109 protein-coding genes are annotated in these 112707 nt (G+C 64.3%); 78 read left to right on the forward strand and 31 right to left on the reverse strand.

What is annotated here, in order from left to right; translation table 11 throughout:
• Positions 1 to 3: 3 nt before the first annotated feature.
• From def to kefC, 3 genes are all read left to right on the forward strand, one after another.
• Entirely contained in the window at positions 4 to 540 is a 537-nt protein-coding gene (gene def, locus VEC01_RS10315; protein WP_324900869.1) for a peptide deformylase, read from the forward strand.
• A gap of 97 nt (positions 541 to 637) precedes the next feature.
• A complete protein-coding gene (locus VEC01_RS10320; RefSeq protein WP_324900729.1) occupies positions 638 to 1246 on the forward strand; it encodes an NAD(P)H-dependent oxidoreductase in 609 nt (202 codons plus the stop codon).
• Between the two features lie 2 nt (positions 1247 to 1248).
• Positions 1249 to 3048 carry a glutathione-regulated potassium-efflux system protein KefC gene (gene kefC, locus VEC01_RS10325; RefSeq protein WP_414691440.1) on the forward strand — a complete coding sequence of 600 codons (1800 nt, stop codon included), beginning with the start codon at positions 1249 to 1251 and terminating at the stop codon, positions 3046 to 3048.
• 5 nt (positions 3049 to 3053) lie between these two features.
• Here the strand turns inward: kefC and VEC01_RS10330 are convergent, their stop codons facing one another.
• Genes VEC01_RS10330 through map form a run of 3 tightly spaced genes read right to left on the reverse strand, consistent with a single transcriptional unit; the run spans position 3054 to position 7207 of the window.
• Positions 3054 to 3800, reverse strand: a complete 747-nt coding sequence (locus VEC01_RS10330) for a pseudouridine synthase (RefSeq protein WP_324900731.1) — start codon at positions 3798 to 3800, stop codon at positions 3054 to 3056.
• A gap of 18 nt (positions 3801 to 3818) precedes the next feature.
• Complete coding sequence (locus tag VEC01_RS10335; protein ID WP_324900732.1) at positions 3819 to 6371, reverse strand: [protein-PII] uridylyltransferase; 2553 nt, start codon at positions 6369 to 6371, stop codon at positions 3819 to 3821.
• A 2-nt stretch (positions 6372 to 6373) separates the two neighbouring features.
• Positions 6374 to 7207, reverse strand: coding sequence for a type I methionyl aminopeptidase (gene map / locus VEC01_RS10340; protein ID WP_324900733.1), 834 nt, complete (start codon positions 7205 to 7207; stop codon positions 6374 to 6376).
• 251 nt (positions 7208 to 7458) lie between these two features.
• Here map and rpsB point away from each other — a divergent pair, with 251 nt between their 5' ends.
• From rpsB to VEC01_RS10420, 16 genes are all read left to right on the forward strand, one after another.
• Positions 7459 to 8208, forward strand: coding sequence for a 30S ribosomal protein S2 (gene rpsB / locus VEC01_RS10345; protein ID WP_324900734.1), 750 nt, complete (start codon positions 7459 to 7461; stop codon positions 8206 to 8208).
• A gap of 129 nt (positions 8209 to 8337) precedes the next feature.
• The gene (tsf, locus tag VEC01_RS10350; RefSeq protein WP_324900735.1) at positions 8338 to 9219 is read left to right on the forward strand and encodes a translation elongation factor Ts; all 882 of its coding nucleotides are present in this window, start codon (positions 8338 to 8340) and stop codon (positions 9217 to 9219) included.
• Positions 9220 to 9466: 247 nt separating this feature from the next.
• A complete protein-coding gene (pyrH, locus tag VEC01_RS10355) occupies positions 9467 to 10183 on the forward strand; it encodes a UMP kinase (RefSeq protein ID WP_324900736.1) in 717 nt (238 codons plus the stop codon).
• 34 nt (positions 10184 to 10217) lie between these two features.
• Positions 10218 to 10778 (forward strand): ribosome recycling factor, encoded by a 561-nt coding sequence (gene frr, locus VEC01_RS10360; RefSeq protein WP_324900737.1) that lies wholly within the window; start codon positions 10218 to 10220, stop codon positions 10776 to 10778.
• Positions 10779 to 10960: 182 nt separating this feature from the next.
• Positions 10961 to 11719: a polyprenyl diphosphate synthase gene (uppS, locus tag VEC01_RS10365; RefSeq protein WP_324900738.1), complete on the forward strand. Its 759-nt coding sequence runs from the start codon at positions 10961 to 10963 to the stop codon at positions 11717 to 11719.
• Positions 11719 to 12537 carry a phosphatidate cytidylyltransferase gene (locus VEC01_RS10370; protein WP_324900739.1) on the forward strand — a complete coding sequence of 273 codons (819 nt, stop codon included), beginning with the start codon at positions 11719 to 11721 and terminating at the stop codon, positions 12535 to 12537. The genes uppS and VEC01_RS10370 overlap by 1 nt, the downstream gene beginning before the upstream one ends.
• Before the next feature lie 14 nt (positions 12538 to 12551).
• A complete protein-coding gene (gene ispC / locus VEC01_RS10375) occupies positions 12552 to 13718 on the forward strand; it encodes a 1-deoxy-D-xylulose-5-phosphate reductoisomerase (RefSeq protein ID WP_324900740.1) in 1167 nt (388 codons plus the stop codon).
• Positions 13719 to 13731: 13 nt separating this feature from the next.
• Complete coding sequence (gene rseP, locus VEC01_RS10380; protein WP_324900741.1) at positions 13732 to 15087, forward strand: RIP metalloprotease RseP; 1356 nt, start codon at positions 13732 to 13734, stop codon at positions 15085 to 15087.
• A 54-nt stretch (positions 15088 to 15141) separates the two neighbouring features.
• Positions 15142 to 17481 carry an outer membrane protein assembly factor BamA gene (gene bamA / locus VEC01_RS10385; RefSeq protein ID WP_324900742.1) on the forward strand — a complete coding sequence of 780 codons (2340 nt, stop codon included), beginning with the start codon at positions 15142 to 15144 and terminating at the stop codon, positions 17479 to 17481.
• A gap of 371 nt (positions 17482 to 17852) precedes the next feature.
• Positions 17853 to 18332: an OmpH family outer membrane protein gene (locus VEC01_RS10390; RefSeq protein WP_324900870.1), complete on the forward strand. Its 480-nt coding sequence runs from the start codon at positions 17853 to 17855 to the stop codon at positions 18330 to 18332.
• A gap of 27 nt (positions 18333 to 18359) precedes the next feature.
• Complete coding sequence (lpxD, locus tag VEC01_RS10395; RefSeq protein WP_324900743.1) at positions 18360 to 19409, forward strand: UDP-3-O-(3-hydroxymyristoyl)glucosamine N-acyltransferase; 1050 nt, start codon at positions 18360 to 18362, stop codon at positions 19407 to 19409.
• Entirely contained in the window at positions 19409 to 19879 is a 471-nt protein-coding gene (gene fabZ, locus VEC01_RS10400) for a 3-hydroxyacyl-ACP dehydratase FabZ (protein ID WP_324900744.1), read from the forward strand. Before lpxD ends, fabZ begins: the two co-directional genes overlap by 1 nt.
• A complete protein-coding gene (lpxA, locus tag VEC01_RS10405) occupies positions 19879 to 20667 on the forward strand; it encodes an acyl-ACP--UDP-N-acetylglucosamine O-acyltransferase (RefSeq protein WP_324900745.1) in 789 nt (262 codons plus the stop codon). Before fabZ ends, lpxA begins: the two co-directional genes overlap by 1 nt.
• 13 nt (positions 20668 to 20680) lie before the next feature.
• Positions 20681 to 21817 carry a lipid-A-disaccharide synthase gene (gene lpxB, locus VEC01_RS10410; RefSeq protein WP_324900871.1) on the forward strand — a complete coding sequence of 379 codons (1137 nt, stop codon included), beginning with the start codon at positions 20681 to 20683 and terminating at the stop codon, positions 21815 to 21817.
• Positions 21814 to 22446 carry a ribonuclease HII gene (gene rnhB / locus VEC01_RS10415; RefSeq protein WP_324900746.1) on the forward strand — a complete coding sequence of 211 codons (633 nt, stop codon included), beginning with the start codon at positions 21814 to 21816 and terminating at the stop codon, positions 22444 to 22446. Before lpxB ends, rnhB begins: the two co-directional genes overlap by 4 nt.
• 9 nt (positions 22447 to 22455) lie before the next feature.
• On the forward strand, positions 22456 to 23250 hold the full coding sequence (locus VEC01_RS10420; protein WP_324900747.1) for an RNA methyltransferase: 795 nt from the start codon (positions 22456 to 22458) through the stop codon (positions 23248 to 23250).
• A gap of 1 nt (position 23251) precedes the next feature.
• Here VEC01_RS10420 and VEC01_RS10425 read toward each other — a convergent pair whose 3' ends face one another.
• A complete protein-coding gene (locus tag VEC01_RS10425; protein WP_324900748.1) occupies positions 23252 to 23611 on the reverse strand; it encodes a hypothetical protein in 360 nt (119 codons plus the stop codon).
• A gap of 169 nt (positions 23612 to 23780) precedes the next feature.
• Positions 23781 to 24629 carry a posphoenolpyruvate synthetase regulatory kinase/phosphorylase PpsR gene (gene ppsR / locus VEC01_RS10430; protein ID WP_324900749.1) on the reverse strand — a complete coding sequence of 283 codons (849 nt, stop codon included), beginning with the start codon at positions 24627 to 24629 and terminating at the stop codon, positions 23781 to 23783.
• Positions 24630 to 24805: 176 nt separating this feature from the next.
• Between ppsR and ppsA the strand changes: the two genes are divergently transcribed.
• From ppsA to VEC01_RS10445, 3 genes are all read left to right on the forward strand, one after another.
• Positions 24806 to 27232, forward strand: coding sequence for a phosphoenolpyruvate synthase (gene ppsA / locus VEC01_RS10435; protein ID WP_324900750.1), 2427 nt, complete (start codon positions 24806 to 24808; stop codon positions 27230 to 27232).
• 254 nt (positions 27233 to 27486) lie between these two features.
• Complete coding sequence (locus tag VEC01_RS10440; RefSeq protein WP_324900751.1) at positions 27487 to 27939, forward strand: NfeD family protein; 453 nt, start codon at positions 27487 to 27489, stop codon at positions 27937 to 27939.
• A gap of 9 nt (positions 27940 to 27948) precedes the next feature.
• Positions 27949 to 28875, forward strand: a complete 927-nt coding sequence (locus VEC01_RS10445; protein WP_324900752.1) for a stomatin-like protein — start codon at positions 27949 to 27951, stop codon at positions 28873 to 28875.
• Positions 28876 to 28986: 111 nt separating this feature from the next.
• Here VEC01_RS10445 and smpB read toward each other — a convergent pair whose 3' ends face one another.
• Positions 28987 to 29436 carry an SsrA-binding protein SmpB gene (smpB, locus tag VEC01_RS10450; RefSeq protein WP_324900753.1) on the reverse strand — a complete coding sequence of 150 codons (450 nt, stop codon included), beginning with the start codon at positions 29434 to 29436 and terminating at the stop codon, positions 28987 to 28989.
• Positions 29437 to 29502: 66 nt separating this feature from the next.
• On the opposite strand from smpB, the gene VEC01_RS10455 reads away from it, so the two are divergent.
• On the forward strand, positions 29503 to 29934 hold the full coding sequence (locus VEC01_RS10455) for a type II toxin-antitoxin system RatA family toxin (RefSeq protein WP_324900754.1): 432 nt from the start codon (positions 29503 to 29505) through the stop codon (positions 29932 to 29934).
• The gene (locus VEC01_RS10460; protein WP_324900755.1) at positions 29927 to 30223 is read left to right on the forward strand and encodes an RnfH family protein; all 297 of its coding nucleotides are present in this window, start codon (positions 29927 to 29929) and stop codon (positions 30221 to 30223) included. The genes VEC01_RS10455 and VEC01_RS10460 overlap by 8 nt, the downstream gene beginning before the upstream one ends.
• A gap of 15 nt (positions 30224 to 30238) precedes the next feature.
• On the opposite strand, the gene VEC01_RS10465 is transcribed toward VEC01_RS10460, so the two are convergent.
• A complete protein-coding gene (locus VEC01_RS10465) occupies positions 30239 to 30757 on the reverse strand; it encodes a DUF4124 domain-containing protein (RefSeq protein WP_324900756.1) in 519 nt (172 codons plus the stop codon).
• 151 nt (positions 30758 to 30908) lie between these two features.
• Here VEC01_RS10465 and guaB point away from each other — a divergent pair, with 151 nt between their 5' ends.
• From guaB to ldcA, 9 genes are all read left to right on the forward strand, one after another.
• Positions 30909 to 32369 (forward strand): IMP dehydrogenase, encoded by a 1461-nt coding sequence (gene guaB / locus VEC01_RS10470; RefSeq protein WP_324900757.1) that lies wholly within the window; start codon positions 30909 to 30911, stop codon positions 32367 to 32369.
• Positions 32370 to 32402: 33 nt separating this feature from the next.
• On the forward strand, positions 32403 to 33434 hold the full coding sequence (locus VEC01_RS10475; RefSeq protein WP_324900758.1) for a sensor domain-containing diguanylate cyclase: 1032 nt from the start codon (positions 32403 to 32405) through the stop codon (positions 33432 to 33434).
• Positions 33435 to 33451: 17 nt separating this feature from the next.
• Entirely contained in the window at positions 33452 to 35032 is a 1581-nt protein-coding gene (gene guaA / locus VEC01_RS10480) for a glutamine-hydrolyzing GMP synthase (RefSeq protein ID WP_324900759.1), read from the forward strand.
• Positions 35033 to 35123: 91 nt separating this feature from the next.
• The gene (gene queE, locus VEC01_RS10485; protein ID WP_324900760.1) at positions 35124 to 35759 is read left to right on the forward strand and encodes a 7-carboxy-7-deazaguanine synthase; all 636 of its coding nucleotides are present in this window, start codon (positions 35124 to 35126) and stop codon (positions 35757 to 35759) included.
• A 5-nt stretch (positions 35760 to 35764) separates the two neighbouring features.
• Positions 35765 to 36211 carry a 6-carboxytetrahydropterin synthase QueD gene (queD, locus tag VEC01_RS10490; protein WP_324900761.1) on the forward strand — a complete coding sequence of 149 codons (447 nt, stop codon included), beginning with the start codon at positions 35765 to 35767 and terminating at the stop codon, positions 36209 to 36211.
• A complete protein-coding gene (tadA, locus tag VEC01_RS10495; protein ID WP_324900762.1) occupies positions 36204 to 36707 on the forward strand; it encodes a tRNA adenosine(34) deaminase TadA in 504 nt (167 codons plus the stop codon). The genes queD and tadA overlap by 8 nt, the downstream gene beginning before the upstream one ends.
• Positions 36708 to 36892: 185 nt before the next feature.
• A complete protein-coding gene (locus tag VEC01_RS10500) occupies positions 36893 to 37813 on the forward strand; it encodes an alpha/beta hydrolase (RefSeq protein WP_324900763.1) in 921 nt (306 codons plus the stop codon).
• A gap of 137 nt (positions 37814 to 37950) precedes the next feature.
• The gene (locus tag VEC01_RS10505; protein ID WP_414691441.1) at positions 37951 to 38742 is read left to right on the forward strand and encodes an esterase/lipase family protein; all 792 of its coding nucleotides are present in this window, start codon (positions 37951 to 37953) and stop codon (positions 38740 to 38742) included.
• A gap of 98 nt (positions 38743 to 38840) precedes the next feature.
• Positions 38841 to 39755, forward strand: coding sequence for a muramoyltetrapeptide carboxypeptidase (gene ldcA, locus VEC01_RS10510; RefSeq protein WP_324900765.1), 915 nt, complete (start codon positions 38841 to 38843; stop codon positions 39753 to 39755).
• On the opposite strand, the gene VEC01_RS10515 is transcribed toward ldcA, so the two are convergent.
• The 3 genes from VEC01_RS10515 to araD are packed head-to-tail and all read right to left on the reverse strand — an operon-like array spanning position 39741 to position 43248.
• Complete coding sequence (locus VEC01_RS10515) at positions 39741 to 40634, reverse strand: aldose 1-epimerase (RefSeq protein ID WP_324900766.1); 894 nt, start codon at positions 40632 to 40634, stop codon at positions 39741 to 39743. The two genes, ldcA and VEC01_RS10515, sit on opposite strands and share 15 nt — an antisense overlap.
• An 8-nt stretch (positions 40635 to 40642) precedes the next feature.
• Positions 40643 to 41515 carry an SMP-30/gluconolactonase/LRE family protein gene (locus VEC01_RS10520; RefSeq protein ID WP_324900767.1) on the reverse strand — a complete coding sequence of 291 codons (873 nt, stop codon included), beginning with the start codon at positions 41513 to 41515 and terminating at the stop codon, positions 40643 to 40645.
• Between the two features lie 14 nt (positions 41516 to 41529).
• The gene (araD, locus tag VEC01_RS10525; RefSeq protein ID WP_324900768.1) at positions 41530 to 43248 is read right to left on the reverse strand and encodes an L-arabinonate dehydratase; all 1719 of its coding nucleotides are present in this window, start codon (positions 43246 to 43248) and stop codon (positions 41530 to 41532) included.
• Positions 43249 to 43358: 110 nt separating this feature from the next.
• Between araD and VEC01_RS10530 the strand changes: the two genes are divergently transcribed.
• From VEC01_RS10530 to VEC01_RS10545, 4 genes are all read left to right on the forward strand, one after another.
• Positions 43359 to 44144, forward strand: a complete 786-nt coding sequence (locus tag VEC01_RS10530) for an SDR family oxidoreductase (RefSeq protein WP_324900769.1) — start codon at positions 43359 to 43361, stop codon at positions 44142 to 44144.
• A gap of 23 nt (positions 44145 to 44167) precedes the next feature.
• Complete coding sequence (locus VEC01_RS10535) at positions 44168 to 45076, forward strand: 2-dehydro-3-deoxygalactonokinase (protein ID WP_324900770.1); 909 nt, start codon at positions 44168 to 44170, stop codon at positions 45074 to 45076.
• A 9-nt stretch (positions 45077 to 45085) separates the two neighbouring features.
• The gene (locus tag VEC01_RS10540; protein WP_324900771.1) at positions 45086 to 45715 is read left to right on the forward strand and encodes a 2-dehydro-3-deoxy-6-phosphogalactonate aldolase; all 630 of its coding nucleotides are present in this window, start codon (positions 45086 to 45088) and stop codon (positions 45713 to 45715) included.
• Between the two features lie 93 nt (positions 45716 to 45808).
• Positions 45809 to 47407, forward strand: coding sequence for an ABC-F family ATPase (locus VEC01_RS10545; RefSeq protein WP_324900772.1), 1599 nt, complete (start codon positions 45809 to 45811; stop codon positions 47405 to 47407).
• A 55-nt stretch (positions 47408 to 47462) separates the two neighbouring features.
• Here the strand turns inward: VEC01_RS10545 and VEC01_RS10550 are convergent, their stop codons facing one another.
• Positions 47463 to 47999 (reverse strand): hypothetical protein, encoded by a 537-nt coding sequence (locus VEC01_RS10550; protein ID WP_324900773.1) that lies wholly within the window; start codon positions 47997 to 47999, stop codon positions 47463 to 47465.
• A gap of 380 nt (positions 48000 to 48379) precedes the next feature.
• On the opposite strand from VEC01_RS10550, the gene nadA reads away from it, so the two are divergent.
• Both nadA and nadC read left to right on the forward strand, forming a co-directional pair.
• The gene (nadA, locus tag VEC01_RS10555; RefSeq protein WP_324900774.1) at positions 48380 to 49519 is read left to right on the forward strand and encodes a quinolinate synthase NadA; all 1140 of its coding nucleotides are present in this window, start codon (positions 48380 to 48382) and stop codon (positions 49517 to 49519) included.
• Entirely contained in the window at positions 49516 to 50382 is an 867-nt protein-coding gene (gene nadC, locus VEC01_RS10560; RefSeq protein ID WP_324900775.1) for a carboxylating nicotinate-nucleotide diphosphorylase, read from the forward strand. Before nadA ends, nadC begins: the two co-directional genes overlap by 4 nt.
• Before the next feature lie 300 nt (positions 50383 to 50682).
• Here the strand turns inward: nadC and nadB are convergent, their stop codons facing one another.
• Positions 50683 to 52284 (reverse strand): L-aspartate oxidase, encoded by a 1602-nt coding sequence (gene nadB / locus VEC01_RS10565; RefSeq protein ID WP_324900776.1) that lies wholly within the window; start codon positions 52282 to 52284, stop codon positions 50683 to 50685.
• 174 nt (positions 52285 to 52458) lie between these two features.
• Here nadB and VEC01_RS10570 point away from each other — a divergent pair, with 174 nt between their 5' ends.
• Genes VEC01_RS10570 through VEC01_RS10580 form a run of 3 tightly spaced genes read left to right on the forward strand, consistent with a single transcriptional unit; the run spans position 52459 to position 55781 of the window.
• Positions 52459 to 54891 (forward strand): penicillin acylase family protein, encoded by a 2433-nt coding sequence (locus VEC01_RS10570; RefSeq protein WP_324900777.1) that lies wholly within the window; start codon positions 52459 to 52461, stop codon positions 54889 to 54891.
• Between the two features lie 14 nt (positions 54892 to 54905).
• Entirely contained in the window at positions 54906 to 55505 is a 600-nt protein-coding gene (locus VEC01_RS10575; RefSeq protein ID WP_324900778.1) for a cytochrome c oxidase subunit 3 family protein, read from the forward strand.
• Positions 55506 to 55508: 3 nt separating this feature from the next.
• Complete coding sequence (locus VEC01_RS10580) at positions 55509 to 55781, forward strand: hypothetical protein (RefSeq protein WP_324900779.1); 273 nt, start codon at positions 55509 to 55511, stop codon at positions 55779 to 55781.
• A gap of 22 nt (positions 55782 to 55803) precedes the next feature.
• Here the strand turns inward: VEC01_RS10580 and VEC01_RS10585 are convergent, their stop codons facing one another.
• The 3 genes from VEC01_RS10585 to VEC01_RS10595 all read right to left on the reverse strand — a co-directional run bounded on the left by VEC01_RS10585 (position 55804) and on the right by VEC01_RS10595 (position 59889).
• The gene (locus VEC01_RS10585; RefSeq protein WP_324900780.1) at positions 55804 to 57450 is read right to left on the reverse strand and encodes an FAD-dependent oxidoreductase; all 1647 of its coding nucleotides are present in this window, start codon (positions 57448 to 57450) and stop codon (positions 55804 to 55806) included.
• Positions 57451 to 57573: 123 nt separating this feature from the next.
• Positions 57574 to 58044, reverse strand: coding sequence for a host attachment protein (locus tag VEC01_RS10590; RefSeq protein ID WP_324900781.1), 471 nt, complete (start codon positions 58042 to 58044; stop codon positions 57574 to 57576).
• A 180-nt stretch (positions 58045 to 58224) separates the two neighbouring features.
• Positions 58225 to 59889: an MFS transporter gene (locus VEC01_RS10595; protein WP_324900782.1), complete on the reverse strand. Its 1665-nt coding sequence runs from the start codon at positions 59887 to 59889 to the stop codon at positions 58225 to 58227.
• 325 nt (positions 59890 to 60214) lie between these two features.
• On the opposite strand from VEC01_RS10595, the gene VEC01_RS10600 reads away from it, so the two are divergent.
• The 10 genes from VEC01_RS10600 to VEC01_RS10645 all read left to right on the forward strand — a co-directional run bounded on the left by VEC01_RS10600 (position 60215) and on the right by VEC01_RS10645 (position 69401).
• Complete coding sequence (locus VEC01_RS10600; RefSeq protein WP_324900783.1) at positions 60215 to 61393, forward strand: acetyl-CoA C-acyltransferase; 1179 nt, start codon at positions 60215 to 60217, stop codon at positions 61391 to 61393.
• 110 nt (positions 61394 to 61503) lie between these two features.
• Positions 61504 to 63318, forward strand: coding sequence for an acyl-CoA dehydrogenase (locus tag VEC01_RS10605; RefSeq protein ID WP_324900784.1), 1815 nt, complete (start codon positions 61504 to 61506; stop codon positions 63316 to 63318).
• Between the two features lie 23 nt (positions 63319 to 63341).
• Complete coding sequence (locus tag VEC01_RS10610; RefSeq protein WP_324900785.1) at positions 63342 to 64127, forward strand: SDR family oxidoreductase; 786 nt, start codon at positions 63342 to 63344, stop codon at positions 64125 to 64127.
• Positions 64127 to 64561, forward strand: a complete 435-nt coding sequence (locus tag VEC01_RS10615) for a PaaI family thioesterase (RefSeq protein WP_324900786.1) — start codon at positions 64127 to 64129, stop codon at positions 64559 to 64561. The genes VEC01_RS10610 and VEC01_RS10615 overlap by 1 nt, the downstream gene beginning before the upstream one ends.
• Before the next feature lie 27 nt (positions 64562 to 64588).
• Positions 64589 to 65584 carry an NADP-dependent oxidoreductase gene (locus tag VEC01_RS10620; RefSeq protein WP_324900787.1) on the forward strand — a complete coding sequence of 332 codons (996 nt, stop codon included), beginning with the start codon at positions 64589 to 64591 and terminating at the stop codon, positions 65582 to 65584.
• Between the two features lie 149 nt (positions 65585 to 65733).
• On the forward strand, positions 65734 to 66657 hold the full coding sequence (locus VEC01_RS10625) for a glutathione S-transferase family protein (protein ID WP_324900788.1): 924 nt from the start codon (positions 65734 to 65736) through the stop codon (positions 66655 to 66657).
• A gap of 24 nt (positions 66658 to 66681) precedes the next feature.
• Positions 66682 to 67587: an SDR family oxidoreductase gene (locus VEC01_RS10630; protein WP_324900789.1), complete on the forward strand. Its 906-nt coding sequence runs from the start codon at positions 66682 to 66684 to the stop codon at positions 67585 to 67587.
• 11 nt (positions 67588 to 67598) lie between these two features.
• Positions 67599 to 68495, forward strand: a complete 897-nt coding sequence (locus VEC01_RS10635; RefSeq protein WP_324900790.1) for an alpha/beta hydrolase — start codon at positions 67599 to 67601, stop codon at positions 68493 to 68495.
• Positions 68496 to 68541: 46 nt separating this feature from the next.
• Complete coding sequence (locus VEC01_RS10640; RefSeq protein ID WP_324900791.1) at positions 68542 to 68979, forward strand: thioesterase family protein; 438 nt, start codon at positions 68542 to 68544, stop codon at positions 68977 to 68979.
• Positions 68976 to 69401 (forward strand): GNAT family N-acetyltransferase, encoded by a 426-nt coding sequence (locus VEC01_RS10645; protein WP_324900792.1) that lies wholly within the window; start codon positions 68976 to 68978, stop codon positions 69399 to 69401. Before VEC01_RS10640 ends, VEC01_RS10645 begins: the two co-directional genes overlap by 4 nt.
• Here VEC01_RS10645 and VEC01_RS10650 read toward each other — a convergent pair.
• Genes VEC01_RS10650 through VEC01_RS10660 form a run of 3 tightly spaced genes read right to left on the reverse strand, consistent with a single transcriptional unit; the run spans position 69394 to position 71437 of the window.
• Positions 69394 to 70119 carry an NRDE family protein gene (locus tag VEC01_RS10650; protein WP_324900793.1) on the reverse strand — a complete coding sequence of 242 codons (726 nt, stop codon included), beginning with the start codon at positions 70117 to 70119 and terminating at the stop codon, positions 69394 to 69396. The genes VEC01_RS10645 and VEC01_RS10650 overlap by 8 nt on opposite strands.
• A complete protein-coding gene (locus VEC01_RS10655; RefSeq protein ID WP_324900794.1) occupies positions 70110 to 70397 on the reverse strand; it encodes a DUF4936 family protein in 288 nt (95 codons plus the stop codon). Before VEC01_RS10655 ends, VEC01_RS10650 begins: the two co-directional genes overlap by 10 nt.
• A 5-nt stretch (positions 70398 to 70402) precedes the next feature.
• Positions 70403 to 71437: a folate-binding protein gene (locus VEC01_RS10660; RefSeq protein WP_324900795.1), complete on the reverse strand. Its 1035-nt coding sequence runs from the start codon at positions 71435 to 71437 to the stop codon at positions 70403 to 70405.
• Between the two features lie 131 nt (positions 71438 to 71568).
• Here VEC01_RS10660 and mltG point away from each other — a divergent pair, with 131 nt between their 5' ends.
• From mltG to VEC01_RS10695, 7 genes are read left to right on the forward strand one after another with little or no spacing between them, the layout of a single operon-like run.
• A complete protein-coding gene (gene mltG, locus VEC01_RS10665; RefSeq protein ID WP_324900872.1) occupies positions 71569 to 72549 on the forward strand; it encodes an endolytic transglycosylase MltG in 981 nt (326 codons plus the stop codon).
• Between the two features lie 29 nt (positions 72550 to 72578).
• Positions 72579 to 73187 carry a dTMP kinase gene (gene tmk / locus VEC01_RS10670; protein WP_324900796.1) on the forward strand — a complete coding sequence of 203 codons (609 nt, stop codon included), beginning with the start codon at positions 72579 to 72581 and terminating at the stop codon, positions 73185 to 73187.
• Between the two features lie 17 nt (positions 73188 to 73204).
• Entirely contained in the window at positions 73205 to 74242 is a 1038-nt protein-coding gene (locus VEC01_RS10675; RefSeq protein ID WP_324900797.1) for a DNA polymerase III subunit delta', read from the forward strand.
• 12 nt (positions 74243 to 74254) lie between these two features.
• Positions 74255 to 74647 (forward strand): PilZ domain-containing protein, encoded by a 393-nt coding sequence (locus tag VEC01_RS10680; RefSeq protein WP_324900798.1) that lies wholly within the window; start codon positions 74255 to 74257, stop codon positions 74645 to 74647.
• Between the two features lie 19 nt (positions 74648 to 74666).
• Complete coding sequence (locus VEC01_RS10685; RefSeq protein WP_324900799.1) at positions 74667 to 75164, forward strand: GNAT family N-acetyltransferase; 498 nt, start codon at positions 74667 to 74669, stop codon at positions 75162 to 75164.
• 44 nt (positions 75165 to 75208) lie between these two features.
• The gene (locus tag VEC01_RS10690) at positions 75209 to 75994 is read left to right on the forward strand and encodes a TatD family hydrolase (RefSeq protein WP_324900800.1); all 786 of its coding nucleotides are present in this window, start codon (positions 75209 to 75211) and stop codon (positions 75992 to 75994) included.
• Positions 75991 to 76680 carry an ankyrin repeat domain-containing protein gene (locus VEC01_RS10695; protein WP_324900801.1) on the forward strand — a complete coding sequence of 230 codons (690 nt, stop codon included), beginning with the start codon at positions 75991 to 75993 and terminating at the stop codon, positions 76678 to 76680. The genes VEC01_RS10690 and VEC01_RS10695 overlap by 4 nt, the downstream gene beginning before the upstream one ends.
• Before the next feature lie 135 nt (positions 76681 to 76815).
• On the opposite strand, the gene VEC01_RS10700 is transcribed toward VEC01_RS10695, so the two are convergent.
• The 3 genes from VEC01_RS10700 to VEC01_RS10710 form a co-directional block, all read right to left on the reverse strand.
• Positions 76816 to 77244, reverse strand: coding sequence for a hypothetical protein (locus VEC01_RS10700; protein WP_324900802.1), 429 nt, complete (start codon positions 77242 to 77244; stop codon positions 76816 to 76818).
• A 169-nt stretch (positions 77245 to 77413) separates the two neighbouring features.
• Complete coding sequence (locus tag VEC01_RS10705; RefSeq protein ID WP_324900803.1) at positions 77414 to 78772, reverse strand: ATP-binding protein; 1359 nt, start codon at positions 78770 to 78772, stop codon at positions 77414 to 77416.
• Complete coding sequence (locus VEC01_RS10710) at positions 78769 to 79488, reverse strand: response regulator (RefSeq protein WP_324900804.1); 720 nt, start codon at positions 79486 to 79488, stop codon at positions 78769 to 78771. Before VEC01_RS10710 ends, VEC01_RS10705 begins: the two co-directional genes overlap by 4 nt.
• 208 nt (positions 79489 to 79696) lie before the next feature.
• Here VEC01_RS10710 and VEC01_RS10715 point away from each other — a divergent pair, with 208 nt between their 5' ends.
• Complete coding sequence (locus VEC01_RS10715) at positions 79697 to 80164, forward strand: Spy/CpxP family protein refolding chaperone (RefSeq protein WP_324900805.1); 468 nt, start codon at positions 79697 to 79699, stop codon at positions 80162 to 80164.
• Between the two features lie 50 nt (positions 80165 to 80214).
• Here the strand turns inward: VEC01_RS10715 and VEC01_RS10720 are convergent, their stop codons facing one another.
• Positions 80215 to 81543: an NAD(P)/FAD-dependent oxidoreductase gene (locus VEC01_RS10720; RefSeq protein WP_324900806.1), complete on the reverse strand. Its 1329-nt coding sequence runs from the start codon at positions 81541 to 81543 to the stop codon at positions 80215 to 80217.
• 332 nt (positions 81544 to 81875) lie between these two features.
• Between VEC01_RS10720 and VEC01_RS10725 the strand changes: the two genes are divergently transcribed.
• Positions 81876 to 82562, forward strand: coding sequence for a Crp/Fnr family transcriptional regulator (locus VEC01_RS10725; RefSeq protein ID WP_324900807.1), 687 nt, complete (start codon positions 81876 to 81878; stop codon positions 82560 to 82562).
• On the opposite strand, the gene VEC01_RS10730 is transcribed toward VEC01_RS10725, so the two are convergent.
• Genes VEC01_RS10730 through VEC01_RS10740 form a run of 3 tightly spaced genes read right to left on the reverse strand, consistent with a single transcriptional unit; the run spans position 82540 to position 84529 of the window.
• Positions 82540 to 83853, reverse strand: a complete 1314-nt coding sequence (locus VEC01_RS10730) for a permease (protein ID WP_324900808.1) — start codon at positions 83851 to 83853, stop codon at positions 82540 to 82542. The two genes, VEC01_RS10725 and VEC01_RS10730, sit on opposite strands and share 23 nt — an antisense overlap.
• Before the next feature lie 2 nt (positions 83854 to 83855).
• Positions 83856 to 84086: a DUF2249 domain-containing protein gene (locus VEC01_RS10735; RefSeq protein WP_324900809.1), complete on the reverse strand. Its 231-nt coding sequence runs from the start codon at positions 84084 to 84086 to the stop codon at positions 83856 to 83858.
• The gene (locus VEC01_RS10740; RefSeq protein ID WP_324900810.1) at positions 84083 to 84529 is read right to left on the reverse strand and encodes a hemerythrin domain-containing protein; all 447 of its coding nucleotides are present in this window, start codon (positions 84527 to 84529) and stop codon (positions 84083 to 84085) included. The genes VEC01_RS10735 and VEC01_RS10740 overlap by 4 nt, the downstream gene beginning before the upstream one ends.
• Positions 84530 to 84755: 226 nt before the next feature.
• On the opposite strand from VEC01_RS10740, the gene VEC01_RS10745 reads away from it, so the two are divergent.
• The 5 genes from VEC01_RS10745 to VEC01_RS10765 all read left to right on the forward strand — a co-directional run bounded on the left by VEC01_RS10745 (position 84756) and on the right by VEC01_RS10765 (position 88922).
• Positions 84756 to 85976: a nitronate monooxygenase family protein gene (locus VEC01_RS10745; RefSeq protein ID WP_324900873.1), complete on the forward strand. Its 1221-nt coding sequence runs from the start codon at positions 84756 to 84758 to the stop codon at positions 85974 to 85976.
• Between the two features lie 61 nt (positions 85977 to 86037).
• A complete protein-coding gene (ubiU, locus tag VEC01_RS10750; RefSeq protein ID WP_324900874.1) occupies positions 86038 to 87033 on the forward strand; it encodes a ubiquinone anaerobic biosynthesis protein UbiU in 996 nt (331 codons plus the stop codon).
• An 18-nt stretch (positions 87034 to 87051) separates the two neighbouring features.
• Positions 87052 to 87942 carry a ubiquinone anaerobic biosynthesis protein UbiV gene (gene ubiV / locus VEC01_RS10755; RefSeq protein ID WP_324900811.1) on the forward strand — a complete coding sequence of 297 codons (891 nt, stop codon included), beginning with the start codon at positions 87052 to 87054 and terminating at the stop codon, positions 87940 to 87942.
• Between the two features lie 87 nt (positions 87943 to 88029).
• On the forward strand, positions 88030 to 88509 hold the full coding sequence (gene ubiT, locus VEC01_RS10760) for a ubiquinone anaerobic biosynthesis accessory factor UbiT (RefSeq protein ID WP_324900812.1): 480 nt from the start codon (positions 88030 to 88032) through the stop codon (positions 88507 to 88509).
• A gap of 11 nt (positions 88510 to 88520) precedes the next feature.
• Entirely contained in the window at positions 88521 to 88922 is a 402-nt protein-coding gene (locus tag VEC01_RS10765; RefSeq protein WP_324900813.1) for a putative zinc-binding protein, read from the forward strand.
• A 174-nt stretch (positions 88923 to 89096) separates the two neighbouring features.
• On the opposite strand, the gene VEC01_RS10770 is transcribed toward VEC01_RS10765, so the two are convergent.
• The 4 genes from VEC01_RS10770 to VEC01_RS10780 form a co-directional block, all read right to left on the reverse strand.
• On the reverse strand, positions 89097 to 89780 hold the full coding sequence (locus VEC01_RS10770) for an anaerobic ribonucleoside-triphosphate reductase activating protein (RefSeq protein ID WP_324900875.1): 684 nt from the start codon (positions 89778 to 89780) through the stop codon (positions 89097 to 89099).
• Positions 89781 to 89802: 22 nt separating this feature from the next.
• Positions 89803 to 89997 (reverse strand): anaerobic ribonucleoside-triphosphate reductase, encoded by a 195-nt coding sequence (gene nrdD, locus VEC01_RS20630; protein WP_414691438.1) that lies wholly within the window; start codon positions 89995 to 89997, stop codon positions 89803 to 89805.
• A gap of 27 nt (positions 89998 to 90024) precedes the next feature.
• Positions 90025 to 92046 carry a ribonucleoside triphosphate reductase gene (locus VEC01_RS10775; RefSeq protein WP_414691439.1) on the reverse strand — a complete coding sequence of 674 codons (2022 nt, stop codon included), beginning with the start codon at positions 92044 to 92046 and terminating at the stop codon, positions 90025 to 90027.
• Between the two features lie 348 nt (positions 92047 to 92394).
• Positions 92395 to 92832: a universal stress protein gene (locus VEC01_RS10780; RefSeq protein WP_324900814.1), complete on the reverse strand. Its 438-nt coding sequence runs from the start codon at positions 92830 to 92832 to the stop codon at positions 92395 to 92397.
• Between the two features lie 297 nt (positions 92833 to 93129).
• Here VEC01_RS10780 and VEC01_RS10785 point away from each other — a divergent pair, with 297 nt between their 5' ends.
• From VEC01_RS10785 to VEC01_RS10835, 11 genes are all read left to right on the forward strand, one after another.
• Complete coding sequence (locus VEC01_RS10785; RefSeq protein ID WP_324900815.1) at positions 93130 to 94395, forward strand: nitrate/nitrite transporter; 1266 nt, start codon at positions 93130 to 93132, stop codon at positions 94393 to 94395.
• A gap of 28 nt (positions 94396 to 94423) precedes the next feature.
• A complete protein-coding gene (locus VEC01_RS10790) occupies positions 94424 to 95809 on the forward strand; it encodes a NarK family nitrate/nitrite MFS transporter (RefSeq protein ID WP_324900816.1) in 1386 nt (461 codons plus the stop codon).
• A 169-nt stretch (positions 95810 to 95978) separates the two neighbouring features.
• Positions 95979 to 99674: a nitrate reductase subunit alpha gene (locus tag VEC01_RS10795; RefSeq protein WP_324900817.1), complete on the forward strand. Its 3696-nt coding sequence runs from the start codon at positions 95979 to 95981 to the stop codon at positions 99672 to 99674.
• 27 nt (positions 99675 to 99701) lie between these two features.
• On the forward strand, positions 99702 to 101258 hold the full coding sequence (gene narH, locus VEC01_RS10800) for a nitrate reductase subunit beta (RefSeq protein ID WP_324900818.1): 1557 nt from the start codon (positions 99702 to 99704) through the stop codon (positions 101256 to 101258).
• Positions 101259 to 101354: 96 nt separating this feature from the next.
• On the forward strand, positions 101355 to 102023 hold the full coding sequence (narJ, locus tag VEC01_RS10805) for a nitrate reductase molybdenum cofactor assembly chaperone (RefSeq protein ID WP_324900819.1): 669 nt from the start codon (positions 101355 to 101357) through the stop codon (positions 102021 to 102023).
• Between the two features lie 49 nt (positions 102024 to 102072).
• Positions 102073 to 102756: a respiratory nitrate reductase subunit gamma gene (narI, locus tag VEC01_RS10810; RefSeq protein ID WP_324900820.1), complete on the forward strand. Its 684-nt coding sequence runs from the start codon at positions 102073 to 102075 to the stop codon at positions 102754 to 102756.
• A gap of 19 nt (positions 102757 to 102775) precedes the next feature.
• Positions 102776 to 103522 (forward strand): peptidylprolyl isomerase, encoded by a 747-nt coding sequence (locus VEC01_RS10815; protein WP_324900821.1) that lies wholly within the window; start codon positions 102776 to 102778, stop codon positions 103520 to 103522.
• Between the two features lie 240 nt (positions 103523 to 103762).
• Positions 103763 to 104737 (forward strand): GTP 3',8-cyclase MoaA, encoded by a 975-nt coding sequence (moaA, locus tag VEC01_RS10820; protein WP_324900876.1) that lies wholly within the window; start codon positions 103763 to 103765, stop codon positions 104735 to 104737.
• 10 nt (positions 104738 to 104747) lie between these two features.
• Positions 104748 to 105407, forward strand: a complete 660-nt coding sequence (locus tag VEC01_RS10825) for a carbonic anhydrase (protein ID WP_324900822.1) — start codon at positions 104748 to 104750, stop codon at positions 105405 to 105407.
• Positions 105408 to 105513: 106 nt separating this feature from the next.
• Positions 105514 to 107457 (forward strand): type IV pili methyl-accepting chemotaxis transducer N-terminal domain-containing protein, encoded by a 1944-nt coding sequence (locus VEC01_RS10830; protein ID WP_324900823.1) that lies wholly within the window; start codon positions 105514 to 105516, stop codon positions 107455 to 107457.
• Between the two features lie 26 nt (positions 107458 to 107483).
• A complete protein-coding gene (locus tag VEC01_RS10835) occupies positions 107484 to 108161 on the forward strand; it encodes a response regulator (RefSeq protein ID WP_324900824.1) in 678 nt (225 codons plus the stop codon).
• Positions 108162 to 108267: 106 nt separating this feature from the next.
• Here VEC01_RS10835 and VEC01_RS10840 read toward each other — a convergent pair whose 3' ends face one another.
• Together VEC01_RS10840 and VEC01_RS10845 are read right to left on the reverse strand one after the other, a co-directional pair.
• Positions 108268 to 108531 carry a heavy-metal-associated domain-containing protein gene (locus tag VEC01_RS10840; protein ID WP_324900825.1) on the reverse strand — a complete coding sequence of 88 codons (264 nt, stop codon included), beginning with the start codon at positions 108529 to 108531 and terminating at the stop codon, positions 108268 to 108270.
• 198 nt (positions 108532 to 108729) lie between these two features.
• The gene (locus VEC01_RS10845; protein ID WP_324900826.1) at positions 108730 to 109578 is read right to left on the reverse strand and encodes a universal stress protein; all 849 of its coding nucleotides are present in this window, start codon (positions 109576 to 109578) and stop codon (positions 108730 to 108732) included.
• 372 nt (positions 109579 to 109950) lie between these two features.
• Between VEC01_RS10845 and VEC01_RS10850 the strand changes: the two genes are divergently transcribed.
• Positions 109951 to 112632, forward strand: a complete 2682-nt coding sequence (locus tag VEC01_RS10850) for a bifunctional acetate--CoA ligase family protein/GNAT family N-acetyltransferase (protein ID WP_324900827.1) — start codon at positions 109951 to 109953, stop codon at positions 112630 to 112632.
• Positions 112633 to 112707: the final 75 nt, after the last annotated feature.

The following is a 112707-nucleotide window of genomic DNA, read 5'->3' on the forward strand; positions in this document are numbered from 1 at the left end:
GAAATGAGCGTTCGTGACATCCTGAAAATGGGCGACCCGCGCCTGCTGCGGCAGGCGGAGCCGGTGACGCAGTTCGACACGCCGGGGCTGCATGCGCTGGTCGAGGACATGTTCGACACGATGCGCGCGGCCAACGGCGCCGGCCTGGCCGCGCCGCAAATCGGCGTCAACCTGCAGGTCGTGATCTTCGGCTTCAAGCACAACCCGCGCTATCCGGACGCGGAGCCGGTGCCGGAAACGATCCTGGTCAACCCGATCCTGACGCCGCTGTCCGCGGAAACCGAGGAGGGCTGGGAAGGCTGCCTGTCGGTGCCGGGCATGCGCGGCGTCGTGCCGCGCTGGAGCCGGCTGCGCTACGAGGGGATGGACCAGTACGGCAAGCCCGTGGTGCGCGAGGCCGAAGGTTTCCACGCGCGGGTCGTGCAGCATGAATGCGACCATCTTTCCGGCATTCTCTATCCGATGCGCATCAAGGATTTTTCCCGCTTCGGCTTCGTCGACGTGCTGTTTCCTGGCCTCATCGACAGCGCCGACGACTGAACGCGAAACGGCTGCCGCAGCAGCAGCGGCGGCTTGCTGGTATTGTTGCTGGTAACACCGCCGGAGCGCGGTATCGCTCAGGAATATGCCGCCCATCATGTCTTCGAAGCCACGCATCCTGCTGCTGTACGCGCATCCCGGCCACCGCCATTCGCGCGGCAACCGCCGCCTGCTCGAGGCGGCGCGCGCGGTTGACAATGTGCAGGTGCACGACCTGTATGAAACCTATCCTGATTTCCACATCGATGTGGCGCATGAACAGCGTCTTCTGGAAGAAAGCAGCCTGATCGTCTTCCAGTTCCCGGTGCAGTGGTACAGCATGCCAGCGCTGCTGAAAGAGTGGGTGGACACGGTGCTGGAACACGGCTGGGCATACGGGCGCGGCGGCGATGCGCTGAGGAGCAAGGATTTCTGGCTGGTGGCGACCACCGGCGGCACGCAGTCGTCCTATGCGCCCGACGGGTATCACCACCGGCCTTTTTCCGATTTTCTGCCGCCCATCGAGCAGACCGTCCTGTTCTGCGGCATGCGCTGGCTGCCGCCGCTGATCCTGCATGGCGCGCGGCGCGTGGACGATGACATGCTGGAGCAGCATGCAGCGTCTTACGCGCGCATGCTCGCGTCCTATCCGGGCTGGGCCGAACAGCTTCCCGCCGCCCCGTACCCGCCGGAAGCGGCCGACCGCCAGCATTGCCGGGAGTCGTGATGATGCACGGCATGCTGTTCAATGCGCTGGTCTATCTTGCCGCGGCGGTGATCGCGGTGCCGCTGGCGCGGCGCTTCGGGCTGGGCGCGGTGCTGGGCTACCTGGTGGCGGGTATCGTGATCGGCCCCTGGGGCCTGCGCCTGATCAGCGGTGTCGAGGAAATCCTGCACTTTTCGGAATTCGGCGTGGTGCTGCTGCTGTTCCTGATCGGCCTCGAACTGGATCCGAAAAAGCTGTGGGCGTTGCGCCGCTCGATCTTCGGCTGGGGCAGTGCCCAGGTCGGCGCGACGACCGCCTTGCTGTTTGGCGCCGCGCTGGCATTCGGGGTGGACTGGAAGCCGGCTCTGATCGCTTCGCTCGGGCTGTCGCTTTCCTCCACCGCCATCGCGCTGGCGACGCTCGAGGAACGTCACCTGCTGCCGACCGCCGCCGGCTCCGCCGGGTTTTCCATCCTGCTGTTCCAGGACATCGCCGCCATACCGATGATCGCGATCGTTCCGCTGCTGGGTGGCGCGGGCGGCGGCGGCAACGCCGGCTGGCTTGGCGCGCTGCAGGCCGCCGCGGTCATCATTGCGCTGGTGGTCGTCGGCCGCACCCTGACGCGGCCGATCATGCGGGCAATCGCGAAAACCGGGATCCGGGAAGTGTTCACCGCATTCGCATTGCTGCTGGTGGTGGGCATCGGGCTGCTGATGCAATCGGTCGGCATGTCGATGGCGCTGGGGACCTTCCTGGCCGGGGTGCTGCTTGCGGATTCCGAATACCGGCATGCGCTGGAGACCGACCTGGAGCCGTTCAAGGGCCTGCTGCTCGGGCTCTTCTTCATTGCGATCGGCATGTCGATCGACTTCGGCGTGCTGCTGAAGAATCCGCTGCTGATCGCCGCGCTGCTGTGCACGTTCCTGGTGATCAAGACGGCACTGCTGTTCCTGCTGGCGCGGTATTTCGCCATCCTTCCCGCGCAGCGGCCGCTGTTCGCGGTCCTGCTGTCGCAGGGCGGCGAATTCGGGTTCGTGATTTTCGGCGCGGCGGCCGCCGGCGGCGTGCTGAGCACGGAAATGTCGTCGGTGCTGATGGTGGTGGTGGCGATGTCGATGGTTGCCACGCCCTTGCTCCTCGTGCTGCATGACAAGCTGGTCATGCCCCGTTTCCGCGCTTCCGGGAAGCGTTCCGCCGACGCCATTGACGGCCGGCAGGAACCGGTGATCATCGCCGGCTTCGGCCGCTTCGGCCAGATTGTCGGCCGGTTGCTGCATGCGAACGGCGTCGGCGTGACGGTGCTGGATCACGACCCCGACCAGATCGACCTGCTGCGCAGGTTCGGCTACAAGGTGTATTACGGGGACGCAACCCGCATCGACCTGCTGCGCGCGGCCGGTGCCGGCGAGGCGCGCGCGCTGATCGTCGCGGTGGACGGGATCGAGGAAAGCCTGGCGCTGGTCGATGCGGTGAAGGCGGAATTTCCCGCGCTGCCGGTGCTGGCGCGCGCGCGCAACGTCACGCATTACTACGACCTGATGGATCGCGGCGTGACGGTGATCGAAAGGGAAACCTTCGAAGCGGCGCTGCAGCTGGGGCGGCGCGCGCTGCAGCAGCTCGGCTTCGACGCCTACGAAGCGCGGCAGGCGGCGATGAAATTCCGCGCGCACAACCTGAAGACACTGCATACGGTGTATCCGCACTACAAGGACCAGCAGCAGATGATCTCGATGGCGGCGCAGGCGCGCGAGGAACTGGCGGCGATGTTCGCCAGGGATGCGGAAATCGTCGCCCGCGACCGCGACGGCGACTGGCACCAGTAAAGCCGCTAGAACTTCTCGTCCGGGCGCAGGTAGCGCCACTGCCCGACCGGCAGCTCGCCCAGCTTGACCTGGCCGATGCGCACGCGCTTGAGGCCCAGCACCTTCAGGCCGACCGCCTCGCACATGCGGCGGATCTGGCGCTTCTTGCCCTCGCGCAGGATGAAGTTCAGCTGGTCGTCATTTTGCCAGCGCACCTTTGCCGGCAGCAGCTTCTTGCCGTCGAGCGACAGGCCGTGGTTCAGCAGCTTCAGGTCCGAATCCGGCAGCTTGCCCGGCTTCATGTACTGCACCCGCACCAGGTATTCCTTCTCGATGGAAGTGTCTTCGCCGATCAGCTGCTTGGCGATGCGGCCGTCCTGCGTCAGCACGAGCAGGCCGACCGAGTCGATGTCGAGCCGGCCGGCCGGCACCAGGCTGCGCAGCTGGGCGGGATGGAACTGGGTTGGCGCCTTGTCTTCCTTCCAGCGGCTGGCCGCGCTGACCAGCGTCACCGCCGGCTTGTAACCGTCTTCCGCCTGGCCGCTCACGTAACCCATCGGCTTGTTGATCAGGATGGTGACGCGGCGCGCCTGCTCGGCGCTGGCCTGGCGTTCGATCGTGATGCGCTGGTGCGGCAGCACCTTGCTGCCCAGCTCGGAGACCACCTTGCCGTCCACCCGCACCCAGCCGCGCTCGATCCATTCGTCGGCTTCGCGGCGCGAGCAGAGGCCGAGTTCGGACATGCGTTTGGAAAGGCGGAGAGGTTCGGTCATGGTGTATGCAGGAAAAATCTAGATGCGCAGGGCATCCAGCAGGTCGGTTTCAAACTGGATCTGGCTGCGTGCGTTGCTCAGTACCGGGCCGTCGACCAGGAACACGTCTTCGACGCGCTCGCCGAGCGTCATGATCTTCGCCGTGTGCAGGTTCACCCGGTACTTGGCGAGCACGTTGGCGATGGAGTACAGCAGGCCGTTGCGGTCGTTGGCGGAGACGGAAAGCAGGTAGTACTGCCCGCGTTCGTCGGGCCGCAGGTCGACGGTCGGGGTGATCGGGAAGGTGCGCGACAGGCGCGACAGCCGACCCCTGGTCGGCTGCGGCAGCGGGCCCCGCAACTCCAGCAGCTCGGTGAGCTCGTGTTCGATCAGGCTGATGATGTCGCGGTAGTTGTTCGCGAATGCGGGCTCGGTCACGAGGAAGGTATCGAGCGCATAGCCGTGCCTGGTTGTATGGATCTTCGCATCCAGGATGCTGAAGTTCTTTCTGTCGAAATAGCTGCAGATGCGCGCGAACAGGTCCGGCTGGTCCTTCACGTAGACCGCCACCTGCACGCCTTCCCCGATCGGCGCCAGGCGGCATTTCACCACCGGCTTGTCGCTATCCGTCTTGGTGTACAGCGAGCGCGTCTGCCAGGCGATGTCGGCCGCCTCGTGCCGCAGGAAGTAGGCGACGTCGAGCTGTTGCCAGAGGCGCTCGTGCGCGCCTTCCGGCAGCCCGTACAGGCGCAGCGTCTTGAGCGCCGCCTGCTGGCGGTTCCTGAGCTCGTGCTCGGTGGACGGATCCTCGCCGCCGAGCACGCGCAGGGTCATCCGGTACAGGTCTTCGAGCAGCTTGCCCTTCCACGCGTTCCACACCTTCGGGCTGGTGCCGCGGATATCCGCCACCGTCAACAGGTACAGCGCGGTCAGGTGGCGCTCGTCCTGGACGAGGTTGGCGAAGTTTCGGATCACGTCGGGGTCGGACAGGTCCTGCTTCTGCGCCACCAGCGACATCGACAGGTGATGCTCGACCAGGAACACGATCAGCTCGGTGTCCTCGCGCGACATCCCGTGCTCCTTGCAGAAGCGGCGCGCATCCGCCATGCCCAGCTTCGAATGGTCGCCGCCGCGCCCCTTCGCAATGTCATGGAAGAGGGCGGCGATGTACAGCAGCCAGGGCTGGGCGAAATTGGCCATCAGCTGGCTGCAGAACGGGTATTCATGCGCATGCTCGGTCATCGTGAAGCGGCGCACGTTGCGCACTACCATCAGGATGTGCTGGTCGACCGTGTACACATGGAACAGGTCGTGCTGCATCTGGCCGACGATGCGCCGGAAATTCGGCAGGTAGCGCCCGAGCACGCTCGTCTGGTTCATGCCGCGCAGCGCATGGGTGATGCCTTGCGGCGCCTTGAGGATCTGCAGGAACAGCGCGCGATTGGCGGGATCGGCGCGGAACCTGGCATCGATCTTGAAGCGCGCGTGCCAGAGCGCGCGCAAGGTGCGCGCGGTCATGCCCTTGAGTTCGGAATGCTGCGCGATCAGCAGGAACACCTCGAGCATCGCCGACGGCGTCGCTTGGAAGGTGTCGTCGTGCGCGATATCGATCAGGCCGTTGATTTCGTTGAAGCGCTCGTTGATCGGCTGCGGCGATCCCGGCTGCGGGAACAGCTGGGCTTCGATGTTCTGCAGCAGGATGGTGTTGAGCTGGGTGACCGCTTTTGCCGCCCAGTAATAGCGCTGCATCAGGTATTCGCTGGCGCGGCGCGTCTCGGTGGTCTGGAAGCCGAAGGTTTGCGCGATCGGCGTCTGCACGTCGAAGACCAGCCGGTCTTCGCGCCGCCCGGTATGGATATGCAGGCGGATACGGATATCCTTGAATGCGCGTTCCTTCTGCATGAGCTGGCGCGCTTCGGTGGGCGTGATCAGGCCGCGCTCGGCCAGCTTGCGCCAGGAATCGCCGAGGCCGGCGGCCTTGGCGACCCACAGGATCACCTGCAGGTCGCGTAACCCGCCGGGGCTTTCCTTGCAATTCGGCTCCAGGCTGTACGGCGTGTCCTCGTATTTCACGTGGCGCTGGCGCATTTCCAGCGTCTTGGCCTGGAAGAACGCCTGCGGATTGATCGCGGCGGTGTGGCGCTCGCGCAGGAACTGGTAAAGCTTGCGGTTGCCGGTGACCAGCCGGCTCTCGATCAGGCTGGTCTGCACGGTGATGTCGGCGGCCGACTCGACCAGGCATTCGTCGACGGTGCGGATGCTGTGGCCGATTTCCAGACCGATGTCCCAGAACAGCTGGACCAGTTCCTCGAGCTTGCCCTTGATCGCGTTGTCGGGCGGCGCGTCGAGCAGGATCAGCACGTCGACGTCGGAGTGCGGAAACAGCTCCCCGCGGCCGTAACCGCCGACCGCCACCAGCGCGGCGCTTTGCGGCAGCGCGAAGCTGCCCCATGCCTGCGTGAGCGCGTTATCGACGTTCACCCGCAGGCGCGCCAGCAGTTGTTCCGGTTTGCCGTCTGCCTGGAATGCCGCAATCGCTGCCTGGCGCTCGGTTCTCAGCTGCTCCTTGAGCGTCAATGCAAGGGACGCCATGTCTATGCGGTTGCCGCCTGTGGCGTGCCCGCCTGCTGGATGAAGGCCGGGGGAGGGGGCATGCCGCCGGACACGGTCAGCACTTCGTAACCGGTCTCGGTCACCAGCACCGTGTGTTCCCATTGCGCCGACAGGCTGCGGTCCTTGGTCTTGATGGTCCAGCCGTCGCCCATTTCGCGGATCTCGCGGCGACCGGCATTGATCATCGGCTCGATCGTGAAAATCATACCGGGAAGCAGCTTTTCAAGCGTGCCGGGACGGCCATAGTGCAGGACCTGCGGTTCTTCATGGAACACCTTGCCGATGCCGTGGCCGCAGAATTCCCGGACCACGCTGTAGCCGGCCTTTTCCGCGTGCTGCTGGATCACGTAACCGATATCGCCCAGATGGGCGCCGGGACGGACCTTGGAGATGCCGAGCCACATGCACTCGAAGGTAACTTCCGTTAATCTTTTCGCAAGGATGGACGGCTCGCCGACGTAGTACATGCGGCTGGTATCGCCGTGGTAGCCGTCCTTGATCACCGTGATGTCGATGTTGAGCACATCGCCGTTCTTGAGCACCTTGTCGCCCGGGATGCCGTGGCAGACGACATCGTTGACCGAGGTGCAGATCGCCTTCGGATAGGGGGTGTAACCCGGCGGGCAATAGTTCAGCGGCGCGGGAATGGTGCCCTGTACATTGGTCATGTAGTCATGACAGAGACGGTCCAGCTCCGCGGTGGTGACGCCGGCCTTCACATGCGGCGCAATGAAGTCGAGCACCTCGGCGGCCAGGCGGCCGGCAATGCGCATGCCCTTGATATCGTCTTCTGTCTTGATTGAAATGGAACCCATAGCAGCTCAAACTACGCCCGGAAGCGTGAAAAGTAATCAATTTGCGATTATAGACGAGCCGCTGCCTGTCCGCGCGGACCCAGTCGGTTTTCGTCTTGAATAAATCTCCGGAACTAAGGTAGAATCTCGGGTTAGCTTGAAATGACTTCAAGTGAAACTTCGTTAAAATCGCGAATCCGGTCCCAAAGGGTGCCCAAGGGTTAGACCAAGGGTGACTGATCGGATTCCAGACCCAACCCTGGAGAAATTCAATGTCCGTTACCATGCGCGAAATGCTGGAAGCCGGTGTCCATTTCGGTCACCAGACCCGCTTCTGGAACCCCAAGATGGCCCCGTATATCTTCGGTCATCGCAACAAGATTCACATCGTCAACCTGGAAAAGACCCTGGGCATGTACCAGGAGGCGATGAAGTACATCCGCCAACTCGCCGCCAACCGCGGCACCATCCTGTTCGTCGGCACCAAGCGCCAGGCGCGCGAGATCCTCGCCGCTGAAGCCCAGCGCGCGGGCATGCCGTATGTCGACCAGCGCTGGCTGGGCGGCATGCTGACCAACTTCAAGACCATCAAGACCTCGATCAAGCGCCTGAAGGACATGGAAGCGGCGATCGAAGACGGTTCCGTCGAGAAGCTGAGCAAGAAGGAAGCGCTGATGTTCCAGCGCGAGATGGAAAAGCTGCAGAAGTCCATCGGCGGCATCAAGGACATGGGCGGCATCCCTGACGCAATCTTCGTGATCGACGTCGGCTACCACAAGGGCGCCATCACCGAAGCCAGCAAGCTGGGCATTCCGGTCATCGGCGTGGTCGATACCAACCACTCCCCGGAAGGCGTGACCTACGTCATCCCGGGCAACGACGACTCCTCCAAGGCGATCACCCTGTACGCACGCGGCGTGGCAGACGCGATCCTGGAAGGCCGTGCCAATGCAACCACTGACGTGCTGGAAGCAGTCAAGGGCGGCAGCGACGAATTCGTTGAGGTTGGCGAGCAGGCTTAAAGGCCTGCGCCTGATGTGTCGGGCTTCAAAGAAGGGGCAACAGCTGTTCGCCCCTTTTTTTTAGCCGGCTTGAACGTATTTTGATTGAATGCGTCCGAATGGACGCCCATTGAATTTAGGAGAAACGACATGGCGGCAATTACCGCAGCGATGGTAGGCGAACTGCGCGCGAAGACCGACGCGCCGATGATGGAATGCAAGAAGGCACTGGCCGAAGCCGACGGCGACATGGCACGTGCGGAAGAGATCCTGCGCGTGAAGCTGGGCAGCAAGGCTTCCAAGGCGGCTTCCCGCATCACCGCCGAAGGCGTGGTCGCGACCTTCATCTCCGGCGGCGTCGGCGCCATCATCGAAGTCAACTGCGAAACCGACTTCGTCACCAAGAACGAAGAATTCATCGCGCTGGCCAACACCGCCGCCAGGCTGGTCGCGGAAAAGAACCCGGCCGACGTCGCTGCGCTGTCCGCGCTGCAAGTCGAAGGCAAGACCCTGGATGAAGTGCGCGCCGCGCTGGTCGGCAAGATCGGCGAAAACATGTCCATCCGCCGCTTCAAGCGTTATGAAACCGGCTCCAAGCTGGTGTCCTACCTGCACGGCACCCGCATCGGCGTGCTGGTCGAGTACGACGGCGCCGACGAGCAGGTCGGCAAGGATGTCGCGATGCACGTGGCCGCGATGAAGCCGGTGGCGCTGTCGTCCAATGAAGTGCCGGCGGACCTGATCGAGAAAGAGCGTTCCATCGCTGCGCAGAAGGCTGCCGAATCCGGCAAGCCGGCCGACATCGTCGCCAAGATGGTCGAAGGCTCGATCCAGAAGTACCTGAAGGAAGTCTCGCTGTTCAACCAGCCGTTCGTGAAGAACGACAAGCAGACCGTCGAGCAGATGCTCAAGGCTGCCAACACGACGGTGAAGTCCTTCACGATGTACGTCGTCGGCGAAGGCATCGAGAAGAAGCAGGACGACTTTGCGGCGGAAGTCGCCGCACAGGTCGCCGCCGCCAAGCAGGCGTAAGAAAGAAAAGCGGGCCGTAAGGCCCGTTTTTCTAGGTGAACAGAAATCACCGGCAGCAAGGCATCGCGATATTGATGATTCGTGGTAAGTCATTGCCAGATGACATTTTCTTACGATTCATCAATATCGAAATGCACCGTAAATCCCGGTTTTCATCTAATCTGTAGCCTCACGAGGGCTCAGGTGATGAAGACGGGCGCGAACCAATGACCGACCGAAAATCGGACAATATTTGGAGTTTTTGCCCATGACAAAACCAGCTTACAAGCGCGTCCTCCTCAAACTCTCCGGTGAAGCGCTGATGGGCGACGATGCGTACGGCATCAACCGCGCAACCATCGAGCGTATGGTGGCGGACGTGGCTGAAGTGGCGAGGCTGGGAGTGGAACTGGCAATCGTGATCGGCGGCGGCAACATCTTCCGCGGCGTCGCGCCGGGTGCGCAGGGCATGGACCGCGCAACCGCCGACTACATGGGGATGCTGGCGACGGTGATGAATTCGCTGGCGCTGGCCGATGCCATGCGCCAGGCCGGTATCACCGCCCGCGTGATGTCCGCCATCAGTATCGAGCAGGTTGTCGAGCCGTATGTGCGCCCGAAGGCGCTGCAGTACCTGGAAGAAGGCAAGGTGGTGATCTTTGCCGCGGGTACCGGCAACCCGTTCTTTACGACCGATACCGCCGCCGCGCTGCGCGGCTCGGAGATCGGTGCGGAGATTGTGTTGAAGGCGACGAAAGTCGACGGTGTGTACAGCGCCGATCCGAACAAGGACCGCAATGCCGTTCGCTACGCGACGATCAGTTTCGACGAGGCGATTTCCAAGCATCTGCAGGTCATGGATGCAACCGCGTTCGCGCTGTGCCGGGACCAGAAGCTGCCGATCAAGGTGTTTTCCATCGTCAAGCCGGGCGCATTGAAAAATGTGATCCTGGGCGAGGACGAAGGCACGCTGGTTCATGTATAACTGAGTCGTACTCGTTGCAGAAGAGGAGAGCAGAATGGCAGTCGTTGATGTCAAGAAAACCGCCGAGCAGAAGATGCACAAATCGATCGAGACGCTGAAGGCGGACCTGGCGAAGGTTCGCACCGGGCGCGCGCACGTCGGCATCCTGGACCACGTGCTGGTCGATTATTACGGTACCCCCACCCAGATCAGCCAGGTCGCCAACGTGACCTTGCTGGACGCCCGCACCATCGGCGTGCAGCCCTGGGAAAAGAAGATGGTCAACGTGATCGAGAAAGCGATCCGCGAGTCGGATCTCGGCCTGAATCCGTCGACGCAGGGCGACATGATCCGCGTGCCGACGCCGGCGCTGACCGAGGAGCGCCGCAAGGAAATCGTGAAGATGGTGAAGGGCGAAGGGGAGGACGCGAAGGTTGCGGTGCGCAACATCCGCCGCGACGCCAACGAAGCCCTGAAGAAGCTCCTGAAGGACAAGGCGTGCTCGGAAGACGACGAGCGCCGCGCCCAGGATGACGTGCAAAAGCTGACCGACAAGTTTGTCGCCGAAATCGACAAGCTGATCGCAGAAAAAGAGAAGGAACTGCTGACCGTCTGACCGGTCGGCGGCGCGCTCCCCCGGCGGCGGAGCGCGCAAACCCGCAGTTGCCGCCCGCGCCGCAACGGAGCAGAGTTGACCGCTCCGACAGTCCTGTCCCCGGTGCGTGTTTCGATGAGACGTGCCCGGTCCGCAGCACGACCGGGATCCAGCGACAATCCTTTTTTCGCATCAGGCCTCTCATGACCCATCTCAGTTCAACCAAAGTGGTCCCCGCGGTGTCGGCCGTTCCCCGCCACATTGCCATCATCATGGACGGCAACGGACGCTGGGCGACCAAGCGTTACATGCCACGTGTGGCCGGCCACAAGAAGGGCGTCGAGGCCGTGCGCACGATCGTCGAGGCCTGCGTCGAGCGCGGCGTCGAATACCTGACGCTGTTCGCGTTCAGCTCCGAAAACTGGCGGCGTCCCGCGGACGAGGTATCGCTGCTGATGCGCCTGTTCGTGATCGCGCTCGAGCGCGAAGTCGCGAAGCTGCACATCAACGGCATCCGGCTGAAGGTCGTCGGCGATCTCTCCCGTTTCGATCCGAAACTGCAGGAGCTGATCCAAGCCGCCGAGCGCCGCACCGCCGGCAATACCCGGCTGACACTCACCATTTGCGCCAACTACGGCGGCCGCTGGGACATCATGCAGGCGGTGCGCAAAATGGTCACCGCCAACCCCGGCACCGCGGATTTCTCGGAAGACCAGCTGGCCGCGCACCTGTCGATGGCCTACGCGCCCGAGCCCGACCTGTTCGTCCGCACCGGCGGCGAGGAGCGCGTGTCCAACTTCCTGCTGTGGCAGATGGCGTACACCGAGTTCTATTTCACCGAGACCTATTGGCCGGATTTCGATGGCGCCGAGCTGGATCGCGCGATCGCTTCCTATCAGCATCGCGAACGCCGTTTCGGCCGTACCAGCGAACAGCTGATCGAACAGAAGAAGGCGTCCTGATGCTCAAGACGCGCGTCATCACGGCGTTGGTGTTGCTGGCGATCCTGCTCATAGTCTTATATTCGGAATCCTTTCTCTTCTTTGCCCTGGTGAGCGCGGCGTTCTTCGGCGCCGCCGCCTGGGAATGCTTCCGCTTGTTCAAGAACAGCCAGCCGGTGCTCGGCGCCGTGGTCTGGACCGCGGTATTCGGATTCATTGTCTTCCGCGGCGACCTGTCGGGCGCCACGCTGCTGTTTGCGCTGTGCATGGCGATCTGGGCCGTCCGCCTGACGCCTTCGCTCGCGGTTGGCCTGCCGCCGCTGGATGGTTTCGGCAACCGGCTGCTCAATGGCTTTTACGGCGTCGCCATCCTCGGCTGTTTCGTGGCGATCGTTGCGCTGTTCGGACAATCGCCGCTGTACCTGCTGTCGGTGCTGGCCATCGTCTGGGTTGCCGACATCGGCGCGTATTTTGCCGGCAAGGCATTCGGCCAGCGCAAGCTCGCGCCTTCGATTTCTCCCGGCAAGTCCTGGGAAGGCGCGGTCGGCGGCTGGATCGCGGTGCTGCTGCTAGCGGCCGCCTCGGCGATGCATCCCGCGCTGGCCGACACCTTTGCGCCGCGCGTGCTCGCCGGCTGGGGCTGGGCCGGCTTTGCGCTTGTCATGACGGTGATGGTCGCGGCGAGCATTGTCGGCGACTTGTTCGAATCGCAACTCAAGCGCCGCGCCGGCATGAAGGACAGCAGCAACCTGCTGCCCGGCCACGGAGGCGTCCTGGACCGCATCGATGCGTTGATCCCGACCCTGCCGTTTGCGGTGCTGGTCGGCGCGTGGCTTTGATATTAGGTGTTTGAATGCAGCGTATTACGATTCTCGGCGCCACCGGTTCCATCGGCGTTTCCACGCTCGACGTGGTGGGCCGGCACCCCGACCGGTACCAGGTATATGCACTGACCGCGCACGCCCGCGTCAGGGAACTGGCCGAGCAGTGCGAGCGTTTCCGGCCGGAGGTTGCGGTGGTCGGTTCGGCCGATGCCGCGGCGGCCTTGTCCGCCATGCTGCAGGAAAAAGGCGTCAGCACCGAAGTGGCGTACGGCGAAGAGGCCTTGTGCCGGGTGGCAGGCGCGCCGGCATGCGACACCGTGATGGCCGCCATTGTGGGCGCGGCCGGCCTCGCGCCGACGCTCTCGGCGGCACGCGCCGGCAAGAAGGTGCTGCTGGCGAACAAGGAAGCGCTGGTCATGTCCGGCAACCTGTTCATGGAAGCGGTCCAGGCCAGCGGCGCCACGCTTTTGCCCATCGACAGCGAGCACAATGCCATCTTCCAGTGCATGCCTGCGTCCTACAGCCGCGAGCCCGCCAGGCACGGGATCGCCAAGGTGCTGCTGACCGCATCCGGCGGACCTTTCCTCAAACGCGATGTTGCGACGCTGGAATCGGTTACGCCGGAAGAGGCGGTGGCCCATCCGAACTGGGTGATGGGGCGCAAGATTTCCGTCGATTCGGCGACGATGATGAACAAGGGCCTCGAGGTGATCGAGGCGCACTGGCTGTTCGGCGCCGCCGCCGCGCAGATCGAGGTCGTGATCCATCCGCAGAGCATGATTCATTCGATGGTGTCTTACGTGGACGGGTCGGTGCTGGCGCAGCTCGGCAATCCCGACATGCGCACCCCGATCGCGCATGCGCTGGCCTATCCGGAACGTATCGAATCCGGCGTTGCCGCGGTCGACCTGACGCAGATCGGCCAGCTGACGTTTCACAAGCCGGATTTCCAGCGTTTTCCCTGCCTAAAGCTGGCGTACGATGCGTTGTTGGCGGGCGGTACAGCCCCCGCTATACTGAACGCAGCAAATGAGGTTGCTGTCCAAGCATTCTTGGACAGAAGAATCGGGTTCCGGACGATCGACCGTGTGATCGCCCGCGTCATGGAGGCGCTGCCCCACGGCAATATCACCGATATCGGCGCCCTTCTGGAACAGGACCGTCGCGCCAGGGAGGTCGCGCTGTCCGCCATTTGAAGACAGGTACAACATGACTCTGCTGCATACCGTGGTTGCCTTCCTTGCGGCGCTCGCCGTTCTCGTCGTCGTGCATGAGCTCGGACACTACTGGGTGGCACGCTGGTGCGGGGTCAAGGTCCTGCGCTTTTCCGTCGGCATGGGCAGGATCATCTGGTCGCGGCGCTACGGCCCCGACCAGACCGAGTGGGCATTGTCCATCCTTCCCCTGGGCGGCTATGTCAAGATGCTCGATGCGCGCGAGCAGGACCTGAGCAGCATGCCCGCCTCCGACCTTGCGCGGGAATTCACCCGGCAGCCTGTCTTGAAGCGCATCGCGATCGTCGCGGCAGGCCCGCTGGCCAACTTCCTGCTCGCCATCGCGGTGTTCGCCGGCCTGTACAGCTACGGCATTCCCGAACCCAATACCCGCCTGCGCGCAGTGCCGGAACAGACGGCTGCCCATCAGGCGGGGCTGCGCGGCGGCGAACTCATCACCTCGGTCAACGGCGAGCCGGTGCGCATCTGGTCCGACCTGCGCTGGAAGATGATGCAGCTCGCGGTGGACAAGACTCCGGCGACGCTCGGCATAGAGAATCCGGCCGCGCCGGGACGCGACGACCTCCTCACGGTCCGGCTCGACAGCCTGTCGACCTCCGACCTGGAAGGCGATTTCCTTGCCAAGCTCGGCCTGGACCTGGCCCGTCCCAAGGCTGTCCTCGGAAAGATCGTGCCCGACGGCCCGGCCATGCAGGCCGGCCTGCGGGAAGGCGACGACATCCGCGCAGTCGACGGCCGGCCGCTGGTCGACGGGCTTGCGTTCGTCGAACTGGTCCGCGCTTCGCCCGGCAAGACGCTGCAGGTCTCTGGCGTGCGCGACGGGCAGCCGTTCACCATCAGCGTGACGCCGGAAGCCGTCACGAAAAACGACCAGACCATCGGCCGCATCAAGGCGGAAGTCCCGCTCACGCCGGAAATGATCGTTGCAAGCGAGGCGCCGCTGGCCGCGCTCGGCAAGGCAGTCCGCAAGACCTGGGATACCAGCGTCCTGACACTGAAGATGCTTGGTAGAATGATCGTCGGCGAGCTGTCGTGGAAGAATATCACCGGGCCGATCACCATTGCCGACTACGCCGGGCAGACCGCGCGCATCGGCATGATCAGCTACCTGACGTTCATCGCCTTCATCAGCATCAGCCTGGGCGTCATGAATCTGCTCCCCATACCGGTTTTAGATGGGGGGCTTTTACTGTATTATTCGCTGGAACTTTTGACCGGCCGGGCCATTCCCGAACGGATCGGAGAAATGGCCCAGCGAGCGGGAGTGGGCATCCTGATGACCTTGATGGCGGTTGCCGTCTTCAACGACATCGTACGGCTCATGTCCTGAGTCCTTGCGGCTCTGCCGCTGGCGAACGCAAGGATATTGATAATAAAACAACCGATGAAATTATATTCCGAGCGTTTCCCTCAACCTTTTTTCCCACGTCGTCTTTTCGCAGCTGCCGCATTCGCGTTGTGCACCGGTCATGCGCTGGCGGTCGATCCGTTTGTCGTCAAGGACATCCGGGTAGAGGGAATCCAGCGTACCGAAGCAGGAACGGTATTCAGCTACCTGCCGGTGCGCGTCGGCGAAACCTATACCGATGAAAAGGGCGCGGCTGCCATCAAGGCGCTGTACGCAACCGGCTTCTTCAAGGACGTGCGGATCGAAGTCGAGGGCGAGGTGCTCGTCGTCAGCGTGGAAGAGCGTCCGGCGATCGCCGGGGTCGACTTTTCCGGCACCAAGGAATTCGACAAGGACACGCTGACCAAGGCGCTCAAGGATATCGGCCTGGGCGAGTCCCGCATTTTCGACAAGGCGCTGGTGGACCGCGCCGAGCAGGAACTGAAGCGCCAGTACCTGTCGCGCGGCCTGTACGGCGTGCAGATCACCACGACGGTGACGCCGGTGGAGCGCAACCGCGTCAACATCACCTTCGCCGTCGACGAAGGCGAGGTCGCGCGCATCAAGCAGATCAACTTCGTCGGCAACAAGGCGTTCCCGGACAGCGAACTGCTCAGCCTGCTGAACCTGCGCACGCCCGGCTGGTTCACCTGGTACACCAAGGCCGACCAGTATTCCAAGCAAAAGCTCACCGGCGATATCGAAGCCCTGCGCTCCCATTACCTGAACCGCGGTTACCTCGAGATGCAGGTGGAGTCCACGCAGGTGTCGATCACGCCGGACAAGAAGGACATCTACATCACGATCAACATCAGCGAGGGCGAGAAGTTCACCGTCGGCGACGTCAGGCTGGAAGGCGAGATGCTCGGCCGCGAGGAAGAACTGAAGCAGCTGATCGAACTGAAGAGCGGCGACGTCTACTCCGGCGAAAGGCTGGCTGAGAGCGTGAAAAAGATTTCCGAGCGGCTCGGCAATTTCGGTTACGCGTTCGCGAACGTCAATGCCAACCCGGAGATCAACCGCGAAAAGAAGGAAGTCAGCTTCACCGTGCTGGTCGACCCCGGCAAGCGTGTCTACGTGCGCCGCATCAATATCGCCGGCAACACCAAGACGCGCGACGAAGTGATCCGCCGCGAATTCCGCCAGTTCGAGAATTCCTGGTATGACGGCGAAAGGATTAAGCTGTCGCGCGACCGCGTCGACCGTCTCGGTTACTTCAAGGAAGTCAGCATCGAGACGCCGGAAGTGCCGGGCACCACCGACCAGGTCGACGTGAACATGACCGTCGCCGAAAAGCCGACCGGTAATATCCTGCTCGGCGCCGGCTTTTCGAGCAGCGAGAAAGTCATCCTGACCGGCTCGATCCAGCAGGCCAACGCTTTCGGCAGCGGCAATACGCTTGGTGTCGACGTCAACACCAGCCGCCGCAACAAGACGCTGGCACTGTCGCAGGTCACGCCGTATTTCACCGACGAAGGCATCAGCCGCAGTTACGAACTGTTCCTGCGCACGACCCGTCCGCCGGAAGTCAATACCGGCGATTACCAGGTACGCACCACCGGCGCCAACGTCAAGTTCGGTGTGCCGTTCTCGGAAGTCGATACCGTGTTCTTCGGCATCGGCGTCGAGCGTACGAACGTGCTGACGTATACCGGCGTCCCGGGATTCAACGACAGCCCGGAACTGTACAAACGCTATGTGATCGACTTCGGCAACGGCACGGAAGCCACCACCACCGGCTTCCCGCTCACCGCCGCATGGCAGCGCGACAGCCGCGACAGCGCGCTGGTGCCGACCAACGGCCGCTACCAGCGCGTCAATCTCGAAATCGCGCCGGCCGGAAGCCTGAAGTACTACCGGGCAATGTATCAGCACCAGTGGTTCCGTCCGTTCTTCCGCGCGGTAACTCTCGCGCTGAACGGCGAAATCGATTATGGCGGCGGTCTCGGCGGCAAGCCGTACCCGATCTTCAAGAACTTCTATGCCGGCGGCATCGGCTCGGTACGCGGTTTCGAGGGTTCGTCGCTCGGCCCGCGCGCGCGCAATGGCGACCCGCTGGGCGGCACCTCGCGCATCATCGCCAATGCCGAGCTGCAATTCCCGTTCCCCGGCTCCGGCAACGACCGTACACTGCGCTGGTTCACTTTCCTCGACGCGGGCAACGTGTTCGGCGAAGACCAGAAGCTTAAGGTGTCCGACCTGCGTTATTCCGTCGGCGCCGGCATCAGCTGGGTGTCGCCGATCGGACCGCTGAAGCTGAGCTACGGCGTGCCGCTGAACGCGAAGGAGGGCGATCGCAAGCAGAGCTTCCAGTTCCAGCTCGGTACCGGTTTCTAGAGAGTGTCATGAGCTGGATTGGGGGTCGCGTTCGGTCGGGAAGGGATGCAGTGCGGGGGGCGCGGCGCCCGCGGCGCGCCGTGCAGGCTGGGTGCCTGCGCAAGCGGGCTCGGCGCCCCCTCTTACACCGCAATGCGTCCCTTCTCGACCGAGCCCTCCGGGGAGCCCCGATAACCGGCCGCCTGCGGTGGTGCGGGACTGGCCCGTGGAACCACCACGGGCCAGTCCCGCGCCTGGCATTCGGCCGGTTCTCGGGCTGTGCGACCCCCAATCCAGTTCATGACACTCTCCAAGGGATGGCATAATAGTAATTTGACCTGCGGAGAACGACCTTGAAGTCCTTCATTACAACATCGACGCCGCTCAAGTGCATGACCCTGCTCGCGGCATTATTGCTTCCGCTGGCCGGCGCCCATGCGCAAGAGTCGAAAGTCGGATTCGTCAGCACCGAGAGGATTTTCCGCGAAGCCGCGCCCGCCAAGGCGGCCCAGGCGAAGATAGAACAGGAATTCTCCCGGCGCGAGAAGGAACTGCAGGACATGGCAAGCCGCCTGAAGTCCATGTCCGACAAGCTCGACAAGGATGCGGCGATCCTGTCCGAATCTGACCGCATGAAGCGCCAGCGCGAACTGGCGGACCTGGACAAGGACTTCCAGCGCAAGCAGCGCGAATTCCGCGAAGACCTGAACCAGCGCCGCAATGAAGAACTCGCCGTCGTGCTGGAGCGTACCAACAAGGTGATCAAGCAGATCGCCGAAAGCGAAAAGTACGACATCGTGTTCCAGGAAGCCGTCTACGCCAGCCCGCGAATCGATATCACGGACAAGGTGCTCAAGGCGCTCAACAAGTAAAGATTCAACGTTTCAAAGAGGTCCAGAATGCGCACTCGGCTGGGAAAATTGGTCGAACGCTTGGGGGGCCAGCTGACAGGCGATGCCGAAGCCGAAGTCTCCGGCATCGCACCGCTCGATAGCGCGGACGCATCGCACATCACCTTTCTTTCGAATCCCAAATTCCGGAATCAGGCAGGGCAGACGAAGGCGGCGGCGCTGATCCTGTCACCCGCGGACGATGCGGCGCTGGCCGGCGTGTACGGCGGCTCGCGCATCGTCACCGACAACCCCTATGCTTATTTTGCGCGCGCAGCGCAGTTTTTCGTCGAGCTGTATGCGGAGCCGGTCCGGCCGGGCATCCATCCGGCGGCCGTCGTGCATCCGGAGGCGCGGGTCGACGCGGGCGCGACCATCGGGCCGAACGTCACGGTCGAAGCCGGTGCCGCCATCGCGGCCGGCGCGGTCATCGATGCCGGCTGCTTCATCGGCCGCAATGCGAGGGTCGGGGAGGGCACGCATTTCTTCGCCAACGTCGCCTTTCATGCCGGCTGCGAGATCGGCAAGCGCGGCATCATCCATTCCGGCGCGGTGATCGGCGCCGACGGCTTCGGCTTCGCCCGTGAAAACGGCGTCTACATCAAGATTCCGCAGACCGGCCGCGTGGTGATCGGGGACGACGTCGAAATCGGGGCCAACACCACCGTCGACCGCGGCGCGCTCGCCGATACCATCATCGAGGACGGGGTCAAGCTCGACAACCAGATCCAGATCGGGCACAACTGCCAGATCGGCGCGCACACCGCGATGGCCGGCTGCGTCGGCGTGGCCGGCAGCGCGAAGATCGGCAAGTACTGCACCTTCGGCGGCGCCGCGATGGTGCTCGGCCACCTGACCGTCGTCGACAACGTGCACGTCTCGTCCGGCAGCATGGTGACGCGCTCCATCCTGGAACCCGGCCAGTACACCGGTTTCTATCCTCTGGCAAAGAATGCTGAATGGGAAAAATCTGCAGCCATCGTGCGCAATTTGGGAACGATGCGTGAGAAAATCCGCGAGCTGGAAAAAACTATCAAGTCGCTCACCGAAAAAAAGTAATGAAAACCCTCGATATCAATCAAATCAAAGAATACCTCCCGCATCGTTACCCGCTGCTGCTCGTCGACCGCGTGCTGGAATGGGAATCCGGCAAGACCATTACCGCGATCAAGAACGTGACTGTGAATGAAGAATTCTTCAACGGCCATTTTCCGCACAAGCCGGTGATGCCGGGCGTACTGATGATCGAGGCATTGGCGCAGACCGCCGCTTTGCTGTCCTTCCTCACCATGGGTCAGAAACCGGATCACAACAGCGTGGTCTACTTTGTCGGCATCGACGGCGCGCGCTTCAAGCGTCCGGTGGAGCCGGGCGACCAGCTCAAGATGCAAGTGGAAATCCTGCGCACCGCGCGCGGCATCTGGAAATACAAGGCACAGGCAACCGTCGACGGCCAGGTCGCTGTCGAGGCGGAGCTGATGTGCACCATGCGCAGCGCGGCGGATGCGAGCCAGCCAGCGGGGCAGTAATGACACTCATCCATCCAACCGCGATCATTGAACCGGGCGCGGCGCTCGACGATTCGGTCGAGGTTGGCGCGTATTCGGTGATCGGGCCGAACGTGAAGATCGGCGCCGGCACCAGGATCGGTCCGCACGTGGTCATCGGCGGCCATACCACGATCGGCAGCGACAACCAGATCTTCCAGTTTGCGTCGATCGGCGGACCGCCGCAGGACAAGAAGTACGGCGGCGAACCGACCAGGCTCGAGATCGGCGACCGCAACCTGATCCGTGAATTCTGCACGCTGAACTGCGGAACGGCGCAGGACACGGGCGTGACCCGCATCGGAAGCGACAACTGGCTGCTCGCCTATGTGCACATCGCGCACGACTGCGTGGTCGGGAACAATACGATTTTCTCGAACAACGCCAGCCTTGCCGGCCACGTGCATGTGGGCGACTGGGTGATCATGAGCGGCTTTTCCGCGGTCCACCAGTTCTGCCAGATCGGCGAGCATGCCTTCGTCGGCATGACCACCAGCGTGACGCAGGACGTGCCGCCGTTCGTGCTGGTATCCGGCAATCCGTCCGCGGCGTACGGCATCAATATCGAAGGGCTGAAGCGGCGCGGCTTCACGCGCGAGCAGATCGGCGATCTGCGCAATGCCTACAAGACGCTCTACAAGTCCGGCCTCACGCTGGATGAGGCGAAATCCGCGCTCACCCAGGCGGAGGCGGACGCGCCCGCGTCCGCGCCGCACCTGCGCCGGCTGCGCGAATTCCTCGACGCGTCTACCCGTGGCATCGTCCGCTGAGCTTTCCATCGCGATGGTCGCCGGTGAGAGTTCCGGCGACCTGCTGGCGAGCCGCTTGCTGTCGGGCCTGCGGCCGCAGCTGCCGGACGCGCGCATCCATGGCATCGGCGGCCCGAAAATGGCGGAGTACGGCTTTCACAGCGACTGGCCGATGGAAAAGCTGTCGGTGCGCGGGCTGTTCGAAGTCCTCGCGCACTACCGGGAGATCAAGGGCATCCAGAATGCGTTGTGCGACATGCTGCTGGCGGAAAGGCCGGCGGCATTCATCGGCGTCGACGCGCCCGACTTCAACTTCGGCCTCGAGATCCAGCTCAGGCAGGCCGGCATCCCGACCATGCATTTCATCAGCCCGTCGATCTGGGCGTGGCGCGCCGGACGCATCAAGAAAATCGCGAAAGCGGTGTCGCACATGCTCGTGGTCTTTCCGTTCGAGGAAGAGATCTACCGCAAGGCCGGCATCCCGGCGACCTATGTCGGCTACCCTCTGGCGGAAGTGATTCCGCTCGAACCCGACGTCTCTGCCGCGCGCGCGGCGCTCGGCCTGCCTGCAGCGGCCAAGGTGATCGCGGTCCTGCCCGGCAGCCGCATGTCGGAGCTGAAATACAATAGCGTCGCCTTCATCCAGGGGGCGCAGCGCATCCTGCAGCGCGACCCGTCGGTGCGGGTGGTGGTCCCGATGGCGGGGGAAAAGCAGCGCGCCTATTTTTCCGCACTGCTGGCCCAGGCCGGGCTCGGCGATGTGCCGCTGCAGCTGCTTTCCGGGCAGTCGCACACAGCCATCGCTGCCGCCGACAGCGTGCTGGTCGCGTCGGGCACCGCGACGCTGGAAGTCGCGCTGTTCAAGAAGCCGATGGTAATCGGCTACAGGATGATGCGTGCTTCATGGCAAGTGATGCGGCGCATGGCCTATCAGCCCTGGGTCGGTCTGCCCAATATTCTTGCGCGCGAGTTCCTGGTGCCGGAACTGCTGCAGGACGCGGCCACGCCCGAAGCAATGGCCGATGCGCTGTGGAGCCAGCTGAATGACGACACCCTGCGCCGGCGCCTGCATCAGCGCTTCACCGACATGCACCACAGCCTGCTGCGCGACTCGGCCCGGGAAAGCGCACAGGCGGTATTGCAACTGATCGGCAGGAAGGCGGCCGCATGAACCGGCGCAACGACAGCCTCGCGCTGTTCGCCCACGACGGTGAACTGATCTGCGGCGTCGACGAGGCAGGGCGCGGGCCGCTGGCCGGCGCGGTCTTTGCGGCTGCGGTGATCCTCGACCCGGCGCGCCCGATCGAGGGCTTGCGCGACTCGAAGAAACTGACCGAGGCGCGGCGCAACGAACTCGCGGAACAGATCAAGGCGCGTGCGCTCGCATGGTCGGTCGCGCAGTGTTCCGAACTCGAAATCGATGCGCTTAACATCCTGCAGGCGACCATGCTCGCGATGCGGCGCGCAGTGGAGGGATTGCATCCGGCGCCCACGCTCGCCCTGATCGACGGCAACCGCTGCCCGGTGATGCCGGTCCGCTCCGAGGCGATCGTGAAGGGGGACGATACGGTGCCGGCGATATCGGCCGCGTCGATCCTCGCGAAGACTGCGCGCGATGCGGCGCTGATGCAGTTGCACCAGCAGTATCCGCATTACGCATTCGACCAGCACAAGGGCTACCCGACGGCGCTGCATCTCGAGCGCCTGCGCCTGCACGGCGTATCGCCGGTGCACCGCAAGTCGTACGCGCCGGTGCGGGAATTGCTGGACCTGCCGGCGCCACAGCCGCACACCAAGTAAGGCACCGGGATGAAAACCATCACTTCGCGGGACAATCCGCTGTACAAGGAACTGAAGCAGCTCGCGACGAGTTCCCAGGCGCGCCGCAAGGCAGGGCGCTCGCTGCTGGATGGCGTGCACCTGTGCCAGGCCTATCTCGACCAGGCCGGCATGCCGCCGTTCTGCGTGGCGAGCGAAACCTCAATGGCGCATCCCGAGGTGCAGGCGGTGGTGCAGCGCTGCGAGGCGGCGCGGGTGCAATGCATTGCGCTGCCGGACTCCCTCTACCAGGCGGTGAGCCAGGTGGAAAACGGGATTGGCCTGATGTTCGTCGTGGACACGCCGCAGGTCGCGGTTCCTGCCGCGCTGAAACATGCGGCGGTACTGCTTGACAACCTGCAGGACCCGGGCAACCTCGGCTCCATCCTGCGCAGTGCGGCGGCGGCCGGCATCCGGCATGTTTACTGCAGCAAGGGCACCGCGTTCGCCTGGTCGCCCAAGGTGCTGCGCGCCGGCATGGGCGCGCATTTCGTGCTCGCGATCGCGGAAAATGCGGACCTGGCCGCGGTCGTGCGTTCGGCTCGGGTGCCGGTGCTGGCCACCAGCTCCCATGCGGCGCGGACCGTCTACGAAGCGGACCTCGACCAGCCGGTCGCCTGGCTGTTCGGGCATGAAGGGCAGGGGGTATCGGCGGATCTGCTGGACCTCGCCACGGATACGGTCGCGATTCCGCACCTGGGGCAGATGGAGTCCCTGAACGTGGCTGCCAGCGCCGCCGTATGCCTGTTCGAACAGGTCAGGCAGCGGCGCCGATCCAAGGCTTGATTCACTGCGGCAGCAGTTGCTGCGAGCATTCCTGATACACGATGCCCGGTGCGACGCAGCGTTCATCCGGGTCCAGCTTCATTCCCGATTCCGGCGGACAGATGCGGTCGAACTGGTAGGTCCTGCCGTGGATGACCGCATAGCGATAAATCGATGCATCGCGCCAGGTGCCGATCGGTTCCTCGACGCGTTCCGGCTGGTCGAACCGGAGGCCGCCCTTTTCCGCCATCGCATTCCGGGTATTGGTTACCAGTCCTAGCGACTCGATATCGGATTCCACCTGACTCAAACCTTCTTTCAGCGCCCAGAAGAAAAACAGCAGGCAGGCCCATAAGACGATTTCCAGCAGCACGAGATCCATGGCCATCTCCTCCGATGTCTTTACTCTCTTTATATGCGATCGTGAGGCGGAATGTAAGTTTCGCGTAAGTCCGGAACAATAATTTTTTGCCTGCCGAAAGGACAACAAAAAACGCCGCCGGCACGAGTGCCCGCGGCGTTCAGACTCCGGCTCCGCGCCGGCGGTTCATTCAATATGCCCGTTTGTCGGACTTGATCTCCTGCAGGATCATCGTTGCAATCTCTTCAATGGATTTCGCGGTGGAGGACATCCACCGGATTCCCTCGCGGCGCATCATCTTTTCCGCTTCATTCACTTCATAGCGGCAGTTTTCCAGCGCGGCATATTTGCTCCCCGGCCGGCGCTCGTTGCGCACCTCGGCCAGGCGATCCGGGGCGATCGACAGCCCGAACAGCTTCTTCTTGAACTGCACCAGGCCGCCAGGCAGCTTGCCGCGCTCGAAATCCTCGGGGATCAGCGGATAGTTGGCGGCCTTGATACCGTATTGCATCGCGAGGTAAAGGCTGGTCGGCGTCTTGCCGGAGCGTGACACCCCGACCAGGATGACATCTGCCGCGGCGAGGTTCTGGTCCGACTGGCCGTCGTCATGGGCGAGCGAAAAGTTGATTGCCTCGATGCGGTTCTTGTAGTCCTCCGAATCCGCGATGTTGTGGCTGCGGCCGACGGTATGCGTCGATTTCACCCCGAGTTCCTGCTCCAGCGGTTCGACGAAGGTCTGGATCAGGTCCATGTGCATGCCGGTGGACTGGCGCACCACCGAAGACAGGTCGGACTTCACCAGCGTCGAAAACACGATCGGCCGCTTGCCGTCGCGCGCGCAGGCGGCGTTGATTTCCCGTACTGCTTCGTACGCCTTGTCCAGCGTGTCGATGAAGGGCAGGCGGACTTGCTTGAAACGCAATTCAAATTGCGTCAGGACCGAGTGCCCGAAGGTTTCCGCGGTAATGCCTGTGCCGTCGGAAACGAAAAACACGGTGCGGTCGGCGGGCGGCAGGAGGTGGGCGGGCGAGTCTGGCATAATGTTGTTCAAATAGAAAGCATGAAAAGTTCTAAATTGTGTCCGGCAAGCTGCGGTTGCAGACTGTAAAATGACGTTCAATTATTGGCAGCACGCAGCGTTCACGAAGAATAACAAAAAGAGCGCCAGGGCGAAGGCACATATGCAGATTTCCCATCATCAAAATAGAGGTAGTCATGTCCAACGCAGTCACAACCGGGGCGACCCAGGGGGCTACTTACGTAGCTTCATTTGAAAACCTGAGAATGACGGACGTCGAGTCCGTCGGCGGCAAGAACGCGTCACTCGGCGAAATGATCAGCCAGCTGGCCGGCGCCGGCGTGCGCGTGCCCGGCGGTTTCGCGACCACCGCGCAGGCTTTCCGCGATTTCCTGTCGCATGCGCAAGACGGCGGCGCGTCGCTGGCGCAGCGCATCGCCGATCGCCTGGCCTCGCTCAACGTCGACGACGTGCGCGCGCTCGCGTCGACCGGCGCGGAAATCCGCCAGTGGATCATCGACACGCCGTTCCAGCCGCGCCTGGAACAGGAGATCCGCGAGTTCTACCAGCGGCTCGTCGCCGATTCCGCGGCCGAGGTGTCGTTCGCGGTACGCTCTTCGGCGACCGCCGAAGACCTGCCGGATGCTTCCTTCGCTGGCCAGCAGGAAACTTTCCTGAACGTGGTCGGCATCGACAACGTGCTGGAAGCGATCAAGCATGTGTTCGCCTCCCTCTACAACGACCGCGCGATTTCCTATCGCGTGCACAAGGGCTTCACCCACGCGGAAGTGGCCTTGTCGGCGGGGGTGCAGCGCATGGTCCGCTCCGACGTCGGCGCCGCCGGCGTGATGTTTACCCTCGATACCGAATCCGGCTTCAAGGACGTCGTGTTCATCACGTCCAGCTACGGCCTGGGCGAAACCGTGGTGCAGGGCGCGGTCAATCCCGACGAGTTCTATGTGCACAAGCCGATGCTGGAACAGGGCAAGATGCCGATCATCCGCCGCAACATCGGTTCCAAGCTGATCAAGATGGAGTTCACCGGCGAGGCCAAGGCCGGGCGCTCGGTGAAGACGGTCGACGTGCCGATCGAACTGCGCAACCGCTATTCCCTGAACGACCAGGAAATCGTCGAACTGGCGAAGTACGCGGTGATCATCGAGAAGCACTACGGTCGGCCGATGGACATCGAGTGGGGCAAGGACGGCCGCGACGGCAAGCTCTACATCCTGCAGGCGCGGCCGGAAACGGTGAAGTCGCAGCAGAAGGCGAACGAGGCGCAGCAGCGCTTCAAGCTCAAGGGCAGCGGCACGGTGCTCGCCGCCGGCCGCGCGATCGGTCAGAAGATCGGCGCCGGCCCGGTGCGCGTGATCCGCGATCCGTCTGAAATGGAACGGGTGCAGCCGGGCGACGTGCTGGTGGCCGACATGACCGATCCGAACTGGGAGCCGGTGATGAAGCGCGCGTCGGCGATCGTCACCAACCGCGGCGGCCGGACTTGCCATGCGGCGATCATCGCGCGGGAGCTCGGCGTGCCGGCGGTGGTCGGCTGCGGCAATGCGACCGACGTGCTGAAGGACGGCACGCTGGTGACCGTGTCCTGCGCGGAAGGCGACGAAGGCAAGATTTACGACGGGCTGCTGGAAACCGAAGTGACCGAAGTGTCGCGCGGCGAACTGCCGTCGCTGCCGCTGAAGATCATGATGAACGTGGGTAATCCGCAGCTCGCCTTCGACTTCCAGTCGATCCCGAACGGCGGCGTCGGCCTGGCCCGCCTCGAGTTCATCATCAACAACAACATCGGCGTGCATCCGAAGGCGATCCTTGAGTATCCCGGCGTCGATCCCGACCTGAAGAAGGCGGTGGAGTCGGTCGCGCGCGGTCATGCGTCGCCGAAGGCGTTTTATGTGGACAAGCTGGCCGAAGGGGTGGCGACGATTGCCGCGGCGTTCTGGCCCAAGCCGGTGATCGTGCGCCTGTCGGACTTCAAGTCCAACGAGTACAAGAAGCTGATCGGCGGCTCGCGCTACGAGCCGGACGAGGAAAACCCGATGCTCGGCTTCCGCGGCGCGGCACGTTACCTTGCGGCGGATTTCGCCGAAGCGTTCGAGATGGAATGCCAGGCGATGAAGCGGGTGCGCAACGACATGGGCCTGACCAACGTCGAGATCATGGTGCCCTTCGTGCGCACGCTTGGCCAGGCGGAGAAAGTGGTCAACCTGCTGGCGCGCAACGGCTTGAAGCGGGGTGAGAACGGCTTGCGCCTGATCATGATGTGCGAAGTGCCGTCCAATGCGATCCTCGCGGAACGCTTCCTCGAGTATTTCGACGGTTTCTCGATCGGCTCCAACGACCTGACCCAGCTTACGCTCGGTCTCGACCGCGACTCCGGGATGGAACTGCTGGCAGCGGATTTCGACGAGCGCGATGACGCGGTGCGGGCGCTGTTGTCGAAGGCGATCGCGGCTTGCCGCGAGCAGGGCAAGTACATCGGCATCTGCGGCCAGGGTCCTTCGGACCACCCGGATTTCGCGGAGTGGCTGATGAAGGAGGGGATCGCGTCGATTTCGCTCAACCCCGATACCGTGATCGACACCTGGCAGAAACTGGCATCGGCGGGTTGACCGGTACTTGTGCGTACCGCAGCGGGAAAACGCGGGCCCCGCGCCCGCGTTTTTTATTTGCTGCGAACTGTTGTAAGGTGGCAAAAACCTGAGCTAAAACATTTTGTGCAGTAGGGTTTTCGATTAGACTTGAGCCAGTTTGTGACCGGACAACAACTAACAAAAACAGCAGTACCTCTGTATTGCGCCCCCGCATGCCTTCGGCTGCGGGGGCTTTTTGTTTTTATAATGCCTTGTCGACAAGGAGGGTGGGGATGACAGACTGGATCGCGTGGTTCGTGCTGGCGGGAGCGCTGGTCGCGGTGGAAATGTTCACGGGAACGTTCTACCTGCTGATGATCGCGATCGGATTTGCCGCTGGCGGCGCAGCCGCGCTGGCCGGCGGCGCAATGCCGCTGCAATTCGTGGCGGCCGCGACGATCGGCGTGCTCGCGACCTTCGGCTTGCGCCGCAGCCGCTGGGGAAGGATTGTGCGCAGCGATGCGCGGCGCGACCCCAATGTGAACCTCGACATCGGGCAGACCCTGGTGGTCGACGCCTGGAGCGGCGGCGAAGGGGGCGTGCGCACCGCCCGCGTGATGTACCGCGGCGCATTGTGGGATGTGGAACTGGAGCAGGGCGCGCCGGCAGTGCCCGGCGCCCATGTAATCCGGGAAGTGCGAGGCAACCGCCTCATCGTCGCGAACAGCGGATCGAAACACCGATAAGGAGGCGCAATGGATATCACGTTCGGCAATGTCAGCCTGGTTCTCTTCATCGTCGCGGTGGTGTTTGTCATCAAGACCATCAATGTCGTGCCGCAGCAGCATGCATGGGTGGTGGAACGGCTCGGCAAGTATCACGCGACGCTTGGTCCGGGACTCAACATCGTGCTGCCTTTCGTCGACCGCATCGCGTACAAGCATTCGCTGAAGGAGATTCCGCTCGACGTGCCCAGCCAGGTCTGCATCACCAAGGACAACACCCAGCTGCAGGTCGACGGCATCCTGTATTTCCAGGTGACCGATGCGATGCGCGCCTCCTACGGCTCGTCCAATTACATTGCCGCCATCACGCAGCTGGCGCAGACCACGCTGCGTTCGGTGATCGGCCGCATGGAGCTGGACAAGACCTTCGAGGAGCGCGAGCACATCAACCGCGCGATCGTCAATGCGATCGACGAATCCGCGGCCAATTGGGGCGTGAAGGTGCTGCGCTACGAAATCAAGGACCTGACGCCGCCCAATGAGATCCTGCATGCGATGCAGCAGCAGATCACCGCGGAGCGCGAAAAGCGCGCGCTGATCGCGGCTTCCGAAGGGCGCAAGCAGGAGCAGATCAACATTGCCAACGGCGAACGGGAAGCATCGATTGCCCGGTCGGAAGGCGAAAAGCAGGCGGCGATCAACCGTGCGCAAGGGCAGGCGGCATCGATCCTGGCGATTGCCGAAGCAACCGCCGAGGCGCTGCGCAAGACGGCCGCGGCGATTCGCGAACCGGGCGGCGCGGATGCGGTCAACCTGAAGGTGGCGGAGCAATACGTGAATGCGTTCTCCCAGCTCGCAAAGACCAACAACTCGCTGATCATCCCGGCCGACATGAGCGATATCGGAGGCCTGATCGCGGGGGCGATGCAGGTGGTGAAGTCGCAGAAGGGGAACTGAGCCCCGGCTGGCGCGGCATCAGCAGTCCGCGGCGCCCTCGGGGCACCGCGCCCCGCGTCGCGAGCGTGGCCGCTCGCCGGCGCGTTGCGCGCCGGGCGCGTAGCCGGGCGCCTAGCGCCGGTGCTGCTTCATGATCGACTGCTGTTCGCGCTGCCAGTCGCGCTGCTTTTCGCTCTCGCGCTTGTCGTGCTGCTTCTTGCCCTTGGCCAGGCCGACCTCGCACTTGATGCGGCCCTTGGTGTAGTGCAGGTTCAGCGGCACCAGCGTGTAGCCGGAGCGTTCGACCTTGCCGATCAGCTTCTTGATCTCCTCGCCGTTGAGCAGCAGCTTGCGGGTGCGTACCGGGTCGGGGTTGACATGGGTCGATGCGGTGGGCAGCGGGCTGATATGGGCGCCGAACAGGAAGACTTCCCCCTGGCGCACGATCACGTAGGCTTCCTTCAGCTGCACGCGACCGGCGCGAATCGCCTTGACTTCCCACCCGTGTAGCACCATGCCGGCTTCGTAACGCTCCTCGATGAAGTAGTCGTGGAAGGCTTTTTTATTATCAACAATCGTCATGAATGTGGGAAACAGAGCGGCTCAGTTAAAATTCAATCTCGTATTCTAACAAACGGTGTATTTCCAATGGCTGTGGTTCACAAGTCGGTATTGCTGGGGTACAGCGCCGAGCAGATGTATGCGCTGGTCGACGGCATCGAGGACTATCCCAAATTCCTGCCGTGGTGCGGCGGAACCGAGGTGCGCCAGCGCGAAGGCGAAAAGGTGGTTGCCACACTGCAGATCAACTACCACGGCGTCAAGCAGACCTTCTCGACCGAAAATGTCCACATTGCGCCGGCCTCGATCACGATGAACCTGCTGGAAGGGCCGTTCAAGCATCTGCACGGCACCTGGACCTTCAAGCCGCTGCGCGCGGACGCCTGCAAGATCGAGTTCGACCTGCACTATGAATTTTCCAGCAGGGTGCTGGAACAGGTGATCGGGCCGGTATTCAACATGATCGCCAACAGTTTCGTCGATTCCTTCTGCAAGCGCGCGGAGACGGTGTATGGCTGAGATCCGGGTTCAGGTCTGTTATGCGCGGCCGGACAGGCAGGTGCTGCGGGAACTAACGGTGGCCGAGGGCGCCACCGTGGAAGCCGCGATCCGCGCCAGCGGCCTGTTGCAGGAAGCGCCGGAAATCGACCTTGCGCGCAACCGCGTCGGGATATACGGCAAGCTCAAGGCGCTGGACACGGTGCTGCGCGCGCACGACCGGGTGGAGATTTATCGGCCGCTAGTGGCCGACCCGAAGGAATCGCGTCGCGCGCGGGCAGCGAAAAAGGAAGAGCAGAAGGCGCAGTGACGGCGGGCCGCCCGCCTACTTGCAGCCTTCCAGCACGCGCCGGGCGTCCCGGCTTTCCTGTGCGCGTTGCTCGTCTGTCAAGAAAGCGCGCTCGCCATTCTTGTCGATCCGGGCCACGCGCTCGCCGGCATCCAGCACCCGCTGGTAATCCCGCGCGCGTTCGCAATTCTTGGCCTTTTCCGCGGCAAGTCTTGCCTCTTCGGCAGCCTTCTTTTCCTTCTCCGCCTGTTCCATGCGCCGCTTCTTGAATTCCGCGTTCTTCTCGGCGATGCTCATTTCACCGGCCGGGGCGGGCGCGGAGGCCGGCTTCCCGTCCGAGGACCCGGCTGCGGGACCGGATGCCGGGGCGACTGCTTTCCCGGGCTGCTTCAGGATGCGGCTGGCCGGCACCGACGGCGGCGGCGGCATGTCGGAGTATTGTCTTGTCCCTTTTTCATCGAGCCAGACATATTGCGCCGCGGCCGGCAGGTGGCTGCCGGCGATGGCAAGCATGACGGCCGCCGCCGCCAGGAGCCTGAGAGGAGGCTGCTTCATGGGTTTCCTTGAATCCGGGACATGGAAGGATTTCGCCATGCTTTGCCGTCGCTGTCAATGAAGCGCGCGGGCAGGCGCGGCGCGGCTTGCGCGGGAGGGACTTGCCGGGAGGATTACTGTATAATCCGCTTTTGCGCCTATAGGAATCACTATGCGTCTACTCCAGAAAGCACTCACGTTCGATGACGTGCTGCTCGTCCCGGCACATTCGGACATCCTCCCCAAAGACACCTCCCTCAAAACGCGCCTGACGCGCAACATCACGCTGAACATTCCGCTGCTGTCGGCGGCGATGGACACCGTCACCGAGGCGAGGCTGGCGATCGCGATGGCGCAGGAGGGAGGCATCGGCATCGTCCACAAGAACCTCAAGCCGAAGGACCAGGCGCGCGAAGTGGCGAAGGTCAAGCGCTTCGAGTCCGGCGTGGTGCGCGATCCGATCACGATTCCGCCGACGATGCGCATCCGCGACGTGATCGCGCTGTCGGAGCAGCATGGCATCAGCGGCTTCCCGGTGGTGGAAGGCAAGACGGTGGTCGGCATCATCACCAACCGCGACCTGCGTTTCGAGGAAGAGCTGGATGCCGAAGTGCGCGCCAAGATGACGCCGCGCGAGAAGCTGGTGGTCGTGAAGGAGGGCGCGGACCTGTCGGAAGCCAAGCGCCTGATGAACAAGCACCGCCTGGAACGCGTGATCGTGGTGAACGACGCCTTCGAGCTGCGCGGCCTGATCACGGTGAAGGATATCCAGAAGGCGACCGAACACCCGAACGCCTGCAAGGACGAGCACGGCAAGCTGCGCGTGGGCGCCGCCGTCGGCGTCGGTCCCGACAATGACGAACGCATCGACCTGCTGGTGAAGGCCGGCGTCGACGTGATCGTCGTCGACACCGCGCACGGCCATTCCAAGGGCGTGCTGGACCGCGTGAAGTGGGTCAAGTCGAACTACCCGCAGGTGGACGTCATCGGCGGCAACATCGCCACCGCGGCCGCTGCGAGGGCATTGATGGAACATGGCGCCGACGGCGTCAAGGTCGGCATCGGGCCGGGCTCCATCTGCACGACCCGTATCGTGGCCGGCGTCGGCGTGCCGCAGATCACCGCGATTTCGAACGTGTCGGCCGCGCTCGAGGGCACCGGCATTCCCTGCATCGCCGACGGCGGCATCCGCTTCTCGGGCGACGTGGCAAAGGCGCTGGCCGCCGGCGCGTCGAGCGTGATGATGGGCAGCATGTTCGCCGGCACCGAAGAGGCGCCGGGCGAGGTGATTCTGTACCAGGGCCGCAGCTACAAGTCCTACCGGGGCATGGGCAGCCTGGGCGCGATGTCGGAAGGGTCCGCCGACCGCTACTTCCAGGATTCGGCGAACAATGCGGACAAACTGGTTCCCGAAGGTATCGAAGGCCGCGTGCCGTACAAAGGCAGCGTGCTGGCGATCATTTACCAGCTGGTCGGCGGCGTGCGCTCCTCGATGGGTTACTGCGGCTGCGCGACCATCGACGAACTGCGCGAGAAGGCTGAATTCGTGGAAATCACTTCGGCGGGCATGCGCGAATCGCATGTGCACGACGTGCAGATCACGAAGGAAGCGCCGAACTACCGTGCGGACTGAGCGCGGCGACCGCATGAACCAGGTGGCGCATCCATGAACGCGGGCAGCGCGGTGCGGGCGGGCAGCCAGGCGATTGCCTTGCAGCCTGAAGCGGACGCGCAGCAGGCCGACCAGCCGATGCTGCGCATTCGCCGCATCGGCAAGACGCTGTTCGATGTCGCCAACTGCGTGATCGTGCTCGGGAATGCACCGGCGCCAGCGGCGGAAGGCGACGGTTCGATGGAGGCGATCGAGACCGCGTTCTGCCACGAGGTGCAAGTGCCGAACGAGGCGTTCGCGGTCACCGACACCAGCCGCTACAAACCGTTCGCGGCGCACCGCCGCGTCGCCGGCAGCCCGTATATCCGCTTCTTCGCGTCGCACCCGGTCTGCAACATGGACAAGTCGGTCGCCGGCCGCATCTGCCTGCTTGACTATGCGCCGCGAGCCGCATTCCGCGAAGGCGAGAAGCAGCTGCTGGCCGACCTCGCCGCGCTGGTCGAGCGCGAGCTCGAACTGCGTTCGCTGTCCGCCTCGCAGCTCGACCTCGAGAAGAAGAACAAGAACCTGCGCCGCAAGTCGCTGATCGATCCGCTGATCGGTACCTGGAACCGGGGTGCGATCATGCGCATCCTGACGATCGAAGCGATCCGTTGCGACAAGGCGGGCGTGCCGCTGTCGCTGATTGTCGCCGACCTGGATTACTTCAAGAAGATCAACGACACCTACGGCCATCCGGCGGGTGACGCGGTGCTGGTGAAAGTCGCCAGCCGGCTGCGCTCCTGCATCCGGCCGCAGGAAGCGCTGGGACGGTACGGCGGCGAGGAATTCCTGATCGTGCTGCCCGGTTCATCGCACAAGACGGCGATGACGGTGGCCGAGCGCATGCGCGCAGCGGTGGCGTCGCAGCCGGAAGTGATCGGCGGCGCGACGCTGCATCTGACGCTCAGCGCCGGCGTCGCGTCGACCGACGTGTTCCCGACCGCGACCACCGAAGAACTGATCAGCCGCGCCGACATGGCGCTTTACGCGGCCAAGGACGCCGGGCGCAACCGCGTCGTCAACGCGACTCCCGATTTATCCTGAAATTTGAAGCACATCCCATGCACTCTAAAATCCTCATTCTCGATTTCGGTTCCCAGGTCACCCAGCTGATCGCCCGCCGCGTGCGCGAGGCAGGCGTCTTCTCCGAGGTCTATCCCTACGATGTCAGCGACGACTTCGTGCGCAATTACGGCGCCGCCGGCATCATTCTGTCGGGCGGGCCGAACTCGGTCACCGAAGGCGACACGCCGCGTGCGCCGAAAGCGGTGTTCGAGGCCGGCGTGCCGGTGCTCGGTATCTGCTACGGCATGCAGACGATGGCCGAGCAGCTCGGCGGCAAGGTCGAGATGGGCAAGGTGCGCGAGTTCGGCTATGCGGAAGTGCGCGCCCGCGGCCATACCGCGCTGCTGAACGGCATTGCAGATTTCGTCACCGCGGAAGGCCACGGCATGCTGAAGGTATGGATGAGCCATGGCGACAAGATCATCGAGATGCCGCCCGGCTTCAAGCTGATGGCATCGACCGACAACTGCCCCATCGCGGCGATGGCCGACGAGGAGCGCAAGCTGTATGCGGTGCAGTTCCACCCGGAAGTCACCCATACCGTGCAGGGCAAGGCTATCCTCGGCCGTTTCGTGCACGAGATCTGCGGCTGCAAGTCGGACTGGAACATGCCCGACTACATCTCCGAAGCGGTCGAGGCGATCCGCAAGCAGGTCGGCAACGAGGAAGTGATCCTCGGCCTGTCGGGCGGCGTCGACAGCAGTGTGGCGGCGGCGCTGATCCACCGCGCGATCGGCGACCAGCTCACCTGCGTGTTCGTCGACCACGGCCTGTTGCGCCTGAACGAAGGCGAGATGGTGATGAACATGTTCGGCAAGAACCTCGGCGTGAAGGTGATCCGCGTGGACGCGACCGAACAGTTCATGGGCAAGCTGGCCGGCGTCACCGACCCGGAGGCAAAGCGCAAGATCATCGGCCGCGAGTTCGTCGAAGTGTTCCAGGCCGAGGCCGGCAAGCTGAAGAATGCGAAGTGGCTGGCGCAGGGCACGATCTACCCGGACGTGATCGAAAGCGCCGGCAAGGGCAAGAAGACCGCGCATACCATCAAGAGCCACCACAACGTCGGCGGCCTGCCGGAGACGCTCAACCTGAAGCTGCTCGAACCGCTGCGCGAACTGTTCAAGGACGAGGTGCGCGAACTTGGCGTGGCGCTCGGCCTGCCGCACGACATGGTGTACCGCCACCCGTTCCCGGGGCCGGGCCTCGGTGTGCGCATTCTGGGCGAAGTGAAGAAGGAATACGCCGACCTGCTGCGCCGCGCGGATGCGATCTTCATCGAGGAATTGCGCGCCGCGACCGACGCCGAAGGCCGTTCCTGGTACGACAAGACCAGCCAGGCGTTCGCGGTCTTCCTGCCGGTCAAGTCGGTGGGCGTGATGGGCGACGGCCGCACCTACGACTATGTGGTGGCGCTGCGCGCGGTGCAGACCCAGGACTTCATGACGGCGCACTGGGCGCACCTGCCGCACGACTTGCTGGGCAAGGTGTCCAACCGCATCATCAACGAAGTGCGCGGGCTGAACCGCGTGGTGTACGACATCTCCGGCAAGCCGCCGGCAACGATCGAGTGGGAATAAGCCCCACCCGACAACGTCTTAACCGCAGTCAGGCAGCCGCATGCCGCAGGCATCGCGGCGTTCCGCCGCGCCTGCGATCCGGAAGCGTAAAGTGACTTACAGCGTCAAAGAGATTTTCTATACCTTGCAGGGCGAGGGCACCCATGCCGGGCGGCCGGCGGTGTTTTGCCGCTTTTCCGGCTGCAACCTCTGGAGCGGGCGCGAAAGCGACCGGGCCGGTGCGGTGTGCCGGTTCTGCGATACCGATTTCGTCGGCACCGACGGCGAACGCGGCGGCAAGTATGCCGGCAGCGACAACCTGGCGGCGGCGATCGACGCCCTGTGGCCGGCCTCTTATGCCGCCAGCAAGTTCGTCGTGTTTACCGGCGGCGAGCCGTTGCTGCAGCTCGACGCGGCGCTGATCGCCGCGATGCATGCGCGCGGCTTCGAGATCGCGATCGAAACCAACGGCACCCTCCCGGTGCCGCAGGGCGTGGACTGGGTGTGCGTCAGCCCGAAAGCCGGCGCGGAGCTGGTTGTCAGGAAGGGCAGCGAGCTGAAGGTCGTGGTCCCGCAGGACAACCAGCGCCTCGAGGAGTACGAGTCGCTGGCGTTCGCGCATTTCTACCTGCAGCCGATGGACGGCCCGGACGCGGCGCGCAACACGCGGCTGGCGATCGACCTGTGCAAGAACAACCCGAAGTGGAAACTGAGCGTGCAGACCCACAAGCTGCTGAACATACCTTAAACACCATGCTGACTATCACCCGCAAGCTTGAATTCGACGCCGGCCATCGCATTCCCGACCACAAGAGCCAGTGCCGCAACCTGCACGGTCATCGCTACACCCTTGAAATCACGCTGGTAGGCGAAGTGATCCGCGAAGAAGGCAGTTCCGACAACGGCATGATCATGGACTTTTCCGATGTCAAGGCGCTGGCGAAGCAGCACCTGGTCGACGTCTGGGACCATGCCTTCATCGCCTATGCGAAAGACACCGTCGTGCGCGAATTCCTCGAGAGCATCCCCGGCCACAAGACGGTGATCATCGACTGCATCCCGACCGTGGAGAATCTCGCGCGCACCGCCTTCGGCATCCTGAAGGCAGCATACCTGGACCGCTACGGCACCGGACTGCGCCTGCACAAGCTGGTGCTGCATGAAACGCCGAACTGCTGGGCCGAGATTACCGATGACTGAGACGCGCGACGCCATCTTCATGCAGCAGGCGCTGTCGCAGGCGCATAACGCGTGGGCGCTGGGCGAGGTGCCGGTCGGCGCCGTCGTGGTGAAGGATGGCGAAGTGGTTGCCACCGGCTTCAACCAGCCGATCGGCACCCACGATCCGACGGCCCATGCGGAAATCATGGCGCTGCGCGCCGCGGCGAACATCCTCGGCAACTACCGGCTGCCCGGTTGCGAGCTGTTCGTCACGCTCGAGCCTTGCGCAATGTGCTCCGGCGCAATGATGCACGCGAGACTGGCGCGTGTGGTCTATGGCGCGCCCGACCCCAAGACCGGCGCCTGCGGTTCGGTCGTCAATCTTTTCGAGCAGGAAAAGCTCAACCACCATACCGAAGTGCTGGGCGGCGTGCTGGCCGACGAATGCTCCACCTTGCTCAAGCGCTTTTTCGCGGAACGCCGGCGCGCCGCGCAAAAGCTGATCGATCAGGCCACCGGCACCACGCGTGACTGAAGACCGCTTAGAGGAAAATTTTCCACCCCAACGTGCGGAAATTACATCCGCGTTGTTTTCCTTGCAGTGAAATCCGGTATCAATCGAAGAAATACTATGGGCGGCCAGGCAGGCACGCCGATTGCTGCAGTGCGATAGCCGCGCCGCAGGAATGCAGCTGCAATGCAATGTTGAAAGGGAATAAATTGCCTACCATCGAGGCCAACGGCATCAAGCTGGCATACGACGTACAGGGTGATCCGCAGGGTGAGGCCGTGCTGCTGATCGCGGGACTCGGACTGCAGCTGATTTCCTGGCCGGATGCGTTCTGCAAGGGGCTGGTCGACCAGGGGTTCCGGGTGGTCCGTTTCGACAACCGCGACAGCGGGCTGTCGACGAAGATGGATCAGTTCGGCAAGCCGAACCTGCAGATGGCGTTCTTCAAGTCGCTGTTCCACATGCCGCTGTTTTCCGGCTACACGCTGTACGACATGGCCAGGGACGGCGTCTGCCTGCTCGACGCACTGGGCATCGACAGGGCGCATGTCGTCGGCGCATCCATGGGCGGCATGATCGGCCAGATCATGGCGGGACGCTATCCGGAACGCGTGCTGACGCTGACCTCGATCATGACGACCAGCGGCCGGCCGGGACTGCCGGGTCCGACGATGGCGGCCAGCCAGGCATTGTTTTCGCAGCCGGCGAACCCGCGCGACATCAACAGCGTGATCGATCATTTCGTCCGCCTGTTCAGGGTGATCGGCAGCCCGGGCTATCCGACGCCCGAGGCCGAACTGCGCCGGCGCGTCGCGCAAAGCGTGAGGCGCAACGTATGCCCGCGCGGGACCGCGCGCCAGATCGTCGCGGTGGCATCGTCCGGCGACCAGGGGGCGCTGCTGCGCACGATCAAGGTGCCGACGCTGGTCATCCACGGCACCGATGATCCGCTGGTGCCGGTGGTATGCGGCCGCGACATCGCGCGCCTCGTGAGCGGCGCGGTCCTGCACGAGGTTCCCGGCATGGGTCATGACTTCCCGCCCGCGCTCGACGGGGAACTGTCCGGCCTGATCGCCGCTCACTGCAAGGGCATGCAGGCGCAGCAGGCGCGGCGGGCATCGGCCGGGTAACTCCGCTGCCTCGGCGCGGAACGGAGGACGCAGCCCGTGCGCCACGCTTGATCAACCACTGTCGGGAGAAGAACGTGATTGCACAATTGCTGAATTTCAGGAGAACCGCGGCTGACCTGAAGTCCGTGGAGAATGCAATGCAGGGCGAGGAAGAGCCCCGGGCGCCGGGCTGGTTCCTGCTCGCGCTCGAGGGCCGCGCACCGTGGGAGCTGTGGGCCTCGCTGCTCACCCTGCCGGTGCTGAAGCGCGCGCCGGTGGGCGACGGCCATCCGGTGGTGGTGTTCCCGGGCCTGGCCACGGGCGACATGACCACCCTGGTGCTGCGTAATTTTCTGAAGGATCGCGGCTACGCGACCTTTGCATGGGAGCAGGGCCTGAACCGCGGTCCGCGGCCCGGCGTGATCGAAGCCTGCATGCAGCGCGTGCGGCAGCTGCATCGCGAGCACGGACGCAAGGTGAGCCTGGTCGGATGGAGCCTGGGCGGCATCTATGCGCGCGAAATCGCGAAGGAACTGCCGGATCACGTGCGCACCGTGATCACGCTCGGTACGCCGTTCAGCGGCCATCCTAAGGCGACCAATGCATGGCGCCTGTACGAATTCGCCAGCGGCCAGCGCGTCGAGGACGACCCGCGCCTGACGACGCTGAAGCGCACGCCGCCGGTGCCCACCACCTCGATCCTCAGCCGCACCGACGGCGTGGTCGCCTGGAAGTGCTGCATCGAGCGGGAAACCGAGCGGTCGGAGAATATCGAAGTGCACGCCAGCCATCTCGGCATGGGCATGAATCCGACCGCGCTGTACGCAGTGGCGGACCGGCTTGCCCAGCCCGAGGGGCAGTGGCAGCGCTTCGACCGCAACGGCATCAAGGGCCTGAAGCGGCTGTTGTATCTCGATCCGCATCGCCGGGGCCGTTTCGACGGCTTCTGAGCACCCCGCCCCCATATGCGCCGCCGTCCGCAATTCCCGCGGACGGCGGCTTCGTTTTGACTACAATAGACGTTTCCCGAGCACCGGAAGACCATTGAATGGAAAACAACGTCCAGACCTGCGTGGCGATCGTTGCGCCGAGCGGTTATGCGCCGGACGAAGCCGCCTACGGCCGCGGCCTCGATCGCCTGCGCGCGGCCGGATGCGACATCCGCGAGTACTATGTGCCGTCGCTGAAGCACCAGCGCTTCGGCGGTTGTGACGAGGAACGCGTGAAGCAGCTGCATGCGGCGGCGCGCGATCCGGACGCGCAGATGGTGATGGCGGTGCGCGGCGGATACGGCCTGTCGCGCATCCTGCCGGCGCTGGATCTCGACCTGCTGGCGGCTTGCGGCAAGCTGTTCGTCGGGCACAGCGATTTCACCGCGCTGCACATGGCGCTGCTGGCGCGCGGCGCGGCCAGCTTTGCCGGGCCCATGGTGTGCATCGACTATTCGCGCGACGACCCGAGCGACTTCACGCTGGACCACTTCTGGAGCTGCCTGAAGGGGCCGTCGCATGTGATCGCCTTCGAGACGCCGGGCGGCTGCGCGCTGGAAGCCGAGGGCGTGCTGTGGGGCGGCAACCTGACCATGCTCACCCACCTGATCGGCACGCCATGGATGCCGCGCGTGGACGGCGGCATCCTGTTCCTCGAAGACGTCAACGAGCACCCGTACCGCATCGAACGGATGCTGTTGCAGATGCTGTACGCGGGGCTGCTCGACCAGAAGGCGATCGTGCTCGGCGATTTTTCCGGCGGCCCGCTCACGTCCTACGATAACGGCTACGGCATCGACGCGATGCTGACGTACCTGCGCGAGCGCATCGGCGTGCCGATCCTGGCCGGGCTGCCTTTCGGGCACATCCGCGACAAGGCGACGCTGGCCGTGGGGAGCCGCGCGCGGCTGGTGTGCGACGGCCGGGCGGCGACGCTCGAGATGCGCGGCTATAAGTCGCTAGCGACTTGCTGACGGACCAACCAGGAATTTCGCGCGCAGCGCAAAGCTGTCGCCGTGCGTGAGATAGGCGAGACCGGGCTGGTCCGGCATGTGGAAGGCGTCGATCGGATGCGTGATCGGTTCGATGCAGAAAAAATCGAGATCGGGCGGCCGGTAGAACAGCGTATAGCCGTTACAATCGGGCATCACCATCGTCACCGAAAAGCCGCGGTCCGGATAGTCGACGACCGATTTCCCGTTCCAGCCGGTATAGCAGGCATCGATCATCGGCCCTTCCAGCGGCGCGAAGTTGTTGTAGTCCCAGGTCGGCGGGAAAGCCGTCGCATGCTGCACCGGGATCGGGTCATCGCCCGGCAGCCAGACGCCGGAGGCCTTGAACATCAGCCGCGTGTCGCTGTTGCGCACGAAGTAGGGATGCAATCCCAGTCCGAACGGCAGCGTTTCCGTGCCGAGGTTGGTCACCGTGAGGTCGATCTGCAGGCCGTCCGGCAGCAGCAGAAAGGTTTCCGTGCTGCGATAGTGGTAAGGCGTGGCATCGAAGCCGCGCGACTCCAGCGCCAGCTTGATCCGGTTATCCTCCCGTTCCGCCACGTTCCACATCTGCAGCCAGCCGTTGCCATGGATCGGATAATGCTCTTCCGTGCGGTTGGCGCGGATCTGGTAAAACTTGCCGCCGAATTCGAACCCGCCGCCGGTGATGCGGTTCGACCACGGGACCAGCGGGAAACAAGCCAGCGTATAGCGGTCGCCGCAGACGCCATCCCAGGGGCGGAATACCGGCCCGGGCTTGCCGTCGATCTTCCAGTCCCAGGCGGTGACGCTGCCGCCCATCGTGGGCGCCAGCTGCAACCTCTGCTGGTCGTTTTCCAGGGTAAGGATTTCGGAAGTCATGTGAACGCTCATCCACGGAACAGGTTGGCGGGCAAACCGGCAATGTCGGTTTCCAGCGCAAATAGACCGCCGGCGAGCGGCTCGCGTTCCAATTGCTGCGGCGACAGGCCGTCGGCCGCCGTCGTGATGTAGAGCGTTCTCAGGTCCGGGCCGCCGAAGGCGCAGCTGGTCACCTGGCTGCAAGGCAGCTCGATGGTTTGCAGTATCTTTCCTTGCGGATCGTGCCGCGTGACCATGCTCGCCCCCCAGTGCGCAATCCAGAGGCCGCCGTCGGCATCGGTAGTCATGCCGTCCGGCGAGCCGTCCTCCGGGCTGAACTGCAGGAACAGCCTCTTGTTCGACAGCTCGCCCGACTCCAGGTCGAAGTCGAATGCATACACCCGGCCGTTGACGCTGTCGTTGTGGTACATCGTGCGCCAGTCCGCTGACCAGGCGGGACCATTGGTGACGACGTAGCCGCTGTCCATCTGGCGGCACTGGAGATCCGGGGTCAGCCGGTAGAGCGATCCGCTGGCTTCCTTGCAGGCGAAATCCATGGTGCCGGCCCAGAACCGCCCCTGCCGGTCGCATTTGCCGTCGTTGAAGCGGTTGGAGGGAATGTCCGCCTCGATCCGGGCCAGCTGCGCGATTTCTTCCGTGGCCGGATTGAATCCGGCGAAGCCGTGGCGCCGCGTCATGATCAGGCCGTCGACCGCGGCGCGTTCCGCCACCGCGGACACTTCCTCGTCGAACTGCCAGGTGCGCCGCCCCTGGGCCGGCGAATAACGGTGCAGCCTGTGGCCGAGGATATCGACCCAGTACAGCGCCTGTTCCCGGGCCGACCACAGCGCGCCTTCCCCGAGTCGGGCGCGCGCATCCCATACGCATTCTGGCGCTCTCATGTCTGCCTCCATGTTCAATGCGACTCGCGCGGAACCGGGGCGCCGCTCTTGCCGACCAGGAAATCGAGATCGGCGCCGAGGTGTGCCTGCTGCACGTGGTCGACATACAGCTTCGCATAGCCGCGCGCCGGCATCTCGGGCGGCACCCATTCGGCCCTGCGGCGCGCCAGTTCCTCGTCGCTGACTTCGAGGTGCAGGCTGCGCTCGCCGACGTCGAGCTGGATCATGTCGCCGCTGCGAACCAGCGCCAGCGGTCCGCCGGCCGCCGCCTCGGGAGACGTATGCAGCACCACGGTGCCGTAAGCGGTGCCGCTCATGCGCGCATCCGAGATGCGTACCATGTCGGTGATGCCCTTGCGCAGCACCTTGCTTGGCAAGGGCATGTTGCCGACCTCGGCCATGCCGGGATAGCCGCGCGGCCCGCAATTCTTGAGCACCATCACGCAGTTTTCGTCGATGTCCAGTGCCGGGTCGTCGATGCGTTCGCGGAAATCCTCGATCGATTCGAATACCACGGCGCGGCCGCGATGCTTGAGCAGGTGCGGCGATGCCGCCGAGGGCTTGATCACCGCGCCGTTCGGCGCCAGGTTCCCCTTGAGCACCGCGATGCCCGCCTTCTCCTTGAACGGCTCGTCGATCGTCTTGATCACGTCGCGGTTGTAGCAGGGCGCATCCTCGATGTTCTGGCCAAGGGGCCGGCCGTTGACGGTGAGCGCATTCAGATGCAGATGGTCGCGGATCTCGCGCATGACGGCCGGCACGCCGCCGGCGTAGTAGAAATCTTCCATCAGGTAATGCCCCGACGGCTGCAGGTTGACCAGGCAGGGCATCTGGCTGCCGATGCGGTCCCAGTCCTCTAGCGTCAGCTCGATGCCCATGCGGCCGGCGATCGCCAGCAGGTGGACCACCGCGTTGGTCGAACCGCCGATCGCGGCGTTCACCCGGATTGCGTTCTCGAAAGCTTCACGGGTCAGGATCTTTTCCATTCCGAGGTCTTCCTCGACCATCTGCACGATGCGCCGCCCGCTCATCTGCGCCAGGCGGTTGCGGCGGGTATCGGGGGCCGGGATCGCGGCATTGCCGGGCAGGGACATTCCGAGCGCTTCGACCATGCTGGCCATCGTCGATGCGGTGCCCATCGTCATGCAATGGCCGGAAGAGCGGTTCATGCAGGCTTCCGCGTCGGTGAATTCCTGCTGCGTCATCAGGCCGCCGCGCACCATTTCCGACATCATCCAGACGCCGGTGCCGGAGCCGATGTCCTTGCCGCGGAACTTGCCGTTCAGCATGGCGCCGCCGGAAACGCCGATGGTCGGCAGGCCGCAGCTTGCCGCACCCATCATCAGCGCCGGCGTGGTCTTGTCGCAGCCCATCAGCAGCACGACGCCATCGATCGGATTGCCGCGGATCGACTCTTCCACGTCCATGCTGGCAAGGTTGCGAAACAGCATCGCGGTCGGGCGCAGCTGTGTTTCCCCGAGCGACATTACCGGGAACTCCAGCGGGAATCCTCCTGCCTCAAGTACACCACGTTTGACGAATTCGGCCAGCTCTCGGAAGTGGCTGTTGCAAGGCGTTAATTCGGACCAGGTATTGCAGATGCCGATGACCGGGCGTCCGTCGAAGGCGTCCGGAAGGTAGCCGGGTTTCTGCGTCCAGCTTCGATGCACGAAGCCGTCGCGATCCTGCTTTTCGAACCATGCCTGGCTGCGACGTTTCTTGGGGATGGACATAAGGATTCTCGTGGAAAGTATGTGAACGGCGGGTTGAACCGCGGGCGGGAAGGTTTCGACTCAGCATCAATATTGATTGGTCGTCGATTCGAAAGTTCAGGAGAAAAATCATGTCGGAACAGGGCGGCAACAGCGGGCCAGGACGTTACCCCAGCCTGCAGGGAAAACGCGTATTCGTGACCGGCGGCGGGTCGGGCATCGGCGAGGCGATCGTCGCCGGATTCGCGGAGCAGGGGGCGAAGGTGGCGTTCATCGACATCGCGGTCGATCCCAGCCTCGCGCTATGCGAGAGGCTCGCGCAGCAGGGCCTGGACAAGCCGGTGTTCCGCCGCTGCGACATCCGTGACATTCCGTCCCTGCAAGACACGATCCGCACCCTCGCTGCCAGCGTCGGCGACTTCGACGTCCTGGTCAACAATGCCGGCAATGACCAGCGGCACAAGCCGGAAGAGGTGACGGTCGATTTCTGGAACAACTGCATCGCGATCAACCAGAGGCCGATGTTTTTCGCCGCGCAAGCGGTGATCGACGGCATGAAGCGGCGCGGCGGCGGCGCCATCATCAACCTCGGCTCGATCAGCTGGCATATCGCCAACGGCGGCTATCCCGTCTACACCACGACCAAGTCCGCCGTCAGCGGCCTGACGCGGGGCCTCGCACGCGATCTCGGGCAGTTCAACATCCGCGTCAATACCGTCACGCCCGGCTGGGTGATGACCGAGAAGCAGGTCGCGATGTGGCTCGACGAGGAGGGCGAAAAGCTGATCGACCGCAGCCAGTGCCTGAAAGGCCGCCTGATGCCGGACGATATCGCGCGCATGGTGCTGTTCCTCGCTTCCGACGACGCGAAGATGTGCAGCGCGCAGGAATTCATCGTCGACGGCGGCTGGGCCTGATTTTCTTAGCGACAGGGCGCAACATGACGCAACAAGCCACAACTCTGATGGGCATCGACTGGGGGACCAGCAATCGGCGCGCCTACCTGCTCGACGAACAGGGCGGACTGGTGCGGCAGCATGACGACCATGAAGGCATCCTGCATGTCGCCGGCGACTTCGAAGGCTCGCTGAAGAACCTGCTCGACGCGCTCGAGATCGAGCGCGCGGACATCGTGATGTCGGGCATGGTGGGCAGCCGCAACGGCTGGCGCGAAGCGCCTTACCTGTCCACCGACCGGCCGGTCGCGCAACTGGCGCAGGCGATGACGGAAATCGGGACCTCGATTCCCGGCGTGCGTGTGCGCGTGGTGCCGGGATACCGGTATGTCGACCCGCACGGCCTGCCGGACGTCATGCGCGGCGAGGAAACCCAGGTGTTCGGCGCGCTGGCGCTGGGCGCGCCGGACGGCTGGTTCCTGCTGCCCGGCACGCACAGCAAATGGGTGCGCGTGGAAGCGGGCAGGATCGCCGAGTTCAGCACCTTCATGACGGGCGAGCTGTATGCGCTGATGTCCGAGCACGGCACGCTGTCCAAGGTGATGGGCGCCAGGGAGTCGGTGCCCGAGGCCTTCGCCGCCGGACTGGAAGCGGCGCGCCACGGCGGCTTCACGCATACCGCGTTCTGCTGCCGGGCGCTGGTCGTGGCCGACATGATGCCTGCGGCGCACACCGCATCCTACCTGTCCGGCCTGCTGATCGGCACCGAAATGCACGAGGTCCTGCGCCGCGGCGCCGGTGCCATGACTTCGCCGGTGCAGGTGGTCGGCAGCGCCGCGTTGTCCTCGCGTTACCTGAGCGCGCTCGAGCTGCTCGGCATCCCCGCGCGCGCCTGGCAGCCGGACGGCGTGTATGTCGCCGCGCTGCGCGCGCTGTTCAACCTCCCTGGCTAGAGGCATATCATGGACCTGTTCAAACCTTCCCCTTGCCCATTGGTGGCGATCCTGCGCGGGCTCACGCCATCCGAGGCGCCGGCGGTGGGGCGCATCCTGTTCGATGCCGGCTTTCGCATGCTGGAAGTGCCGCTGAACCGCCCGGGGGCGATCGACGCGATGCATGCCTTGCTGCGCATCGCGCCGGACGACGCACTGGTCGGCGCCGGCACGGTACTCTCGGTGCAGGACGTGGAGACGGTGAAGGACGCCGGCGGCCGTCTCATCGTGTCGCCGCACTACGCGCCGGACGTGATCAGCCACGCGGCGTCGCATGGCATGATCGCGCTGCCGGGCGTGGCGACGCCGACCGAGGCCTTCGGCGCACTCGCCGCCGGGGCGCACGGCCTGAAGCTGTTCCCGGCGGAGATGATCAGCCCGGCCGCGGTGAAGGCGCTGCGGTCGGTGCTGCCGGTCGACACGCCGCTGTTCCCGGTGGGCGGGATCCAGCCGCATAACATGGCCACCTATGTGGCAGCCGGCGCCACCGGCTTCGGCATCGGCGGCGCGCTGTACTTCCCGCGCATCGACGAGGCAGCGCTGAAGCGGGCGGCCGACGCCTTCATGGCCGCGCGGCGCAACCTCTTGCACGAACGATAACTGAGGCCGAATATCGCCGCCATCTGCGTTGGCGGTGCTGCGGACTGGTAAAATAACGGGTTATCCTGAATTTTCCGCAAAAAGGTTTTACCCGTGCTTTCCACCGCAAACATCACGATGCAGTTCGGCCCGAAGCCGCTGTTCGAAAACATCTCCGTCAAATTCGGCGATGGCAACCGCTACGGCCTGATCGGCGCCAACGGCTGCGGCAAGTCCACCTTCATGAAGATCCTCGGCGGCGATCTGGAGCCGAGCTCCGGCACCGTCATGCTCGATCCCAACGAGCGCCTCGGCAAGCTGCGCCAGGACCAGTTCGCGTATGAAGAGATGCGCGTGCTCGACGTGGTCATGATGGGGCACACCGAAATGTGGGCGGCGATGGCGGAACGCGACGCGATCTACGCCAATCCGGACGCGACCGACGAGGACTACATGCGCGCGGCCGACCTGGAAGCGAAGTTCGCCGAATACGACGGCTACACCGCCGAGGCTCGCGCCGGCGAACTGCTGCTGGGCGTGGGCATTCCGCTGGAGCAGCACCAGGGGCCGATGAGCAATATCGCACCCGGCTGGAAGCTGCGCGTGCTGCTGGCGCAGGCGCTGTTCTCCAATCCCGACATCCTGCTGCTGGACGAGCCGACCAACAACCTCGACATCAATACCATCCGCTGGCTGGAGGACGTGCTCAACGAGCGCAACTCCACGATGATCATCATTTCGCACGACCGCCACTTCCTGAACCAGGTCTGCACGCACATGGCCGACATGGATTACGGCACGCTGAAGATCTACCCCGGCAACTACGACGACTACATGCTGGCGTCTTCGCAGGCGCGCGCCCAGGTCCTCGCCGCGAATGCCAAGGCCAAGGAGCGGGTGGCGGAACTGCAGGAATTCGTGCGCCGCTTCTCGGCCAACAAGTCCAAGGCCCGCCAGGCAACCTCGCGCGCGAAGCAGATCGAGAAGATCAAGGTGGAGGACGTCAAGCCGTCCTCCCGGCAGGAACCCTACATCCGCTTCGAAGGCGAGAAGAAGCTGCACCGCCAGGCAGTCGAAGTGGAAGGCCTGTCGAAATCCTACGACCGCACGATCTTCAAGAACTTCAGCATCCTGGTGGAAGCCGGCGAAAAGATCGCGATCATCGGCGCCAACGGCGCGGGCAAGACCACGCTGCTGCGCAGTATCGGCGGCGACTTCTGCAGCATGAAGCCGGACGCGGGCATGTCGAAGTGGGCGGAAAACGCCAGCGTCGGTTACATGCCGCAGGATCCGACCGAGGAATTCGCCATCGACAAGAACCTGACCGACTGGATGGGGCAATGGACGAAGGAGGGCGACGACGACCAGGCGGTGCGCTCCATCCTCGGCCGGCTGCTGTTTTCCGGCGACGACGTGAGGAAATCGGTGAAGGTGCTGTCGGGCGGCGAGAAGGGCCGGATGATGTACGGCAAGCTGATGCTCGGCCGGCACAATGTCCTGCTGATGGACGAGCCGACCAACCACATGGACATGGAGTCGATCGAGTCGCTCAACATCGCGCTCGACAAGTATGCCGGCACGCTGATCTTCGTGTCGCATGACCGCGAGTTCGTGTCGTCGCTGGCCACGCGCATCCTCGAAATCCGGGATGGCGAAATCATCGATTTCCACGGCGGCTACGAGGAATACCTGACCAGCCAGGGCATCGAGTAGCAATGAAAAACGCAGCAGGGCGGACGCTGCTGCGTTGTTCGTTTCGGCGCGGGACTTACCGGGATACCGTTGCGCCTGCCGCCGTGGAATCCGGCGCCGTGCCCGCCTGTTGCAGCAGCTGGTCGAGGCGGCTGCGCAGGCTGCGTGCCACTTCGTTGCCCTTGGCCTTGAGCACCGCTTCGAGGTAGGGGGCGCGCAGTTCGCGCAGGTCGTCGACCGAGGCGGCTTTTTCCACCTTGAGCTGCAACGCATAGCCGCGCAGGCCGATGGTGGTCTTGATCGTTTCGGTGTAGAACTGGTAGATCGCCTGGTACGATGATTGGCCGCTTACCGGCGCAGCTGCCGCGGTGTCGTCCGGCACCGGCGCGGCCGGCTCCGGAAGCGCGACTTCCTGGATGAAGCCGCCGGCCGACAGTTCCGCGAGGTTATCGGCAGTCAGGCCGAGTCCGGACACTTTCTTCAGCAGCTCGTCGGCGCTCTGCTTGCCGTCGATCATGACGAGGAGGCTTCGCAGCCGCGGGCTGACCTTGTACTTGCGCGTGGCGATTTCCTCCCGCCCCTTGTCGGTCTTGTCGAAAATGCGATGCGTCATAGGCGTTGCTTCCCATTCGAAAACGCGCTGCTTACATTTTCCTGCCCTGAGCCGATGTGGTGTTCTCTGGTATCTGTCTCGAGGAGCCCTGCCGGCAGTTTTTGCTTTTATGGCAATACCTGCGATCGCTGTTACGCCGGCTTTTTTGGATTTTCCGTAAGGCAGTATGCTATCGAATTTTCAGAACGTAAATACAAAATCGCTATTAGCAAATGAGAAAAGCGGATAATAGGGCCGGGCCGCGGGTAGGGAAACCGGCGCCATTGTCCCTCCGCGTCGCTTGAAAATTGTCGCCAAACCCCCAGTTCTGCAATATCGGGCATACTCCACTTTTTGCGCTCCGGGCGCCGCGTTTCCGCCAGATTGGCGTTTTTACTACCATGCAGATCCAACCCATCAAGACCGTCGAATTCGAACGCCCGCAAATGGACGCGGGCACCAGCTGCGTTGCGAATGCCTGGGCACGGGTGCCCCTGGCGCCCACCCCCGAGGAAAAACTGGCGCTCAAGGAGCGCATCAAGCGCCTGCTGAAGGAAAAGCAGGCGGTGCTGGTGGCGCACTACTACGTCGACGCCGATCTGCAGGACCTGGCGGAGGAAACCGGCGGCTGCGTTTCCGATTCCCTGGAGATGGCGCGCTTCGGGCGCGATCACCCGGCCAAGACCCTGGTCGTCGCCGGCGTGAAATTCATGGGCGAGACTGCCAAGATCCTCAGCCCGGAAAAAACCATCCTGATGCCCGACCTCGATGCGACCTGCTCGCTCGACCTAGGCTGCCCGGCCGATGAATTCGCGGCATTCTGCGACGCGCATCCGGACCGTACCGTCGTGGTGTACGCCAATACCAGCGCGGCGGTGAAGGCGCGCGCCGACTGGATGGTGACCTCGTCGATCGGGCTGGAGATCGTCGAGCACCTGCATGCGCAGGGCAAGAAGATCCTGTGGGCCCCGGACAAGCACCTCGGCGGCTACATCCAGAAGAAGACCGGGGCCGACATGCTGCTGTGGCAGGGGTCCTGCCTGGTGCACGACGAATTCAAGGGCATCGAGCTGGAACTGCTGCGCCGCGACCATCCCAAGGCCAAGGTGCTGGTGCATCCGGAATCGCCGGAAGCAGTCGTGGCGCAGGCCGACGTGGTCGGCTCCACCTCGCAGCTGATCGCCGCCGCGCGGACGCTCGACGCAGACGAGTTCATCGTCGCCACCGACAACGGCATCCTGCACAAGATGCGCATGGCCGCGCCGGGCAAGCGCTTCATCGACGCGCCGACCGCCGGCAACAGCGCCACCTGCAAGAGCTGCGCGCATTGCCCGTGGATGGCGATGAACGGCCTGCAGAACCTGGCCGAGGTGCTGGAAACCGGCGCCAACGAGATCCATGTCGATCCGGAAGTCGGGCGCAAGGCCTGGGTCTGCATCGACCGCATGCTGGCGTTCGCCGCCGCGCGCAAGGCAAATGTGCGGCCGGGGGGCGACCTGGCCAAAGAACAAAAACTGTTTGCAGGAATCGGACCCGCATGAGCACCTTACAGAACCCGTTTGCCCCCTTCGACCCGGCGCTGGCCGCCGCCTTCGAGGAAAACATCCGCGCCGCGCTGGCCGAAGACGTCGGCAGCGGCGATCTCACCGGTCTGCTGGTGCCGGAAAACGATTGGGTCAAGGCGCGGGTGATCGTGCGCGAGGCGGCGGTACTGTGCGGCGCGCCGTGGTTCGAAGGCGTGATGAAGCAGCTCGATCCGCGCATCCGCATCGAGTGGCGCTTCGCGGAAGGCGCGTCGATGAGCGCCGACAGCGAAGTCTGCGGAATCGAGGCGCCGGCGCGCGCGCTGCTTACGGCGGAACGCACCGCGCTCAATTTCCTGCAACTGCTGTCCGGTGTGGCGACAGTGACCCGTCAGTATGCGGACGTGGTGCGCGGCACCCGCGCGTCGGTGCTCGATACCCGCAAGACGCTGCCCGGCCTGCGCCTGGCCCAGAAATACGCGGTACGCGTGGGCGGCGGCAAGAACCAGCGGCTGGCGCTGTACGACGGCATCCTGATCAAGGAAAACCACATTGCCGCGGCCGGCGGCATCACCGCCGCGCTGCGCACCGCGCAGGCGCTCAAGGCCGGCGTATCGATCCAGGTCGAAGTGGAAAGCATCGCGGAGCTGGTGGAGGCGCTGGCGGCGGACGCGAAGTCCATCCTGCTCGACAATTTCACGCCCGAGATGATGCGCGAAGCGGTGACCATCAACGACGGCCGCGCGCTGCTCGAGGCTTCCGGCGGCGTGAACATGACGACGGTGCGCGCGATCGCGGAAACCGGCGTCGACCGCATTTCGATCGGCAGCCTGACCAAGGACGTGCGGGCGACCGACTATTCGCTGCGCATCGTCGGCTGAATACCGCGTTTCGCGGCGGCAGGCGCCGCCGGGGGCGTAGTAGGGTGGGGGGCGCCGAGGTAGAGTGCAGCGAAACCGGCCATCCCCGTGTCTCGAGCACTCGGTGGATTTCGCTTCGCTCTACCTCGGCGACCCCACCCACCCTACAAATTCGGGGCGGAGCAGACCGTCCAGACAAATGTAAAGGACCGTAGGGCGGGTTGAGCGCCAGCGAAACCCGCCACGCGCTCTGCGGACGGTTGCCGGCGGGTCTCGCCACGATTTGCCCACCCTGCGTTATTTTGCAGGCACGCGGGCGCCTTAGCGCTGCGGCGGCGACAATACCGTCGGCAGCGCCTTGGGCAGGGTTTCAGGGAAATCCTGGCTGAAGTGCAGCCCGCGGCTTTCGCGGCGCGACAGCGCGCTTTCCACGATCATCGACGCGACGTCGACCAGGTTGCGCAGTTCCAGCAAGTCGCGCGTGATGCGGAAATGCGAATAGTATTCGTAAATCTCCTCGCGCAGCAGGCCGATCCGGTGCTGCGCCCGCTCCAGGCGCTTGGTGGTGCGCACGATGCCCACGTAATTCCACATGAAGCGCCGCAGCTCGTCCCAGTTGTGCGCGATCACCACTTCCTCGTCGGCATCCGTGACGCGGCTTTCATCCCAGGCGGGCAGGGGGATAGGCTGCGGCTTCGGCTGCAGTTCGATGTGTTTCGCCGCGGCGCGGCCGAGCACCAGGCATTCGAGCAGCGAGTTGCTGGCCAGGCGATTGGCGCCGTGCAGGCCGGTATAGGCGGTTTCCCCGACCGCGTACAAGCCCGGCAGGTCGGTGCGTCCCGCCATGTCGGTAACCACGCCGCCGCAGGTGTAATGCGCGGCCGGCACCACCGGGATCGGCTGGCGCGTGATGTCGATGCCGAGCTCCAGGCAGCGCGAATAGATGGTCGGGAAGTGCTCCTTCAGGAATTCCGGCGGCTGGTGGCTGATGTCCAGGTCCACATAATCCAGGCCGCGCTTCTTCATTTCGAAGTCGATCGCCCGCGCGACCACGTCGCGCGGCGCCAGTTCGGCGCGCTCGTCGTGCGCCGGCATGAAGCGCTTGCCGGCGGCCGCGCCGGCTTCCGCCGGCAGCTTGAGCACGCCGCCTTCGCCGCGCACCGCTTCGCTGATCAGGAAGGATTTCGCGTACGGATGGTACAGGCAGGTCGGATGGAACTGGACGAATTCCATGTTGGCCACGCGGCATCCGGCGCGCCATGCCATGGCGATGCCGTCGCCGGTCGCGGTGTCCGGGTTCGTCGTGTACAGGTAGACCTTGCCGGCGCCGCCGGTGGCCAGCACCGTGTGATCGGCCGCCAGCGTCATCACCTCGCCGCTGTGGACGTCCTGTACGTAAAGTCCCGCGCAGTAAGGCGAGCCGGCGTGCGGATCGACCTTGTCGGAGCGGATCACGTCGATCGCGAAGTGATGCTCCAGCACCGTGATGTTCGGATGGGCGCGCGCCTTCTGCTCCAGCGTGACCTGCACCGCGTGGCCGGTGGCGTCGGCGGCGTGGATGATGCGGCGCTGGCTGTGGCCGCCTTCCCGCGTCAGGTGGTAGCCGAGTTCGGCAGCCGGATCGCGGGTGAAGGGCACGCCTTGCTCGATCAGCCACTCGATCGCCGCGCGGCTGTTTTCGACGATCGTGCGGGTGGCGCCTTCGTCGCACAGGCCGGCGCCGGCGACCAGCGTGTCGGCAATGTGCTGCTCATGGCTGTCGTTGGAATCCAGCACGGCGGCAATGCCGCCTTGCGCCCAGTTGCTTGCGCCGTCGAGCAGGCTGCGCTTGGAAACCACGACGACTTTGCGCGTCTGCGCGAGGTGCAGGGCGACCGACAGACCGGCCAGGCCGCTGCCGACGATGGCGACATCAAATTTCATAAGATAGGAATTCGACTGCGTTGTCATTACACGAAGCGACATCTTATCACCTGGCAATCCTGTCCAATGGTTGTTTGGCGGGCAGCGACGGGAAATCCCTGCTGGCGTCCCGGAAAGCGTTCGCCGCCGCTGTGGTAACCTCAACAAGTTTTCGCCTCCGGACTTCTTCACCGTATGACTGGGATATTGAAAAAAGTTGCCCTGCTTGTTGCCGTTCTGGTGCTGGCAGCGATCGCGGCGGCGCTCTGGTACCGCGCTGCAAGCCAGCCGCAGATTGACGGAAAGATCACCCTGAAGGGGCTTGGCGGCCCGGTCGACATCGTGCGCGACGCCGAGGGCATCCCGCATATTTATGCCAGGTCCACCGACGACGCCTATTTCGCGCTCGGCTTCGTGCACGCGCAGGACCGCCTGTGGCAGCTCGAGCTGAACCGGCGCATCCCGGCCGGCCGGATGGCGGAAATCCTCGGCCCGAATGCGCTCGATGCCGACCGTTTCCTGCGCACCCTCGGCGTGCGGCGCAATGCAGAACGCATCCTCGCCGCGCTCGCTCCGGAAACCCGTGCCGCCCTCGATGCCTATGCGCGCGGCGTGAATGCCTGGCTCGACAATCGCAGCGGGCCGCTGCCGCCGGAATTCCTGCTGACCGGCGCACCGGCGCCTGCGCCCTGGCAACCGGTCGATTCGATCGGCTGGCAAACCATAATGGCCTGGGACCTCGGCGCGAACTGGACACAGGAAATGCTGCGCATGCGGCTGGCGCAGCGCCTGTCGCTGGCGCAGATCGGCGAGTTCCTCGCGCCATATCCCGGCGAGCAGGCGCTGCCGACGCAGGACTTTACGACGCTGTACCGGGAACTCTCGGGCACCGCCCGGCAGCTGGGCAGGGTGGCGGCGATTGCGCCGCCTTCGTATGTGGATGGCATGGGATCGAACAACTGGGTGGTGTCGGGCGCGCTGTCGGAGACCGGCAAGCCGCTGCTGGCCAACGATCCGCATCTCGGCCTGGCGGCGCCTGCACTGTGGTACTTCGCGCACCTGTCGGCGCCCGGCCTGAACGTGATCGGCGCGACGCTGCCCGGCCTTCCGTCGGTTGTGCTCGGCCGCAACGACCGCATCGCCTGGGGTTTCACCAATACCGCGCCGGACGTGCAGGACCTGTACATCGAGCGCCTTCACCCGGAAGACAAGCGGCGCTACCAGACGCCGGACGGCTGGGCGGAATTCACGGTGCGCAACGAAACCATCAAGGTCAAGGGGCAGCCCGACGTCACCATCGAAGTGCGCGAGACGCGGCACGGGCCGGTGATCACCGGGGCGCTGCCGATCGTGGAAAAGGCGGCGCTGGACGCAAACCGATATGTGGTGGCCTTCGCCTGGACCGCACTGCGGCCGGACGACCTGACGCTGCAGGCCGGCATGCGGTTCAACGGCGCGCAGAACTGGCAGCAGTTTCTCGACGCCGCGCGGGACTTCGGCTCGCCGCAGCAGAGCATCGTGTATGCGGATGTCGACGGCAACATCGGGTTTGTCGCACCGGGCCGCGTCCCGGTGCGCAAGCCGGAAAACGACCTGAAGGGACTGGCGCCGGCGCCGGGCTGGGATGCGCGCTACGACTGGGCCGGCTTCATCCCGTTCGAGCAGCTGCCGCAGAAGTACAATCCGGCATCGCAGCGGATCATGACGGCGAACCACAAGATCGTCGAGGCGGATTATCCGCATTTCCTTACCAGCGAGTGGACCCTGCCGTACCGCGCGCGGCGCATCGATGCGTTGCTGGATGCGAAGCCGAAGCACGACCTCGCCAGCTTCGCGGCGATCCAGAAAGACCATGTGTCGCTTGCCGCGCAGGAAATCCTGCCGGTGCTGCGCAAGGCTGTGCCGCGCTCGGAGCGGGCGAAGGCGGCGCTGGCGATGCTCGCCGGCTGGAACGGCGAGATGGAGATGCAGCGCGCGGAGCCGCTGATCTACAACGCCTGGATGCGTATGGCCGCGCGCCAGATCTTCACCGATGAGCTCGGCGAGGCGCTGATGAAGGATTACTGGGAACAGCGCAATACCCACCTGTCCACCGTCAACGTACTGATGAACCGGGACGGGCAGGGCAGGTGGTGCGCCGACGCGACTGTGCAGGTCAAGGGCAGGAAGCAGACCTGCGAAGAGGTGCTGTCGGCGTCGCTCGAGGCGGCGCTGGCCGATCTCGAGCAGCGCTACGGCGCCGACATGTCGGCCTGGCGCTGGGGCGAGGCGCACTTCGCGCGCTCGGAGCACCGGCCGTTCGCGAAGGTGGATGCGCTGGCCAGAGTGTTCGATATCCGCGTGCCGTCGCCCGGCGACACCTTCACCGTCAACGTCGGCCGCCATAACCTGCGCGACGAGGCGATGCCGTTCGCGAACCGGCATGCGGCCAGCCTGCGCGCGCTGTACGACCTGGCCAACCTGGAGAATTCGCGCTTCATCCATTCGACCGGACAGTCCGGCAACGTGCTGTCGCCGCTGTACCGCAGTTTCAGCCGGCGCTGGGCGGAGGTCGACTACGTGCCGATGAAGACCAGGCGCGAGGACGTGGAACAAGGCCGGCTCGGCATGCTGACGCTGGCGCCTTGACGGCAGGGATACGAATGATGATGGAAGCCGCAACCTTTCCCGCGCAGGCCCCGGCCGCGGCCGGCCGCATTCCCGGGAACAAGGGGATCTGGGTGGGCATCACCTGCGAATTCGTCGAGTTCGCGCTGATGTTCGTCGTGTACTTCGTCGCCCGCTACAACTATCCCGATGCCTTCCGCAGCGGCCCGGAACAGATCTGGACCACCGGCGGCGCGATCAACACCGTGCTGATGGTGACCAGCAGTTTTTTCATCGCCTGCGCGGTGGCGTCGATGAAGCAGGGGAATCCGCAACGGTCGCGCTTATGGATGGTGGCGGCGATCGTCACCGCGCTCGGCTACCCGGTGGTCAAGCTGCTGGAGATCGACTGGAACCTGGCGCACGGCATCGACGGCCGCGCGGGCATCTTCTACACCGTCTACTATTACCTGACCTTCAACCACATGGTCCATGCCTGCTGGGGCATCCTCGGCATGGGCTGGGTGCTGGCGCGCATGTCGATGAACGCCTATACGCCGGAGCAGCATGACGGCCTCGAGGCGATGGCCAGCTACTGGCATGCGACCGACATCATCTGGCTCGCGATTTTTCCGCTTTTTTATGTCCTGGCCTGAATCATGAAGACCGCCGCCGAAAAAAAACCGCTGCACCTGCAGGCCTGGGCGGTGCTGCTGGCGCTCACCGGCATCAGCCTGCTGCTTGGTGCGTCCTTTGGCCACGCGCGCTGGATGCCGCTGCTGGTCGCGGCGCTCATCTGGGTGAAAGGGATGGTGGTGGCGCGCGTGTTTCTCGAGTCGCGCGACATCCATCCCTTCATCGGCTGGCTGCTGCGGATTTTCATCGCCTTCGCGCCGCTGGCGCTGCTGCTGAGCGCGGCCCTGGACCGGTGACGCCGGTCGCCGGGCGCGCGGCTCAGCTGACCGGCGGGGGACCGCGGCGCGCCTGGTTGTCCTGGCCCGCGGCGGAGGGCACGATATCCGGATCGAGGCCGACGACCGCCAGTGCCGTGGCGGCCGGTCCGTGCAGCACCTCGCCCTCGGTATCGAAGCGGGAGCCATGGCAGGGGCAATCCCAGGATCGTTCCGCGGAATTCCAGTGGACCACGCATCCGAGATGGGTGCATTTCGCCGAGACCGCGTGCAATCCGCCCTGTTCATCCCGGTACACCGCCAGCTTGCGGGTGCCGTCGCGCAGGATCGCGCCTTCGCCGGCCGCGATCTCCTGCACCGAATCGACTTCACCGCCGGTCACCCATTCGCCGTAGCGCGATAGCGTGTCGGCCTGTTCGACGACGAAGTCGGAAATGCCGTGTTTCACCTTGCGCGACGGGTCGTACACTGATTGCCAGGGATTGGCGCGTCCCATGATCTGGTCGGTCACGATGATCGCGCCGATCGTGGTATGGGTCATGCCGTTGCCGGAGTCGCCGGTGATGATGTAGACATTCTTGTTGTCCATCGGATTGCGCCCGAGGTAGGCCGGACCGTCGGACGGCTCCATGATCTCGCCCGACCAGCGGTATTCCACCGCCTGCGCCATCGGGAAGCGCTCGCGCACCCACTGTTCGATTTCATCGTAGCGATGCTGCGGATGGGTGTCCTCGCCGACCTTGTGGTCGGCGCCGCCGACGACGAGGATCTCGTGGTCCGCCGCGGGATCGGGCGTTTCAAGCCGGATGTAATAGTACGGATCGCCGGTGTCCCACAGCAGGATGCGCGGCACCGAGCCTTTCGGCACGCGCACCCCGATCACATAGGAACGGTAACCGGCCTGCTTGGTATGCATCACGACGCGGTCGTTGAACGGCGTGTTGGTGGCGACCACGACCGCGTTCGCCGCTATACTGCCGTTCAGCGTGGCGACGACCTGCCGGCTGTCGTCGCCGTCGACGGATATTGCCCGCGTGCGGCCGTAGATCCTGCCGCCGCGCGCGACGAAGGCCTGTGCAAGCCCGGCCAGGTACTTCAGCGGATGGAACTGCGCCTGCCGGGCATAACGGATGCACGGGCCGGTATCGAAGCTCAGGCCGGGGACGCGGTCGAGCGGTTGCACGTCGACGCCGGCGCGGCCGGCCGCCGCGAGTTCCTTGTCGAGCTCCTTGAAGCCGTTGCCCGGCAGCGCGTACAGGTAGCCGTCCAGGCGCTCGAATTCGCAATCGATGCGCTCGTCGCGCACGATGGACTCCACCAGGTTCGTGGCCGCGGCAAAGCTTTCTGCGACCAGCCGGGCCTTGTCCGCGCCGAATCCCTTCTCGACGTCAACATACCACTCGTCCGGCGGGAAGAAATGCGCGGTCGTACGTCCGGTTTCGCCGGCGCCGATGCCGAGCGCATCGATCAGCACCACTTCCCGGCCTTCCCTGGCCAGCAGGTAGGCGGTGCTCAGGCCGGCGATACCGGCGCCGACCACGCACACATCCGTCACCAGGTCGCCCGCCAGTGGCGGAAACTCGGGTACGGTCGCCGTCGCCATCCAGACCGAGGTCGACGCGCCGTTGGTGGCCGCGTGTGTCGTACCGGTTACTGCTGTCGCATGTGTTGCATCCGTCGCCTCAGACATGGCTCACCCTTTCGAATTGGCAATTCACGCGCACATCGGACCGGCCCGCCCGGCGATGTGCATAAGTTCGGGACGCCGCATCCCGGGCGCGGTTCCCGCCCGCCCGGGGCCGCATGCGGCCGCTCAGTGCTTGAGCTTGTAGCTCTTGACTTGTTCGAGCAGCTGGTCGGGGCCGAACTGGGTGTAGTCCTTGTTGATTTCCAGGCTCACGACCGACTCCAGCCGCGGGTCCAGCAGCTTTCTGAGCAGGCCGAGGAATTGCGGCGACACCACCAGCGAGAGTTGCTGGAAGCGGCCCTCCTGGTATGCCTGCAGCAGGAAGGCGGCGATGTCGCGCGCAAACAGTTCCGCCTGGTGCGCGTCGGGCGTCTGCGGCGGCTCGTAGAGCTTGTTCGGCGTCGCGCCGCCGGTGTTATGGATGCTCTTGGTGCCCGATGTCGGGCCGATCTTGTCGGTCTCGCCGGCGTCGAGCCGGCGCATGCGCGCCGATTCGTTCACCATGTCGTTGACTTCCTCGAGGGAGTCGGACGACTGGTCTTGCGCAAAGAATCTTGCGCGGCTGGCATTTGCTGAAAGAATCCACGTTGCTTGCATGTTCATCCCCGTAAAACCTTGGCAAAAAGCTTCGATGTGCAAACGGCGGGAAACGTTCCGCAGGCGCCGGGGCAGGGATGCGGGATGTGTTATTTCTCAAATGCATAAAAAAAGCCGCCAGGGTTGCTGGCGGCTTCAAAACCAGGATTACCGGAAGGTAGGCCTGGGACGATTAGACGGTTAGTCGTTCGCGTAGATGTCGCGATCCTTGGTTTCCTTCACGAACAGCAGGCCGATCACGAAGGTGATCATCGCGATGATGATCGGGTACCAGAGGCCGTAGTAGATGTCGCCCTTGTAAGCAACGAGTGCGAACGAGGTCGTCGGCAGCAGGCCGCCGAACCAGCCGTTACCGATGTGGTAGGGCAGGGACATCGAGGTGTAGCGGATGCGGGTCGGGAACAGCTCCACCAGCATCGCGGCGATCGGGCCGTAGACCATGGTCACGTAGAGCACCAGGATGACCAGCAGCAGCAGGACCATGCCCTTGTTCATCTGGGCCGGATCAGCCTTGGTCGGATAGCCTGCAGCCTTGATCGCGTCAGCCAGTTCCTTGGAGAAAGCCTTGTCCTTCGCAGCAGCCTCGTCCTTCGGCAGCGCGGCCGCGTTATAGGACGCGATCACCTTGTCGCCGACCTTGACGACAGCCGGGGTGCCGGGCGGGGCGGGTTCATTGGTGTAGTTCACCGATGCGGCAGCCAGCTTTGCCTTCACGATATCGCAGGAAGAGGTGAACTTCTTGGTGCCGGTCGGGTTGAACTGGAATTGGCAGTCATCCGGATCTGCAGTAACCACCACCGGTGCGGTCTTGATCGCCTGTTCCAGCTGCGGATTGGCGTAGTGGGTCAGCGCGTTGAAGATCGGGAAGTAGGTCGCTGCTGCGATCAGGCAGCCGCCGAGGATGATCGGCTTGCGGCCGATCTTGTCGGACAGGGAACCGAACACGATGAAGAACGGGGTACCGATCACCAGCGATGCCGCGATCAGCAGGTTGGCCGTTGCGCCGTCGACCTTCAGCGTCTGCGTCAGGAAGAACAGGGCATAGAACTGACCCGTGTACCAGACCACTGCCTGGCCGGCGGTCAAGCCGACGAGCGCCAGGATAACGATCTTCAGGTTGTTCCACTTGCCGAAGGACTCGGTCAGCGGTGCCTTGGAGGTCTTGCCTTCAGCCTTCATCTTCGCGAAAGCCGGGGATTCGTTCATGGACAAGCGGATCCACACCGAGATTGCCAGCAGGAACACGGAGACCAGGAACGGGATGCGCCAGCCCCAGTCGGCGAACGCGGCTTCGCCGATGGCGGTACGGGTGCCCAGAATCACCATCAGGGACAGGAACAGGCCGAGGGTAGCGGTGGTCTGGATCCATGCGGTGTAGGCGCCGCGCTTGCCGTGCGGAGCGTGTTCGGCAACGTAGGTCGCCGCGCCGCCGTATTCGCCGCCGAGCGCGAGGCCCTGGAGAATACGAAGGCAGATCAGGATGATCGGAGCCGCAATGCCGATCGACGCATAGTTGGGCAGCAGGCCCACGATGAACGTGGAGATACCCATGATCAGGATGGTCACCAGGAAGGTGTACTTGCGACCGATCATGTCGCCGAGGCGGCCGAACACGATGGCGCCGAACGGACGGACGATGAAGCCCGCCGCGAAAGCCAGCAGCGCGAAAATGAACGCGGTGTTCGGGTCGGTGCCCGCGAAGAACTGCTTCGCGATAATTGCTGCGAGCGAGCCGTATAGGTAAAAGTCATACCATTCGAACACGGTACCCAGGGAAGACGCGAAAATGACTTTCCGCTCTTCCGCCGTCATACCGCGAGCAGCCGTCGTCTGTACTGTCGCCATGTGGATCTCCTCAAACTCTTAATTAATATGAATGTGCAAAGACATTTTGCCCATTGATTGCACGCTTGGAGTGTGCGACGCGAACCTTACGGCACGCTTGCTCGAAACTTACAAAACCTTACAACCATGACAATGGCTTTTATGCAATTTCTCCTATGAAAAGGAAGGGACGGCAGCCGCAAAAAGATGGTCATAACAATTACGAACGATCGTGCTAAAAATGTGATATTCTCGAATTTCGTTGCAATTCCCGACCCGTAAGAAGCCATAACGAATCGTCCTCGCACCGCCCGGGACGTCGACCAATTCATACAAGGAGCCTCAAATGACTGACGCCGTCATCGTTTCCACCGCCCGCACCGGCCTCGCCAAGTCCTGGAAGGGAGCATTCAACATGACCCACGGTGCGACCATGGGCGGCCATGTGCTGAAAGCCGCAATCGAGCGCGCGAAGATCGATGCGGCCGAAGTGGAAGACGTGATCATCGGCTGCGCCACCCCCGAGGGTGCGACCGGCAGCAACATCGCGCGCCAGATCGCGATCCGCGCCGGCTGCCCGGTGACCACCGCCGGCATGACGATCAACCGTTTCTGTTCGTCCGGCCTGCAGACGATCGCAACCGCGGCGCAGCGCGTCATCGCCGGCGAAGGCGACATCTATGCCGCCGGCGGCGTCGAGTCGATTTCCTGCGTGCAGAATGAAGCGAACCGTCACATGATCGCCGAGACCTGGCTGACCCAGAACAAGCCGGAAATCTACTGGCCGATGCTGCAGACCGCGGAAACCGTCGCCAAGCGTTACAGCATTCCGAAGGAGCGCCAGGACGAGTACGGCGTGCAGAGCCAGCAGCGCGCCGCCGCCGCGCTGGCCGCCGGCAAGTTCAATGACGAGATCGTGCCGATGACGACCATCATGGGCGTGGCCGACAAGGAAAGCGGCATGCTGATGACGAAGGAAGTCACGATTGCCGCCGATGAAGGCATCCGCGCCGACACCACGCTGGAAGCCGTGTCCAAGATCCGTACCGCGATTCCGGGCGGCGTGATCTCCGCCGGCAATGCCAGCCAGTTCTCCGACGGCGCCTCGGTGGCGATCGTCATGAACAGCAAGGTCGCCGAGCAGAAGGGGCTGCAGCCGCTGGGCATCTTCCGCGGCTTTGCGATCGCCGGCTGCGAGCCGGATGAAATGGGCATCGGTCCGGTGTTCGCGATTCCGAAGCTGCTGAAGAAGACCGGCCTGAAGGTGGAAGACATCGGCCTGTGGGAGCTGAACGAGGCGTTCGCGGTCCAGGTGCTGTACTGCGCCGACAAGCTGGGCATCCCGATGGACCGCCTGAACGTGAACGGCGGCGCGATCGCGGTCGGCCATCCCTACGGCGTTTCCGGTGCCCGCCTGACCGGGCACGCGCTGATCGAAGGCAAGCGCCGCGGCGCCAGGTATGTCGTCGTGACGATGTGCATCGGCGGCGGCCAGGGCGCGGCCGGCCTGTTCGAAGTCGTGTAAGGTGATCGCGGGCGCGGCATGCGCCCGCGTTCGTTCCCGGGCGCCGCCGGGCGTCCTGACATCGCTCACAGCTGCGTGCGGCGACGGACCCGCACGCAAGGAGAAACAGCATGCAATCCAAGATCGTCTCCCGCCGCGACCTCGACTTCATCCTGTATGAATGGCTGAAGGCCGAGGAGCTGACCAGGCGCGCGCGCTACGCCGACCACTCGCGCGAAACCTTCAACGCCGCGATGGATACCTGCGAGCAGATCGCCTCCGACCTGTTCGCGCCGCACAACAAGAAGAACGACCAGGAAGAGCCGCATTTCGACGGCGAGACGGTGCATATCATCCCGGAAGTGAAGGCCGCATTGAAGGCCTTCTGCGACGCCGGCCTGATGGCGGCCGGCCAGGACTACGATTTCGGCGGCATGCAGCTGCCCTGCGTGATCGAAAAAGCCGGATTCGCCTACTTCAAGGGCGCCAATGTCGGCACCTCTTCCTATCCCTTCCTGACCATCGGCAATGCGAACACCCTGCTCAAGTGCGGCACGCCGGAGCAGATCGATACCTTCGTCAAGCCGATGATGGAAGGCCGCTTCTTCGGCACCATGTGCCTGTCCGAGCCGCAGGCCGGTTCCTCGCTGTCGGACATCGTCACCCGCGCCGAGCCGCAGGAAGATGGCAGCTACCGGCTCAAGGGCAACAAGATGTGGATTTCCGCCGGCGAACACGAGCTGTCGGAAAACATCGTGCACCTGGTGCTGGCCAAGATTCCCGATGAGAACGGCAAGCTGATCCCGGGCGTGAAGGGCATCTCGCTGTTCATCGTGCCGAAGAAACTGGTCAACCCGGACGGCTCGCTCGGCGAGCGCAACGACGTGGTGCTGGCCGGCCTGAACCACAAGATGGGCTACCGCGGCACGACCAACTGCCTGCTCAACTTCGGCGAGGGCAAGTACAAGCCGGGCGGCAAGGCAGGCGCGGTCGGCTACCTGGTCGGCGAGAAGCACAAAGGCCTGGCCAATATGTTCCACATGATGAACGAGGCGCGCATCGGCGTCGGCCTCGGCGCGGTGATGCTCGGCTACACCGGCTACCTGCACGCGCTGGACTATGCGCGCGAACGGCCGCAGGGGCGGCATCCGATGAACAAGGATGCGGCGCAGCCGCAGATCCCGATCATCGGACACACCGACGTCAAGCGCATGCTGCTGGCGCAGAAGGCGTATGTCGAGGGCGGCCTGGCGCTGAACCTGTACTGCGCGCGACTGGTCGACGAGGAGCGCACCGCCGAGACGGAAGAGGCGCGCCGCAACGCGACGCTCCTGCTCGACATCCTGACGCCCATCGCCAAGTCCTGGCCGTCGCAATGGTGCCTGGAAGCCAACAATCTGGCGATCCAGGTGCATGGCGGCTACGGCTATACGCGGGAATACAATGTCGAGCAGTTCTACCGCGACAACCGGCTCAATCCCATCCATGAAGGCACGCACGGCATCCAGGGCCTGGACCTGCTCGGCCGCAAGGTGACGATGCAGGGCGGCGCCGCGTTCAAGCTGCTCGGCGCGGAAGTGCAGAAGACCATCGCCAGGGCGATGGAGGTGCCCCAGCTGGCCGGATACGCAAAGGCGCTCGGCTTCGTGCTGCAGCGCATTGCGACGGTGACGCAGGCGCTGTACGCGGCGGGCGACCTGAACAAGACGCTGGCCAATGCGTCGGTGTACCTGGAGGCGTTTGGCCACGCGGTGGTGGCCTGGGTCTGGCTGGAGCAGGCGCTGGTGGCGACCGGCAAGGACGGCCACGACGCCGACTTCTACCGCGGCAAGCTGCAGGCCTGCGCGTACTTCTTCAACTGGGAGCTGCCGAAGGTGCAGCCCCAGCTCGACCTGCTGGAGAGCATCGACACCACGACGCTGGACATGCAGGACGCCTGGTTCTGAATAAGCACATACAAGGAGACGATATGCGTACCATCAAGGAATTGTTCGACCTCAGCGGCAAGACCGCCCTGGTGACCGGCGGCTCGCGCGGCCTCGGCCTGCAGATCGCCGAGGCGCTGGGCGAGCAGGGCGCGAAGCTGGTGCTGTCCTCGCGCAAGCAGGCCGACCTCGACGAGGCGGTGGCGCACCTGAAATCGCGCGGCATCGAGGCGAGCGCGATCGCCGCCGACCTGTCGAAGGAAGCCGCGGTGGAGCCGCTGGTGACGGAGGCAATGCAGCGCCTCGGCCGGATCGACATCCTGGTCAACAATGCCGGCGCCACCTGGGGCGCCCCGGCGGAGGACTATCCGCTGGAAGCCTGGGACAAGGTGATGAACCTGAACATCCGCAGCATCTTCCTGCTGTCGCAGGCAGTGGGCAAGGCGTCGATGATTCCGAACAAGTACGGCCGCATCATCAATGTCGCGTCGATTGCCGGCCTGTCGGGCAACGGCCCGGAAGGCATGCAAACCGTTGCCTACAACACGTCCAAGGGCGCGGTGGTGAATTTCACCCGCACGCTGGCCGGCGAATGGGGCAGGTACGGCATCACCGTCAACGCGCTCGCGCCCGGCTTCTTCCCGTCGAAGATGACCAAGGGCGTGCTGGAAAACTTCGGCGCCGACAACCTGGCGCGGCGCGCGCCGCTGCAGCGCATCGGCGACGACGAGGACCTGAAGGGCGCGGCGCTGCTGTTCGCGTCCGACGCCGCCAAGCACATCACCGGCCAGATCCTCGCAGTGGACGGCGGCGTGTCGGCCGTTCATTGATGGACACCGGCAAGCCGCAGCCCTTCCCGGCGGAGATTCCGTTCCTGCACGACCTCGGCGTCGAATTCCTCAGCATGGGGAACGGCGAGGCGCAGGTCGCGCTGAACCTGGAGCACCGTCACATGAACAGCTGGATGGTCACGCACGGCGGCATCACGATGACCCTGCTGGACGTCGCGATGTCGATGGCCGGGCGCTCGCTCGACCCCGATGCCCGCGGCGGCGTGACGGTCGAGATGAAGACCAGCTTCCTGCAGCCCGGCGGCCATGCCGGCGGGCGCATCATCGCCAAGGGCAAGGCGTTCCACCGTTCGAAGACGATGTGCTTCTGCGAGGGCGAAGTCTGGAACGGCGACAAGCTGGTGGCCAAGGCAATGGGCACCTTCAAGTACCTGAAGCGGCTGGATGTCGCGAAGAAGCTGGAACACGAATAAACCGATCAAGAGAATAGCGAGGAAACGATGGCAACGTACAAACGGGTAGTGCTGGCGTCCCGTCCGCAGGGGCATGTGGTTCCGCAAAACTTCCGGCTGGAGGAAGTGCCGGTGCCGGCGCTGAAGGAGGGCGAACTGCTGGTGCGCAACCATTACCTGTCGCTCGACCCCTACATGCGCATGCGCATGGAGGACGTGAAGAGTTACGCGGCGCCCCAGGCGATCGGCGACACCATGGTCGGCGGCACGGTGGGCGAAGTGGTGGAATCGAAGAATCCGAAGTTCGCGGCGGGCGACAAGGTGCGCGGCATGTTCGGCTGGTCGGAGATGGGCGTGTCCCAGGGCGGCGGCCTGGTCCGGCTCGATACCACCGATGTCCCGCTGTCCGCCTACCTCGGCGCTGTCGGCATGCCGGGCATGACGGCATGGTACGGGCTGACCCAGATCAACCAGCCGAAGGAAGGCGAAACGGTGGTGGTATCGGCTGCCAGCGGCGCGGTCGGCAGCGTGGTCGGCCAGCTGGCGAAGCTGCGCGGCTGCCGCGCGGTCGGGATTGCCGGCGGCAAGGAGAAGTGCGACTACGTGGTCAACGAGCTCGGCTTCGACGCCTGCGTCGACTACAAGGCCGGCAACCTGAAGGAGAACCTGGCGCAGGCGACGCCGGACGGCATCGACGGCCTGTTCGAGAACGTCGGCGGCGAGATCTTCGACGCCTGCCTGGCGCGCATGAACCCGTTCGGCCGCGTTGCATTGTGCGGCATGATCGCCGGCTACGACGGCGATCCGATGCCGGTCTACAACATGCGCTACCTGCTGACGATGCGCCTGACGCTGCGCGGCTTCATCGTGTCCGAGCACATGGATCTGTGGCCGCAGGGCCTGAAGGAGCTCCGCGAGCTGGTCGCGGGCGGCAAGCTGAAGTTCCGCGAGTCGGTCGCGCAGGGACTGGAAGCGGCGCCGGAAGCCTTCATCGGCATGCTGAAGGGGAAAAACTTCGGCAAGCAGCTGGTCAAGCTGATCTGATCGGCGCGGTCATAAAGGACCGTAGGGTGGGTGGGGCCGCCGAGGTGGAGTGCAGCGAAACTCACCGTCAAACGTAGCAGAAGCACCCGGTGGGTTTCGCTGCGCTCAACCCACCCTACGATCCACAACTTATTTCAGCGGAGTCCCCGTTGGCAGACCTGATCTTCCATCACTACCAGAATTCCCCGTTTTCCGAAAAGATCCGGCTGGTCTTCGGCTACAAGCGACTGGCGTGGAAATCGGTATTCATCCCGCCGGTGATGCCCAAGCCGAACCTGACGGCGCTGACCGGCGGCTACCGGCGCACCCCGGTGCTGCAGATCGGCGCCGATATTTACTGCGACACCGCGCTGATCGCCGACGTGCTGGAGCGCATTGTGCCGGAACCGGCCCTGTATCCGGCCGAGGTGGAAGGCCAGGCGCGCATCCTCGCGCAATGGGCGGACGACACGCTGTTCTGGACGGTGATCGGCTATGTGTTCCAGCCGGTGGCGATTCCCTGCCTGCTCGGACCGCTGACGCCGGAACAGATGCAGGCCTTCGGCGCCGACCGCGCCGCCATGCGCAAGGCGCCGCGCATGACAGTGGCCGAGGCGACCGGGAACCTGAAGGCCTATCTGCACCGGCTGGAAAACATGCTGACAGGAGGCAAGCCTTTCCTGCTCGGCGCGCAAGCGTCGATCGCCGATTTTTCGGTGTATCACTGCCTGTGGTTCGTGCAGCTGGCGCAGCCGCTGGCCGGCATTCTTGACGACGCGCCGCGGCTCAAGGAATGGAGCGCGCGCATGGCCGCGTTCGGGCACGGCCAGCCGGAAAAGCTGCGTGACAGCGACGCGCTCGACATTGCCCGCAATGCCGAACCGGCTTCGGCCGATGCGCCGGTCGTCGATACCCATGGCATCGCGATCGGCGAACAGGTGTCGATCATGCCGACCGATTACGCACTCGATCCGGTGCAAGGCGAGCTGGTGCTGTCCACCGCCACAGAATGGGCGGTGCGCCGCAGCGACCCGCAGGCAGGCACGGTGGTCGTGCATTTCCCGCGCGTCGGATTCCAGATGAAAAAATCCTGATCCAATCAACGAGGAGCAAGAGACATGAAAAACTTCAAGGACAAGGTCGCGGTGATCACCGGCGGCGCCAGCGGCTTCGGCCGGGAGTTCGCCAGCATCGGCGCCGGCCTCGGCATGAAGCTGGTGCTGGCCGACGTGCAGCAGGAAGCGCTCGACAAGGCGCAGTCGGAACTGGAGGCGCAGGGTGCGCAGGTGCTGGCGATGCGCTGCGACGTGCGCAAGGCGGAGCAGGTGAAGGCGCTCGCCGACGCGACGATGGACAGATTCGGGGCGGTGCACCTGGTGTTCAACAATGCCGGCGTCGGCTCCGGCGGGCTGGTCTGGGAAAACTCGATCGCCGACTGGGAATGGGTGCTCGGCGTGAACCTGTGGGGCGTGATCCACGGCGTGCGCACCTTCACGCCGCTGATGCTGGAATGCGCGAAGAAGGAGCCCGGCTACGAGGGCCACATCGTCAATACCGCTTCCATGGCCGGCCTGCTGAACGCACCCAACATGGGCATCTACAACGTGTCCAAGCATGCGGTGGTGTCGCTGTCGGAGACGCTGTACCACGACCTGCAGCTGGTCAATGCGCCGGTGGGCGCATCGGTGCTGTGCCCGTATTTCGTGCCGACCGGGATCAGCCAGTCGCACCGCAACCGGCCGGACGACGTCAAGGACGACAGCGCGCCGACTCCCAGCCAGGTCGCGGCGCAGGCGGTATCGGAGAAGGCGGTGTCGTCGGGCAAGGTGACGGCCGCGCAGGTCGCGCAGCGCACCTTCGATGCGATCAGGGAGGGCAGGTTCTACATCTATTCGCACCCGCATGCGCTGGGCAATGTGCAGACGCGCATGGAAGACATCCTGCAGCAGCGCAACCCGACCGACCCGTTTGCGGCCGCGCCCCAGGTGCGCGAGATGCTGCAGGCGAAGATGAACGTCAAATAGGCGGCGCTACCATGACGGCGGAAATCCAGGAAAACCAGTTCGCGGAACTGTCCAACGGCATGCGGCTGCACTACGCCAGCGCCGGCCGGCGCGGCAAGCCACTGATCCTGTTCGTGCACGGCTTTCCCGAGTTCTGGTACGAGTGGGAGGCGCAGCTGAAGGAGTTCGGCAACGACTATTTCGCGGTCGCGCCAGACCTGCGCGGCTTCAACCTGTCGGACATGCCGCTCGAGCTCGGCGCGTACAAGGCAAAGCACATCGTCGACGACCTGCGCCTCCTGGCGGCACAGCTCGGCTACGAGAAGTTCGTGATGGTCGCGCACGACTGGGGCGGTGCGATTGCCTGGAATTTCGCGATCGCGCTGCCGCAGCTGCTGCACAAGCTCATCATCGTCAACTCGCCGCACCCGTATCTGTTCGCGCGCGCGCTGACCGAGGATGCGGAACAGCAGGCGGCCAGCCAGTACATGAACTGGCTGCGCGCGGACGGATCGGAAAGCGCGCTGGCGAAGGACGATTTCGCGTTGCTGGAAGGTTTGCTGAACGGGATGGGCAAGTCGCCCACTCCCTGGTTCACCGGGCCGGTCCGGGCACGCTATCACGCCTGCTGGGCGCGCGGCCTGAGCGGCGGCGTGAACTATTACCGCGCGTCACCGCTGCATCCTCCGACCGAAGCCAATCCCGGGCCGCGCAAGCTGCAGCTGCAGCCGGCGGACTTCCGCGTGACCGTGCCGACGCGCGTGATCTGGGGCGAGCAGGACCTGGCGCTGCCGAAGAGCCTGCTCGACGGCCTGGACGACGTGGTGGACGACCTGAAGGTCGCGCGCATCCCGGAAGGCAGCCACTGGGTGATCCATGAGCAGCCGCAGCGGGTGAACGGGCTGATCCGCGGATTTCTTGCGGAATAGCGGCATAATGGCACAAGCTGCACGACTGTCAATTCACTGATTTCATATGGCACGCGAAGACTTTTCCTTTTTCCATTCCCTCAGGGTGCGCTGGGCGGAAGTCGACATGCAGGGCATCGTGTTCAACGGGCATTACCTGACCTATTTCGACGTCGCCTTCACCGAATACTGGCGCGCGACCGGGCTGCCGGGCGTGATCCAGCAGGCGCAGGACGGGCGCGAGATGTTCGCGCGCAAGGCAAGCATCGAATACCTCGCGCCGGCGCGCTTCGACGATGTGCTCGACATCGGCGTGCGCTGCGCCGGATTCGGCCGGACCTCGGTGCGTTTCGTGCCGGAGATCTATCGCGGCGACGAGCATCTGATTTCGGGCGAGCTGGTGTATGTGTATGCGGACACCAGCGTGCGCAAGGGCGTGCCCTGGCCGGACGACTGGCGCGAGGCGATCACCCGCCTCGAGAAGCTGAAGCCGGTGGCGCTGTGAACGCGCGCATCACGCTGGGCGACTGGAACGGCCAGTCCGCGCATGCGAAGCCGGTGCGCTACGAGGTGTTCGTGCTGGAGCAGAAGGTTCCGCTCGACATGGAGTGGGACGAGATGGATGCGGTATGCGTGCATGCGGTGGCCTGGGATGAGACAGGCCGCGCGATCGGCACCGGGCGCCTGCTGCCCGACGGCCACATAGGCCGCATGGCGGTGCTGCCCGCCGCGCGCGGCAGCGGCATCGGCGCCGCGCTGCTCGACGCCCTGGTCGGAGCGGCCGCCAGGCGCGGCGACCGCGCGGTGATGCTCAATGCGCAGACGCAGGCCGAGGCGTTCTACCGGCGCTACGGTTTCGAGCGGGATGGCGAGGTCTTCATGGAAGCCGGCATCCCGCACATCCACATGCGGCGCGTCCTTACCTGAGCACCCGTTCCCGCAGCACCGGCGGGTTGCTGTCGCACAGGCGCACGAAGGTGGAGGAGCGGGTGCCGTATTCCGGCGATTCGATGCAGACCGCCGACAGCACGCGTTCCCATTCCAGGTTGACGCCGGTGCGCGGCAGGCGGCAATCCGGCGCCCGCGCGGTATCGGTGAGCATTTCGAAATAGGCGTCTTCCGGCGCGCCCTGGCACAGCAGGCTGGCGAACTGCGCCTTGGTCTTCACCACTTTGGGCCACGGGTTGTCGAGCGAACCGTTCGACAGGCCGTAGACGCCGGGGGCAAGCGGCTTGCCGTTGCGTTCGTCATCCGGCGCGCCATTCGAATACCAGACCAGCTGTTCCCGGTTGCCGACGAGCAGGTTGAAGCCGTTGTACTGTCCGGCGCGCGGCGCCAGATCCTCGACGTATTGCAGCGGCGACGCGATGCCGGAGAGGTAATCCGCGACCAGCGCGCCGCGCGACGGCGCGTCGCTGCGTTTCTCGGAGGGCGCGCGGATGTTGGTCACCGCGGCGAAACGGCCTTCCCGGGTGACGCCCATCCAGCTGCCGCCGCTCCTCAGGTCACGTCCGGCAAAGACGTGCGGATGGTCGCTCCACCAGGCGGCGGGGGCGGTGGGGCGCTCGTAGAATTCGTCGCGGTTGCCCGCGGCGAGCAGCGGTATACCCGGTACCACCTGCCACGCGAATACGATCAGGCACATGAAGAGACATCCACAAAGTGTTCGGTGTTGCGCCGGCCGTCGATCAGCGGCTGCAGGCCTTCCCGCGCGAGCGCCTGTTCCAGCGCGGCGTCGAAGCCGTCGGGGACCGCCTGGTAGATCTCCATCCAGGTCTGCCGCCCGTCCTTTTCCTCCGGCCTGCGCTTGAGTCCGGTGACGATACCATATTCCTCGCCGAGGCGTCGCTGCAGCGCCAGGACGCGCGGGACCAGGCCCGCGGCGTGTTCGCGCCGCACCTTGTAGTAGATGTACAAGTCCATCGTGGTCAGGCCGGCAGCGCGTAGGGAAGGGTGAGGAAGGAGAGCGCCGGGCCGCTCGCGGAGCCGAGATGGATCGTGCCTTCTTCGGTCGCTGCGAGTTTCAACTCGGCAAGGATGTCGCTGCCGCTGCCGAAATTGCGCTCGGCATTGACCACCATGCCGTATGGCTGGTCCGGGTCGCCGCTCCAGAACAGTTCGGTGCCGGGTTTGACCTCGAGCGCATCGACCGACGCCAGCAGCATCCGGCGCTTGAGCTTGCCGAGGTACTGGCTGCGCGCGACCACTTCCTGGCCCGGATAGCAGCCTTTCTTGAAATTGACGCCGCCGATCAGCTCGAAATTGATCATCTGCGGCACGAACTGCTCCTGCGTCGCCTGCGTGACCAGCGGTACGCCCGCATGGATGTCGGTCAGTCGCCAGAGCGGCGTGCCGACCGGCGTGAGCGTCTTCACCAGTTCCGTCCAGCACGCAGCGGCGGCAGCGGCCGGGACCGCCCACTGGTAGCGCGGCTGGCCGAACGCGTCGGACAGGCGGATCAGCGTGCCGTGTTCGCTGTCGGTCTTGGCCAGCGGCGCCGCCGGCAGCTGCGGGAACCAGGTTTTCAGCAGTCCCGCCGCCGGCTCGCCGCCGGCCCCGAGCAGCACCACCGCGTCGCTCGCGTCGGCCAGCTTGACCTTCGCGCGCAGCACATACATTTGCAGGCGCTTCTGCACCGCCGGCTGGATCTGGCGCGGCAGCTGCAGGTGGATCCCGGCCGCGGTCTTCCACATCAGCAGGGTCGCAAGCAGCCGCCCCTTGGGCGAGCAGTAGCCGGCCAGCCGGGCTTCCTCCGGCCCGAGGCGCTCGACATCGTTGGTCAGCTGATTGTGCAGGAAGGCCGGCGCGTCGTCTCCGGTGGCGACGACCAGCCCGGCGTCGGTGAGCGGCGCCACGAAACCGCGCGGCAGTTCGCCGGGGCGGCTGCCTTCAAAGCCGCTCACCACGCCGTTATCGTCGATCTGCGCATTGTGCTGGCGCAGCGTTTGCAACCATGTGTTCATAGCTTCAGTCATATCTCGTGGGATGCTTTCAAAATGCCATTGTCGTGATGGCTCGATTATAGTGACGTCTGCAAATTGGCGTGCGAAGCAGGTTTGCTGCGCCGCCGAACGTTTCAAAGGGTCTGGTCTTGATTAAAAAATTACTTGCAGCAATCATCATTTTCGCGATCGCGGGCACGGCGGTGTTCGCCTTCTGGTCCTACGATCCGATCACGCCGCAGGGCACGCCGCCCATTCCGTTCGAAGTCAAACCCGGCAGCAGCGTCAAGAGCAGCGCCGAGCAGATCGCCGCCGCCGGCGTTCCGCTCAACCCGACGCTGTTCCACGTGCTGGCGCGCCTGACCGGCAAGGCGACGCGGCTGAAAGCCGGCAATTATGAACTCAAGCCGGGCACTTCGCCGCTGGCGCTGATGGACCAGCTGGTGCGCGGCGAATTCGCGCAGGAAGCGCTGGCGGTGATCGAAGGCTGGACCTTCCGCCAGATGCGCGACGCGATCGACAAGCATCCGGCGCTCAAGCACGATACCGCCGGCTTGTCCGACCAGGAACTGCTGGCCAGGATCACCACGCAGTACAAGCATCCGGAAGGGCTGTTCTTCCCCGACACCTACCTGTTCGCCAAGGGCGCGAGCGACCTGCAGATCTACCGGCAGGCGCATGCGCTGCTGCAGAAGCGGCTGAACGAGGCCTGGGCCCGGCGCGCCGCCGGCATGCCGTACAAGTCGGCTTACGAGGCGCTGATCATGGCCTCGATCATCGAAAAGGAAACCGGGCAGAAGTCGGAGCGCAACTTGATCGCCGCCGTCTTCGTCAACCGGCTCAGGCGCGGCATGCTGCTGCAGACCGATCCGACCGTCATCTACGGCATGGGCGACAAGTTCCAGGGCAACATCCGCAAGAAAGACCTGGAGACCGATACCCCGTACAACACCTATACCCGCGCCGGCCTGCCGCCGACCCCGATCGCGCTGCCGGGCGCGGAGTCGCTGGCCGCGGCGCTCAATCCGGCGAATGCCGACGTGCTGTACTTCGTCTCGCGCGGCAACGGCACCAGCGAATTTTCCAACAACCTGGACGACCACAACCGCGCGGTGAACAAATACCAGCGATAATGCCGTCTGGTCACACGCAGAAAAAGAACATGACGGTTGGTAAATTCATCACATTCGAGGGCATCGACGGCGCCGGCAAGTCGACCCACCTCGCCTTTGCCGCGGACTTCCTGCGCGCGCGCGGGCGGCAGGTGGTGGTCACCCGGGAGCCGGGCGGCACGCCGCTCGGGGAAAAGCTGCGCGAGCTGCTGCTGCAGGAAAAAATGCACCTTGAAACCGAAGCGCTGCTGATGTTCGCGGCACGCCGCGAACACCTCGCACTGCTGATCGAGCCGGCGCTGGCGCGCGGCGACTGGGTGATTTCCGACCGCTTCACCGATGCCAGCTTCGCCTACCAGGGCGGCGGCAGGAACCTGGCGCTCGACAAGCTGGAGGTGCTGGAGCGCTGGGTGCATCCGCGCCTGCAGCCGGACCTGACGCTGCTGTTCGACGTGCCGCTGGAAGTCGCGCGGCAGCGCCTCGACGCGACCCGCGAACTCGACAAGTTCGAGCAGGAAAAGGCCGATTTCTTCGCCGCGACGCGCCGGGAGTACCTGCGCCGCGCAGCGGCTTTTCCGCAGCGCTTCCGCGTGATCGATTCCACCCGGCCGATCCCGGAAATTCATGCAGAACTTGAGAATATTCTCTCAGGTATTTGATTCTTAAAAGAAACAGGATGTCAGCATCACTCTATCCTTGGCAATACGGCGCATGGCAGCAGCTGCAGCAGCTGCGCGGGCGGATGCCGCACGCGATCCTGTTCCACGGGCCGCAAGGCACCGGCAAGAGCGCCTTCGCCGAGCACCTCGCACAGTCGGTGCTGTGCCAGTCGCCCGCCGCCGACGGCCACGCCTGCGGTCAGTGCGAGGCTTGCGGCTGGTTCATGCAGTACAGCCATCCGGATTACCGCCGGGTGCGGCCGGAGGTGCTGGAAGAGGACGGCGCGGCCGAGGGCGAGGATGCCGATGCCGGCGAGAAGAAAGCCGGCAAGGCATCCAAGACGCCGTCCAAGGAAATCAAGATCGACCAGATCCGGGCGCTCGCCGATTTCATGAACGTGTCCACCCACCGGCAGGGCATGCGGGTGGTGCTCCTGTACCCGGCCGAGACGCTCAACACCGCCGCCGCCAACGCGCTGCTGAAAACGCTCGAGGAGCCGCCGCCGGCGACGCTGTTCCTGCTGGTGTCGAACAACCTCGACCGCCTGTTGCCGACCATCCTGTCGCGCTGCCGCAAGTTTGCGCTGGCGATGCCGTTACAGGAAGAGGCGCTGGCCTGGCTCAAGGCGCAGGGCGTCGACGATGCCGATGCCTGGCTGGCGGAGCAGGGCGGCGCGCCGCTGGCGGCGCTGCACTCGGCGCAGGGCGACGGCCGGGAAGCGCTGGATGAATTGCTGCGCGTGCTGGCGCGCCCCGGGGTGGAAGCGGCGCTGAAGGCGGCCGACAAGCTGCAGAAGGCGCCGGTCGCCGACCTCGTGGCGTGGCTGCAGCGCTGGCTGTACGACGTGTTTTCGCTCAAACTTTCCGGCAGAATCCGGTATTATCCGCGGTACCGGAAAGAGCTGGCGGCGCTGGCGCAGGCGGCCGAGATTCCCGGCCTGCTGCAGGCGCTGAAGGCCGTCAAGGACCGCCGCGCGGTGGCCGAGCACCCGCTCGCCGCCAAGCTCTTCATCGAAGACATGCTGCTCGAATATGCATCGCTTTTTCCGCGATAGGTAAGGAAAGACATGGCCGACAACCCCGTCACCACGACTTCACCGGGCGCCGGTGGCGCTGCCGTCGCGCGGCCGTCGGTGCTGTCGCTGCCGATCAAGGAGAAGGCGGCGCTGTATGCCGCCTACATGCCGTTCCTGAAGAACGGCGGCATCTTTGTCCCGACCAACAAACCCTACAAGGTGGGCGACGAGATCTACCTGATCCTGACGCTGATGGACGACCCGACCAAGTACCCGATCGCCGGCAAGATCGCGTGGATCACGCCGGCCGGCGCCAACAACAACAAGGCGCAGGGGATCGGCGTGCATTTTTCGCCGGACGAGAGCGGCCAGCGCGTCAAGCACCGCATCGAGGAACTGCTGGGCGCGGCATTGCGCTCGTCGCGCGCGACGCACACCTTATAAGAACAAACCCGATTTTTTCATGCCGTATTCCTATCGCCTTGCCCGTTTCGAGGACCTGCCCGCCATTGTTTCCATCTATAACAGCACGGTGCCGTCGCGGCAGGTGACAGCCGATACCGAACCGGTGTCGGTGGAGTCGCGCCACGCGTGGTTCGCGGAGCACACGCCGCAAAAGCGGCCGCTGTGGGTCGCCGAGCAGGACGGGGAAGTGATCGGCTGGCTGTCCTATTCGAATTTCTACGGCCGGCCGGCGTATTCCGGCACGGCGGAACTGTCGATCTACCTGCGCGAAGACGCCCGCGGAAAAGGGCTGGGACGCTTTTTCCTGAAGGAAGCGATCGCCTTCGCACCCGAGATCAAGGTGCATACCTTGCTCGGTTTCATCTTCGGCCATAATACCCCGAGCCTGAAACTGTTCGAGGCCTTCGGTTTCGAACGCTGGGCGGACATGCCGCGCGTGGCCACGCTCGATGGCGTCGAGCGCGACCTGGTCATCCTCGGCAAGCGCGTCGCCTGATCCACCGCGAGAGAGGATGCGCCCGCAGGCGTAAAATACCGGCCATGTACGTCGATTCCCACTGCCATATCAATTTCCCCGAGTTATCGGCCCGCCTGCCCGAAATCTTCCGCAGGATGGACGAGAACCGCGTCACGCACGCACTCTGCGTATCGGTCGACATGCCCGACTTCCCGCAGGTGCTGGAACTGGCCGAGAAATACCCGAATCTGTACGCCTCGGTCGGCGTGCATCCGGATTACGAGGAAACGCCGGAAGTCGGCGTGGACGACCTGGTGCGCCTGGCCGACCATCCCAGGATCGTCGCCATCGGCGAGACCGGCCTCGACTACTACCGCCTTGAAGGCGACCTGGAATGGCAGCGCGAGCGCTTCCGCACGCATATCCGCGCCGCCCGCGCGACCGGCAAGCCGCTGATCATCCATACCCGGGCCGCCGCCGAAGACACGATCCGCATCATGCGCGAAGAGGGTGCCGGCACCGTCGCCGGCGGCCCCGGCGGGGTGATGCACTGCTTCACCGAATCGCTGCAGGTGGCGCAGGCGGCGATGGAGATGGGTTTTTATATTTCGTTTTCCGGCATCGTGACCTTCAAGAATGCGAAGGAGCTGCAAGCCGTGGCGCGCGCGGTGCCGCTCGAACGCATGCTGATCGAGACCGACGCGCCCTATCTCGCCCCGGTGCCGCACCGCGGCAAGATGAACGAGCCGGGTTTCGTCAGCCATGTGGCCGAATTCCTGGCGACGCTGAAGGAAGTGCCGCTGGAGGACGTCGCGCGCTGCACCACGGATAATTTCTTCAACCTGTTCCACAGCGCGAGGCGCGCATGAAGCGGCACGGCGCCTGGTTTTCTTCCGCCCGCCGCCGCCTGCTGCGCGCGCTGCCCCTTGCCGCCGCGCTGCCGCTCGCATCGGCACTGGCCGTCGCCGGCGCCTACGACGACTACTTCAAGGCGGTCAAGATCGACGACCCGGACACCGTGAAGAACCTGCTGGCGCGCGGATTCGATCCGAACACGATCGAGGCGGCGCGCGGCGATACCGGCCTGATCCTGGCGCTGCGGGAAAACTCCATGGGCGTGTTCGAGGTGCTGTTGAATGCGCAGGATGTCGACCTGGAAGCAAAGGCATACAACGGCGACAATGCGCTGATGATCGCCTGCTTCATGGGCAACCGGCCGGCGGTGGAGGCGCTGCTGGCGAAGGGGGTGGAGGTCAACCGGCCGGACTGGACGCCGCTGCACTATGCGGCCGCAAGCGGCCATAACGACATCGTGCAGCTGTTGCTCGAAAAGTCGGCCTACATCGATGCCGAATCGCCCAACCGCACCACGCCGATCATGATGGCCGCGCGCGGCGGACATATCCTGACCGTCAAGCTGCTACTCGATGAAGGCGCGGACGCGACGCTGAAGAACGACCTCGGCATGACCGCGATCGACTTCGCGCGGAAGTTCGAACATGAGGATATCGCCGAGGGCTTGACCCAGCGCCTGAAAAAAGCCGGCAAGCTCTAGGCTGTATTTGACAAGCCACTGCTCGAACCGGATTGATGCCTGCGTTGCTCTGCGTACCTCGCGTACGCGTGCGCTGCTCGACGCCAATCCGGCCCGTCGCTACCCTTGTCAAACACAGCCTAGGGCCGGCGAGGCTCAATCGACGCCGATGCGATTGCCCCAGACGCCGTAGTGCGCGACATTTGCGGTGCGCAGGAAATAAACCTTCAATGCCGCGATTTCCGTCGCAACCAGGCGCGGGAAGCCCCGGCGGTCGCCGCGCAGGTCCATCACCAGGTCGTCCAGGTAACGCTCGCAGTAGAGCGGGCGCTTCCACAGTTGCGCGATCCGGTTGGCGATGCGCGGATACTGCGCCGCCAGGTTGTCCGGACGGACATCGGCGGGCAGCGTTGCCAGCCATTTGAAGGTTTCGCCACCCAGTTCTTCCCGCCTGTGCCCGAAGTCCGCGCGCTCCTTCAGCCAGTTCTTCCGTTGCGCGGGCGGCTGCCCGTTCTTGATGATGTCGGCCTGAAGCGACTTGCTCGCTTCTTCCACAGAGACTCTCACGAAAGGAATCGCATCCATCCTGCCTCCCCAGGTCTGCGGCCCGTCGTGCGACGGGCGATTCTCCTGCTGCCTGATAATGTCCTTTTTGCAAGTTGGCAAAGTAACAGTAAATTACATTTTGTGCAACTATTAGGCGATTGTTAATTTCAATCGTTTCTTTCCACTGCATTGCGCGAATAAGCCCACGTCAGGCCGATGCGCAGGGCAGGGCCAGCGTCACTTCGAGCCCGCCGGCGGGAAGGTTGCGCAGGGAAATCGAACCGCCATGCTGCTCGACGATATTGCGGGCGATGGTCAGCCCCAGGCCGGTGCCGCCGGTATCACGGGAGCGTGAGCCTTCGAGCCGGAAGAAGGGCTCGAACACGTTCTTCATCTCGCTCTCCGGGATACCGGGGCCGCCGTCCCGCACATGGATCATCGCCTGTGCGCCTTCGCGGCCGACACTGATCCTTGCATAGCTGCCGTACTTGCAGGCATTGTCGATCAGGTTGGTCAGGCAGCGCCGCAGCGCCGTCGGATGCGCCATCAGCGCCGCATGCGTGCGGCCTTCCGACATCACTTCCTGGCCGGCGTCAGCCGCATCCGCGCAGACGCTGTCGACCAGGGAGTCGAGGTCGAGCCGCTGCTTTGGTCCGGCCGCGTCCATGCTGCGCGCCAGGTCCAGGCCTTCCCTGACCATGCCCTGCATCGCCGACAGGTCGCCGATCAGCTTGTCCCGCAATTCCGCATCCTCCACCTTTTCCAGCCGCAGGCGCAGGCGGGTCAGCGGCGTCTGCAGATCGTGCGTGATGGCGGCGAGGATGTGCGAGCGCTGGCGGATATGGTTACGGATGCGCGCCTGCATCGCATTGAAGGCGGCGGCGGCCTGGCGCAGTTCGGTCGCGCCGCGTTCGGGCAGCGGCGGCCGTTCGATATCGTTGCCGAGCTCGGTGGCGGCCTTCGCCAGTTCCTTGAGCGGTCGCATCGTCATGCGCGCGACGGCCGCCGCCAGGATGCCGATGCTGGCGAGGAACAACAGTGCATAGGCGACAAAATCGGTGCGCGGCGCGAACTCGGCGCGCGGTCCGAACGGACGCGGCGGCTGCACGTCGACGCGCAGCCGCGCGCCGTCCCGCAGCGTCACCAGCAGCACCTCGCAACGCTGGCGCGCCTCGGCGTGGGGCCGGCGCCGCTGCATGTGGCCAAACTCGCAGTCGCCGGGCCGAGGAGCCGCCGAAGCGACCCGGTAGCCGTCCGGCAGGCGCTGCTCCAGCCGTTCGGCCAGAGTTGAGCGCGGCAGTGCAGGGAGGTCGTCCGCGCCGGCGGTCTGCGCGCGCATGCCGGCGCGGCCCGCGGACACCAAGGGTTCGCTCAGCGAGGGCACGGCATTTTCCAGCGACAGCACGAACTGCTCCAGCCGCTCCACCGCATGGAACTCGCGGAACTGCATGATCATCCGCTGCCGTTCCTGGGACGCGAGGTAGAGCGCGAGCGCCGCGCTGGCGACAACGCCGGCCACGATCAGCAGGATCACGCGGCCGGTCATGGACTGGAACACGGCCCTCATTCGCGCGTCACCGCCGTGGCCAGCACATAGCCCTCGTTGCGCACGGTCTTGATGATCTGCGGCGAGCGCGCGTCTTCGTTGAGCTTCTGGCGCAGGCGGCTGATCTGCAGGTCGATCGAGCGGTCGAAGGGATCGGCATCGCGGCCCTGCGTCATGTTGAGCAGCTGGTCGCGGCTGAGCACGCGGTTGGCATGGTCGAGGAAGATTTTCAGCAGGCGGAATTCCGCGCCGGACAGCGCGACCACCACGCCTTGCGGATTGACCAGATGGCGGGCGGTGACATCCATGGTCCAGCCGGCAAAGCGCACCTGCTGCGGCTCGTTGGCGCGCGCGGCCGGCTGCGCAGACTGGGTGCGGCGCAGCACGCTGCGGATGCGCGCATAGAGTTCGCGCGGCTCGAAGGGCTTGGGCAGGTAGTCGTCCGCGCCCATTTCCAGCCCGAGGATGCGGTCCACCGGGTCGCCGCGGGCGGTGAGCATGACGACCGGGATGCTGGAGCGTGCGCGCAGGTTGCGGCACAGCGTCAGGCCGTCGTCGCCGGGCAGGTTCAGGTCGAGCACGATCAGGTCGACGCGGGATTCGTCGAGCGCCTTCCACATCGCCTTGCCGTCGCCGGCGGTGGATGTCTTGTAGCCGTTCTTTTCCAGGTACTCGGCCAGCAGCGTGCGGATGTCGAGGTCGTCGTCGACGATCAGGATATGGGCGGGATGTTCCATGCACGCATTATGGCAAGTTCGCGGGCGCGAAAGTTAGCGAATTGTATCGGGCTGTGTCGGCGGCTCCGGATGATACAGCCCGTTACAGGCACCGCGGCCGGCGTTACTTTTCGCTACAACAATGCGATCGCCTGACAACGGCGGGACACATTGCAACCCGATGATGCGAAGCGTAGCAACCTGTTCAACCTGTGCAAGGAAAGAAAAGATGAAGACACTACGCAAACGCTTTCTGGCTGGTCTGATCGCAGCCGGCATCGGTGCCGCGTCGTTCGGCGCGCTGGCCGCCGATTGCGGGCCGATGGGAGCCGGGCCGGCCGGCTTCGGCGGCGGCGCGCCGGAGCGGATGAAAGCCCGCATCGAGAAGCGCCAGACCGAGCTGCACGGCAAGCTCAAGCTCAACGCGAACCAGGAAGCCGCCTGGAAGGCTTTTACCGCGAAGATGGCGCCGCCGGCGTCGATCCCGCGCCCGGACCGTGCCGAGATCGAGAAGCTGCCGGCGCCGGAGCGCATGGAGAGGATGCTCGGCTTCATGCAGCAGGGCGAGAAACACCTGGCCGACCGGATCGCGGCGACGAAAGAGTTTTACGCGGTGCTCACGCCCGAGCAGCAGAAGATCTTCGATGAGGAATTCCGCTTCGGCCGCGGCGGCATGCATCACGGCCGCCGGCACTGACGGATTCAAGGGTTGGCGCGGGGACGGCGTCCCCCGCCTTTTTTGCCGTATCAGTGCAGCTTGATTCGCGGATTGCGTGCCCAGTCGATGGTCTCGGCCCAGGTGGTGAGCCAGGTCTGGAACCAGCCGATCACCGTGACCTGGTGATTCTTGTGCAGCCACCAGTACATCCACTTCGCGATGTGGCCTTCGATGAATACCGAGCCGCGCGCGACCGCGCCCATCAGGCTGCCGACCGTGCTGTAGTTGCCGAGCGATACCAGCGAGCCGCGGTCGCGGTAGGTGTATTCCAGCAAGGGCTTGCCGGCGAGCATGCGCGGCAGGGATTTGGCGAGCAGCGCTGCCTGCTGGTGCGCCGCCTGCGCGCGCGGCGGCACCGGCGGCTTGCCTTCCCCCTGCGGGCAGGCGGCGCAATCGCCCATGGCGAAGACGGACGGATCGCGCGTGGTCTGCAGCGTACGGTGCACCACCAGCTGGTTGATGCGGTTCGACTCGAGGCCGTCGATCTCCTTCAGGAAGTCCGGCACCTTGATGCCGGCGCACCAGACCACGATCCCGCTCGGGATGAACTTCCCGCTGCCCATGCGCACGCCATCCTTCGTCACTTCGACCACCTTTTCATTGGTGTGGATCTCGATGTCGAGCGCGCGCAGCTCGTGCGTCACCGCCGTCGACAGCCTTTCCGGCAGCGCGCTGAGCACGCGCGGCGCGGCGTCGATGATCACGATCTTCACATCCTTTTCCGGATCGAAGTTGGCCAGGCCGTAGCTCGACAGGGCTTTCGCCGTCTGGTGCAGCTCGGCCGACAGTTCGACCCCGGTGGCGCCGCCGCCGATGATGGTGACGGTGAAGCGGCCTTCACCGGGTGCCTTGGATTTCGCCTGCGCGCGCAGGCAGGAGTTGATCAGCCGCTCATGGAAGCGCGCTGCCGCGCCGGGCGAATCGAGCATGATCGTGTGCTCGTGCACGCCGGGTGTGCCGAAATCATTGGTCTGGCTGCCGATGGCGAGCACCAGGGTATCGTATTGCACCGTGCGCCGCGGCAGCACTTCCACGCCGTCTTCGTCGTAGGTCGGCGCCAGGTAGATTTCCTTCGCGGCACGGTTCAGCCCATCCATGCGCCCGAGCCGGAAGGCGAAATGGTTGTCGCGCGCCAGCGCGAGGTACTCGAGTTCGTCGGCATGGCTGTCCAGGGTGCCGGCCGCCACCTGGTGCAGCAGCGGCTTCCACACATGGGTGCGGGCCGCGTCGACCAGGGTGAGCTGCGCCTTGCTCCGTTTCCCGAGTTTCCTGCCGAGCTGCACCGCGAGTTCGAGGCCGCCGGCGCCGCCGCCGACGATCACGAAGCGGTGGGTGTCACCTGCTGTCTGCTGGTTCAAGCCTGCCTCCGTTGCTGCCGGGGATGCCGAGTATTGCAGCCATGCCCCAAAAGTTAAAAGAATGATATCGAGCGCGTTTCCCTTCTTGTATGACCGCGTTGTGCGCCGTCATCCATCCGGTGCTGCTTGATTCAGATCAAACATCCGGCCATACTCGTTTGCTACATTCGAGCGCGATTCGAGGGCGAAGGAAAGCAATGAAGAAAAGGATAGCGGTGGCCGTTTCCGCAAACAGTAACGCGGCGGCGAACCGCGCGGCCCGGCCTCAGGTGAACGGCGGCAGCGGCGGCGCACTGCCGCTTCCGGCCGTGCATTGAAGGAGGCCTGCATCGATGGCTCACCCGAAGATCTCGGTCAAGGAATTCCTGAACAAGCTGCCGCTATTCAACGAACTCGCCCCGGACGAACTGGAAAAGATCGCCAGCGCCGTGATAGAGACCCATGTGGCGCGCGGCGAGATCATTTTCCGGCGCGGCGATCCCTGCGCAGGCTTTCATATCGTGATCTACGGCCAGGTGAAACTGGCTTTCACTTCACCCGACGGCAACGAAAAGGTGGTGGAAATCATCGGTCCCGGCCACAGCTTCGGCGAGGCGCTGATGTTCATGGAAAAGCCGTATATCGTGGGCGCGCAGGCGCTCGCCGATTCGCTGCTGCTGCATGTACCGAAGCAGGCGGTGTTCGATGAACTGGAGCAGGACCCGCGCTTCGCGCGGAAGATGCTGGCCGGCCTGAGCCGTCGCCTGCACGGCCTGATCTGCGACGTCGAGGCGTATTCCCTCAGTTCCGGCACGCAACGGGTGATCGGCTACCTGCTGAAGTCCGAAGACCAGCCGGCCGACGGCGACAAGATCACGCTGGAGGTATCGAAGAACGTGCTGGCGTCGCGCCTGAACCTTACACCGGAGCATTTTTCGCGCATCCTGCACGACCTCGCCGGCAAGCAGATGATCAGTATCGAGGGGCGCAGCATCACCATCCTCGACATCGAAAAGCTCAGGTCTTACGAGGGGCGGTAGCCGCGGCAGCCGCGCCGGCGGCCGATTTTTCACGGAACACGCGCGCCGCCTTCAACAGGTTGTGCCACAGCATCGCAGCGGACAGCATATAGGCGACGGCGGCGATGCGCGCCAGCCATTGTGGAAGCATCGTGGCGGCCAGCAGCAGCAGCAACGCGGCCAGGTGCAGCCAGAACTGCCTCTGCGCATCGGTGTCGCGCAGGATCTGTTTCACATTCGGCGCCTTCGCGCATCCCAGTTCCGCATTGTGCTGCAGGTGGTACCAGACCAGGAACGGAACGATCTTGTACAGCATGCCGTTGACCACCGATCCGCCGAAGCCGGCGATGACCAGCACGCCCAGCGCGAGCGGGTAGGCCGGCGCTTCGGCAAGCCCGGGCAGCACCGCGCCCGCAGTCCACAGCAGCGCAGCGGCCAGCAGGCTGCCGAGCGCGCTGCGCCAGAACATCGTGGTCGGATCCGGCTTGGGCCGCTTGCGCTTCCACAGCAGGTAGAAGGTCGACAGGCTGAGTGCGGCGCAGGCGCCGGCCAGTCCGGCGGACAGCAGCAGGAACCACCATGAGCCGGCCGCCGTGGCCGCCGCGGCGGACCAGGCGGCGAGCAGGGCGAAGACCGACCATGCGTAGTAGCGCGTCATCCATTGCGGATAGACCGGCGTGACCTGGAACATCGGCACGACCTGGTAGGCGACCCCCGCGACGAGCAACGCGAGCCAGCCGAGCAGGCCCCAGGATGCATGGATGTCGGTCAGGACGGCCAGCGGCAGCGACAGCGACCAGGCAAAGGCGCTGACCAGAATGGCGCCGAGCACCGCGGTGACGCCGAGCGCCGCCAGTGCCAGGCGGATTGCTGCCAGCATCGGGTTGGCGTTGGCCCGCCAGACGCGGCCGGTGAGCGCCGTCAGCAGCCAGCCGAACGCGCCCAGCAGCAAGGGCAGGGCAAGCTTGAACAACAGGGGGCTTGCGGTCAGGAAGGCGACGACCAGCGTGATCGTGCCGGCCGCGAGCAGGGTGTGCACGCCGCTCGCGGTCACGCTGCCGCCCGGGACTTCGATGCCGGCGACCACCGGCAGGATCTGCAGCAGGGCGCCCAGCATGCACATCGTCAGGAAGCCGAGGGTGAGCAGATGGGTGAGCGCGAGCGTTGCCGGCGACCAGCGCGACTGGAGCGCTTCCGGGCCGAACCACAGCAGCAGCGCGCCGGCGAGCGCCGCGAACACCGGCGCGGTGAGGAAGAAGCGCAACGGCACCGACAGCGGCGGCGTCTGTTCGAAGGAAAGAAGCCGTTGCATTGCTATTTTTGCCAGATCAGCACTTCGTAAAGATAGTCCTGGCGGCTGGTGGTCTCGTGCAGGTAGCCGTTATTGTCGAGAATCCGGTACAGCGGGAAGGGTTCGCGCGGAATCAGCACGCGCAGACGCTGGCCGGGTTGCAGTGTTGACAACGCGTCGAGCACGCGTTCCATCGGTTCGGGCGGCTCGAGGCCGCACACGTCGATGTCGACGATATCGGCGGGATCGCTCATGCGGAAGCGCCAACCTCGCGCATTGCGCCGATGACTTCGTCCCGCCTGCCGGCCAGAACGTTGTCAGTCATGACATAAAGAATGCTTTCTTCCTTCATGTTGTGCTGCTGGATCATGGTATTGAATGTTTCAGCATAGCCGAAGAAGCCGTCGGCATCGCGCTTGGCAAGCGTGTCCTTCAACACTTCCAGTATAGACCGCAACTGCTGGTGTTCCATGCGCATTACCCGGGTCGGGCCGTCGACCATGCCGGTTGCACTTTCGAACTCCGGGAACAGCACTTGTTCCTCCATCGACAGATGGTGTTCCAGGGCCTCGGCAAAAGCGGCAAGCTGCTTTGCAGCATCGTCCCAGTCGTTGCTGCTGACGCTGGTTTCCGCCGCGGCGAAGATATCGTCGCAGCGCTTGTGGTCGCTACCGAGGTAGCCGGCGATCGTTTGCATCAGGGTCCTTTTCAGCAATTCAATTGTGAGCGGGATTCTCACATCCGCTACATCCCGTGATCCTTGATTCAAGTTAAGGATTTTTGGGCTCGCGGTGGATTAAAGTGGCCGGAATTGCCACGGATCTGGCGAAGGGCGGTCTATTTGTGTCAAGTCCGGATTACTTGACTGAGATCAAACAAATCAAGTATCGCATTTGCTACATTCGCTTGTTGCTTACTGGAAAATCGGAAGGACCTCTGTGCTTAAGACTGCTTTTGAAACATTTAACGTCAGGGGCCGTTCCCTGCTTCCGATTGTCCAGGGAGGAATGGGGGTAGGAATTTCCGCGCACCGGCTCGCCGGCAACGTCGCCCGGCTGGGCGGCATCGGCACCATTTCCAGCGTCGACCTGCGCCGCCACCATCCGGACCTGATGGCGCAAACCGGCAAGTCGCGCAACAAGGCGCTGATCGACCGCGTCAACCTGATCGCGCTCGACCGCGAAATCAAGGCGGCGAAGGTGATCGCCGACGGCAACGGCCTGGTCGCGGTCAACATCATGCGCGCCGTCGAGCAATACGCCTCCTACGTCAGGCAGGCCTGCGAGAGCGGCATCGACGCGGTCGTCGTCGGCGCCGGCCTGCCGCTCGACCTGCCCGAGCTGACCGTGAATTACCCGGACGTCGCGCTGGTCCCGATCCTGTCGGACGTGCGCGGCATTGCGCTGATCATGAAAAAATGGATGCGCAAGAACCGCCTGCCGGATGCGATCGTCATCGAAAACCCGAAGTATGCGGCCGGCCACCTCGGCGCGGCCAAGCCGGAAGATGTGGACGCGCCGCATTTCGCCTTCCCGGCCGTGCTTGAAGGCACGCTCGAACTGTTCAAGGAACTCGGTATCGAGCGCGAGCGCATTCCGCTGATCGCCGCTGGCGGCGTGCATACGCACGAGCAGGTGCGCGAACTGTTCGCGATGGGTGCCTCCGCCGTCCAGCTCGGCACCGCGTTCGCAGTGACCGAAGAGGGCGACGCGCACATCAATTTCAAGAAGGTGCTGGTCGAAGCCAAGCCGGAAGACATCGTCACCTTCATGAGCGTCGCAGGCCTGCCCGCGCGTGGCGTGCGCACCCCGTGGCTGGTGAACTACCTCGACAAGGAAGCCAAGCTGCAGAGCAAGGCCGGTCCCAAGCAGTGCACCGTCGGCTTCGACTGCCTGCAGCAATGCGGCCTGCGCGACGGCATCGCCAAGGCGGGCCAGTTCTGCATTGATACCCAGCTTGCGTTCGCGCTGGCTGGCGACGTCAAGCGCGGGCTGTTCTTCCGCGGTTCGGAAAAGCTGCCGTTCGGCAGCGAAATCCGCTCGGTGCGCGAGCTGGTCGAGTTCCTGCTGACCGGAAAGCGTCCCGCCAAGGCGGGCGAAACCTCCGCGCTGCCGGCCGCTGCCTGTGCGGTGACGCCGGCCTGACGCAACAACAACCACTGATCTGTTTCCAGAGAACGAACAAGTGCAGCAAACCACACCCAAGATGGAACTGGTCTGCCCGGCGGGCAGCCTGCCCGCATTGAAGCAGGCCGTCGACAACGGCGCCGACTGCGTGTACCTCGGCTTCCGCGACGCCACGAACGCGCGCAATTTCGCCGGGCTGAACTTCGACGACAATGCGATCGCGGAAGGCATCCGCTACGCGCACGGCAAGGGCCGCAAGGTGCTGCTGGCCCTCAATACCTATCCGCAGGCGGAAAACTGGGCGCCGTGGCGCACCGCGGTCGACCGCGCGGCACAGGCCGGCATCGACGCCATCATCCTGGCCGACCCGGCGCTGATGCAATATGCGGCGAACAAGTATCCCGACCTGCGGCTGCATCTGTCGGTGCAGGGTTCGGCGACCAATTTCGAGGCGATCAACTTCTACCACAAGCGCTTCAATATCCAGCGCGCGGTGCTGCCGCGCGTGCTGTCGCTGGAGCAGGTGGAATACGTGACGAAGAACACCCCGGTGGAGATCGAGGTGTTCGGCTTCGGCAGCCTGTGCGTGATGGTCGAAGGGCGCTGCGCGCTGTCGTCCTACGTGACCGGCGAGGCGCCGAATACCCATGGCGTGTGTTCCCCGGCCAAGGCGGTGCGCTGGCAGCAGACGCCGAAGGGGCTGGAGTCGCGCCTGAACGGCGTGCTGATCGACCGCTACGGCGAGGGCGAGAACGCCGGCTATCCGACGCTGTGCAAGGGACGCTTCGACGTCAACGGCGAAGACTATTACGCAATCGAGGAGCCGACCAGCCTGAACACGCTCGAGCTGCTGCCGCAGCTGCTGGCGATGGGAGTGCGCGCGATCAAGATCGAAGGCCGCCAGCGCAGCCCGGCCTACGTCGCGCAGGTCACCAAGGTCTGGCGCGATGCGATCGACAACTGCCTCGACAGTTCGCAGCGCTATTCCGTCAAGCCGCTCTGGATGTCGGAACTGAACAAGGTGGCGGAAGGCCAGCAGCACACGCTCGGCGCCTATCACCGCCCCTGGAAATAAACTGCGGGAGAATGCATTTTGAAGCTGTCCCTGGGCCCCGTCCTCTATTTCTGGCCGCGTGACACGGTCTTTGAGTTTTACCAGACCATCGCCAATGCGCCGGTCGACATCGTCTATCTCGGCGAGGCCGTCTGTTCACGCCGGCGCGAACTGCGCCTGCAGGACTGGATCGACATCGCCGACATGCTCGCCGAGGCCGGCAAGGAAGTCGTGCTGTCGACGCAGGCGCTGCTGGAATCGAAGACCGACATCGGCACGCTGCACCGGATCACCGACAACGGCCGCTACACGGTCGAAGCGAACGACATGGGCGCGGTGAATTGCATCGCCGGCAAGGCGCCGTTCGTCGCCGGCCCGCACCTGAACATTTTCAACGCGCCGACGCTGCAGTTCATGGCCGAAACCGGCGCCAAGCGCTGGGTGCTGCCGCTGGAAATGAGCCGCGCGGCGCTGGCGCATGTGCAGAAGGAAAAACCGGCCGGCATCGAGACCGAGGTGTTCGCCTACGGCCGCATGCCGCTCGCGTTTTCCGCGCGCTGCTTCACCGCCCGCCATCACAACCTGCCGAAGGACGACTGCCAGTTCCGCTGCATGGAATATCCGGACGGCCTGTCGCTCAAGACCCGCGAGAGCCAGCATTTCCTGACGCTCAACGGCATCCAGACGCAATCGGCGCTGGTGTACAACCTGGTGGGCGAGCTGGCCGGGATGCGGGAAGTCGGCGTGGATGTGGTGCGCATCAGCCCGCAGGCGCAGCACACCGGGCGTATCGCCGCGCTGTTCCGCGACGTGATCGATAACAAGCTGTCTGGCGCGGACGCGCTGCGGCAGATGGAAGCGCTGATGCCGGACCAGCCGTGCAATGGCTACTGGCACGGCAAGCCGGGGCTGGACCGGATGGTGGCCTGAAGGCCGTGCGTAGAGAACGGTAATAAAGAGCGGTAGGGCCGAGTTCTTCGCGCCGGCCCCTCGAAATTGACTAAAAGGGTTTATCACATGGTTCCGAATCGTTTCGTCCTGCCCGAACCCGTCGGCAAACTGCTGTCGCTGCTGCCGGTCTATCCGGGGTCGCTGCTGTTTGCGACCGGCCTGAACCTGGTCTTGAAGAGCAACCTGCCGGAGGATGTGCAGCAGGCGCTGTCCGGCAAGAAGCTGCGCATCAAGGTGACCGACGCGCGCCTGTCGTTCGACTTCCTGTGGAGTAACGGCCGCTTTGCTGCAGGCAGCAACCAGGGCGAGCCCGACCTGACGATCAGCGCCAGCGCGCACGATTTCCTGCTGCTCGCGCGGCGCGAAGAAGATCCGGACACGCTGTTTTTCAGCCGCCGCCTCTCCATGGAAGGCGATACCGAACTCGGCCTGCTGGTGAAGAATACCCTCGACGCGATCGAGCTGCCGGTATTCGAACTCGGCAAGCTCGCGCCGGCGCGCGTATTCGGCCGCATCAAGCCGGGCGCGGGCGGCGGCCAGTCCTGACCGGAGGCGCCATGCCCTCCAGGGATCCCGCCTTTCCGCTGGTCTATTCCTGTTCCGGCTGCTCCAGCGCCGCGCAGACCGCCAACCAGGTCGCGCTGCAGCTGGACCGGCGCGGGGTGGCCGAGATGTCCTGCATCGCAGGCGTCGGCGGCGACGTGCCGCACCTGCTCAAGATCGCAAAATCCGGCCGGCCGATCGTCGGCATCGACGGCTGCATCCTTGCGTGCGTGAAGAGTTCGCTCGCGCGTCATGGCATCGCGCCCACCTGGTACATGCAGCTGCAGGAATACGGCGTGAAGAAGAAGTACCACACCGACTATGACCCGGAACAGGTGGAAGCGGTGATCGCCGAAGTGACGGCGGTGGTGAAGGCCGCGCCGGCGGAAGAGGCGCCCGGCGGGGCGAACGGATAAGCAGAACGGCCACCGTGACGGCGGCCCTGTTTAACGCCGGCCCGGAAGAGCGTCCGCATCAATGAAAAGGATTGCAGGGCGGGTGGGGCCGCCGAGGTAGAGCGCAGCGGAACCTGCCATGCGCTCCAGATGCTGGAATGGTGGGTTTCGCTGCGCTCTACCCACCCCGCGAGGCTACGCCGGCCGGTAGCTGAAGCGCTCGAACATCGCCGACACCTGCTGCAGCAGTCCCTCGCCCGGATAGCCGGCCAGCGCGGTCGCCTTCAGATCCTTGGTCTTGCAACCCTGCGCACGGAACGCCTGCAGCGCATAGTTCTTCACGCCCATGTCCGCCAGGCCGCGCGCCATCTCCAGGATCTCATCCTCGTTCAGCAGCAGGGGATGGACGGTGGTGCGGAATTCGTAGCCGACGCCGGCGGCAAGGATTGCTTCGACGCAGGCGCGCGCCTGCAGTCCGCTGTCGGCCACGGAGGTGACCTTTTCGTACTGGTCGAACGGCGCCTTGATGTCCAGCGCAACCCAGTCGACCTGCGGCAGCAGTTCCGCCAGGCGCTGCGGATAGGAACCGCTGGTGTGCAGGCCGATCTGGAAGCCGAGCTTGCGCACGTCGCGCATCGCGCTGCCCAGCGCGGGGTCGAGCGTCGGCTCGCCGCCGGAAAACACCACGGCATCGATCAGACCGACGCGCTTTTCCAGCAGGGACACCACCTTCGACCATTGCAACGGGCTCTTGTGCAGGCGCATCTGCAGGTGGGGATTGTGGCAGTAGCCGCATTGCCAGGGGCAGCCCTGCACGAAAACAACGGCAGCCAGCTTGCCCGGATAATCGGTTGCGGTGAACGGCGTGATGCCGCCCACCTTCAGCGTGCGCTGCGCGCCTTCAGCCGTCGAGCTGCGCGCATTGCTCGCTAAAGTACTTACGCTCATGGAATTCTCCCTTTTTTCCAATATTAAACGAGGACAGCGGCCGGTGATAGCCCATTACGCGCGTCCAGATCTCGCAGCGCTGGCGTTCGGCGTCGTCGAGGACGATCTGCTTGCTGTCGGCTGGCTTGCGGTGGCAGAGGTCGGTCATGTTTTTCTCCTATTTATGAAATGAGTTCTAATGAGTTTTGGCTTCGCGCATCTTGCGCGCGAGGAGTTCTTCGTCGCACTTGGGGCAGAATTCGTGGCTGCCCGCGAGGTAGCCGTGCTTCGGGCAGATCGAGAAGGTCGGCGTCACCGTGACGTAGGGCAGGCGAAAGCGTGACAGCGCGCGCTGCACCAGCGCGCGGCAGGCGCTTGCGCTGGAGACCGTCTCCGTCATGTACAGGTGCAGCACTGTGCCGCCGGTGTATTTGCGCTGCAGCGCTTCCTGGCGCTCCAGCGCCTCGAAGGGATCGTCGGTGAAGCCGACCGGCAGCTGCGAGGAGTTCGTGTAGTACGGCATGTCCGGCGTGCCGGCCTGGAGGATGCCCGGGTAGCGCTTGCGGTCTTCCTTTGCGAAGCGGTAGGTGGTGCCTTCGGCCGGCGTCGCTTCCAGGTTGTACATGTTGCCGGTCTGTTCCTGGAACTCCAGCATGCGCGCCCGCACATGGTCGAGCAGGCGCAGCGCGAACGCGTTGCCCCATTCGCTGGTGATGTCGTGCAGGCCGCCGGTGAAGTTGCGGATCATCTCATTGATGCCGTTCACCCCGAGCGTGGAGAAATGGTTGCGCAGCGTGCCGAGATAGCGCTTCGTGTACGGGAACAGGCCGTTGTCCATGTGGCGCTGGATCACCTTGCGCTTGATCTCGAGGCTGGTCTTGCCAAGCTCCAGCAGCCGGTCGACGCGCGCGAACAGTGCCTGCTCGTCGCCGCGGTACAGGTGGCCGAGGCGAGCGCAGTTGATCGTGACCACCCCGAGCGACCCGGTCTGTTCGGCCGAGCCGAACAAGCCGTTGCCGCGCTTGAGCAGTTCGCGCAGGTCGAGCTGCAGGCGGCAGCACATGGAGCGGATCATGTTCGGCTTGAGTTCCGAATTCACGAAATTCTGGAAGTAGGGCAGGCCGTAGCGCGCCGTCATCTCGAACAGCAGGTCGGCGTTCGGGCAGGTCCAGTCGAAGTCCTCGGTGATGTTGTAGGTCGGGATCGGGAAGGTGAACACCCGGCCCCTGGCGTCGCCTTCCATCATCACTTCGATGTAGGCGCGGTTGATCATGTCCATCTCGGCCTGCAGCTCGCCGTAGGTGAACGTCATCTCCTGCCCGCCGATGACCGGCACCTGCTCGCGCAGGTCTTCCGGGCAGACCCAGTCGAAGGTGAGGTTGGTAAACGGCGTCTGGGTGCCCCAGCGGGACGGCACGTTCAGGTTGTAGATCAGTTCCTGCATGCACTGGCGCACTTCCGGATAGGACAGCCGGTCCTTGCGCACGAAGGCCGCCATGTAGGTATCGAAGGAGCTGAACGCCTGCGCGCCGGCCCACTCGTTCTGCAGCGTGCCGAGGAAGTTCACGATTTGCCCGATCGCGCTCGACATATGCTTGGGCGGGCCGGATTCGACCTTGCCGGGCACGCCGTTCAAGCCTTCGTTCAACAGCGTGCGCAGCGACCAGCCGGCGCAGTAGCCGGCCAGCATGTCGAGATCGTGGATGTGGATGTCGGCCTCGCGGTGCGCCTCGCCGACTTCCGGTGGATACACATGGTTCAGCCAGTAGTTGGCGATGACCTTGCCGGAAACGTTCAGGATCAGGCCGCCGAGCGAATAGCCCTGGTTCGCGTTGGCGTTGACGCGCCAGTCGAGCTGCTCGAGATATTCATTGATCGAGGATTCGACATCCACCAGGGTCTTGCGGTCGCCGCGCAGCTTCTTGTGCTGCTCCCGGTAGACCACGTAGGCGCGCAGGGTCTTGCGGTAGCCGGCGTCGAACAGCACTGTTTCGACCACATCCTGGATCTGTTCGATATGCGGCGCGGTGCCGCCCTGGAGCTGGATGCGCTTCATCACCGCCTGCAGCGTCAGCGCCTCCGCCTCTTCCTGTCCGTATTCGCCGGTGGCCTGGCCGGCGCGCAGCAGCGCCGACAGGATCTTGTTCGGGTCGAAAGGCTCTACCGCGCCGTCGCGTTTGACGACGTGGGTAAGGAAGGTGATCGCGCGAGGTGTCATTCGGTCTCCTGGTTGCACAATATGTTGTGGTCATGGAGATGTTATGCACTATTACTAGTGGTCACAATCCCGGTGCCGGAATTTTTGCAATTGCTTGATCCGGGATAATTCGCGCGCGGAGAAAGGAGGGCGGGGAAGCGCCGGCTGGAATGCCGGATGTCGTTGGGGCGCGCCTGCGCGCACCGATCGGGGGAAACTGTCCTGGCGTTGGCGTGTGGCTGCACTGCGAGTTCACCATGGACTCCCGCCTGCGCGGGAGCGACGGGGGAGGGCGGCGATTGGAAGGCGCCGCCCGCCTGCGGCCGGGGAAGGCGCGCGTGCGACCGCGGAGGCCGCCGCGCCTGCGGCTTAACGCAGCACCAGCACCGGGATCGTGGAGTGACTCAGCACTTTCTGGGTCTCGCTGCCGACGAACAGGGCCGACAGGCCCTTGCGGCCGTGCGATGCCATGAAGATCGCGTCGCAGCCGTATTCCTTCGCCGCAGCGATGATTTCCTCGTACGGATTGAAGGACTGCGCGACCAGGGTCTCGCATTCGACATTTGCCGCGCGCGCGGCGCGCTCCAGCTTGTCGACGTGGTTTTGCGCGGCGCCCAGCATCTGGCGCGCGTAGTCGTCGGCGTCGATCACGCTCGAGCCTTCCGACATGTTGAGGGCGTGGCGCGGCTCGGCGACGGAAACGCCGTAGACTTTGGCACCCGCGCCCTGCGCGAACTTGAGGGCGGCTTCGATCGCCTTGTCGGACAGCGGGGAGCCGTCGGTCGGAACCAGGATCTTCTTGAACATCGTTTTCTCTCTTGCTAATGATTGGAATCGCATGTGCGGGAAACGCGTTTACGGGGTTTTCCGCCAGTGCCACGCGCATCCTAAGTGCCGCATCCGTCGGAAACCTTGATCACAGTCAAAATCTCCGGTAAGCATCAAACTAGTCCTTTAGAACTAGACAAGTTCAACGCGGTTTAGCCCCTCCGGCGTAAGGGACTACCCCTATTGCTTTCGCAAGATACCCCTACGACCAATAGTCCATTGGACAGCCCGGACGTAACCTTCTGACATCGCGTCAAACGTCTAGGGAGGTGTGTCGTGGCCGAAAATGGAAATACAAGAGGCAAGCAGATTTCAGTCCTCGCCAGCAGTACTTTTGCGTTCACCATCTGTTTTGCCGTCTGGATGATGTTCGCCGTGCTCGGGATCCCGATCAAGGCAAAGCTCGGGCTCAATGAAACCCAGTTCGGTCTGCTTGCGGCGACCCCGGTGCTCACCGGCTCGCTGGTGCGCGTGCCGCTCGGGATCTGGACCGACAAGTTCGGCGGCCGCATCGTGCTGTTCGTGCTGATGCTGTCGACCGTGATTCCGATCTGGTTCATCAGTGAAGCCACCCAGTACTGGCACTTCCTGGTGCTCGGCCTGTTCGTCGGCCTCGCCGGCGGATCCTTCTCGGTCGGCACGCCGTACGTCGCGCGCTGGTTCCAGCCGGAACGCCGCGGTCTGGCGATGGGCATCTTCGGCGCCGGCAACTCCGGCTCCGCGCTGACCAAGTTCGTCGCGCCGGCCATCATCGCCGCCTTCGGCTGGGAGATGCTGCCCAAGGTGTACGCGATCGCGATGGCCATCACCTGCGCGATCTTCTGGCTGTTCAGCTTCAGCGACAAGTCGCACGTGGTGCCGTCCAACGTGACCTTCGTGGACCAGCTGAAGATGCTCAAGGACCCGCGCGTCTGGCGCTACTGCCAGTACTACTCGGTGGTGTTCGGCGGCTATGTCGCGCTGGCGCTGTGGATGACCAAATACTACGTGTCCGAGTACGGCTTCGACATGAAGCTGGCCGCGCTGCTGGCTGCCTGCTTCTCGCTGCCGGGCGGCGTGCTGCGCGCGCTTGGCGGCTGGATCTCGGACAAGTACGGCGCCTACAAGGTGACCTGGTGGGTGATGTGGGCATGCTGGGTCAGCTTCTTCCTGCTGTCCTATCCGCAGACCTCGATGGTGATCAAGACCGTCAACGGCGACATGACGATGAACATCGGCATCAACGCCTGGATGTTCACCGTGCTGCTGTTCGTGGTCGGCGTCGCCACCGCGATCGGCAAGGCCTCGGTGTTCAAGTTCATTTCCGACGACTTCAGCCACAACATCGGCGCCGTGTCCGGCGTGGTCGGCCTGGCCGGCGGCCTCGGCGGCTTCATCCTGCCGATCATGTTCGGCGCGCTGGTCGACCTGACCGGCATCCGTTCCAGCGCGTTCATGCTGCTCTACGGCACGGTCTGCGTGTCGCTGGTGTGGATGCACTTCTCGTTCAAGCCGGAGCGGGACACTCCGGAAAAATCCATGCCGTTGGCCAAGGCGGCATGACGGTCGCATTCGATAAAAGGAGAATAATGTGAGTAAATATCTGATCAGTCACTGGGAGCCGGAGTCGCCTTCGTTCTGGCTGAGCAAGGGGAAGGCGACCGCCAACCGCAACCTGTGGATCTCGATCCCGGCGCTGCTTCTGGCGTTCGCGGTGTGGATGGTGTGGAGCGTGGTGGTGGTGAACCTGCCCAACATCGGCTTCCAGTACAGCACCAACCAGCTGTTCTGGCTGGCCTCGCTGCCGGGCCTGTCCGGCGCCACGCTGCGCATCTTCTATTCCTTCATGGTGCCGATCTTCGGCGGCCGCAAGTGGACCACGATTTCCACCGCGTCGCTGATGATCCCGGCGATCGGCATCGGCTACGCGGTGCAGGATCCGAACACCAGCTACCCGACCATGCTGATCCTGGCGCTGCTGTGCGGTTTCGGCGGCGGCAACTTCGCCTCGTCGATGGCCAACATCAGCTTCTTCTTCCCGAAGGCGCAGAAGGGCTATGCGCTCGGCATGAACGCCGGCCTGGGCAACCTCGGCGTGTCGGTGGTGCAGTTCGTGGTGCCGCTGGTGATCACCGCCGGCATCTTCGGCGCTCTCGGCGGCGACGCGCAGGTCTGGACCAAGGGCGCGGAAACCAAGCAGATGTGGCTGCAGAACGCCGGCTTCATCTGGGTGCCGTTCATTGCGATGACAACGATCGCCGCCTGGTTCGGCATGAATGACCTGGCTTCCGCCTCGGCGTCGTTCTCTGAGCAGGCCGTGATCTTCAAGCGCAAGCACAACTGGCTGATGTGCTGGCTCTACATCGGCACCTTCGGTTCCTTCATCGGCTACTCGGCCGGCTTCCCGATGCTGATCAAGTCGCAGTTCCCGAACGTCAATCCGCTCCAGTACGCCTACCTCGGCCCGCTGGTCGGCGCGCTCGCCCGCGTGGCAGGCGGCTGGATCTCCGACAAGCTGGGTGGCGCGGTCGTGACCTTCTGGACCTTCATCGTGATGATCCTGGCGGTGGTCGGCGTGATCCAGTTCCTGCCCGAAGGCGGTTCGGCAGGCAACTTCACCGGCTTCTTCTGGATGTTCATGCTGCTGTTCGCCGGCACCGGCGTCGGCAATGCGTCCACCTTCCGCATGATCCCGGTGATCTTCATGACCGAGCGCCAGCGCGCCGCGGCCGGCAAGGGTCAGAAGGCAGAAGCACAGGCCATCGTCGACGCCAACAAGGAAGCCGCCGCGGTGCTCGGCTTCTCCTCCGCCGTCGGCGCCTACGGCGCGTTCTTCATCCCGAAGAGCTACGGCACGTCGATCGCGATGACCGGCGGCCCGATCGCCGCGCTGTGGTGCTTCATCGGCTTCTACGTGACCTGCATCGCCATCACCTGGTGGTGCTATTCGCGCAAGAACGCTTCGATGCCGTGCTGAAGCGGATCACATAGTTCAAAAGGACTAGTCGGGTTAGTACCAACGCAGGGTCTGGCCCGACTTCTTGCGAATATCAAGCTCGAGCCGCGCTCCTTAAACTTGTTAATGAGCAAAACCTCGATGCAGTTACAACAAGGCGCCCGCTAAAGGGCGCGAGTATGGAGAAACCATGAGTCACTTTCTGGACCGCCTGAAGTTTTTCAGCAAGGCCAAGGAAACCTTTTCCAACGGTCACGGCGCGGTAGTGCAAGAAGACCGCACCTGGGAAAACGCCTACCGCCAGCGCTGGCAGCACGACAAGATCGTGCGTTCCACGCACGGCGCCAACTGCACCGGTTCGTGCAGCTGGAAGGTGTATGTGAAGAACGGCCTGATCACCTGGGAAACCCAGCAGACCGACTATCCGCGCACGCGCCCGGACCTGCCCAACCACGAGCCGCGCGGCTGCCCCCGCGGCGCTTCCTATTCCTGGTACGTGTACTCCGCGCAGCGCGTGAAGTACCCGATGGTGCGCGGCCGCCTGATGCAGATGTGGCGCGAAGCACGCAAATCCATGGGGCCGATCCAGGCCTGGGAACACATCAGCCAGAATCCGGAGCGCGCGGCGAAGTACAAGAAGGTGCGCGGGCAGGGCGGTTTCGTCCGTGCAGAATGGGATGAGGTCAACGAGATCATCGCCGCGGCCAACGCCTTCACGGTCAAGAAATATGGCCCGGACCGCATCATCGGCTTTTCGCCGATTCCCGCGATGTCGATGGTCAGCTATGCCGCCGGCACCCGCTACCTGTCGCTGATCGGCGGCGTGGCGATGAGTTTCTACGACTGGTACTGCGACCTGCCGCCGTCCTCGCCGCAGATCTGGGGCGAACAGACTGACGTGCCGGAATCGGCCGACTGGTACAACTCCACCTACCTGATGGTGTGGGGCTCCAACATTCCGATGACCCGTACCCCTGATGCGCATTTCTACACCGAAGTGCGCTACAAGGGTACCAAGACCGTCGCCGTGTCCTCCGACTTCGGCGAAATGGCCAAGTTCGGCGACATCTGGCTCGCGCCCAAGCAGGGCACCGATGCCGCGCTGGCGATGGCGATGGGTCACGTGATCCTCAAGGAATACCACGCGACCGGCAAGTCGGCCTACTTCCGCGACTATGCGAAGCAGTACACCGACTTCCCGATGCTGGTGCTGCTTAAGGAAAAGAACGGCTACCTGGTGCCGGACTACTTCCTGCGCGCCTCCCACCTGGCCAACAACCTGGACGAAACCAACAACCCGGAATGGAAGACCCTGGTCATCGACGAGAAGACCGGCGACATCGTCGCGCCGTCCGGCTCGATCGGCTTCCGCTGGGGCGAATCCGGCAAGTGGAACCTGGAGCAGAAGGAAGGCAAGAGCGGCCGTGAAATCGATCCGAAGCTGTCGCTGATCGACAGCGGCGACGAAGTGGCCGGCGTCGGCTTCGCCTACTTCGGCGGCCGCGATGCCAACGACATGCTGGTGCGTAACGTGCCGGTGAAGAAGGTGCAGCTGGCCGACGGCACGACCGCGCTGGTCGCCACCGTGTACGACCTGTCGATGGCCAACTACGGCGTCGACCGCGGCCTGGGCGGCGGCAATGTCGCCACCAGCTACGACGACGACGTTCCCTACACCCCGGCCTGGCAGGAGAAGCATACCGGCGTCAAGCGCGCCGACGTGATCACCGTCGCCCGCGAGTTCGCTGAGAACGCCGACAAGACCCGCGGCAAGAGCATGGTCATCGTCGGCGCCGCGCTGAACCACTGGTACCACATGGACATGACTTACCGCGGCATCATCAACATGCTGATGATGTGCGGCTGCGTCGGCCAGTCCGGCGGCGGCTGGGCGCACTACGTGGGCCAGGAAAAGCTGCGTCCGCAGACCGGCTGGACCCCGCTGGCGTTCGCGCTCGACTGGAACCGTCCGGCACGCCAGATGAACTCCACCTCGTTCTTCTACGCGCACACCAGCCAGTGGCGCCATGAAAAGCTGGGCACCAACGAGATCCTGACCCCGACCGCGGACGGCGAGTTCTCGAACATGGCGCTGATCGACTTCAATGCCAAGTCCGAGCGCCTCGGCTGGCTGCCGTCCGCGCCGCAGCTCGAAACCAACCCGCTGGAAGTCACCCGCGCCGCGGAAGCGGCCGGCAAGGACCCGGTGAAGTATGCGGTCGAGCAGATGAAGAGCGGCAACCTCAACTTCTCCTGCGACGACCCGGACAATCCTGCGAACTTCCCGCGCAACATGTTCGTGTGGCGTTCCAACATCCTCGGCAGCTCGGGCAAGGGCCATGAGTACTTCCTGAAGTACCTGCTCGGCACCCAGAATGCGGTGATGAACAGCGAAGACGGCTGCATCAAGCCGAAGTACGTGAAGGTGCGCCCGGCGGCCGAAGGCAAGCTCGACCTGCTGGTGGTGCTCGATTTCCGCATGTCGACCACTGCGCTGTACGGCGACATCGTGCTGCCGACCGCGACCTGGTACGAAAAGGACGACCTGAACACGTCCGACATGCATCCGTTCATCCACCCGCTGTCGGAAGCCGTGCAGCCGCTGTGGAAGGCGAAGTCCGACTGGGAAATCTACAAGGGCATCGCGAAGAAGTTCACGGAAGTCGCCGGCGACTACCTCGGCACCCAGAAGGACCTGGTGCTGACGCCGCTGATGCACGACACCCCCGGCGAACTTGGCCAGCCGTTTGATCCGAAGGACTGGCGCGCCGGCGAATGCGAACCGATCCCGGGCAAGACCATGCCGGCGATGACGGTGGTCGAGCGCAACTACAAGGATGTGTACAAGAAGTTCACCTCGATCGGCCCGTTGCTGGAGAAGGTAGGCAACGGCGGCAAGGGCATCAGCTGGAAGACCGAGCATGAGGTTGATGTATTGCGCGGCCTGAACCGCGTGGTGACGGAAGAGGGCGTGTCGAAGGGCCAGCCGCGCCTCGAAACGGCGATTGACGCGGCGGAAATGATCCTGTCGCTGGCGCCGGAAACCAACGGCCACGTCGCCGTCAAGGCCTGGGATGCGCTGTCCAAGATCACCGGCCGCGACCACACGCACCTGGCGATTCCGCGCGAGCACGACAGCATCCGCTTCCGCGACGTGCAGGCGCAGCCGCGCAAGATCATCTCCTCGCCGACCTGGTCCGGCCTGGAAAGCGAAGAGGTGAGCTACAACGCCGGCTATACCAACGTGCATGAACTGATCCCATGGCGCACCCTGACTGGCCGCCAGCAGTTCTACCAGGATCACCTGTGGATGCGAGAATTCGGCGAAGGCCTGTGCGTGTACCGCCCGGCGATCAACACCAAGACCACCGCCGGCATCCTTGGCAAGCGCCCGAACGGCAACAAGGAAATCGCGCTGAACTGGATCACGCCGCACCAGAAGTGGGGCATCCACTCGACCTACTCGGACAACCTGCGCATGCTCACGCTGTCGCGCGGCGGCCCGCACGTGTGGCTGTCGGAAATCGACGCCAAGGAAGCGGGCATCGAGGACAACGACTGGATCGAAGTGTTCAACGTCAACGGCACGCTGGTCGCCCGCGCCGTGGTCAGCCAGCGGGTGCCGGTCGGCATGACGCTGATGTACCACGCCCAGGAGAAGATCGTGAACATGCCGGGTGCGGAGACCTCGGGCATGCGCGGCGGCATCCACAACTCGGTGACCCGCGCCGTGACCAAGCCGACGCACATGATCGGCGGCTACGCCCAGCTGTCGTACGGCTTCAACTACTACGGCACCGTCGGTTCGAACCGCGATGAGTTCGTGCTCATCCGCAAGGTGAAGAACGTCGACTGGCTGGAAGGTCCGTTGAAGGAAAAGGCGTAATCACACAGTCACCATTCTGGAGCAAACATGAAAATCAGAGCACAAATTGGCATGGTGCTGAACCTGGACAAGTGTATCGGTTGCCATACCTGTTCAGTCACCTGCAAGAACGTCTGGACCAGCCGTGACGGTGTGGAATACGCGTGGTTCAACAACGTGGAATCCAAGCCCGGCGTCGGTTACCCGAAGGAGTGGGAGAACCAGGACAAGTGGAACGGCGGATGGAAGCGCAACCCGGACGGCAAGATCGAGCCGCGCCAGGGCAGCCGCCTGAAGATCCTGGCCAACATCTTCGCCAACCCGAACCTGCCCGCGATCGACGACTACTACGAGCCGTTCACCTACGACTACGAGCGCCTGCAGAACGCGCCACTGTCGGAGACCCCGCCGACCGCGCGTCCGGTCTCGGTGATCACCGGCCAGAAGATGGACAAGATCGAATGGGGCCCGAACTGGGAAGACGACCTCGGCGGCGAGTTCGCCAAGCGCAGCAAGGACAAGCTGTTCGACGGCGTGCAGAAGGAAATCTACGGCACGTTCGAGAACACCTTCCTGATGTACCTGCCGCGCCTGTGCGAGCACTGCCTGAACCCGGCCTGCGTCGCGTCCTGCCCGTCCGGCTCGGTGTACAAGCGTGAAGACGACGGCATCGTGCTGGTCGACCAGGACAAGTGCCGCGGCTGGCGCATGTGCATCTCCGGCTGCCCGTACAAGAAGATCTATTACAACTGGTCTTCCGGCAAGGCGGAGAAGTGCACGTTCTGCTTCCCGCGCATCGAAGCGGGCCAGCCGACCGTGTGCTCGGAAACCTGCGTGGGCCGCATCCGCTATCTCGGCGTGATGCTGTACGACGCCGACCAGATCGAAGCGGCGGCATCGGTCGCCGACGAGCAGGATCTGTACGAAGCGCAGCTCAAGCTGTTCCTCGACCCGAACGATCCGAAGGTGATCGAGGAAGCACGCAAGCAGGGCATCCCGGAATCCTGGCTGGAATCGGCGAAGAAGTCGCCGGTGTACAAGATGGCGATGGAATGGAAGGTCGCGTTCCCGCTGCATCCGGAATACCGCACGCTGCCGATGGTCTGGTACATCCCGCCGCTGTCGCCGATCCAGGCCGCCGCGGAGTCCGGCAAGATGGGCATGAACGGCATCATCCCGGACACCAAGAGCCTGCGCATTCCGGTCAAGTATCTGGCCAACCTGCTCACCGCAGGCAAGGAAGCGCCGGTGGTGCATGCGCTCGACCGCATGCTCGCGATGCGCGCCTACATGCGCGGCAAGGAAGTCGACCGTGTCGAGAACCTCGACGTGCTCAAGCAGGTCGGCCTGTCGCAGGCGGAAGTGGAAGACATGTACCACATCATGGCGATCGCCAACTATGAAGACCGCTTCGTGATCCCGTCCAGCCACAAGGAAATGGTGGAAGACAGCTTCAACGAAAAGGGCTCCTGCGGCTTCAGCTTCGGCAACGGCTGCTCGGACGGTGTGAGCGACGCTTCGCTGTTCGGCAAGAAGAAGCAGGGTTCGGTGATCTTCGTCGACATGCCGAAGTCGAGGAAGAAGAAAGAGACGGAAGGCGCGTAAGCGTCCATGGCGGGGTGGGGCTTACCCCAATCGGTCCCATCCCGTCTTTCCGTCGCGGCCCGGTGCCTTCGTGCACGCGTTGAATAAGGAAATGCCATGCAACACTTTCAAGTCCTGTCCATATTGCTAAGCTACCCGACACCCGAGCTGAAAGCCGGCCTGGGCGAGCTGGAGTCGGCGTTGGACAACCAGCCGCAGGTCAAGGCGACGCTGCGGCCGCTGTTCGACTACCTCGCGAGCGAGGATCAGTTCGCGATCGAGGAGAAGTATGTGGCGACCTTCGACCGCAATCCCTCCCATTCGCTGCATCTGTTCGAGCATATCCATGGCGAGTCGCGCGACCGCGGCCAGGCGATGGTCGACCTGATGGAGGAATACAAGCGTCACGGCCTGGAGATGCAATCCGACGAACTGCCGGACTACGTTCCGCTGTTCCTCGAATTCCTGTCCCAGCTCGACGAGGCGGAAGCCGGCCGGCTGCTGTCGGACGCGGTGCACGTGCTGGCGCATGTGGGCCGCAAGCTCAAGGCCAACGACAGCCCGTACGCGGTCGTCTTCGACGTGATCGAAGCGCTCTCGCCGGTTGCCGCCGAGGAGCTGACCGAGCCGCCGATCCGCGACATGGATGAACTGCTTGAAACCTACGGTCCCGGCGCCGACGGCGTCGAACCGCTGCTCAACAAGGGGCTGTCTTGCGGCTCGAACGGCGTGCAGCCGGTCAATTTCGTTCCGAGGAAGCGCGCGGCAGCGGCAGCCGCGGGCTGACCAACGGCTGAGTAATGCGACGGCAAGCGAACAACAAGGAGATAAACACATGAACTACCTGCATCAATTCGTTTTCGGGATCTTCCCGTACATCGCCCTGGCGATCTTTCTGCTCGGAAGCCTGATCCGCTTCGACCGCGAGCAGTACACCTGGAAGTCGGAGTCCAGCCAGATGCTGCACCGCGGTGCGCTGCGCTTCGGCAACATCCTGTTCCACATCGGCATCATCGGCCTGTTCTTCGGCCATGCGGTCGGCTTGCTCACCCCGGTCTGGGTGTGGGATACGCTGGGCGTGTCGCATGGCGCCAAGCAGATCTTCGCGATGGCCGCCGGCGGCGTGATGGGTTCGCTGTGCCTGATCGGCCTGCTGACCCTGCTGGTGCGTCGTTTCTCGAACGACCGCCTGCGCGCCGTCACCACCTTCAAGGACAAGATCGTGATCCTGTGGATCCTGGTCACGCTGCTGCTCGGCCTGTCGACCATCTTCCTGTCCGCCTCGCACACCGACGGCCACATGATGACGCTGTTCATGTCCTGGGCGCAGCACATCGTCACCTTCCGCGGCGATGCGGCGCAGTTCCTGGCCGAGGTGCCGCCGCTGTTCAAGCTGCACCTGTTCATGGGCATGTCGCTGTTCGTGATCTTCCCGTTCACCCGCCTGGTGCACGTGTGGAGCGGCTTCGCGTCGGTAGGCTACCTGGGCCGCGCCTACCAGCTGGTGCGTCCGCGTTAATTCCTACAGGAGAACTGTCATGGGTATTTCCGTCAACGGGTTCGAGATCGACGACGCCGCGATCGAGCAGGAGATCGTGCATCACCAGAAGGCGGGAAACCCCCTGAAGGAAACGGTGCACGAGCTGGTGCTGCGCACGGTGCTGCTGCAGGAGGCGGATCGCCTGGGCATCACCGGCCAGGACGACGACGAGCGCATCGAAGCGCTGTTCGCGCAGGAAGTGAAGGTGCCGCAAGCCGACGAGGCTGCCTGCGAAACCTATTACCGGAACCACCCGGAGCAGTTTACGCACGGCGAAATGGTGGAGGCGCGGCACATCCTGTTCCAGGTCACGCCCACGGTGTCGCTGGATTTCCTGCGCACCACCGCGGAATCGATCCTGGAGACGCTGAAGATCCACCCGGAGCGCTTCGCGGAACTGGCGAAAACCTACTCCAACTGCCCGTCGGGCGCCGTCGGCGGCAGCCTCGGCCAGCTGATGCGCGGCCAGACGGTGCCGGAGTTCGAGCGGGTGCTGTTCCGCCTTGGCGAAGGCGAACTGGCCGGCCGGCTGCTGGAGACGCGCTTCGGCCTGCACATCGTGCAGGTGATGAAGCGCATCGACGGCCGGCTGCTGCCGTTCGACGCGGTCAAGGCGCAGATCGGCGAAACCCTGACGCGCCAGACCTGGCACCGCGCCTTGCACCAGTACCTGCAGATCCTGGTCGGCCGGGCTGACATCCAGGGCGTCACGCTGGAAGGCGCGCAGACTCCGCTGGTGCAGTAATTCACTTGCAGCGAGGAGACACGCACGGCGGGTGGCCCACGAGGGCACCCGCCGTGTGCCTTTCCGGGCCTGCCGGCGGGCACGGCAACAAGATGCGGCGCTGGCCGGGCCGCCCTGGTTTCCCTGTTGGCGGACGGGTCATTAGTTCTAAAGAACTATGCCCGTTAGCTCCTCATGCCAACTGCCAAGCGCCATCCCCCCCGATACAATGAAATCATCAAAAATCCATCGGGAGTGATGATGTTAAGCGACCGCTTTGGCCGATCCATCGATTATCTGCGCTTGTCGGTGACCGACCGTTGCGATCTCCGTTGCACCTACTGCATCCCGAAAGGCTTCAAGGGGTTCGAGGAGCCGAAGCACTGGCTGACCTTTGACGAGATCGAGCGGCTGCTGTCGGTGTTTGCCCGCCTGGGCACCTCGCGCGTGCGCATGACCGGCGGCGAGCCGCTGCTGCGCCGCAACCTGCCGGAGCTGGCGGGACGGATCGCGCGGCTGCCCGGCATCCGCGACCTGTCGCTGTCCACCAATGCCACCCGGCTGGACCGCCATGCCGATGCGCTGAAAGCCGCCGGCGTGTCGCGCATCAACGTCAGTCTCGATTCGCTTGACCGCGGATGCATGGAAAAGATCACCGGCCGCGACAGCCTCGACAAGATCCTCGACGGCATCATGGCCGGCAAGGCCGCGGGCTTCGATCCGATCAAGATCAACATGGTCGCGATGCGCGGCATCAACGACGGCGAAATCGACGCGATGGTGGAGTTCTGCATCGAGCATGGCTTCATCCTGCGCCTGATCGAGGCGATGCCGATGGGCGCCACCGGGCGCGACGCCGCTTTCCTCGAACTCGGGCCGATCCAGGCCCGCCTGGCGCGCAAATATGGCTTGCAGCCGCAGGCGGCCGAACTCGGCGGCGGCCCGGCGCGCTATCTGGCGACGGCCGACGGCAAGGCCAGCGTCGGTTTCATCACGCCGATGTCGCAGCATTTCTGCGCGACCTGCAACCGCGTGCGCCTCGCGGTGGACGGCACGCTTTATCTCTGCCTCGGGCAGGAAGAAAAGTTCGAATTCCGGCCGCTGCTGCGTGACGGCGCCAGCGATGCCGAACTGGAAGCGGCGATTCGCCAGGCGATCGAACTCAAGCCGCAGAAGCACGAGTTCCGCGAGCAGCCGGCAAAAATTGTCCGGTTCATGGCGCAGACCGGAGGGTGAGGTGCAAGCTATGCAAGATATCGAAAAATTCATCCGGGGGTTCAGCCGCTTCCAGCAGCAGTACCTGGCAGAGCCGTCCCGTTTCGAAAGCCTGCGCGAGGGGCAGCATCCGGGCACGCTGGTGATCGGTTGCTGCGATTCGCGGGTCGACCCGGCGCTCCTGACCGGCAGCGACCCGGGGGAACTCTTCGTGGTGCGGAATATCGCCAACCTGGTGCCGCCATGCACGCCCGACGCGCCGCCCGGCGTCACCTCGGCCATCGAATTCGCGGTATGCGGACTGGAAGTGGCGCGCATCATCGTGCTCGGGCATGCGCGCTGCGGCGGCATTCGGGCGCTGATGTCCCCGCGCCGGATCGCCGCCGAAACCAATTTCGTCGAACGCTGGATGCGCATTGCCGAGCCGGTGCGCGAACGGGTGCTGCGCGAACTGCCGCACAAGGACGATCCCAAGCAGCACAAGGCGTGCGAACTGGGCAGCATCCTGCATTCGCTGGACAACCTGATGACCTATCCATGGATCAAGCAGCGGGTCGAAGAGGGCAGGCTGATCCTGCATGGCTGGTATTTCGACATCACGACCGGCGCACTGCTCGCGTATTCGCCGCGCAAGCAGGAATTCCTGCCGCTGGTGAGCTCGCTGCAGGAGGGGCAGCCGGCGGCCGCCTGAATGCGCGCGCCGTCCATTCCGTTTGATCTGGTATATGGCATTCCCGCACGGGCCGCTATACTCTTGACATTGTGCAATCCTGCCGCGCGCGTGCGCACGCCCGACCATGTCCCTTGAAACCCTGCTGCCCACCTGGCAACGCCTGTCGACGAAAATCGTCGGCGTGCTGCTGGGTTTCCTCTGCCTCGCGCTGCTGGCGATCGGTACGACGCTGATGCTTTCCTGGCAACTTGAGGGCAGCTCGGCGGCGATCAATGAAACCGGCAGCCTTCGCATGCGCAATTACCGGTTGACGGTGCTGCTCGGCCGCGCCATGGCCGAACCGGTGCCGCACGCCGCACGGGTGGCGGTGCTGGAGGAACTGAAAACCATCAACGACACCTTCCTGAGCCTGCAGCGCGGCGACCCGCAGCGGCCGCTGGCGCTGCCGCCGACCTCGCGCATCCAGGAGCGGTTCCGCAGCGTGAACGGACGCTGGAACAGGTCGATTCAGTCGCTGGCCAACGACGTGCTCAACGGCAGCGGGCCGAAGAAAGAGGCGGCATGGAAAAGCTTCCAGTCGGAAGTCGAGAGCTTCGTGCATGAGGTCGATGCGCTGGTGAAGGCGATCGAGCGGGACAGCGAGATGCGCACTTTCTGGCTGCGCGCGTCGCAGATGGCGCTGGTCGCGCTGGCGCTCTCCGGCACGGTCGCGATCATCTACCTGATGTTCCTGCTGATCGTGGAACCGGTCGAGCGGCTGCGGGTGGGCATGCAGCGCATGACGGAAAAGGATTTCGGCGCCCGCCTGCCGGTCGAGAGCAACGACGAGTTCGGGCAGCTCACGCGCGGCTTCAACCGCATGGCCGACCGGCTGGAGGAACTGTACAACAGCCTCGAGGAAAGGGTGAAGGCGAAGACCGCGGCGCTGGAAGACCAGAACCGCGAACTGGCGCTGCTCTACGACAGCGCCGAGTTCCTGCAGAGGCAGCAGACGGTCGAGGCGATGTGCGGAGGCTTCCTGCAGCGCATCCGGCTGTACTTCGGCGCCGACGGCGGTTCGGTGCGGGTGGTCGACGACCGCAACGGCAACATGCACATGGTCGTGCACAACGGGATTTCCGCCGAGCTGGTGAAGGCGGAGCAATGCATGAAGGTCGGCCAGTGCCTGTGCGGCGAAGCGGTCGAGAAGCGCGTGGCCATCGTGCATGACCTGCGCCTGCCGCATTCCGGCCAGGAACTGCAATGCCGGCGCGAGGGCTTTGCCACGGTGTCGGTGTTCCAGATCTTCGCGTACGAGGAGCAGATCGGCTTCATCAACCTGCACTTCCGCCAGGCGAGGTCGTTCAGCGAGCGCGAGCAGGCCTTGCTGGAGACGCTCGGCCAGATGCTCGGCACCGCCATCGAGAACGTGCGCCTGGCCAGCCGCGAGCGCGAGATGGCGATTTCCGAAGAGCGCAACCTGGTGGCGCAAGGGCTGCACGACAGTATCGCGCAGGGACTGACCTTCATGAACATCCAGCTGCAGATGCTCGACGAGTCGCTGCGCGGCGGCCGCCTGGATGAGGTCGCGGAAATCGTGCCGGCGCTGCGTTCCGGGGTGCAGGAGAGCTACGAGGACGTGCGCGAGCTGCTGCTGAATTTCCGCAGCCGGCTGGCGGAGGACGACCTGGTCGGCTCGCTCTCCGCGGCGGTCGAAAAGTTCCGCCGCCAGACGGGGCTCGCGGTAGAATTCGTTGCCGAAGGCAGCGGGCCGCCGTTCTCGCGCGAGCAGCAGCTGCAGGTACTGTTCATCGTGCAGGAAGCGATGTCCAACATCCGCAAGCATGCGATGGCCGGCCACGTCGAGATCCGCCTGCACGACAGCGCGGATTTCCTGCTCACGATATGCGACGACGGCGTCGGCTTCGAAGCGGAAACGCTGCTGAAGAAGGGGGATGGCCACGTCGGCATCAACATCATGCGCGAGCGCGCACAGCGCATCCAGGCCTCGCTCGATGTGGTGTCCGCGGCCGGCAGGGGGACGACCGTGTCCTTGCATCTGCCGCAGGAACAGCGGCGCGCCGCCTGAGCAAACATGAACCGGGAACCAAGAACATGAACGCACCCGCCAAGCCGATCAGCGTGCTGCTGGTCGATGACCATACGCTGTTCCGCAGCGGCATCCGCTCACTGCTGCAGCGCAATTCCGATTTCGTGGTGGTCGGCGAGGCTGCCGACGGCATCGATGGCATCAAGCGCGCCAAGCAGCTGCGCCCCGATGTGGTGCTGCTGGACCTGAACATGCCCGGCATGTCCGGCCTGGAGACCTTGCAGCTGCTGCTGCAGGATTGCCCCGACACCGCGGTGATCCTGCTGACGGTATCGGAAGAGGCGGATGACCTGACCGCGGCGCTGCAGGCCGGCGCGCGCGGCTACCTGATCAAGAACATCGATGCCGACTATCTGGTGCGGGCGATCCGCCGCGCCGCCGCCGGCGAGCCGGTGCTGGCCGAAGCGATGACCACCAAGCTGGTGGCCCACCTGCAGGGCGGCACGCCGAAGCCGGAGCCGCAGTCGGATCTCGACAAGCTGACGCCGCGCGAGCGGGAAATCCTTGCCTGCCTGGCGCGCGGCGAAAGCAACAAGCATATCGCGCGCACCCTGGACGTGGCCGAGAGCACGGTGAAGATCCACGTGCAGAACATCCTCAAGAAGCTCAACCTGTCCAGCCGCGTGCAGGCGGCGGTGTTCGCGGTCGGGCACGGGATGGCGGCGGGGGAGAAGCGGGGGTAGGGGCGATCCTGCACTAAGGCTCACCGTAAGAATGAAAAGGGCCGGAATCCCGGCCCTTTCATTTCATCCCGACTGAACACAATAAACGTTCAGTCGCAACAGGACATCACCCGCCGCACTTGCCGCAGCAGCCGCCGCAGGACTGCGGCTCGTCGAAGCTGACCTTCTTCACGCCGAATCCCGCCTTGGCCAGCGCGGCCGCCATTTCCTGGGGAGCGGTCTGGTCTTCATCGAACTGAACGATGGCCCGGTTCTGCGGGAAGGAGACGCTGACGTTGGTGACGCCGTCGATCGCCTTGATCGTGCGCATCACTGTTTCGGAGCAGTCTTCCGTGGTCATCCCGGTAACGTTCAGGACTTCGGTTTGCATGGTCTTTCCTTTGCTTGACGATTTGATAATACGAGGCTGAGTTGCGGCTTCCCGCGGCCGTGGCGGGTTGCGATGCTGGGGTGATCCTAATGGAAGCCGGCGCGCCGAATAAATGATCGAGATCAAATTTTCCGGATTCAGCGGCCCGGTTTTGCGGGAGGTGTTGCGCGGACCATACGGCCCGCGCGTCAAGCGATATCAGTGCGACATCAGGATGGGGACGGTCATCGACTGCAGTACGGTGCGGGTCACGCCGCCGAGCAGGATCTCGCGGAAGCGGGAGTGGCCATAGCCGCCCATGACGAGCATGTCCGAGCCGAGGTCGGTCGCGATCGACAGCAGCGCGTTGCCGACGTCGATGTCGGTCCGCTGGCGCACCACGTTGACCTTCACGCCGTGGCGGGCCAGGTAGAGGCCGATGTCGGCGCCCGGCTGCTCGCCGTGCGCGTCGCCGCGGTCATCGGCGTTGAACACCACGACGTCGACGTTGTCGGCGCGCTTGAGGATCGGGATCGCGGACGTCACCGCGCGCGTGGCGCTGGTGCTCGCATCCCAGGCGATCAGCACGCGCCTGGCGTTGGCGTTGTAGTTGCCGACATAGGGAACGATCAGCACCGGGCGGCCGGAGTTCATCACCACGAATTCCGGGAAGTCGGGCAAGGTGGTGCTGGAAGGCTCGTCCGGATCGGTCTGGCCGATCACCACCAGGTCGCTGTAGCGTGCCTGCAGGCTGATGCCGCCGCCGGCTTCGTCGTCAAGCTGGCGCGCTTCGAAGGAGCTCACGCCAAGCCTTTGAACCGTGTTTTCGAAACCGGCGAGCGCATCCTTGGCCTGCTTGCGCAGTTCCTCGAGATGGCTGTCGAGGTGGGTCGCCATGCCGCCGCCTTCATAGATGAAGCGAGACTGGTAAATGAAGCGCGATACGCCGGAGGGAGCGGCGCCGATCAGGTGAGCGTCTTCGTTGATGGCGATCTGTGCCGCGAGCTTGATGCGTTCTCCTGCATGCTTGTCTTTGTCCACATGGACGAGTACGGTTTTGTACGACATGTAATCCTTCCTCTTTTTTTTGATTGACTACGTTCCCACCGCCGCGCACTCCTGCGGCAACCGGCGGCGACGCTCTCATTCAACAATGCCGTATTAGCGTAGGGCCTGGCTGCAATGCAGTCCAGAAAAATGCGAACGCCTCAAACAATAGTTCGGCGCTTTTTGACTCAGATCAAAAATTTCCCGGACGCTCGTTCGTAACATCGCCGGATACATGAAAATGTGGTTTTTGTCGCCGCGTCTCACCCGGCAGCCGGCGTCCGGCGCGCCGCCGTACACCCCGCACTGTCTCTCCCGATCCATGCCGATTCACGCATGCGCCGCCGCGCCGCGCCGCCCGCGCGAGGAAAAAGGCCCTTCCAGGAAGCGACCATGACCGTCAGGAACCTCAAGCATCTCTTCGAGCCCCAGTCCATTGCCGTCGTCGGCGCGTCGGGCAAGCCGAACAGCATCGGCGCAACCGTGCTGCGCAACCTGCTCGAGGGCGGCTTCGCCGGCGGCATCCTGCCGGTCAATCCGAAGTACGGCACGCTGTCGGACCTGAAGGTCTATGCAAGCGTGGCAGCGCTGCCCGAGGCGCCCGATCTGGCGATCGTCTGCACCCCGGCGGAAACGGTGCCGGGGATCATCGCCGACCTCGGCAAGCGCGGCACCAGGGCGGCGATCGTGCTCAGCGCCGGGCTGAACGTGGTGCGCGACCTGCGCGGTCGCAGCATGAAGGACCTGATGCTCAAGGCCGCCCGGCCGCACCTGCTGCGCATCCTCGGCCCGAACTGCGTGGGCATGCTGGTGCCGTCGCTCGGACTGAACGCGAGCTACGCGCACACCGGCGCCTTGCCCGGCAGGATCGCCTTCGTGTCGCAGTCGGGCGCGATGATGGCCGGGGTGCTCGACTGGGCGAAGGCGCGCGGCATCGGCTTCTCCAAGTTCGTGTCGCTCGGCGACGGCGCTGACGTCGATTTCGGCGACATGCTCGATTACCTCGCCACCGACGCCGACACCCACGCGATCCTGCTCTATGTGGAAACGATCAGGGATGCGCGCAAGTTCATGTCGGCCGCGCGCTCGGCGTCGCGCAGCAAGCCGACCCTCGTGATCAAGGCGGGGCGGGCTCCGGAAGGGGCGACGGCGGCGGCGTCGCATACCGGCGCGCTGGCCGGTTCCGACGACGTCTACGACGCCGCCATCCGACGCGCCGGCATGCTGCGGGTCTACACCACGCTCGACCTGTTTGACGCGGTGGAAACGCTGGCGCGCGCACGTCCGCTGCGCGGCGACCGCCTGGCGATCGTGACCAACGGCGGCGGTCCGGGCGTGCTGGCGACTGACCACCTGATCGGCAAGCAGGGCCGGCTGGCCAGCCTGTCGCCGGAAGCGATGGAGCGGCTCAACCGGGTGCTGCCGCCAACCTGGTCGCGCGGCAATCCGGTCGACATCCTCGGCGACGCGCCGATCGAGCGCTATCTTGCCGCGATGGACGTGCTGATGCAGGAAAAGGAGGTCGACGCGACGCTCCTGATTCATGCGCCGACAGCGATGGTCGACAGCGCCGACATCGCGGCGGCGCTCGCGCCCGTGGTGCGGCAATCCTCGCGCAACGTCCTGGCCTGCTGGCTCGGGGGCGAAGCGGCCGCGCGCGCGCGCGCCGTCTCGGCGCAGGCCGGCATACCGACCTATGACACGCCCGAGGAAGCGGTGCGCGGCTTCATGCAGATCGTGCAGTACAACCGCAACCAGCAATTGCTGATGGAAGTCCCGGCAGCGTCATCGCATGACGTGCAGGAGGACAGGGCAGGGGCGCGCCGGCTGGTGCAGGAAGCGCTCGCGCAGGGGCGCGACGCGCTGTCCGAGCCGGAGGCGAAACAGGTGCTGGCCGCCTATGGCGTGCCGGTGGTGCGCACCCGGTCCGCGGCGACGGTGGATGAGGCGGTTGCGCTCGCGGCCGACATCGGCTTCCCGGTCGCGCTCAAGATCCTGTCGCCCGACATCACGCACAAGTCGGATGTCGGCGGGGTGGTGCTCGACCTGGAAGACGCCGATTCGCTGCGCGCGGCGGCCAATGCGATGGGCAAGCGCCTGGCGGAGATGCGTCCGGGGGCGCGGCTGGAGGGCTTCTCGGTGCAGAGCATGGTGCGGCGGCCGGAGGCGCGGGAACTGATCGTCGGCGTCGCCACCGACCCGGTGTTCGGCCCGGTGATCCTGTTCGGCCAGGGCGGCATCGCGGTCGAGGTCACGGCGGACCATGCGATCGGCCTGCCGCCGCTGAACATGGTGCTGGCGAAAGACATGATCTCGCGCACCCGGGTGGCGAAACTGCTGGCTGCCTACCGCCACTGCGACGCGGCCGACATCGATGCGATCTGCCATGTCCTGATCCAGATCTCGCACCTGGTGATCGACATTCCCGAGATCGTCGAACTCGACATCAATCCGCTGCTGGCCGATGCCGGCGGCGTCATCGCGCTCGATGCGCGCATGCGCGTGGTCGCGACCAGGCAGGCGGGCGTGGACAGGCTGGCAATCCATCCGTATCCGGAAGAGCTGGAAGAGTGGGTGGACTGGAAGGAGGGGCGCATCCAGCTGCGGCCGATCAAACCGGAGGACGCGCCGCAGCATGTCGAATTCTTCAGCGCGCTCACGCCGGAAGACGTGCGCCTGCGCATGTTCGTGCACATGCGCGCGCTGTCGCCGGCCCAGCTGGCGCGCATGACGCAGATCGACTACAACCGGGAAATGGCGTTCATCGCGACGCGCCGGCTCGGCGACCGCCGACCGGAAACGCTGGCAGTGGCGCGCGTGATTTTCGATCCCGACAACACGCAGGCCGAATTCGCGATCAGCGTGCGTTCCGACCTGAAGGGCAAGGGGCTGGGCCGCCTGCTGATGGAAAAGCTGATCCGCTACTGCCGCGCGCGCGGCACGCAGGAAATCGTCGGCGAAACCCTGAGCTACAACCAGGGGCTGCTCGGCCTGGTGCGGCCGCTCGGTTTCTCGACGCATCGGTCGCTGCAGAACGACACGGTGTTGCTGAAGTTGCCATTGCAGGACAGGTAAGGCCGGGAAAAAGCCGGCTCGGGACCGGCTTTCGGTTGCTTTTCGAGGGGCGGCAATATAAGATTCTTTTTAAAT

Origin of the sequence: Noviherbaspirillum sp., assembly GCF_035627455.1 — a bacterium.
In the GTDB taxonomy this organism is placed as follows: domain Bacteria; phylum Pseudomonadota; class Gammaproteobacteria; order Burkholderiales; family Burkholderiaceae_D; genus Noviherbaspirillum.

Excerpts from the sequence above, each read along its gene's own strand:
- bamA (WP_324900742.1), top strand. The coding sequence starts at position 15,142 with ATGAAATTATATTCCGAGCGTTTCCCTCAACCTTTTTTCCCACGTCGT.
- VEC01_RS10585 (WP_324900780.1), bottom strand. The coding sequence starts at position 57,450 with ATGTCTGAGGCGACGGATGCAACACATGCGACAGCAGTAACCGGTACG.
- frr (WP_324900737.1), top strand. The coding sequence starts at position 10,218 with ATGGCAGTCGTTGATGTCAAGAAAACCGCCGAGCAGAAGATGCACAAA.
- VEC01_RS10595 (WP_324900782.1), bottom strand. The coding sequence starts at position 59,889 with ATGGCGACAGTACAGACGACGGCTGCTCGCGGTATGACGGCGGAAGAG.
- rpsB (WP_324900734.1), top strand. The coding sequence starts at position 7,459 with ATGTCCGTTACCATGCGCGAAATGCTGGAAGCCGGTGTCCATTTCGGT.
- rseP (WP_324900741.1), top strand. The coding sequence starts at position 13,732 with ATGACTCTGCTGCATACCGTGGTTGCCTTCCTTGCGGCGCTCGCCGTT.
- VEC01_RS10840 (WP_324900825.1), bottom strand. The coding sequence starts at position 108,531 with ATGCAAACCGAAGTCCTGAACGTTACCGGGATGACCACGGAAGACTGC.
- VEC01_RS10550 (WP_324900773.1), bottom strand. The coding sequence starts at position 47,999 with ATGACGCATCGCATTTTCGACAAGACCGACAAGGGGCGGGAGGAAATC.
- queD (WP_324900761.1), top strand. The coding sequence starts at position 35,765 with ATGCTGACTATCACCCGCAAGCTTGAATTCGACGCCGGCCATCGCATT.
- VEC01_RS10675 (WP_324900797.1), top strand. The coding sequence starts at position 73,205 with ATGTCAGCATCACTCTATCCTTGGCAATACGGCGCATGGCAGCAGCTG.
- VEC01_RS10650 (WP_324900793.1), bottom strand. The coding sequence starts at position 70,119 with ATGTGCCTGATCGTATTCGCGTGGCAGGTGGTACCGGGTATACCGCTG.
- VEC01_RS10465 (WP_324900756.1), bottom strand. The coding sequence starts at position 30,757 with ATGAAGCAGCCTCCTCTCAGGCTCCTGGCGGCGGCGGCCGTCATGCTT.
- VEC01_RS10515 (WP_324900766.1), bottom strand. The coding sequence starts at position 40,634 with ATGACTTCCGAAATCCTTACCCTGGAAAACGACCAGCAGAGGTTGCAG.
- narI (WP_324900820.1), top strand. The coding sequence starts at position 102,073 with ATGAACTACCTGCATCAATTCGTTTTCGGGATCTTCCCGTACATCGCC.
- kefC (WP_414691440.1), top strand. The coding sequence starts at position 1,249 with ATGCACGGCATGCTGTTCAATGCGCTGGTCTATCTTGCCGCGGCGGTG.
- VEC01_RS10705 (WP_324900803.1), bottom strand. The coding sequence starts at position 78,772 with ATGAGGGCCGTGTTCCAGTCCATGACCGGCCGCGTGATCCTGCTGATC.
- guaB (WP_324900757.1), top strand. The coding sequence starts at position 30,909 with ATGCGTCTACTCCAGAAAGCACTCACGTTCGATGACGTGCTGCTCGTC.
- VEC01_RS10610 (WP_324900785.1), top strand. The coding sequence starts at position 63,342 with ATGCGTACCATCAAGGAATTGTTCGACCTCAGCGGCAAGACCGCCCTG.
- VEC01_RS10640 (WP_324900791.1), top strand. The coding sequence starts at position 68,542 with ATGGCACGCGAAGACTTTTCCTTTTTCCATTCCCTCAGGGTGCGCTGG.
- ubiT (WP_324900812.1), top strand. The coding sequence starts at position 88,030 with ATGGTTCCGAATCGTTTCGTCCTGCCCGAACCCGTCGGCAAACTGCTG.
- VEC01_RS10535 (WP_324900770.1), top strand. The coding sequence starts at position 44,168 with ATGACGCAACAAGCCACAACTCTGATGGGCATCGACTGGGGGACCAGC.
- smpB (WP_324900753.1), bottom strand. The coding sequence starts at position 29,436 with ATGACGATTGTTGATAATAAAAAAGCCTTCCACGACTACTTCATCGAG.
- VEC01_RS10520 (WP_324900767.1), bottom strand. The coding sequence starts at position 41,515 with ATGAGAGCGCCAGAATGCGTATGGGATGCGCGCGCCCGACTCGGGGAA.
- VEC01_RS10660 (WP_324900795.1), bottom strand. The coding sequence starts at position 71,437 with ATGAACACATGGTTGCAAACGCTGCGCCAGCACAATGCGCAGATCGAC.
- VEC01_RS10540 (WP_324900771.1), top strand. The coding sequence starts at position 45,086 with ATGGACCTGTTCAAACCTTCCCCTTGCCCATTGGTGGCGATCCTGCGC.
- VEC01_RS10425 (WP_324900748.1), bottom strand. The coding sequence starts at position 23,611 with ATGGATCTCGTGCTGCTGGAAATCGTCTTATGGGCCTGCCTGCTGTTT.
- nadA (WP_324900774.1), top strand. The coding sequence starts at position 48,380 with ATGCAGATCCAACCCATCAAGACCGTCGAATTCGAACGCCCGCAAATG.
- VEC01_RS10795 (WP_324900817.1), top strand. The coding sequence starts at position 95,979 with ATGAGTCACTTTCTGGACCGCCTGAAGTTTTTCAGCAAGGCCAAGGAA.
- VEC01_RS10530 (WP_324900769.1), top strand. The coding sequence starts at position 43,359 with ATGTCGGAACAGGGCGGCAACAGCGGGCCAGGACGTTACCCCAGCCTG.
- VEC01_RS10635 (WP_324900790.1), top strand. The coding sequence starts at position 67,599 with ATGACGGCGGAAATCCAGGAAAACCAGTTCGCGGAACTGTCCAACGGC.
- narJ (WP_324900819.1), top strand. The coding sequence starts at position 101,355 with ATGCAACACTTTCAAGTCCTGTCCATATTGCTAAGCTACCCGACACCC.
- VEC01_RS10615 (WP_324900786.1), top strand. The coding sequence starts at position 64,127 with ATGGACACCGGCAAGCCGCAGCCCTTCCCGGCGGAGATTCCGTTCCTG.
- tsf (WP_324900735.1), top strand. The coding sequence starts at position 8,338 with ATGGCGGCAATTACCGCAGCGATGGTAGGCGAACTGCGCGCGAAGACC.
- VEC01_RS10440 (WP_324900751.1), top strand. The coding sequence starts at position 27,487 with ATGACAGACTGGATCGCGTGGTTCGTGCTGGCGGGAGCGCTGGTCGCG.
- VEC01_RS10445 (WP_324900752.1), top strand. The coding sequence starts at position 27,949 with ATGGATATCACGTTCGGCAATGTCAGCCTGGTTCTCTTCATCGTCGCG.
- VEC01_RS10420 (WP_324900747.1), top strand. The coding sequence starts at position 22,456 with ATGAAAACCATCACTTCGCGGGACAATCCGCTGTACAAGGAACTGAAG.
- VEC01_RS10845 (WP_324900826.1), bottom strand. The coding sequence starts at position 109,578 with ATGTCGTACAAAACCGTACTCGTCCATGTGGACAAAGACAAGCATGCA.
- ppsA (WP_324900750.1), top strand. The coding sequence starts at position 24,806 with ATGTCCAACGCAGTCACAACCGGGGCGACCCAGGGGGCTACTTACGTA.
- nadB (WP_324900776.1), bottom strand. The coding sequence starts at position 52,284 with ATGAAATTTGATGTCGCCATCGTCGGCAGCGGCCTGGCCGGTCTGTCG.
- VEC01_RS10580 (WP_324900779.1), top strand. The coding sequence starts at position 55,509 with ATGAAGACCGCCGCCGAAAAAAAACCGCTGCACCTGCAGGCCTGGGCG.
- VEC01_RS10700 (WP_324900802.1), bottom strand. The coding sequence starts at position 77,244 with ATGGATGCGATTCCTTTCGTGAGAGTCTCTGTGGAAGAAGCGAGCAAG.
- VEC01_RS10765 (WP_324900813.1), top strand. The coding sequence starts at position 88,521 with ATGCCCTCCAGGGATCCCGCCTTTCCGCTGGTCTATTCCTGTTCCGGC.
- VEC01_RS10725 (WP_324900807.1), top strand. The coding sequence starts at position 81,876 with ATGGCTCACCCGAAGATCTCGGTCAAGGAATTCCTGAACAAGCTGCCG.
- VEC01_RS10505 (WP_414691441.1), top strand. The coding sequence starts at position 37,951 with ATGCAGGGCGAGGAAGAGCCCCGGGCGCCGGGCTGGTTCCTGCTCGCG.
- VEC01_RS10850 (WP_324900827.1), top strand. The coding sequence starts at position 109,951 with ATGACCGTCAGGAACCTCAAGCATCTCTTCGAGCCCCAGTCCATTGCC.
- VEC01_RS10685 (WP_324900799.1), top strand. The coding sequence starts at position 74,667 with ATGCCGTATTCCTATCGCCTTGCCCGTTTCGAGGACCTGCCCGCCATT.
- VEC01_RS10475 (WP_324900758.1), top strand. The coding sequence starts at position 32,403 with ATGAACGCGGGCAGCGCGGTGCGGGCGGGCAGCCAGGCGATTGCCTTG.
- VEC01_RS10830 (WP_324900823.1), top strand. The coding sequence starts at position 105,514 with ATGTCCCTTGAAACCCTGCTGCCCACCTGGCAACGCCTGTCGACGAAA.
- nrdD (WP_414691438.1), bottom strand. The coding sequence starts at position 89,997 with ATGACCGACCTCTGCCACCGCAAGCCAGCCGACAGCAAGCAGATCGTC.
- VEC01_RS10735 (WP_324900809.1), bottom strand. The coding sequence starts at position 84,086 with ATGAGCGATCCCGCCGATATCGTCGACATCGACGTGTGCGGCCTCGAG.
- VEC01_RS10690 (WP_324900800.1), top strand. The coding sequence starts at position 75,209 with ATGTACGTCGATTCCCACTGCCATATCAATTTCCCCGAGTTATCGGCC.
- VEC01_RS10835 (WP_324900824.1), top strand. The coding sequence starts at position 107,484 with ATGAACGCACCCGCCAAGCCGATCAGCGTGCTGCTGGTCGATGACCAT.
- VEC01_RS10575 (WP_324900778.1), top strand. The coding sequence starts at position 54,906 with ATGATGATGGAAGCCGCAACCTTTCCCGCGCAGGCCCCGGCCGCGGCC.
- tadA (WP_324900762.1), top strand. The coding sequence starts at position 36,204 with ATGACTGAGACGCGCGACGCCATCTTCATGCAGCAGGCGCTGTCGCAG.
- lpxA (WP_324900745.1), top strand. The coding sequence starts at position 19,879 with ATGACACTCATCCATCCAACCGCGATCATTGAACCGGGCGCGGCGCTC.
- VEC01_RS10605 (WP_324900784.1), top strand. The coding sequence starts at position 61,504 with ATGCAATCCAAGATCGTCTCCCGCCGCGACCTCGACTTCATCCTGTAT.
- VEC01_RS10780 (WP_324900814.1), bottom strand. The coding sequence starts at position 92,832 with ATGTTCAAGAAGATCCTGGTTCCGACCGACGGCTCCCCGCTGTCCGAC.
- nadC (WP_324900775.1), top strand. The coding sequence starts at position 49,516 with ATGAGCACCTTACAGAACCCGTTTGCCCCCTTCGACCCGGCGCTGGCC.
- VEC01_RS10630 (WP_324900789.1), top strand. The coding sequence starts at position 66,682 with ATGAAAAACTTCAAGGACAAGGTCGCGGTGATCACCGGCGGCGCCAGC.
- VEC01_RS10815 (WP_324900821.1), top strand. The coding sequence starts at position 102,776 with ATGGGTATTTCCGTCAACGGGTTCGAGATCGACGACGCCGCGATCGAG.
- VEC01_RS10655 (WP_324900794.1), bottom strand. The coding sequence starts at position 70,397 with ATGGACTTGTACATCTACTACAAGGTGCGGCGCGAACACGCCGCGGGC.
- guaA (WP_324900759.1), top strand. The coding sequence starts at position 33,452 with ATGCACTCTAAAATCCTCATTCTCGATTTCGGTTCCCAGGTCACCCAG.
- VEC01_RS10600 (WP_324900783.1), top strand. The coding sequence starts at position 60,215 with ATGACTGACGCCGTCATCGTTTCCACCGCCCGCACCGGCCTCGCCAAG.
- ubiU (WP_324900874.1), top strand. The coding sequence starts at position 86,038 with ATGGAACTGGTCTGCCCGGCGGGCAGCCTGCCCGCATTGAAGCAGGCC.
- VEC01_RS10460 (WP_324900755.1), top strand. The coding sequence starts at position 29,927 with ATGGCTGAGATCCGGGTTCAGGTCTGTTATGCGCGGCCGGACAGGCAG.
- VEC01_RS10730 (WP_324900808.1), bottom strand. The coding sequence starts at position 83,853 with ATGCAACGGCTTCTTTCCTTCGAACAGACGCCGCCGCTGTCGGTGCCG.
- VEC01_RS10390 (WP_324900870.1), top strand. The coding sequence starts at position 17,853 with ATGACCCTGCTCGCGGCATTATTGCTTCCGCTGGCCGGCGCCCATGCG.
- VEC01_RS10620 (WP_324900787.1), top strand. The coding sequence starts at position 64,589 with ATGGCAACGTACAAACGGGTAGTGCTGGCGTCCCGTCCGCAGGGGCAT.
- araD (WP_324900768.1), bottom strand. The coding sequence starts at position 43,248 with ATGTCCATCCCCAAGAAACGTCGCAGCCAGGCATGGTTCGAAAAGCAG.
- fabZ (WP_324900744.1), top strand. The coding sequence starts at position 19,409 with ATGAAAACCCTCGATATCAATCAAATCAAAGAATACCTCCCGCATCGT.
- VEC01_RS10740 (WP_324900810.1), bottom strand. The coding sequence starts at position 84,529 with ATGCAAACGATCGCCGGCTACCTCGGTAGCGACCACAAGCGCTGCGAC.
- VEC01_RS10825 (WP_324900822.1), top strand. The coding sequence starts at position 104,748 with ATGCAAGATATCGAAAAATTCATCCGGGGGTTCAGCCGCTTCCAGCAG.
- pyrH (WP_324900736.1), top strand. The coding sequence starts at position 9,467 with ATGACAAAACCAGCTTACAAGCGCGTCCTCCTCAAACTCTCCGGTGAA.
- VEC01_RS10320 (WP_324900729.1), top strand. The coding sequence starts at position 638 with ATGTCTTCGAAGCCACGCATCCTGCTGCTGTACGCGCATCCCGGCCAC.
- VEC01_RS10330 (WP_324900731.1), bottom strand. The coding sequence starts at position 3,800 with ATGACCGAACCTCTCCGCCTTTCCAAACGCATGTCCGAACTCGGCCTC.
- VEC01_RS10370 (WP_324900739.1), top strand. The coding sequence starts at position 11,719 with ATGCTCAAGACGCGCGTCATCACGGCGTTGGTGTTGCTGGCGATCCTG.
- map (WP_324900733.1), bottom strand. The coding sequence starts at position 7,207 with ATGGGTTCCATTTCAATCAAGACAGAAGACGATATCAAGGGCATGCGC.
- VEC01_RS10455 (WP_324900754.1), top strand. The coding sequence starts at position 29,503 with ATGGCTGTGGTTCACAAGTCGGTATTGCTGGGGTACAGCGCCGAGCAG.
- VEC01_RS10590 (WP_324900781.1), bottom strand. The coding sequence starts at position 58,044 with ATGCAAGCAACGTGGATTCTTTCAGCAAATGCCAGCCGCGCAAGATTC.
- rnhB (WP_324900746.1), top strand. The coding sequence starts at position 21,814 with ATGAACCGGCGCAACGACAGCCTCGCGCTGTTCGCCCACGACGGTGAA.
- VEC01_RS10680 (WP_324900798.1), top strand. The coding sequence starts at position 74,255 with ATGGCCGACAACCCCGTCACCACGACTTCACCGGGCGCCGGTGGCGCT.
- VEC01_RS10335 (WP_324900732.1), bottom strand. The coding sequence starts at position 6,371 with ATGGCGTCCCTTGCATTGACGCTCAAGGAGCAGCTGAGAACCGAGCGC.
- VEC01_RS10695 (WP_324900801.1), top strand. The coding sequence starts at position 75,991 with ATGAAGCGGCACGGCGCCTGGTTTTCTTCCGCCCGCCGCCGCCTGCTG.
- moaA (WP_324900876.1), top strand. The coding sequence starts at position 103,763 with ATGTTAAGCGACCGCTTTGGCCGATCCATCGATTATCTGCGCTTGTCG.
- VEC01_RS10775 (WP_414691439.1), bottom strand. The coding sequence starts at position 92,046 with ATGACACCTCGCGCGATCACCTTCCTTACCCACGTCGTCAAACGCGAC.
- uppS (WP_324900738.1), top strand. The coding sequence starts at position 10,961 with ATGACCCATCTCAGTTCAACCAAAGTGGTCCCCGCGGTGTCGGCCGTT.
- narH (WP_324900818.1), top strand. The coding sequence starts at position 99,702 with ATGAAAATCAGAGCACAAATTGGCATGGTGCTGAACCTGGACAAGTGT.
- lpxD (WP_324900743.1), top strand. The coding sequence starts at position 18,360 with ATGCGCACTCGGCTGGGAAAATTGGTCGAACGCTTGGGGGGCCAGCTG.
- ispC (WP_324900740.1), top strand. The coding sequence starts at position 12,552 with ATGCAGCGTATTACGATTCTCGGCGCCACCGGTTCCATCGGCGTTTCC.
- ppsR (WP_324900749.1), bottom strand. The coding sequence starts at position 24,629 with ATGCCAGACTCGCCCGCCCACCTCCTGCCGCCCGCCGACCGCACCGTG.
- lpxB (WP_324900871.1), top strand. The coding sequence starts at position 20,681 with ATGGTCGCCGGTGAGAGTTCCGGCGACCTGCTGGCGAGCCGCTTGCTG.
- ldcA (WP_324900765.1), top strand. The coding sequence starts at position 38,841 with ATGGAAAACAACGTCCAGACCTGCGTGGCGATCGTTGCGCCGAGCGGT.
- tmk (WP_324900796.1), top strand. The coding sequence starts at position 72,579 with ATGACGGTTGGTAAATTCATCACATTCGAGGGCATCGACGGCGCCGGC.
- VEC01_RS10710 (WP_324900804.1), bottom strand. The coding sequence starts at position 79,488 with ATGGAACATCCCGCCCATATCCTGATCGTCGACGACGACCTCGACATC.
- VEC01_RS10715 (WP_324900805.1), top strand. The coding sequence starts at position 79,697 with ATGAAGACACTACGCAAACGCTTTCTGGCTGGTCTGATCGCAGCCGGC.
- def (WP_324900869.1), top strand. The coding sequence starts at position 4 with ATGAGCGTTCGTGACATCCTGAAAATGGGCGACCCGCGCCTGCTGCGG.
- VEC01_RS10570 (WP_324900777.1), top strand. The coding sequence starts at position 52,459 with ATGACTGGGATATTGAAAAAAGTTGCCCTGCTTGTTGCCGTTCTGGTG.